106 protein-coding genes and 1 tRNA gene (2 of these 107 cut by a window edge) are annotated in these 115,343 nt (G+C 70.7%); 75 read left to right on the top strand and 32 right to left on the bottom strand.

Translation table 11 applies throughout. The features are described from left to right. Positions 1-130 carry the final stretch of a hypothetical protein gene (locus NR111_RS02345; protein WP_206472473.1) on the top strand. The gene continues 491 nt to the left of window position 1, outside the view, so the window shows 130 of its 621 coding nt (coding positions 492-621); its start codon lies off the left edge, out of view; the stop codon is at positions 128-130. Between the two features lie 130 nt (positions 131-260). Here the strand turns inward: NR111_RS02345 and NR111_RS02340 are convergent, their stop codons facing one another. Further along, positions 261-1,544 carry a cation:proton antiporter gene (locus NR111_RS02340; RefSeq protein WP_206472471.1) on the bottom strand — a complete coding sequence of 428 codons (1,284 nt, stop codon included), beginning with the start codon at positions 1,542-1,544 and terminating at the stop codon, positions 261-263. A 103-nt stretch (positions 1,545-1,647) separates the two neighbouring features. Here NR111_RS02340 and NR111_RS02335 point away from each other — a divergent pair, with 103 nt between their 5' ends. The 3 genes from NR111_RS02335 to ilvD all read left to right on the top strand — a co-directional run bounded on the left by NR111_RS02335 (position 1,648) and on the right by ilvD (position 6,024). Next, entirely contained in the window at positions 1,648-2,715 is a 1,068-nt protein-coding gene (locus tag NR111_RS02335) for an LLM class oxidoreductase (RefSeq protein WP_256819759.1), read from the top strand. Positions 2,716-2,814: 99 nt separating this feature from the next. Continuing rightward, complete coding sequence (locus NR111_RS02330; protein WP_256819835.1) at positions 2,815-4,176, top strand: deoxyribodipyrimidine photo-lyase; 1,362 nt, start codon at positions 2,815-2,817, stop codon at positions 4,174-4,176. Positions 4,177-4,284: 108 nt separating this feature from the next. After that, a complete protein-coding gene (gene ilvD, locus NR111_RS02325; protein WP_256819757.1) occupies positions 4,285-6,024 on the top strand; it encodes a dihydroxy-acid dehydratase in 1,740 nt (579 codons plus the stop codon). An 85-nt stretch (positions 6,025-6,109) separates the two neighbouring features. Here the strand turns inward: ilvD and NR111_RS02320 are convergent, their stop codons facing one another. Together NR111_RS02320 and NR111_RS02315 are read right to left on the bottom strand one after the other, a co-directional pair. After that, positions 6,110-6,514: a VOC family protein gene (locus NR111_RS02320; protein ID WP_132063417.1), complete on the bottom strand. Its 405-nt coding sequence runs from the start codon at positions 6,512-6,514 to the stop codon at positions 6,110-6,112. Between the two features lie 63 nt (positions 6,515-6,577). Next, entirely contained in the window at positions 6,578-7,264 is a 687-nt protein-coding gene (locus NR111_RS02315; protein WP_067718518.1) for a PhoU domain-containing protein, read from the bottom strand. Between the two features lie 161 nt (positions 7,265-7,425). Between NR111_RS02315 and NR111_RS02310 the strand changes: the two genes are divergently transcribed. Genes NR111_RS02310 through NR111_RS02290 form a run of 5 tightly spaced genes read left to right on the top strand, consistent with a single transcriptional unit; the run spans position 7,426 to position 11,891 of the window. Further along, positions 7,426-7,968, top strand: a complete 543-nt coding sequence (locus NR111_RS02310; RefSeq protein ID WP_256819756.1) for a DUF4242 domain-containing protein — start codon at positions 7,426-7,428, stop codon at positions 7,966-7,968. Beyond that, the gene (locus NR111_RS02305) at positions 7,965-9,077 is read left to right on the top strand and encodes an acyl-CoA dehydrogenase family protein (protein ID WP_256819755.1); all 1,113 of its coding nucleotides are present in this window, start codon (positions 7,965-7,967) and stop codon (positions 9,075-9,077) included. The genes NR111_RS02310 and NR111_RS02305 overlap by 4 nt, the downstream gene beginning before the upstream one ends. A 44-nt stretch (positions 9,078-9,121) precedes the next feature. Next, positions 9,122-9,823 carry an ABC transporter ATP-binding protein gene (locus tag NR111_RS02300; RefSeq protein ID WP_256819834.1) on the top strand — a complete coding sequence of 234 codons (702 nt, stop codon included), beginning with the start codon at positions 9,122-9,124 and terminating at the stop codon, positions 9,821-9,823. 7 nt (positions 9,824-9,830) lie between these two features. After that, entirely contained in the window at positions 9,831-11,018 is a 1,188-nt protein-coding gene (locus NR111_RS02295; protein WP_256819754.1) for an ABC transporter substrate-binding protein, read from the top strand. Further along, complete coding sequence (locus tag NR111_RS02290; protein ID WP_306226933.1) at positions 11,019-11,891, top strand: ABC transporter permease; 873 nt, start codon at positions 11,019-11,021, stop codon at positions 11,889-11,891. 98 nt (positions 11,892-11,989) lie between these two features. On the opposite strand, the gene NR111_RS02285 is transcribed toward NR111_RS02290, so the two are convergent. From NR111_RS02285 to NR111_RS02270, 4 genes are all read right to left on the bottom strand, one after another. Continuing rightward, the gene (locus NR111_RS02285; protein ID WP_256819752.1) at positions 11,990-12,472 is read right to left on the bottom strand and encodes an FABP family protein; all 483 of its coding nucleotides are present in this window, start codon (positions 12,470-12,472) and stop codon (positions 11,990-11,992) included. Between the two features lie 40 nt (positions 12,473-12,512). Further along, positions 12,513-13,040: a DUF488 family protein gene (locus NR111_RS02280; RefSeq protein ID WP_256819751.1), complete on the bottom strand. Its 528-nt coding sequence runs from the start codon at positions 13,038-13,040 to the stop codon at positions 12,513-12,515. Then, positions 13,040-14,086, bottom strand: a complete 1,047-nt coding sequence (locus tag NR111_RS02275) for a DUF808 domain-containing protein (RefSeq protein WP_256819750.1) — start codon at positions 14,084-14,086, stop codon at positions 13,040-13,042. Before NR111_RS02275 ends, NR111_RS02280 begins: the two co-directional genes overlap by 1 nt. 89 nt (positions 14,087-14,175) lie before the next feature. Then, positions 14,176-15,051: an oxygenase MpaB family protein gene (locus NR111_RS02270; protein WP_256819832.1), complete on the bottom strand. Its 876-nt coding sequence runs from the start codon at positions 15,049-15,051 to the stop codon at positions 14,176-14,178. 83 nt (positions 15,052-15,134) lie between these two features. Between NR111_RS02270 and NR111_RS02265 the strand changes: the two genes are divergently transcribed. Continuing rightward, positions 15,135-15,872 carry a CPBP family intramembrane glutamic endopeptidase gene (locus NR111_RS02265; protein ID WP_256819749.1) on the top strand — a complete coding sequence of 246 codons (738 nt, stop codon included), beginning with the start codon at positions 15,135-15,137 and terminating at the stop codon, positions 15,870-15,872. Here the strand turns inward: NR111_RS02265 and NR111_RS02260 are convergent. The 3 genes from NR111_RS02260 to NR111_RS02250 form a co-directional block, all read right to left on the bottom strand. Continuing rightward, a complete protein-coding gene (locus NR111_RS02260) occupies positions 15,847-17,037 on the bottom strand; it encodes a multidrug effflux MFS transporter (RefSeq protein WP_256819748.1) in 1,191 nt (396 codons plus the stop codon). The genes NR111_RS02265 and NR111_RS02260 overlap by 26 nt on opposite strands. A 119-nt stretch (positions 17,038-17,156) precedes the next feature. Next, positions 17,157-18,740, bottom strand: coding sequence for a cation:proton antiporter family protein (locus tag NR111_RS02255; protein ID WP_256819747.1), 1,584 nt, complete (start codon positions 18,738-18,740; stop codon positions 17,157-17,159). 28 nt (positions 18,741-18,768) lie between these two features. After that, positions 18,769-19,275: an LGFP repeat-containing protein gene (locus tag NR111_RS02250; protein ID WP_256819746.1), complete on the bottom strand. Its 507-nt coding sequence runs from the start codon at positions 19,273-19,275 to the stop codon at positions 18,769-18,771. A 142-nt stretch (positions 19,276-19,417) separates the two neighbouring features. Here NR111_RS02250 and NR111_RS02245 point away from each other — a divergent pair, with 142 nt between their 5' ends. Beyond that, complete coding sequence (locus NR111_RS02245) at positions 19,418-19,903, top strand: VOC family protein (protein ID WP_256819744.1); 486 nt, start codon at positions 19,418-19,420, stop codon at positions 19,901-19,903. 124 nt (positions 19,904-20,027) lie between these two features. On the opposite strand, the gene NR111_RS02240 is transcribed toward NR111_RS02245, so the two are convergent. From NR111_RS02240 to NR111_RS02230, 3 genes are all read right to left on the bottom strand, one after another. Then, a complete protein-coding gene (locus NR111_RS02240) occupies positions 20,028-21,725 on the bottom strand; it encodes a fumarate hydratase (protein ID WP_256819742.1) in 1,698 nt (565 codons plus the stop codon). 62 nt (positions 21,726-21,787) lie between these two features. Continuing rightward, positions 21,788-22,354, bottom strand: coding sequence for a protein-L-isoaspartate O-methyltransferase (locus NR111_RS02235; RefSeq protein WP_256819740.1), 567 nt, complete (start codon positions 22,352-22,354; stop codon positions 21,788-21,790). A gap of 56 nt (positions 22,355-22,410) precedes the next feature. Then, positions 22,411-22,710: a hypothetical protein gene (locus NR111_RS02230; protein WP_096905216.1), complete on the bottom strand. Its 300-nt coding sequence runs from the start codon at positions 22,708-22,710 to the stop codon at positions 22,411-22,413. 198 nt (positions 22,711-22,908) lie between these two features. On the opposite strand from NR111_RS02230, the gene NR111_RS02225 reads away from it, so the two are divergent. The 8 genes from NR111_RS02225 to NR111_RS02190 all read left to right on the top strand — a co-directional run bounded on the left by NR111_RS02225 (position 22,909) and on the right by NR111_RS02190 (position 31,603). Beyond that, entirely contained in the window at positions 22,909-23,820 is a 912-nt protein-coding gene (locus tag NR111_RS02225; RefSeq protein WP_206472457.1) for a siderophore ABC transporter substrate-binding protein, read from the top strand. A gap of 19 nt (positions 23,821-23,839) precedes the next feature. Beyond that, the gene (locus NR111_RS02220; RefSeq protein WP_256819737.1) at positions 23,840-24,862 is read left to right on the top strand and encodes an iron chelate uptake ABC transporter family permease subunit; all 1,023 of its coding nucleotides are present in this window, start codon (positions 23,840-23,842) and stop codon (positions 24,860-24,862) included. Beyond that, on the top strand, positions 24,855-25,904 hold the full coding sequence (locus NR111_RS02215; RefSeq protein WP_119191763.1) for an iron chelate uptake ABC transporter family permease subunit: 1,050 nt from the start codon (positions 24,855-24,857) through the stop codon (positions 25,902-25,904). Before NR111_RS02220 ends, NR111_RS02215 begins: the two co-directional genes overlap by 8 nt. A 14-nt stretch (positions 25,905-25,918) precedes the next feature. Then, positions 25,919-26,788, top strand: coding sequence for an ABC transporter ATP-binding protein (locus tag NR111_RS02210; RefSeq protein ID WP_256819732.1), 870 nt, complete (start codon positions 25,919-25,921; stop codon positions 26,786-26,788). 176 nt (positions 26,789-26,964) lie between these two features. Continuing rightward, positions 26,965-28,203, top strand: coding sequence for a glucose-1-phosphate adenylyltransferase family protein (locus tag NR111_RS02205; protein ID WP_256819731.1), 1,239 nt, complete (start codon positions 26,965-26,967; stop codon positions 28,201-28,203). Positions 28,204-28,282: 79 nt separating this feature from the next. Continuing rightward, the gene (locus tag NR111_RS02200) at positions 28,283-29,269 is read left to right on the top strand and encodes an LLM class F420-dependent oxidoreductase (RefSeq protein ID WP_256819730.1); all 987 of its coding nucleotides are present in this window, start codon (positions 28,283-28,285) and stop codon (positions 29,267-29,269) included. A gap of 122 nt (positions 29,270-29,391) precedes the next feature. Beyond that, positions 29,392-30,621 (top strand): acetyl-CoA hydrolase/transferase family protein, encoded by a 1,230-nt coding sequence (locus tag NR111_RS02195; RefSeq protein WP_256819831.1) that lies wholly within the window; start codon positions 29,392-29,394, stop codon positions 30,619-30,621. A gap of 127 nt (positions 30,622-30,748) precedes the next feature. Next, on the top strand, positions 30,749-31,603 hold the full coding sequence (locus tag NR111_RS02190) for a hypothetical protein (protein WP_256819728.1): 855 nt from the start codon (positions 30,749-30,751) through the stop codon (positions 31,601-31,603). 99 nt (positions 31,604-31,702) lie between these two features. Here the strand turns inward: NR111_RS02190 and aqpZ are convergent, their stop codons facing one another. From aqpZ to NR111_RS02175, 3 genes are all read right to left on the bottom strand, one after another. After that, positions 31,703-32,491 (bottom strand): aquaporin Z, encoded by a 789-nt coding sequence (aqpZ, locus tag NR111_RS02185; RefSeq protein WP_256819727.1) that lies wholly within the window; start codon positions 32,489-32,491, stop codon positions 31,703-31,705. Between the two features lie 150 nt (positions 32,492-32,641). Next, entirely contained in the window at positions 32,642-33,415 is a 774-nt protein-coding gene (locus NR111_RS02180) for an NAD-dependent deacetylase (RefSeq protein WP_374210673.1), read from the bottom strand. Next, positions 33,412-34,092: a hypothetical protein gene (locus tag NR111_RS02175; protein ID WP_082924021.1), complete on the bottom strand. Its 681-nt coding sequence runs from the start codon at positions 34,090-34,092 to the stop codon at positions 33,412-33,414. Before NR111_RS02175 ends, NR111_RS02180 begins: the two co-directional genes overlap by 4 nt. 357 nt (positions 34,093-34,449) lie before the next feature. Here NR111_RS02175 and typA point away from each other — a divergent pair, with 357 nt between their 5' ends. From typA to NR111_RS02155, 4 genes are read left to right on the top strand one after another with little or no spacing between them, the layout of a single operon-like run. Beyond that, complete coding sequence (gene typA / locus NR111_RS02170) at positions 34,450-36,372, top strand: translational GTPase TypA (protein ID WP_067718464.1); 1,923 nt, start codon at positions 34,450-34,452, stop codon at positions 36,370-36,372. Positions 36,373-36,383: 11 nt separating this feature from the next. Beyond that, complete coding sequence (locus NR111_RS02165) at positions 36,384-38,246, top strand: ABC transporter substrate-binding protein (protein ID WP_256819726.1); 1,863 nt, start codon at positions 36,384-36,386, stop codon at positions 38,244-38,246. Beyond that, the gene (gene mshB, locus NR111_RS02160) at positions 38,243-39,139 is read left to right on the top strand and encodes an N-acetyl-1-D-myo-inositol-2-amino-2-deoxy-alpha-D-glucopyranoside deacetylase (protein ID WP_256819724.1); all 897 of its coding nucleotides are present in this window, start codon (positions 38,243-38,245) and stop codon (positions 39,137-39,139) included. Before NR111_RS02165 ends, mshB begins: the two co-directional genes overlap by 4 nt. Next, positions 39,136-39,564, top strand: coding sequence for a hypothetical protein (locus tag NR111_RS02155; protein ID WP_256819723.1), 429 nt, complete (start codon positions 39,136-39,138; stop codon positions 39,562-39,564). Before mshB ends, NR111_RS02155 begins: the two co-directional genes overlap by 4 nt. Here the strand turns inward: NR111_RS02155 and NR111_RS02150 are convergent. Together NR111_RS02150 and NR111_RS02145 are read right to left on the bottom strand one after the other, a co-directional pair. Further along, on the bottom strand, positions 39,535-41,229 hold the full coding sequence (locus tag NR111_RS02150) for a PH domain-containing protein (protein WP_256819722.1): 1,695 nt from the start codon (positions 41,227-41,229) through the stop codon (positions 39,535-39,537). The genes NR111_RS02155 and NR111_RS02150 overlap by 30 nt on opposite strands. Next, positions 41,226-41,882: a PH domain-containing protein gene (locus NR111_RS02145; RefSeq protein WP_096905226.1), complete on the bottom strand. Its 657-nt coding sequence runs from the start codon at positions 41,880-41,882 to the stop codon at positions 41,226-41,228. Before NR111_RS02145 ends, NR111_RS02150 begins: the two co-directional genes overlap by 4 nt. 99 nt (positions 41,883-41,981) lie before the next feature. Between NR111_RS02145 and NR111_RS02140 the strand changes: the two genes are divergently transcribed. From NR111_RS02140 to dapC, 3 genes are all read left to right on the top strand, one after another. Beyond that, positions 41,982-44,561 (top strand): bifunctional FO biosynthesis protein CofGH, encoded by a 2,580-nt coding sequence (locus NR111_RS02140; RefSeq protein ID WP_256819719.1) that lies wholly within the window; start codon positions 41,982-41,984, stop codon positions 44,559-44,561. A gap of 86 nt (positions 44,562-44,647) precedes the next feature. After that, entirely contained in the window at positions 44,648-44,971 is a 324-nt protein-coding gene (fdxA, locus tag NR111_RS02135; protein ID WP_067718452.1) for a ferredoxin, read from the top strand. 5 nt (positions 44,972-44,976) lie between these two features. Further along, positions 44,977-46,089 carry a succinyldiaminopimelate transaminase gene (gene dapC / locus NR111_RS02130; RefSeq protein WP_256819716.1) on the top strand — a complete coding sequence of 371 codons (1,113 nt, stop codon included), beginning with the start codon at positions 44,977-44,979 and terminating at the stop codon, positions 46,087-46,089. A 161-nt stretch (positions 46,090-46,250) separates the two neighbouring features. On the opposite strand, the gene dapD is transcribed toward dapC, so the two are convergent. Next, positions 46,251-47,219, bottom strand: a complete 969-nt coding sequence (gene dapD, locus NR111_RS02125; RefSeq protein ID WP_256819714.1) for a 2,3,4,5-tetrahydropyridine-2,6-dicarboxylate N-succinyltransferase — start codon at positions 47,217-47,219, stop codon at positions 46,251-46,253. A 52-nt stretch (positions 47,220-47,271) separates the two neighbouring features. On the opposite strand from dapD, the gene dapE reads away from it, so the two are divergent. The 8 genes from dapE (at position 47,272) to NR111_RS02085 (ending at position 54,001) form a co-directional block, all read left to right on the top strand. Then, the gene (gene dapE / locus NR111_RS02120) at positions 47,272-48,444 is read left to right on the top strand and encodes a succinyl-diaminopimelate desuccinylase (RefSeq protein ID WP_374210676.1); all 1,173 of its coding nucleotides are present in this window, start codon (positions 47,272-47,274) and stop codon (positions 48,442-48,444) included. Between the two features lie 86 nt (positions 48,445-48,530). Beyond that, positions 48,531-49,331, top strand: a complete 801-nt coding sequence (locus NR111_RS02115) for a TIGR00730 family Rossman fold protein (RefSeq protein ID WP_154827906.1) — start codon at positions 48,531-48,533, stop codon at positions 49,329-49,331. Next, entirely contained in the window at positions 49,328-49,885 is a 558-nt protein-coding gene (locus tag NR111_RS02110) for a TIGR00730 family Rossman fold protein (RefSeq protein ID WP_256819712.1), read from the top strand. The genes NR111_RS02115 and NR111_RS02110 overlap by 4 nt, the downstream gene beginning before the upstream one ends. 86 nt (positions 49,886-49,971) lie before the next feature. Then, the gene (folP, locus tag NR111_RS02105) at positions 49,972-50,784 is read left to right on the top strand and encodes a dihydropteroate synthase (RefSeq protein ID WP_256819828.1); all 813 of its coding nucleotides are present in this window, start codon (positions 49,972-49,974) and stop codon (positions 50,782-50,784) included. 75 nt (positions 50,785-50,859) lie between these two features. Then, positions 50,860-51,228 (top strand): DivIVA domain-containing protein, encoded by a 369-nt coding sequence (locus tag NR111_RS02100; protein ID WP_256819711.1) that lies wholly within the window; start codon positions 50,860-50,862, stop codon positions 51,226-51,228. Positions 51,229-51,320: 92 nt separating this feature from the next. Beyond that, positions 51,321-51,488: a DUF3117 domain-containing protein gene (locus NR111_RS02095; protein WP_067718434.1), complete on the top strand. Its 168-nt coding sequence runs from the start codon at positions 51,321-51,323 to the stop codon at positions 51,486-51,488. A gap of 78 nt (positions 51,489-51,566) precedes the next feature. Next, positions 51,567-53,042, top strand: coding sequence for a M17 family metallopeptidase (locus NR111_RS02090; RefSeq protein WP_256819710.1), 1,476 nt, complete (start codon positions 51,567-51,569; stop codon positions 53,040-53,042). Continuing rightward, entirely contained in the window at positions 53,039-54,001 is a 963-nt protein-coding gene (locus NR111_RS02085) for a putative RNA methyltransferase (RefSeq protein WP_253702169.1), read from the top strand. The genes NR111_RS02090 and NR111_RS02085 overlap by 4 nt, the downstream gene beginning before the upstream one ends. Here the strand turns inward: NR111_RS02085 and glgA are convergent. Further along, entirely contained in the window at positions 53,990-55,156 is a 1,167-nt protein-coding gene (gene glgA / locus NR111_RS02080; protein ID WP_067718426.1) for a glycogen synthase, read from the bottom strand. The two genes, NR111_RS02085 and glgA, sit on opposite strands and share 12 nt — an antisense overlap. A gap of 143 nt (positions 55,157-55,299) precedes the next feature. Here glgA and glgC point away from each other — a divergent pair, with 143 nt between their 5' ends. Then, the gene (gene glgC, locus NR111_RS02075) at positions 55,300-56,526 is read left to right on the top strand and encodes a glucose-1-phosphate adenylyltransferase (RefSeq protein ID WP_067718424.1); all 1,227 of its coding nucleotides are present in this window, start codon (positions 55,300-55,302) and stop codon (positions 56,524-56,526) included. Between the two features lie 42 nt (positions 56,527-56,568). Here the strand turns inward: glgC and NR111_RS02070 are convergent, their stop codons facing one another. Continuing rightward, positions 56,569-57,177: a hypothetical protein gene (locus NR111_RS02070; protein ID WP_067718421.1), complete on the bottom strand. Its 609-nt coding sequence runs from the start codon at positions 57,175-57,177 to the stop codon at positions 56,569-56,571. Positions 57,178-57,379: 202 nt separating this feature from the next. Between NR111_RS02070 and sigE the strand changes: the two genes are divergently transcribed. The 4 genes from sigE to tatB all read left to right on the top strand — a co-directional run bounded on the left by sigE (position 57,380) and on the right by tatB (position 60,630). Then, a complete protein-coding gene (gene sigE, locus NR111_RS02065) occupies positions 57,380-58,000 on the top strand; it encodes an RNA polymerase sigma factor SigE (RefSeq protein WP_067718417.1) in 621 nt (206 codons plus the stop codon). A gap of 139 nt (positions 58,001-58,139) precedes the next feature. Beyond that, positions 58,140-58,571, top strand: coding sequence for an anti-sigma factor (locus NR111_RS02060; protein ID WP_067718415.1), 432 nt, complete (start codon positions 58,140-58,142; stop codon positions 58,569-58,571). A gap of 10 nt (positions 58,572-58,581) precedes the next feature. Beyond that, positions 58,582-60,099 carry a S1C family serine protease gene (locus NR111_RS02055; protein WP_082924032.1) on the top strand — a complete coding sequence of 506 codons (1,518 nt, stop codon included), beginning with the start codon at positions 58,582-58,584 and terminating at the stop codon, positions 60,097-60,099. Positions 60,100-60,159: 60 nt separating this feature from the next. Continuing rightward, positions 60,160-60,630: a Sec-independent protein translocase protein TatB gene (gene tatB, locus NR111_RS02050; protein WP_067718409.1), complete on the top strand. Its 471-nt coding sequence runs from the start codon at positions 60,160-60,162 to the stop codon at positions 60,628-60,630. Positions 60,631-60,727: 97 nt separating this feature from the next. Here tatB and NR111_RS02045 read toward each other — a convergent pair whose 3' ends face one another. From NR111_RS02045 to NR111_RS02030, 4 genes are all read right to left on the bottom strand, one after another. Next, positions 60,728-61,867, bottom strand: coding sequence for an Mrp/NBP35 family ATP-binding protein (locus tag NR111_RS02045; RefSeq protein WP_067718407.1), 1,140 nt, complete (start codon positions 61,865-61,867; stop codon positions 60,728-60,730). A 39-nt stretch (positions 61,868-61,906) separates the two neighbouring features. Next, positions 61,907-62,959: a lytic transglycosylase domain-containing protein gene (locus NR111_RS02040; protein WP_253702167.1), complete on the bottom strand. Its 1,053-nt coding sequence runs from the start codon at positions 62,957-62,959 to the stop codon at positions 61,907-61,909. Positions 62,960-63,127: 168 nt separating this feature from the next. After that, positions 63,128-63,679: a DUF1003 domain-containing protein gene (locus NR111_RS02035; protein ID WP_067718401.1), complete on the bottom strand. Its 552-nt coding sequence runs from the start codon at positions 63,677-63,679 to the stop codon at positions 63,128-63,130. Next, entirely contained in the window at positions 63,676-64,989 is a 1,314-nt protein-coding gene (locus NR111_RS02030; protein WP_067718399.1) for a magnesium transporter MgtE N-terminal domain-containing protein, read from the bottom strand. The genes NR111_RS02035 and NR111_RS02030 overlap by 4 nt, the downstream gene beginning before the upstream one ends. A 69-nt stretch (positions 64,990-65,058) precedes the next feature. Here NR111_RS02030 and NR111_RS02025 point away from each other — a divergent pair, with 69 nt between their 5' ends. Genes NR111_RS02025 through NR111_RS02015 form a run of 3 tightly spaced genes read left to right on the top strand, consistent with a single transcriptional unit; the run spans position 65,059 to position 67,201 of the window. Then, on the top strand, positions 65,059-66,093 hold the full coding sequence (locus NR111_RS02025; RefSeq protein ID WP_082924019.1) for a CoA ester lyase: 1,035 nt from the start codon (positions 65,059-65,061) through the stop codon (positions 66,091-66,093). Next, on the top strand, positions 66,090-66,596 hold the full coding sequence (locus tag NR111_RS02020; RefSeq protein ID WP_167457806.1) for a general stress protein: 507 nt from the start codon (positions 66,090-66,092) through the stop codon (positions 66,594-66,596). The genes NR111_RS02025 and NR111_RS02020 overlap by 4 nt, the downstream gene beginning before the upstream one ends. 32 nt (positions 66,597-66,628) lie before the next feature. After that, positions 66,629-67,201: a suppressor of fused domain protein gene (locus tag NR111_RS02015; RefSeq protein ID WP_067718596.1), complete on the top strand. Its 573-nt coding sequence runs from the start codon at positions 66,629-66,631 to the stop codon at positions 67,199-67,201. Here NR111_RS02015 and NR111_RS02010 read toward each other — a convergent pair whose 3' ends face one another. Continuing rightward, positions 67,202-68,275, bottom strand: a complete 1,074-nt coding sequence (locus NR111_RS02010; RefSeq protein ID WP_067718396.1) for a magnesium and cobalt transport protein CorA — start codon at positions 68,273-68,275, stop codon at positions 67,202-67,204. A gap of 69 nt (positions 68,276-68,344) precedes the next feature. Between NR111_RS02010 and NR111_RS02005 the strand changes: the two genes are divergently transcribed. After that, positions 68,345-69,331, top strand: a complete 987-nt coding sequence (locus NR111_RS02005; protein ID WP_256819704.1) for a glycine betaine ABC transporter substrate-binding protein — start codon at positions 68,345-68,347, stop codon at positions 69,329-69,331. A 98-nt stretch (positions 69,332-69,429) separates the two neighbouring features. Here NR111_RS02005 and NR111_RS02000 read toward each other — a convergent pair whose 3' ends face one another. From NR111_RS02000 to NR111_RS01990, 3 genes are all read right to left on the bottom strand, one after another. After that, positions 69,430-73,254 (bottom strand): multifunctional oxoglutarate decarboxylase/oxoglutarate dehydrogenase thiamine pyrophosphate-binding subunit/dihydrolipoyllysine-residue succinyltransferase subunit, encoded by a 3,825-nt coding sequence (locus NR111_RS02000; RefSeq protein WP_172812176.1) that lies wholly within the window; start codon positions 73,252-73,254, stop codon positions 69,430-69,432. A 129-nt stretch (positions 73,255-73,383) separates the two neighbouring features. Further along, complete coding sequence (locus NR111_RS01995; RefSeq protein WP_067718393.1) at positions 73,384-74,079, bottom strand: hypothetical protein; 696 nt, start codon at positions 74,077-74,079, stop codon at positions 73,384-73,386. Positions 74,080-74,161: 82 nt separating this feature from the next. Continuing rightward, positions 74,162-75,496, bottom strand: a complete 1,335-nt coding sequence (locus tag NR111_RS01990; protein ID WP_067718583.1) for a D-arabinono-1,4-lactone oxidase — start codon at positions 75,494-75,496, stop codon at positions 74,162-74,164. A gap of 142 nt (positions 75,497-75,638) precedes the next feature. Here NR111_RS01990 and NR111_RS01985 point away from each other — a divergent pair, with 142 nt between their 5' ends. From NR111_RS01985 to NR111_RS01965, 5 genes are read left to right on the top strand one after another with little or no spacing between them, the layout of a single operon-like run. After that, positions 75,639-76,277 (top strand): TetR/AcrR family transcriptional regulator, encoded by a 639-nt coding sequence (locus NR111_RS01985; protein WP_067718391.1) that lies wholly within the window; start codon positions 75,639-75,641, stop codon positions 76,275-76,277. Next, complete coding sequence (locus tag NR111_RS01980) at positions 76,270-77,466, top strand: alanine racemase (protein WP_256819701.1); 1,197 nt, start codon at positions 76,270-76,272, stop codon at positions 77,464-77,466. Before NR111_RS01985 ends, NR111_RS01980 begins: the two co-directional genes overlap by 8 nt. Then, on the top strand, positions 77,463-78,797 hold the full coding sequence (locus tag NR111_RS01975) for a M20/M25/M40 family metallo-hydrolase (protein ID WP_256819699.1): 1,335 nt from the start codon (positions 77,463-77,465) through the stop codon (positions 78,795-78,797). Before NR111_RS01980 ends, NR111_RS01975 begins: the two co-directional genes overlap by 4 nt. Further along, positions 78,794-80,029 carry an MFS transporter gene (locus tag NR111_RS01970; protein ID WP_067718383.1) on the top strand — a complete coding sequence of 412 codons (1,236 nt, stop codon included), beginning with the start codon at positions 78,794-78,796 and terminating at the stop codon, positions 80,027-80,029. The genes NR111_RS01975 and NR111_RS01970 overlap by 4 nt, the downstream gene beginning before the upstream one ends. A gap of 55 nt (positions 80,030-80,084) precedes the next feature. Then, positions 80,085-82,118, top strand: coding sequence for a DEAD/DEAH box helicase (locus NR111_RS01965; protein ID WP_067718381.1), 2,034 nt, complete (start codon positions 80,085-80,087; stop codon positions 82,116-82,118). A gap of 9 nt (positions 82,119-82,127) precedes the next feature. Here NR111_RS01965 and NR111_RS01960 read toward each other — a convergent pair whose 3' ends face one another. Next, on the bottom strand, positions 82,128-82,886 hold the full coding sequence (locus NR111_RS01960; protein ID WP_172812175.1) for an HNH endonuclease family protein: 759 nt from the start codon (positions 82,884-82,886) through the stop codon (positions 82,128-82,130). 157 nt (positions 82,887-83,043) lie between these two features. Here NR111_RS01960 and NR111_RS01955 point away from each other — a divergent pair, with 157 nt between their 5' ends. The 5 genes from NR111_RS01955 to NR111_RS01935 all read left to right on the top strand — a co-directional run bounded on the left by NR111_RS01955 (position 83,044) and on the right by NR111_RS01935 (position 91,111). Then, on the top strand, positions 83,044-85,932 hold the full coding sequence (locus tag NR111_RS01955) for a DEAD/DEAH box helicase (RefSeq protein WP_253702163.1): 2,889 nt from the start codon (positions 83,044-83,046) through the stop codon (positions 85,930-85,932). Between the two features lie 113 nt (positions 85,933-86,045). Further along, entirely contained in the window at positions 86,046-86,684 is a 639-nt protein-coding gene (locus NR111_RS01950) for a hypothetical protein (protein WP_253702161.1), read from the top strand. Positions 86,685-86,734: 50 nt separating this feature from the next. After that, positions 86,735-87,922, top strand: coding sequence for a metallophosphoesterase (locus NR111_RS01945; protein ID WP_082924018.1), 1,188 nt, complete (start codon positions 86,735-86,737; stop codon positions 87,920-87,922). Beyond that, entirely contained in the window at positions 87,919-90,555 is a 2,637-nt protein-coding gene (locus NR111_RS01940; protein ID WP_067718373.1) for an AAA family ATPase, read from the top strand. The genes NR111_RS01945 and NR111_RS01940 overlap by 4 nt, the downstream gene beginning before the upstream one ends. A 76-nt stretch (positions 90,556-90,631) precedes the next feature. Beyond that, positions 90,632-91,111 carry a MarR family winged helix-turn-helix transcriptional regulator gene (locus NR111_RS01935; RefSeq protein ID WP_067718370.1) on the top strand — a complete coding sequence of 160 codons (480 nt, stop codon included), beginning with the start codon at positions 90,632-90,634 and terminating at the stop codon, positions 91,109-91,111. A gap of 61 nt (positions 91,112-91,172) precedes the next feature. On the opposite strand, the gene NR111_RS01930 is transcribed toward NR111_RS01935, so the two are convergent. After that, a tRNA-Arg gene (locus tag NR111_RS01930) sits at positions 91,173-91,245 on the bottom strand. Between the two features lie 193 nt (positions 91,246-91,438). Here NR111_RS01930 and argS point away from each other — a divergent pair. Genes argS through thrB form a run of 5 tightly spaced genes read left to right on the top strand, consistent with a single transcriptional unit; the run spans position 91,439 to position 97,893 of the window. Beyond that, the gene (gene argS, locus NR111_RS01925; protein WP_154827858.1) at positions 91,439-93,091 is read left to right on the top strand and encodes an arginine--tRNA ligase; all 1,653 of its coding nucleotides are present in this window, start codon (positions 91,439-91,441) and stop codon (positions 93,089-93,091) included. Then, entirely contained in the window at positions 93,088-94,506 is a 1,419-nt protein-coding gene (gene lysA / locus NR111_RS01920) for a diaminopimelate decarboxylase (protein ID WP_256819690.1), read from the top strand. Before argS ends, lysA begins: the two co-directional genes overlap by 4 nt. Continuing rightward, entirely contained in the window at positions 94,503-95,855 is a 1,353-nt protein-coding gene (locus NR111_RS01915) for a homoserine dehydrogenase (RefSeq protein ID WP_067718363.1), read from the top strand. Before lysA ends, NR111_RS01915 begins: the two co-directional genes overlap by 4 nt. Continuing rightward, positions 95,852-96,934, top strand: a complete 1,083-nt coding sequence (thrC, locus tag NR111_RS01910) for a threonine synthase (protein ID WP_069389615.1) — start codon at positions 95,852-95,854, stop codon at positions 96,932-96,934. The genes NR111_RS01915 and thrC overlap by 4 nt, the downstream gene beginning before the upstream one ends. Then, positions 96,931-97,893, top strand: a complete 963-nt coding sequence (gene thrB, locus NR111_RS01905; RefSeq protein WP_154827846.1) for a homoserine kinase — start codon at positions 96,931-96,933, stop codon at positions 97,891-97,893. The genes thrC and thrB overlap by 4 nt, the downstream gene beginning before the upstream one ends. Positions 97,894-97,972: 79 nt before the next feature. On the opposite strand, the gene NR111_RS01900 is transcribed toward thrB, so the two are convergent. Then, positions 97,973-99,634: a long-chain-fatty-acid--CoA ligase gene (locus NR111_RS01900; RefSeq protein WP_256819689.1), complete on the bottom strand. Its 1,662-nt coding sequence runs from the start codon at positions 99,632-99,634 to the stop codon at positions 97,973-97,975. A 433-nt stretch (positions 99,635-100,067) separates the two neighbouring features. On the opposite strand from NR111_RS01900, the gene rho reads away from it, so the two are divergent. The 17 genes from rho to NR111_RS01815 all read left to right on the top strand — a co-directional run. Next, positions 100,068-102,068: a transcription termination factor Rho gene (gene rho / locus NR111_RS01895; RefSeq protein WP_256819688.1), complete on the top strand. Its 2,001-nt coding sequence runs from the start codon at positions 100,068-100,070 to the stop codon at positions 102,066-102,068. Next, a complete protein-coding gene (gene prfA, locus NR111_RS01890) occupies positions 102,065-103,150 on the top strand; it encodes a peptide chain release factor 1 (RefSeq protein WP_096905251.1) in 1,086 nt (361 codons plus the stop codon). The genes rho and prfA overlap by 4 nt, the downstream gene beginning before the upstream one ends. 3 nt (positions 103,151-103,153) lie before the next feature. Then, on the top strand, positions 103,154-104,119 hold the full coding sequence (prmC, locus tag NR111_RS01885) for a peptide chain release factor N(5)-glutamine methyltransferase (protein WP_067718351.1): 966 nt from the start codon (positions 103,154-103,156) through the stop codon (positions 104,117-104,119). After that, the gene (locus NR111_RS01880; protein ID WP_067718348.1) at positions 104,116-104,769 is read left to right on the top strand and encodes an L-threonylcarbamoyladenylate synthase; all 654 of its coding nucleotides are present in this window, start codon (positions 104,116-104,118) and stop codon (positions 104,767-104,769) included. Before prmC ends, NR111_RS01880 begins: the two co-directional genes overlap by 4 nt. A 3-nt stretch (positions 104,770-104,772) precedes the next feature. Next, positions 104,773-105,939 (top strand): glycosyltransferase family 4 protein, encoded by a 1,167-nt coding sequence (locus tag NR111_RS01875; protein WP_067718345.1) that lies wholly within the window; start codon positions 104,773-104,775, stop codon positions 105,937-105,939. 10 nt (positions 105,940-105,949) lie between these two features. Then, entirely contained in the window at positions 105,950-106,393 is a 444-nt protein-coding gene (locus NR111_RS01870) for a hypothetical protein (RefSeq protein ID WP_067718342.1), read from the top strand. A 363-nt stretch (positions 106,394-106,756) separates the two neighbouring features. Further along, positions 106,757-107,440, top strand: coding sequence for a F0F1 ATP synthase subunit A (gene atpB, locus NR111_RS01865; protein ID WP_235027792.1), 684 nt, complete (start codon positions 106,757-106,759; stop codon positions 107,438-107,440). 98 nt (positions 107,441-107,538) lie between these two features. After that, positions 107,539-107,778, top strand: coding sequence for an ATP synthase F0 subunit C (locus NR111_RS01860; RefSeq protein WP_067718337.1), 240 nt, complete (start codon positions 107,539-107,541; stop codon positions 107,776-107,778). A gap of 25 nt (positions 107,779-107,803) precedes the next feature. Next, positions 107,804-108,376, top strand: coding sequence for a F0F1 ATP synthase subunit B (locus NR111_RS01855; protein ID WP_067718335.1), 573 nt, complete (start codon positions 107,804-107,806; stop codon positions 108,374-108,376). A gap of 14 nt (positions 108,377-108,390) precedes the next feature. Further along, entirely contained in the window at positions 108,391-109,209 is an 819-nt protein-coding gene (locus NR111_RS01850; protein WP_256819684.1) for a F0F1 ATP synthase subunit delta, read from the top strand. A gap of 90 nt (positions 109,210-109,299) precedes the next feature. Next, positions 109,300-110,940, top strand: coding sequence for a F0F1 ATP synthase subunit alpha (gene atpA, locus NR111_RS01845; protein WP_067718330.1), 1,641 nt, complete (start codon positions 109,300-109,302; stop codon positions 110,938-110,940). Between the two features lie 54 nt (positions 110,941-110,994). Further along, a complete protein-coding gene (locus NR111_RS01840; RefSeq protein WP_067718328.1) occupies positions 110,995-111,987 on the top strand; it encodes a F0F1 ATP synthase subunit gamma in 993 nt (330 codons plus the stop codon). A gap of 3 nt (positions 111,988-111,990) precedes the next feature. Next, positions 111,991-113,439: a F0F1 ATP synthase subunit beta gene (gene atpD / locus NR111_RS01835; protein ID WP_067718325.1), complete on the top strand. Its 1,449-nt coding sequence runs from the start codon at positions 111,991-111,993 to the stop codon at positions 113,437-113,439. Between the two features lie 9 nt (positions 113,440-113,448). Further along, positions 113,449-113,820: a F0F1 ATP synthase subunit epsilon gene (locus NR111_RS01830; RefSeq protein WP_067718322.1), complete on the top strand. Its 372-nt coding sequence runs from the start codon at positions 113,449-113,451 to the stop codon at positions 113,818-113,820. 55 nt (positions 113,821-113,875) lie between these two features. Beyond that, on the top strand, positions 113,876-114,325 hold the full coding sequence (locus tag NR111_RS01825) for a DUF2550 family protein (RefSeq protein ID WP_067718320.1): 450 nt from the start codon (positions 113,876-113,878) through the stop codon (positions 114,323-114,325). 50 nt (positions 114,326-114,375) lie between these two features. Beyond that, positions 114,376-115,056 (top strand): endonuclease NucS, encoded by a 681-nt coding sequence (gene nucS, locus NR111_RS01820; protein ID WP_067718317.1) that lies wholly within the window; start codon positions 114,376-114,378, stop codon positions 115,054-115,056. Positions 115,057-115,070: 14 nt separating this feature from the next. Then, positions 115,071-115,343 carry the 5' portion of an ATP/GTP-binding protein gene (locus NR111_RS01815; protein ID WP_241260944.1) on the top strand. It continues 30 nt past the right edge of the window, so only the first 273 of its 303 coding nucleotides appear in the window; its start codon is at positions 115,071-115,073; its stop codon lies beyond the right edge, outside the window.

The raw sequence follows: 115,343 nt of genomic DNA, 5'->3' as shown, positions 1-115,343 counted from the left end.
CGTCGGCGACATGGCGGCAGGCGGACTGGGCGCCCTGGTCGCCGGCGTGCTCATGGCCCGTGGGCCTCAGCTACTGACGCCGACCGCCCTGCGGACGAGGGAGTCGTCCGAGACCACCTCGAGCAGGTAGGCCGGCCAGCACGACCTTCATCAGCAGCCGTAGCGGCAGCGGCAGCTGACTCCCGGAGTCACCGGCACCCAGGGAGGACTGCACCACGAGCCGTCGGGCCCCGGTGGTGGCCGTCAGCTTCACAGGTACCTCACCTCGTCGTCGTCTCCTCGGTCTCTTTGGTCTCCTCCGTCTCCGTGGTCGTCCCGGCGCGCACCAGCTCCGCCAGCAGCGGGAACAGCAGCACGGTGACCGCGCCCGCGGCCACCAGCACCGAGGAGATCCTGGCGGCCATGAGGCCGTTGTCCACGGCGACCTGAGTGACGGCGACGATGATCGGCAGGCCCGTCGCCGCGTAGAGGCCCACCCTGGCGCGCTCGCGCGTCGTGGTCAGGCCCGGGCTCGTGCGCAGGACGCGCTCGGACAGCCACACCCCGCCACCACGGATCACGAGCATGCTCGCCACCGCCGCCACCAGGATCCACGGCGCATCGGCGACCGCGGCCACGCTGATCGCCATCCCGGAGACCACGAAGAACACGGGGATGAACACGCTGTAACCGACGGTCTCCAGCTGGTGCGTGAGCACCTCGGCCAGGCCTCGGTCGGGGTCCTCGTCGCTCGCGCGGAGCTGGTCGGCGAGCACATCTACCAGCCGACGCAGGATGATGCCCGCAGCGAACGCACCCAGCACCACGTCCAGCCCGAAGACCGTGGCCACGACCATCATCGCGGTCAGCAGCAGCAGGACGGTGCGCATCGCGAGCTGGCTCGTCGTGGAGGTACCGCGAACCAGTGCCCGACCCAGGCCGCGCACCCGGAGCAGCCGGGCCGGCACCACCAGGACGACTAGCGCGGCCGCGAAGAACAGACCCACCGCCACCAGGGAGGAGCCGATGCTGCGGGTGCCGAGCAGGACGGCCATCACCAGGACCGGCCCCAACTCTCCGATGGCGCCGTGCGTAAGGACGGCCCTGCCGACCGGGGTGGTGTCGTGGCCCGCTCCCTTGAGGATCGGCAACAGGGTGCCGACCGCCGTGGACGTGAGCAACAGGCCGATCGCCACCGCGGTCTCCCACCGCCCCGACACCAGCCACCCCACGCCCGCGGCCAGGACCATGCTCACCAGCCATGTCCCGGCGGCGCGTCGACCACCCCGGCCCGTCACCGACGACACCTCCAGCTCGAACCCGGCCAGGAGGAACAGCATCCCCAGGCCCAGCTCGGCGAGCATCGCCACCCCGCCGCTCTCGACCGCCAGACCGAACCCGTTCGGACCGACCAGCATCCCGCCCACGAGGAGCACCACCACGCCGGGGACCAGCGACCGCGTCAGCGAGGACAGCAGCGGGGCGGCGAAGACGACCAGGACGACCCAGAACAGCGAGATCAGCTCGGTCGAGGAGGCTTCCGCGGCCAGCAGGGTCGTGGTCAACGCTCAGCCTTCCGCTCGACGGATGAGGGAGATCTTAGTCGAGTAGCCCCGGGTGCGGCGGGCAGGGGGCCGGCGGCGGAGACGGCGTGCGAGGGTGGAGGGCATGACCGACTCGCCGTGCACCCGCTCCGACGGCGACCCACGCGAACTGCCGGGATTCCGGCGCACGTACGCGCCCGGCCGCCTCACCCTGGGCCTGGGATTCCCGCTGCGGACCCGGGCCGACGGCGACGAGGTGGGCGACCCGGCCGTCCAGGCGCGGATCGCGCAGGCGGCCGAGGCCGGTGGCTTCGCGGCCCTCTACGCCCGTGACATCCCGCTGCGGGTACCGTCATTCGGCGACGTCGGTCAGGTCTACGACCCGTGGGTGTTCCTCACGCACATGGCCGCGCACACCTCGCGGATCGCGCTGGGCACCGCCGGCATCGTCCTGCCCGTCCGGCATCCGCTCCACGTTGCCAAGTCCGCCTCCAGCCTCGACCGGATCTCCGGGGGGCGGTTCCTGCTGGGCCTGGCGTCGGGCGACAGGCCCGAGGAGTTCCGGGCGTTCGGCCTCGAGCAGGGTGAGCGGGGCGAGCGGTTCCGTGAGAACCTGCGCGTGGTGACGCACGCGTGGACCACCGAGATGCGGGGGATCCGCTGGTCCGGTGGGTGGATGCACAGCGCGGACGTGGTGCCCAAGCCCAGCGCCGCGTCGGTGCCGACGATCATGGTCGGCTCGTGTCAGCAGAGCGTGGCGTACCTCGCCGCCCACGGCGACGGCTGGATGACCTACCCGCGGGACTTCGACGTCCAGCGGCGCACGGTCGAGCAGTGGCGGGAGATGGTGGTCGCCGCGGCCGGGGGAGCCGGGAGCGACGGCGCCGCGGCCGGGGGAGCCGGGAGCGACGGCGGTGGTGGGAACGAGGGCGGTGGGAACGACGGCGAGGTGTTCAAACCCTTCGCACAGTCGCTCCGCATCGACCTGGCGGAGAACCCCGACGAGACCGCCTCCCCGATCGACTTCGGTTTCCGGATCGGTCGTCGGCGACTGGTCGACCACCTGGAGGACCTGCGGGGGATCGGTGTCAACCACGTACAGCTGGGGCTGGGGGCCTGCCGCCGACCGGTCCTCGAGGTGATCGCCGAGTTGGCCGAGTACGTCGTGCCCCGTTTCCCCGCGCTCGACTGAACGGGATCCCCGGCCCGGGTCTGCCACACTCGGGAGATAACTGCGCCGCCCGCCGCCCCGGGGGCGGTCGTGCCCGTCGACGAGGGAGGCCCTGTGGGGATCTCGATCCTGTGGTTCCGACGTGATCTGCGGCTGACCGATCACCCCGCCCTCCTCGAGGCCGTCGCCTCCGGGGACGAGGTCCTGCCGGTCTTCGTCCGGGACCCCGCGCTGCTGCGGCGGGCCGGTGTACGGGCGGGGCGGTTGGCGGCCTCCCTCGCCGCGCTCTCGGGGGACACGGGCGGTGCACTGGTCGTGCGGACCGGAGACCCCGCCGAGGTGATCGCGGGGCTCGCCCGCGAGGTCGGCGCCGGCCGCGTCCACATCAGCCGGGAATCCACCCCCTACGGACGATGTCGCGACGACCGCGTACGCGCCGCACTCGACGCCGACGGTCGCGAACTGGTGACCACCGGGTCTCCCTACGCCGTCGGTCCGGGCCGGGTCCTGAGCGGCAGCGGGGAGCCGTACAAGGTCTTCACACCGTTCTCCCGCGCCTGGCACGAGCACGGGTGGCCCCCGCCCGGCGAGCGGCCCGACCACATCCCGTGGACCACCGCGTCCGGGGAGGGCCCACCTGAGGTCCCGGCACGAGCGGGCGGGACCGCCGCAGCGGGGGAGGCCGCGGCTCTCACCCGGTGGCGGGAGTTCCTGCGCGACGATCTCGAGGCGTACGACGAGCAGCGGGACCGACCGGATCTCGACACCACCAGTCGGTTGTCCGCGTACCTGAAGTACGGGGAGATCCACCCGCGCACGATCCTGGCCGAGCTCGCGGACCACCCGGCCGCGGGCGGGGAGGGAGCCCGCCGCTTCGTCACCGAACTCGCGTGGCGTGAGTTCTACGCCGACGTCCTGTGGCACCGGCCACGGTCCGCGTGGCGCGACCTGCGCGACTCGCTGGCGGGCATGTCCTACGACCACGGCCCCGGGGTGGACGACCACGTCGAGGCGTGGCGACAGGGCCGGACCGGGTACCCGTTCGTCGACGCCGGGATGCGGCAACTCCTCGCCGAGGGGTGGATGCACAACCGGGTGCGGATGGTCACGGCCAGTTTCCTCGTCAAGGACCTGCACGTGTGGTGGCCGGTCGGGGCGCGGCACTTCCTCGACCACCTCGTCGACGGCGATCTCGCCTCCAACAACCACGGGTGGCAGTGGGTGGCCGGCACGGGAACCGACGCCTCCCCGTACTTCCGGGTGTTCAACCCGGTGACCCAGGGGCGGAGATTCGACCCCGACGGGGAGTACGTCAGGAGATGGGTTCCCGAACTCGCTCACCTGCCCGGGGCCGCCGCCCACGAGCCGTGGCGCGCCCCCGGCGGCTACGACGGCGGGTACCCGTCGCCCATCATCGACCATGCCGAGGAACGCCGCGAGGCCCTCCGTCGGTACGAGGTGGCCAGGGACGTCGATCACTGACCGGACCGTGGGGCCGCCGGCCGTCACGGCCGATCCGGGCCCTGCTCGATCGTCGGCCCCCGGGAGGGTCCGAGGGCGCCGACCGCGGCGAGTGCCTAGGCTGGCCCCATGACCTCCGGCACCGACACCCCCCGCTCCGAGAACCCGACCACCGGCCGTGAGGCCGACATCAAACCCCGAAGCCGCGATGTGACCGACGGTCTGGAGAAGACGGCCGCCCGCGGGATGCTGCGCGCCGTGGGTATGGGCGACGACGACTGGGTCAAGCCACAGATCGGCGTCGCGTCGTCGTGGAACGAGATCACCCCGTGCAACCTCTCGCTCGACAGACTGGCCAAGGCGGTCAAGGAGGGCGCCCACGCAGGCGGCGGTTATCCGCTGGAGTTCGGGACGATCTCGGTCTCCGACGGGATCTCGATGGGACATGAGGGCATGCACTTCTCGCTGGTGTCCCGCGAGGTGATCGCCGACAGTGTCGAGACGGTGATGAGCGCCGAGCGGCTCGACGGCTCTGTGCTGCTCGCCGGCTGCGACAAGTCCCTGCCCGGCATGCTCATGGCCGCTGCGCGGCTGGATCTGGCGAGCGTGTTTCTCTATGCCGGGTCCACCCTTCCCGGCTTCGCCAAGCTCTCCGACGGAACGGAGAAGCAGGTCACGATCATCGACGCCTTCGAGGCCGTCGGGGCCTGCTCGCGGGGCCTGATGAGCCGCGAGGACGTCGACACCATCGAGCGCGCGATCTGCCCGGGCGAGGGCGCCTGTGGCGGCATGTACACCGCCAACACCATGGCCAGTGCGGCCGAGGCACTGGGCATGTCGCTGCCCGGGAGCGCGTCGCCGCCGGCCCCGGACCGTCGGCGTGACGATTACGCCAAGGCCAGCGGTGAGGCAGTGGTGGAACTACTGCGCAAGGGCATCACCGCGCGCGACATCATGACCAAGGAGGCGTTCGAGAACGCGATCGCCGTGGTCATGGCCTTCGGCGGGTCCACCAACGCGGTGCTTCACCTGCTCGCGATCGCCAGCGAGGCCGAGGTCGAGCTCACCCTCGATGACTTCGCCCGCATCGGCGCCAAGGTCCCGCATCTGGCGGACGTCAAGCCGTTCGGCGCCCACGTCATGACCGACGTGGACAAGATCGGTGGCGTCCCCGTGGTCATGCGGGCCCTGCTCGACGCCGGTCTGCTCCACGGCGACTGCCTCACCGTCACCGGCCGCACCGTCGCCGAGAACCTCGCCGACATCGCCCCGCCGGACCCGGACGGCAAGGTGCTGCGCGCCATGGGGGAGCCCATCCATCCGACCGGCGGCATCACCATTCTCCACGGATCGCTCGCCCCGGAGGGCGCCGTGGTCAAGTCCGCCGGCTTCGACTCCGACGTCTTCGAGGGCACCGCCCGCGTCTTCGAGCGGGAGCGCGCCGCGATGGACGCACTCGAGGACGGGACCATCACCGCGGGCGACGTGGTGGTGATCCGGTACGAGGGTCCCAAGGGTGGCCCCGGCATGCGCGAGATGCTCGCCATCACCGGCGCGATCAAGGGCGCGGGCCTGGGCAAGGACGTGCTCCTGATGACCGACGGCCGGTTCTCCGGCGGAACCACCGGACTGTGCGTGGGCCATATCGCGCCCGAGGCCGTGGACGGCGGGCCGATCGCCCTGGTGCGGGACGGCGACCGGATTCGGCTCGACGTCTCGCAGGGCACCCTGGAGCTGCTCGTGGACGAGTCGGAGCTACAGACCAGGCGTGAGGGCTGGGAGCCGCTCCCTCCGCGCTACACCCGCGGTGTCCTGGCCAAGTACTCCAAGTTGGTGCAGTCGGCGTCCACCGGGGCGATCTGCCGCTGACCGGGACGGCGTCGACGGGGGCGGTGCCGACCGTCGACGCCCGCGGGGGCGGTCTCGGGTGGGCCGAGGTCGTCCCCCGCGGGGGTCAGGCCTCCTCGCCGGCCCGGGGGTCGGGCTGGTGGAGACCGAACACATTGCCCTCGGTGTCGAGGAAATACCCCTGCCACGCCATGCCGGGGAGGGCGTGCTTCTCCAGGGCCACCTCGCCCCCGGCGGCCAGGATCCTGCCGGCGGTGACGTCGAAGTCCTCGCACCCCACAGTGAGCACGGCGCCCCGGACGGGGGAGCCGGGCTCCGGCGCGTCCCCCGGCCGGGCCATGATGGCCCCGTTGATGCCGGGGGCGTCCTCGGGTCCGGTGGTCACCCCGAAGTAGGGGCTCCCGGCGTACTCGCTCCAGTCCTCGAACGTCCAGCCCAGCGCGTCACCGTAGAACGTGCAGGCCCGGGCCGGGTCGGAGGCGTGGATCTCGAAATGGACCGGTCGGGACATGGCGGTCTCCTCATCGGGTCGCGGGACCCCAGGATATCGCCGCGCGGAACCGTCCGGCAGTACTCAGTCCAGAACCGTGCCGTCATCGAGATGGGACAGCGACCCGCCCTCGGGGCGCTCGCCGGTGGCCAGGTACACGACCCGGTTGGCGATGCTCACGGTGTGGTCGCCGAAACGCTCGTAGTAACGGGCGAGTAGGGCCAGGTCCACGGCCGCCACCGAACCGTGCGGCCAGTCCTCGGCGGAGATCTGCTTCATGAGGTCCGCGTGGAGGCGGTCGACGGCGTCGTCCTCGGCGTCCAGGGTGCGGGCCCTGTCCGCGTCCTTCTCGACGAGCAGGGCGGTGAGCTCGCGGGCCATCCGACCGTCGTGCTGCGACAGTTCGCGGATGAGCGGGACGAGCGGGGCGGGCACCACGGACTGCGGGTGGCGCCGTCGGGCGACCCGGGCGATGTGGCCGGCCAGCGCGGCCATGCGGGTGAAGTGCTCGACGATGTAGATCCCCGAGACCACCTGACGTAGATCGCCGGCCACCGGGGACTCGAGCAGGAGGAGCTCGAACGCGTGCTGCTCACTGGCCTCACGGAGATCCTCCAATTCCGCGGCGCCGTCGATCACCTCGATGGCGGCGAGTTCGTCGCCGTCGAGCAGTGCCGCGGTGGCGCGGTCGAGCAGGCGGATGTTGGTCTCGCAGAAGCGAACCAGCTGGTCCGAGAATTCGTCGAGCTTGGAATGGAAGACAGTGCGCATGCCATGACTGTAGTGCCGGTGCGGTAACGGACGGCTTCCGTTCTCCCACTGTTCACCGCGCCGCCCTCCGGAAAGGGGGATACAGCGCGGGAATGAATAGACAGAACGGTCTGTTCTTACTAGCGTCAAGCCATCACGAGACGTCCCGAAAGGACTTGTTCATGACCCTCTTCCTCTACGAGACCACCCCGTCACCGGAGCAGCAGGCCGACCCCTCCGGTCTCGTCGACTCCCTCGCCACTGCACTGACCGCGGGCGGCGCCGAGGTCATCGAGACCCAGGTCACCAAGGGTGCCGCACGCGTCTTCACGATCGTCGAGCTCGCGGACGGCCCGAACGGCGCCTGCGACACCGACGCCCCCGTCCTCGACGCCGGAGCGATCGGAGCCACCGAGGTGACCGCGCCCGCGCAGGTCCGCCTGGTCGGCACCGACCTCGACACCATCAAGGCCGCGCGACCCGACGCCGGCTACCTGGTCGAGTGGGACATCCCGGCGGAGATCGACATGGACACCTACCTCACGCGGAAGAAGGAGAAGTCCCCGAAGTACGCCGAGATCCCCGAGGTCTCCTTCCTGCGCACCTACGTGCGTGAGGACACGGACAAGTGCCTGTGCTTCTACAACGCCCCGGATACCGACGCCGTCGTCCGCGCGCGTGAGATCGTGTCCACCCCCATCACGCGCCTGCACGAGCTGTCGTGAGCACCGCCGCGACGCACGCCCCCGTTCTCGGTACGTCCCGAGCCCGGCTCACCGCCGGTGCACTCGGTGACGTCGACGTGGCGGAGCTCGTCGCGGTGATCGACTCGGTCGCTGCGCGGGCCTCCGCCCTGGACCGCGACGAGGCGGACCTGCGGGAGGACATCGCAGCACTCGCCGGGCTCGGCCTCTTTGACGTCGACCGCACGCCGGTCGCCGTCGCCGCCACGATCATCGAGGCCGTGGCCACGGAGAGCCTGGCGGTTGCGTTCGCCGCATGGGCGCAGCGTATGACCGCCGCATACCTCCGCCACGCGGCGGACCGTTCCGATGCCGCGGGCCGGACCTACCGGGCCGTCGCGGACGGCAGCCGCCCCGGTGTGACGGGTATGGCCGCCGCCCAGCGGCAGGTCGTCGGGCTGGGCAAGGTCCCGATCACCGCCACACCGGTGTCGGGCGGCTACAGGATCGACGGTCCGATCGCGTGGGCCTCCAACGTGTATCCGGACAGCACCATCGTGCTCGCCGCCAACACCGAGGACGGGCGCAGCCTGGTCCTCACCTTCGAGGCCTCGGCGCCCGGCGTCGAGATCCGCAGCGCCCCCGACCTGCTCGCACTCAACGCGACGGCCTCCACCATGATCGGCCTCGACGGCGTGGTGGTCCCGGATGACCAGGTGCTGGGGGAGGACCTCGCGGACTTCCTGTCCGGCGTGCGTCCCCAGTTCCTCGTCCTGCAGGCGGCGTTCTGCTCGGGCGTCGCCGCGCGGTCCCTGACCGAGGCAGAGGGCAGGCTCGAGGGCCTCGGCGCCTTCTACTCCGACGAGCACGGCGAGCTGGCGGCACGGCACGAGCACATGCACGCCGAGCTGCACCGCCTGGGGGCGACGCCGACCGAGGCCACGCTGGGCGATCTGCTCCTGCTGCGCCTCGACGGCGCGGAGATCGCGCCGGCCGCGACCCGGCTCGAGGCCGTCCTCTGCGGCGGCATGGGCTACGCCCAGGCTGCGCCGGCCAATCGCCGCATGCGGGAGGCTGCTTTCCTCCCGGTGCAATCACCTTCGCAGTCGCAGCTGCGGTGGGAGCTCGACCGACTCGGGGTGCCCGCGTGACAGCCGGCGTCCTGGCCAGGCCCGTCGCGGTGAGCGTGTCGGGCCTGCAGCACCGGCTGCCCGGCGGGAGGGTGCTGTTCGACGACCTCGAGCTCCGGATCCGAGCCGGTGAGTCACTGGTCCTCCTGGGGCCGTCCGGGGTCGGCAAGTCCACGCTGCTGAGGCTGCTCGCGGGCCTCGAGGAGCCCGCCGCGGGCGAACTGCGGGTGGGCTCGACGGACACCGGGGACGACCGGGCGCACTCGTACGCGGTCGTCTTCCAGAAGCCGCTGTTGTATCCGTGGCTGTCGGTCCGCGAGAACGTGGCGCTGGGTGGGCGGTTCCGGGCCCTGCGCGGCCGTGTCGACCGCGCCCACGTCGACGGTCTGCTCGAGCACTTCGGGATCGCCGAGTTGGCCGACTCCCGTCCGGACCAGATCTCGGGCGGCCAGGCGCAGCGCGTGGCCGTCGTCCGCGCCGCGGCCACCCGTCCGGAGATCCTGCTGCTCGACGAGCCGTTCAGTGCGCTCGACCCCGTCACGCGGGCGGACTCGCAACGCTGGCTGGTCGGGGTGACGGCCGAGCTCGGGGTCACCACGGTCATGGTGACGCACGACGTGGACGAGGCGCTCGTCGTCGGCTCCCGAATCGCGTTGTTGGGATCGTCGGGCCGCGTCCAACAGGAGTGGACGAACCCGTCCCATGGTTCCACGGAGTTCGATCCGGCCCTTCGCGACAGCATCCTCGCCGCGTACCGGACGGCCTGATCGGACGATGACGAACGGACCCGGGGCCCGCGGCCCCCTCCTCGACCGGCGCGCGCTGCTCAGGGCTGGGGGCGCCCTCGCCGTGGGCGCAGGTGCGGTCGGAGGCGCCGCGGCCCTCGGCAACCTGGTCACGACGGCCACCGCCCCGAGGGGTGTGGCCACCGATGATCTCCGCATCGGCTACCTCCCCATCACCGATGCGGCCCCGTTGCTGGTGGCCCACGGAGACGGCTACTTCGAGCAGCAGAGACTCACTGTCGGGCGGCCGGTGCTCTTCCGCTCCTGGTCCTCGCTCATGGAGGCGTTCCTCACCCGGCAGGTGGACCTCATCCACCTGCTCATGCCGTCCGCGATCCAACTCCGGTATGTCGTCGGAGCCGACGTCAGAGTGGTGGGTTGGAACCACACGGGTGGAGGCGCCATCACGGTGGCGCCGCACGTGACGGATGTCGCCCAGCTCGCGGGCACGCAGGTGGCGATCCCGGGATGGTGGTCGATCCACAACATCCTGCTCCAGCGGGTACTGCGCGCGAACGGCCTCACCCCGGTTGCGCGTCGCGCCGCGAGCCGATCCGAGGGGACCGTCGAACTCGTGGTGATGGGGCCCTCGGACATGATCCCCGCCCTGGCCGCCGGGTCGATCTCCGCGTTCACGGTCGCGGACCCGTTCAACGCCGGCGCGGTCGCCCAGGGTGTGGGTTCCCTGCACATGCTCCTCGACCAGGTGTGGCGGGACCACGCGTGCTGCGTCACCGTCGTCCACCGGGACCTGATCGACACCCGCCCCGACACCGTGCAGGCGCTGGTCGACGCCGCCGTCGCCGCGCAGCTCGGCATCCGGGCGGACCGCACCGAGGCGGCGGCGATCCTGTCCGGGAAGGGATACCTCCCGCAGCCGCCGAAGGCGGTCGAGGTCGCCATGGCCGGGACCGTGCCGGACCCCGACGGCGGCCCCAGGCGTCACCGGATCGACTTCCACCCGTACCCGTTCCCGAGCTTCACCTCCGAACTCGTCCGCCAGATGCGGACGACGGTCGTCGACGGGGAGACCCGTTTCCTCGACGGTCTCGACCCCTCGGGGGTCCACGACCAACTCGTCGACGACCGGTTCGTCCGCGCCGCGATCGCCCGCCACGGCGGCCCCGCGGCCCTCGGCCTCCCCGCCTCACTGACCCGACACGAACGGCTGATCTAGATGACGCGCACCGACTCGACCCCGGATCCGGCCACCGACCCCGTGTCAGCGGACGCGGTGGTCGCCGACCCGTCCGCGCCCGGCTCCCGCCGGGGCCGCAGGGCCACCGGGGCCGGGCCGTCGGGTCTGCTCACACGCTGGGCCGCGGGTCTGCTGGGGTTGCTCATCGGCCTGGGCGTGTGGGCCATGCTCACGTCCGGGCTCGTCACCGACGACCCGGTGATCGGCGGGATGTCGCCGGTCGAGACGTGGTCGGGCTTCGGCGACTTGCTCGACAGGGGAGTGCTGCTGTCCGACGCGGCGGTCAGTCTGTACCGGCTCGTCGCGGGCCTCGCGGTCGCCGCGTTCCTCGGGGTGCCACTGGGGCTCTGGCTGGGGCTGCGCCGGACCGCGGAGGCGGTCGCGGGACCGCTCGTGCAGTTCCTGCGGATGATCTCGCCGTTGTCCTGGGCTCCTGTGGCCATCGCGGTGTTCGGGATCGGCAACGAGCCCGTGATCTTCCTCGTCGCCGCCGCGGCGGTGTGGCCGATCATGCTCTCGACCTCGGCAGGCGTCAACGCGATGGATCCCGGGTACCTCGACGTGGCCCGGACCATGGGCGCCAGCGGCTGGGAGCGCCTGACCCGGGTCGTCATCCCCGCGGTCCGGCCGGCGATCCTGGGCGGCATCCGCCTCGCGCTCGGGACGGCCTGGATCGTGTTGGTGCCCGCGGAGATGCTCGGCGTGCGGTCCGGCCTGGGTTATCAGATCCTCAACGCCCGCGACCAGTTGGCCTACGACCAGGTCATGGCGGTGATCCTCGTGATCGGCATCCTCGGATTCGCACTGGATGGGCTGTCACGGCTGGTTCTGCGCGACCGCGCCGCGCGCTGACGCTCGCGGGGGGCCCCGGCGGACCCCGGCGGTCGGGGATCGCTCAGCGCCCGGATCAGATCGTCCTTCCTCGTGTCCGACAGGCCCTGTGCTGCGGTCTAGGCCCTGCGCAGCTCGGAACGCAGGTGGTGGGTGAGGGGCTGGCCGACCGCTGCCATGGCGAACGTGGTGGTGATCCGGTCGCCGACGGTCTCGTAGCGGCGGTGCGTGGTGTCGACCTGCTTGGCGCTCGCACTGTTGTGCACGCGTGAGTGGAACTCCAGCACCAGGGCGTCCGCCTCGGCGACGAGCGTCCCCTCGCAGAGTTCGGTCTGCCCGGTGGGCTGGGCCAGGACGAACTCGGCCGTACCGTCACCCGGGACCCGGAGGTACCCGGTCTCGGTGTGCATGGGGGATCCGGTGGGGCTCCACGTGCGCTGAACGTAGTGCAGGAAGGGCTTGCCCACGTCGGTGAACGTGATCTCCTCGGTGTAGGTGAAGTCGTCGATCGTCGGGTACGAACCGGCCCCCTCGCCTCGCCAGGTGCCCAGTAGGGCGGCGACGGGGGTCAGGTTGGCGGCGGGGGTCGAGGCGGGATCCATGGCGCGAGACTAGGCCATCGGTGACGCGGGCCGCGCCGGGTCAGCCATCCCAGACCGGTTCGCCGTGCTCGTCGAGCCGCAGGCCCTCGCTCGGGCTGTGCTCGGTGATCTTCCCGGTGTGCATCAGGTGACCCACGGGCAGTTCGTGGACCGTGGCGACGACGTCGGCGACGATCCGACGATGGCAGCGCCACCACACCGACTCCGAGCACATGACCGCCACCTGTCGCCGCCGGGCGTCGGCCACGACCCGATCCAGGGCGGCGCGGAATGCAGGGTCGCGGGTCCAGGCGCTGTAGGCGCGGAACGCCTCGACCCGCCACCAGGTGTCGGGGGAGGCCCGGCGCCGGTCGGCGGTGAGGCTGCGGCGGCCGCCGAGGTCCTCTTCCCAGCGGTAGTCGATCCCCGCCTCGCCGACGATCTCGGGCACCGCGCCCTTGGCTGCGGCGGAGTTCGCGCGGCTCCCGGGGAAACGCCGGATGTCCACGAGGAGTTCGACGCCGGCGCGGGTGAGCAACTGTGCCATCTCGTCGCGATCCAACCTGCCGTGCCCCACCGTGTACAGCATCAGTGGCCGGTGTCCTCTCCCGTCCTCGTTCGGGTCGCCCCGCCGTGGTCACCGCGCTCGCCCCCGGTGTCGGTGCCGGTCCCGGCGTCGGAGTCGGAATCGGAGTCCGCCCCGGCGTGCGACCCGGAGCTCCGTCGCGGGAGCAGGTGCATGATCGCCACGACCACCGCGCCCACCGCGAGGCCGAAGACCAGTGCGCACGCCGTGTCGACGAGCCAGGCGAGTACCGTGCCGACGCCCGCGACGCCCGCCGCGGGTTCGGTCAGGACGTGTACGAGGTGGTACGGCGCCGTCACTCCGAGTTCGTCGAGCCCCACGAGGAGGATGTGGCCACCGACCCACAGCATGGCCAGCATGCCGACGAAGGAGATCACCTCGAGCACCGTCGGCATGGCCTTGACCAAACCGTGGCCGAGCCGCTGCACGCCCGGGGACTCCTTACCCGCCAGGTGGAGGCCGACGTCGTCCATCTTCACGATCACCGCGACGACGCCGTAGACGAGCGCGGTGATGCCCAGACCCACGACGACCAGGATGATCGCCCGGGACCAGAAGGACTCCGACGCCACCTCGTTGAGGGAGATCACCATGATCTCGGCGCTGAGGATGAAGTCCGTGGTCACGGCGCCGCGGACCATCTTCGCCTCGGCGTCCGGGCCCCGGTCCACCACGGGGGCGGCCTCCTCGTGGTGCCCGGAGACCCGCTCCCAGACCTTCTCCGCCCCCTCGAAGCAGAGGTAGAGGCCGCCCAGCATGAGGATCGGGGTGAGGATCCACGGTACGAACTGGCTGAGCAGGAGGGCCAGGACGATGATGATCGCCTTGTTCCCCAGTGAACCCAGAGCGATCTTGCGGATCATGGGCAGTTCGCGGGACGGGTCGACGTCGCGGACGTACTGGGGGGTCACGGCGGTGTCGTCGACCACCACGCCGGCGGCCTTCACGCCGGCGCGGCCGGCGGCGGCGGCGACGTCGTCGGTACTGGCCGCTGCCATGCGCGCGAGCACCGCGACGTCATCGAGCAGGGCGGCGAGTCCACCGGCCATGACAGACCTCACTTCTCAACGGGCGGGGGGGAACCCGCGGACGACGGGGCCGACCCCGGAGGGTCGGATCGTCACAGGGTAGCGCCGCGTCACTCGACCGCGTCGAGGACCCAGCGCAGTGAGGAGACTCCGGCGCGTCCCAATGTCCGTCCGAGTCCGCTGGATCCGAGCGGCCCGTCGGGGAGTTCGAGCATCGTCCGGGCCCACCCGGGCAGCGCCGCGACGGCGCCCTCTCGCAGCAGCGCGTAGGCGGGTCTGTCGGCCAGCCCCATCGGTGGTCCGTCGAGCAGGAAGTGGCGCGCGTCGAGCGCGGCGGGCGAGGCCTCGAGTTCGGGCCGGTACCCCTCCAACGCCTCCTCGAGTTCGCGCACGGTGAGGGGGACCTCCCCGGCGCCCATCATGAGGCCGGTCCTCGACGCCTGTCGCACGTACTCGTCGCGTTCGGCCGGCGTCAGAGGGTCGCGCCCGTAGAGACGGTGGCACTCGAGGAAGCTCCAGATCTCGGCGACGTGGACCCAATGCAGCAGGTGGGGGTCGCGGGCGTCGTACGGGCGCCCCCGGTAGTCGGTGCCCACGACCGCGCGGTGCGCACCGTTGATCGCCCGGATGAGACGGGAGGCGTCGGTGATCGTGCCAAAGGTCGTGGTGGCGATGAACTGCGAGGTGCGCTGGAGGCGCCCCCACGGGTCGCCCCGGTAGTCGCTGTGGTCCGCCACCCCGGCCATGGCGAGCGGGTGCAGGGACTGTAGGAGGAGTGCGGTGAGTCCGCCGGCGAACATGGAGGCGTCCCCGTTGACGCGGCAGATGGCGTCGTCCGGGGAGTTCCAGCGTTCACCCTCGGAGTGCCAGATCTGCTGGCGTCTCGCGGCGGCGTCGTCGCCCGCCACCCGGGAACGGACCACGAGGCCCACCCTGCGGCGGGCGCCGGTCAGGGCGCGGGACGCGGTCGTCGTCACCGTTGCCATGGTGGACACCCCCATCACGTGACGTGGTCGTCCGAGTCACCATACCCCTGGTACGGACGGGGTGCGCGGTATCGTCGCGACTGATGACCACGCAGTTGACGTCCCTGCCCGGCCGCTCCCGTCTGCGGGGTGTGGCGGGCGTCACCGCGGTCCTGGCCGCGCTGGTCGCGATCAATCTCACCGCCAACCTGGCGGGTCTGCCCTTCCGCGAGTGGATCGTGCCGCTCGCTGTTCTCGTGCTGGTCGTGGTGGCCAAGGCGCGGTGGATGCGGTGGTCGGACCTGGGGCTGGCGGCGCGGCACATGCCCCGCGGGCTGGCGTACGGTCTCGCGGCGACGGTGCTGGTGGCGGCTGTGGTCACGGCCGGGTGCCTGATCCCGGTGACGAGCCCGTTCTTCCTGTCCGAGCGCTATTCGGATCTGCGGATTGCGGTGTTCTCGGCGCTGGTCCTGATCCCGCTGATGACGGTCCTGCCGGAGGAGTTCGCGTTCCGTGGGGTCCTCCAGGGCGCTCTCGAGCGGACCTTCGGCACCACCGGGGTGTTCGTGATCGGGTCACTGGCCTTCGGCCTGTGGCACGTCACGTCGTCGCTGGGGCTCACGGCCGGCAACGCCGGGCTCGCGGGCGTGCTCGGCACCGGGGTGGTGGGTCAGGTCGCGGGGATCGGACTGGCGGTGGTCGCGACCTCGGTGGCCGGGGCGGGGTTCATCTGGATTCGCCGCCGCAGCAACAGTCTCCTGGCCCCGATCGGCCTGCACTGGGCGTTCAATGCCGTGGGGGCGCTCGCCGCCGCGCTCACGTGGCGCGCACTGGCCGGCTGATCACCGCCCACGTCGCCGCGACGACCAGGGCGGCGTTCACCCCCATCACGACGAGCAGCGGGATCGCCGAGTGCGGTCCGGCGAGTCCGGTGAGAGGGGAGACCACGGCGGCGAGTCCGAACTGGGCGGCGCCGAGGAGCGCCGATCCGGAACCGGAGTGGCCCCGGGTGGCCTGCATGGACAGTGCCGCGGCGTTGGGCAGGATCAACCCGACGGACAGGGTGAGCAGGACGAACCCCACGGTGACCGGTGCCAGCCCCAGGGTGCCGGCGGGGGAGAGGGTGACGACGACGACGAGGTGGACGATCGCCGTCACCATGCCCACCACCCCGGTCAGCAGGATCTTCTCGGGCGCGAACCTGCCGACGAGCCGGGCGCCCGCGAGATTCGAGACCAGGATCCCCAGCGCGTTGACGGTGAACGCCACCGAGTACGCGGTGGGGGACAGGCCCACCATGTCCTGGTAGAGGAACGGGCTGGCGGAGATGTAGCCGAACAGGACCCCGAAGGTGAACACGAACACCGACACGCGCGCGATGAACGGGCCGTGGGTGGCCACGACCCGCATGTCCCTCAAGGTGGACAGCACGCCCCCGGTACGGCGGGACGCGGCCGGGAGTGACTCCGGCACCGCGACGAGGACCCCGACGACCGTGATGGCGGACAGGCCGGCCAGCAGCCAGAACACGCCTCGCCAGCCGCCGAACGGCACGACCGCGCCGCCGATGAGCGGTGCGATGACCGGGGCGACGGACTGGATCGCCATGAGGGTGGCGAACGCCTTGGCCACACCTGGCCCGCGCCCGACGTCCACCACGACGGCCTTGCTCAGGACGATCCCGGCCGCACCGGCGAAGCCCTGCGCGACGCGTCCGAGCACCAGGATCCAGATGGACGGGGCCAGCGCGCACACCACGGCGGCGATCGCCGTGCCCACCGAGCCCAGGATGAGCAGCGTCCGCCGCCCCACCCGGTCCGAGAGCGGTCCGATCAATAGTTGCCCCACCGCCAGCGAGACCATGAACGCGGTGAGGGTGAGCTGGGCGGTGGAGGCCGTGATCTCGAACTCCTCGACGATCAGCGGCAGCGCGGGCAGGTAGGTGTCGGTGGCGAACGGCCCGATCGCCCCGGTCAGCGCGAGCGCGAGGAGCATCGTGGCGGGCACTGACGCGGTGGGTGCGGGGGTGGGTGTGGGCGTGGGGATTGGCGGCGAGGTGGGCGCTGCGGTGGGTGGGCGGGTGGGTGGTGTGGGGGGCGCGGCGGAGGGTCGTCGTTCCGCGGACCTCATTCCCGCACCCCTGCGGCCTCGGCGGCACTGTCCGCCAGACCGACCCCGGTGCCCTCGAAGATGTGGAAGGCCACGTCCGCTCCCCGTGCGATGAGTTCGTCCCTCTCGTCGTCGTACTGGGCGACCACCGCGACGGTGCCCTCGAAGTCCCGCGCGTCCACCTGCTCGAGAGCGATGAGGTTCGAGCCGTGGAACGGCATGGCCAGCACGATGATGTCCACCTTCTCGTCGTTCACGCAGCGGTCCCAGAAGTCGTCGTCGGTCGCGTCGGCCTCGATCACGTGGACATCCTGCTCGCGGAGCCTGGCGACCTTCACGGGGTCGTTCTCCACGCCGATGACCGTCAGACCGTACTCCTCGGTCAGACGGTCCCGCACCGCGCGGCCCACCCGGCCCACCCCCAGGACCAGCACCCGGGCGTGACCGATGTCGAGCGGGGCGTCCTCCGGGTGGGTGCGCTCGTCCCGCAGGGTGGGTACGAGCGAGGACAACCGCGCCACGAGCCGCGTCCCGCGGTGGTTGACCAGCGTCGAGATCACGAAGCTCGCGGCGACCGCGACCGACACCACCACGAGCCAGTCCTGCTCGACGAGACCCGCCTCGACCCCGGTCGCGGTGACGATGAGCCCGAACTCCGAGAAGTTGGCCAGCGCGAGGCCCGCCAGGATCGAGGTCCGTTTGCGCAGCCCGAACGCCGCCAGCACGAGGGTGAACACGGCGGCCTCCAGGGGGAGCAACACCACGAGCAGGAGGCCCAGCAACAGGGTCTCCGGGGTGGGCGTGACGTGGAGGCCGATCGAGACGAAGAAACCCACGAGCAGGAGTTCACGCAGACCGAAGAGGGTCCGGGACAACTCGGCGGCACGCGGGTGCGAGGCGAGGAGGACTCCCACCACCATTGCCCCGAAGTCACCCTTGATGCCGACGCTCTCGAACAGCCAGTACCCCGGCACCAGCGCCATGGTGATCCCGAACAACGCCTGCAGTTCGCCGTGACCCAGCCTGCTCCAGGCCCGGCGGACGAGCCACACCGCGGGGAGCAACAGTGGCAACGCCAACGCCCATGGGCTCGGCGGGGCGCCCGTCATCGCGGTGAGGAACGCGACCGCCACCACGTCCTGCAGGACGAGGATACCGATCGCGACCCGACCGTAGAGGGTGTGGGAGTCGGACCGCACGTCGAGCACCTGGACGACGAAGACGGTGCTGGAGAACGACAGCGCGAAGCCCAGCAGGGCCACCACCTGCCAGTCCGCCCCGGCCAGCAACCGCACCCCGATGATGGACAGCATCCCCAGGAAGCCGGCGGTCAGTCCCGCGACGGCCAGGAGGTTGGCGGCCGTCGTGGCCAGCACCTCGCGACGCAGAAGCATCCGCACGTCCAGTTTGAGCCCGATGGTGAAGAGCAGGATCGTCACGCCGAGGTCGGCGAGTGAGTCCACCACCGGCAGGGCCTCGATGCCGGGCGCGTGCAGGATGAACCCCGAGGCGAGATAGCCGATAAGGGTGGGCAGGTGCATCAGCCGGGCGACGAACCCGCACCCGAACACCACGACGAGGTAGATCGCGATGGTCTCCACGGGTGCTACTCGCCCGGCGCGGTGGTCGTCACCGCACCTCGACGACCGGCCGACCGTCCAGGAAGGCGATCGTGCCGTTCTCGAACGCCGAGATCCACCTGCCGTCGGTCGTCGTCTCGTCGGAGACGGGGAAGCCCAGCTCACCGGCGGGGCCGCCCGCCTCGCGATAGGCGGCGAGGATCTCGCCCTGGACCACGAACGCGTTCCCGGACGGCGTGAGCACGATCGCCCCCCGCTCGAAGTCGGTGACCGAGCCGCCCTCCACGGCCGTCGGCGGCCCTGTCACCCGGCCGAGATCGCCCTGTTCTCCGCCGAGTTCGTTCCACCGGTCCGCCACGGACACGGGGATGTCGACGCCCGAGTCCGCGGGCCCGGGGACGGGTGTCGACCTCGTCGTCGTCGCCATCTCTGTCGACGACACCGGAGGGGTGGGCTCACCGGCACCGCCACCGTCGTCTGCGGAGCAGGCGACCAGACCGGCGCCGAGAGCGGCGGCGAGGGCGAGGGGGGCGAGGACACGCGTGATCCTGTCCATGCGGGAGATTCTAACCGCCCGCCCGTCGCGGCCGTCGTGGCCGAACCGTGACGCCCACGGCCTTCCCTGGAACGACGGGCCGGAGAACACTGTGGAGACGGGCGGCCCGGGCGGTTCCGTGGGCCGCGGGGAGGGGGTCGTGATGGCCGAGATGACCACGTGCCTGTGGTTCGCCACCCAAGCGGAGCAGGCCGCGGAGTTCTACTGCTCGGTGTTCCCCGACTCGAGGGTGGTCGCCGTGGACACCAGTCCGGTCGACACCCCGGGACCGAAGGCGGGGGACGTGCTCACCGTGGAGTTCGAGCTCGACGGGCGGCCCTTCATCGCCCTCAACGGAGGCTCGGACCCCGAGTACACCGACGCGGTCTCCCTGGAGATCCGGTGCGCCGACCAGGCGGAGATCGACCACTACTGGAACGGTCTGCTCGCGGGAGGGGGCCGTGAGGTGCAGTGCGGGTGGCTGATCGACCGCTACGGTGTGCGGTGGCAGGTCGCGCCGCAGTCCCTCTACGACTTGTGGCGCGGCGAGGACCGGGAGGCGGCGGCGCGCGCGTTCGCGGTGATGATGGACATGGTGAAGCTGGACGTGGCGGCCATCGACGCGGCGGCTGCGGACGCCGACGCCTGACTCGGACTCCCACCCGTCGCCCCTACGGAATCCGCTATTCGCATTCCGGATCCGCTACTCGAATTGGAGTAGCGGATCCGGAAAACGGGTAGCAGATCTGCGGGAACGCGGGAACGCGGGCAGGTCAGAGGCCGGGGCGCTTGCCGATCGTCAGCGTGACCTCGCCGGTGTGGGCGAAGAAGTCCTCGCCCTTGTCGTCCACCACGATGAAGGCGGGGAAGTCCTCGACGTCGATCTTCCACACCGCCTCCATGCCGAGCTCCTCGTACTCGAGGATCTCCACGTGCTTGATGCAGTCCTGCGCCAGACGCGCGGCCGGACCACCGATCGAGCCCAGGTAGAACCCGCCGTGGGTCGCGCACGCGTCGGTGACCTGCTTGGAGCGGTTGCCCTTGGCGAGCATCACCATGGATCCGCCCGCCGCCTGGAACTGCTCGACGTAGGAGTCCATCCGGCCGGCGGTGGTGGGCCCGAACGACCCCGACGGCATGCCCTCCGGCGTCTTGGCCGGTCCGGCGTAGTAGACGGGGTGGTCCTTGAGGTACTGCGGCATCTCCTCGCCGGCGTCGAGCCGCTCCTTGATCTTGGAGTGCGCGATATCGCGGGCCACGACCAGCGGACCGGTCAGGGACAGGCGGGTCTTGACCGGGTGCCTGCTCAGCTCGGCGAGGATCTCCGGCATCGGCTTGTTGAGGTCGATCCGCACCGCGGCGCCCTTGCCGGTGCCGGAGATGCCGTCGGTTGCGGCGTCGAGCTCCGCGTCCGTGGTGGTGGGCAGGAACCGGCCCGGGTCGAACTCGAGCTGCTCGAGGAACACGCCCTCCGGGGTGATCTTGGCCCTGGCCTGACGGTCCGCCGAGCAGGACACCGCGATCGCGACGGGCAGCGAGGCGCCGTGGCGGGGCAGGCGGACGACGCGGACGTCGTGGCAGAAGTACTTGCCGCCGAACTGCGCGCCGATCCCGATCTGCTGGGTGAGCTCGAAGACCTTCTCCTCGAGCCCGACGTCGCGGAAGCCACGCCCGGTCATCGCGCCCTCGCGGGGGAGCTCGTCCAGGTAGTGCGCCGAGGCTAGCTTGGCGGTCTTGACCGCGAACTCCGCCGAGGTGCCGCCCACGACGATCGCCAGGTGGTACGGCGGGCACGCGGCGGTGCCGATGGAGCGGATCTTCTCCTCGATGAACTGCATCATCCGGTCGGGGTTCAGGATCGCCTTGGTCTCCTGGTACAGGAACGACTTGTTGGCCGACCCGCCGCCCTTCGCCATGAAGAGGAACTTGTAGGCGTTCTCGTCGCCCGGGGTGGTGTTGGCGCCGATCTCGATCTGCGCGGGCAGGTTGGACCCGGTGTTCTTCTCGTCCCACATGGTGAGGGGGGCGTTCTGCGAGTAGCGCAGGTTGAGCCGGGTGAAGGCGTCGTACACGCCGCGGGCGACGGCCTGCTCGTCCGGACCGGGCGTGAGAACGTGCTGACCGCGCTCACCCTTGACGATGGCCGTACCGGTGTCCTGGCACATCGGGAGCACCCCACCCGCGGCGATGTTGGCGTTTTTGAGCAGGTCCAGGGCGACGAACTTGTCGTTGTCACTGGCCTCGGGGTCGTCGAGGATCTTGGCGACCTGGGCCAGGTGGTCACTACGGAGGTAGTGGGAGATGTCGTGCATCGCCGTCTCGGTGAGCAGACGGATCGCCTCGGGATCCACCCGGAGGAACGTCAGGCCGTCAGGACCCTCGACCGTGGAGACGCCCTCGGTGGTGAGGAGGCGGTACTCGGTGGTGTCCTCCCCGACGGGAAGAAGGTCCTCGTAGAGGAAGTCGGCCATCAGGGGCTCCTGGTTCTGGAGGTGGACAAACTTCCCCCAGGATAGTGGCCGGGGTCACGGGGTCAGAATCGGGTGTGGAGGAGGGGGACGAACCGGTACCCGCCGTGCTCGGTCACGTCGATGCCGTCATCGGTACGGCGTACGCGGTGCATCACCCCGGCCCAGGGCGCCACCATGACCCCGTTCGCGGTGAGCTGCTCGACGAGCTCCGAGGGGAGGTCGTCGGCCATCGCGGAGACGAGGATGCGGTCGAACGGGGCGAGGGAGGGAAGTCCCAGTGTCCCGGGCTCGGCGGGGTGGACTCGCACCCACGGTTGACGTATCGCCGCCCGGGAGCGTTCGACCAGCTCGGGGACGAGTTCGACGGCGGACACGGAGGAATCCGGCCCCCCGAGTTCGCCGAGGATCGCCGAGGTCCACCCGCTGCCCGAGCCCACGTCGAGCACCCGCATCCCGGGGAACGGCTCGAGGAGCGAGAGCATCGCCGCGACCGTCGACGGCTGGGAGTTGGTCTGCCCGAACCCGATCGGTAGCGGGGCGTCGAGTTCGTGATCGGCCACGACCTCCGGCGGGAGGAATCGGCGGCGATCCTGCGCGCGCATCGCCTCCGGGATGCTCGGGGTGCTCACCGCGAGACCTCCTCCCGCCGGGGCATGGCGGCGGGGCTGATCGCCCCGCCCGGGCTCTACGCCTCGCCGAGGACGCGCGTCTCGCCCTCGGGGTCGAGGTCGTCGATCTGGTCGTGGGGCTCCTCGGCGACGCCCTTGTCCTCGCGCTCCGCGGCGTCGACGTCGGGGCGCTCGGCTGACAGCTTCTCGTCGAGGGTGTCGTTCTCCTCGACGGGCTTCCACGACTCCGGCGCGTCGACGGTGAGGTCCTCACCGTCGGTCGAGATGGTGTCGGCGTCGAGACCCTCGCTGCCGTCGAGCGTGTTCTCGTCGTAGTCGCCGTCGGTGTCCTGGTCGTACTCGCGTTCGGTGCTCATACCGTCGATTGTGCGTCGTCCGCCGGCCCGTCGCATCCGGTCGCCCCGCACCCCGGGGGAGCCGGAGAGCCACCCGGTACTCGGGGACTGTGGAGCGGACAATGCTTTCCAAGTGAGGTAAGCCATACTTAAGACTTGCCCAGGAGCCGCGAGGGTGTTTAAGGTGAGCCTAACCTACCGAACTGACCTTGGAGTGACATGAAGCGATTCCCCAAGTTCGTCGCAGCGACGGCCGCCATCGCCCTGACCGGTGGCGCACTGACCGCCTGCGGGAGCTCGGATGCACAGTCCGCCGGGAACGAGGGGGAGGGGCCGACCCGCGTCGTGCTCACCAGCCACGCCGCGGCCGATACGCTGGATGAGCTCGATCTCGAGGATCGCGTGGTCGGCCTGGTCAAGACCGGGGTCTTCCCGGAGGCGCTGGACGCCTACGCGAGCGACGAGTACACGGACATCGGCAGCCTCAAGGAGCCGAAGATGGACGTGATCGCCGAACTGGGGCCCGACCTCATCCTGTTCGGCAACCGCACCCGCGCGATGGAGCCCGAGTTCGCCAAGATCTCCGACCAGGTAATCGCCGGCGACCCGGACACCGCCGAGACGATCGCCTCCAACCGCGCCAAGGTGGAGGAGATCGCCGCGCTGTTCGGGGCCGAGGACAAGGCCGCGGACGAGCTCGCCGAGATCGACGAGATGGTCACCGAGACCCGCGCCAAGGCCGAGGGCGCGGGCACGGCGCTGGTGCTCATGACCTCCGGTGGCAAGGTCACGGGGTACGGACCGGGTTCACGCTTCGACCTCATCTTCAACGAACTCGGCATGACGCCCGCCGGTGAGCTCGAGTCCGAGGGCAGCCACGGCGCGCCGCTGAGCTGGGAGCAGATCGCCGAGTTGAACCCCGACCACGTCTTCGTCATCGACCGCGACGCCGCGATCGGTGCCGAGGGCGAGGCGGCCACCGCCCTGCTCGACAACCCGCTGTTCAACCGGACCAACGCCGCGACCAACGACAACGTCCACTTCCTGGACGGCCAGAACTGGTACCTCGTCGGAGGCGGCATCGGCGTCCTCGAGTCGATGATCGACGAGATCGACTCCGCCGTCTCCTGACGGTGGGAGTCCACTTCTCATGACGACGACCCTGGTCGAGCGCCGACCGCAGCGCACCTCGCTGTGGCCGGCGCTCGGCGTCGTCGCGCTCGTGCTCTCGCTCGTCGCGAGCGTGTTCGTCGGCGCGGCCGACATCACCGTGTGGGACGCGCTCACCGGCGGGCTCACCGAGGCGTACCGCGTCTATCTCGTCGAGGCCCGTCTGCCCCGCACCGCCGCCGCCGCCCTCGCGGGGGCGTCGCTGGCGATCGCCGGTCTGCTCATGCAGTTGCTCACCCGCAACCGCTTCGTCGAACCGTCGACCGCGGGGACCGTCGAATCGGCGGGGCTGGGCCTGGTGGTGGTGGCGATCATCGCGCCGGGCGCCCCGATCGTGGCCAAGATGCTCGTGGCCATGGTGTTCGCGCTCGCCGGGACCGCCCTGTTCCTCGCCTGCATCCGTCGCGTCCCCGTGTCGGACTCGTTCGTGGTGCCCCTCATCGGCATCATGCTCGGCTCCGTGATCGGGGCGGTCGCGGCCTTCCTGGCCCTGTCGCGCGACCTTCTCCAGATGCTCAACTCGTGGATGCTCGCCGACTTCTCGGCGGTCCTGGCCGGGCGGTACGAGCTGCTGTGGCTGGTGGCGGTTCTCGGTGTCCTCGCCTACATCGCCGCTGACCGCTTCACCGTGGCGGGCCTGGGTGAGGACGTCTCGACCGGTCTCGGGCTCGACCACAAGACCGTCGTCGCCGCCGGGATGGCGATCGTGGCGGCGGTCGCCGCCGTAGTCGTGGTCACCGTCGGTGCCCTCCCGCTCCTCGGGCTCGTCGTTCCCAACGTCGTCTCACGACTGGTGGGTGACGACGCCCGACGGGGCCTGCCCCTCGTGGCACTGCTCGGGGCGGTCACCGTCCTGATCTGCGACATGGTGGGCCGGTCGCTGCCCGGGCTGTTCGCCGGCGGCGCCCCCGGTGCCGGCGAGGTCCCCGTCGGGACGATCGTCGGGATCCTCGGCGGCGCCGTGTTCCTGGCCATGATGCTGAGAGGGGTGCGCAATGCCTGAGACCGCCATCCTCGTCGCACCGCCGGAGAGCCTCACCCGGGGGCGGACGAGAGCGGAGGCCGACCGCCGTCGACGGTGGATCGTGACCCTCGTGTGTGCTGTCGCGGCCATCGCGGCGCTCGCCGCACTCGTCCTCTCCGGGTTGCCGGACACCGTCGGTTCGAGGGCGTGGTCCTACTCCCTCGACCGACTGTCGCGCCACGCGGTGGCGATCGTTCTGGTCTCGGTCGCGGTCGGGGTCTCGACGGTGATCTTCCAGACCGTCACCGGCAACCGGATCCTCACGCCGGCGCTGATGGGTTTCGACTCGCTGTACCTGCTTATCCAGACCATGCTCGTGTTCTTCATGATCCCGCGCGATGCCGCCGTCATCGGGGGCCTGACGAGCGGCGGTCTCTCCGGGTTCCTCGGTCAGACCGCGATCATGGTGGTCGCGTCGACCTCGCTGTACCTGTGGCTGCTCGGCGGTCGGAGGACGGACATCCACCTGCTGCTGCTGGTGGGTGTGGTGTTCGGCGTGTTCTTCCGCTCCGCCTCCTCGTTCTTCCAGCGCCTGCTGGACCCGGCTGCCTACCTGCAGATCCAGGACGCCATGTTCGCGAGTTTCCGGGGCGTCCAACTCGACGTGCTCGTGGCGTGCGGGGTCATCGTGGTGGGCGGGCTGGTGGCCGTGGCGATCCTCGGTCGTCGGCTCGACGTGATGCTGCTGGGGCGCGATCCCGCCGTCGCGCTCGGCGTCGACCACCGCCGGGTCACGATCGTGGTCCTGGTGGTGGTCTCCTTCCTGGTGTCCGCCTCCACGGCCCTGATCGGGCCGGTGATGTTCTTCGGGCTCATCGTCGCCAACGCGGCGTACGCCCTGCTCGGCACCACCCTGCACCGGTTCACCCTGCCGGTGGCCTCGCTGCTGGGCGTGATCGCCCTGGCTGGGGGCGAGATGGTCCTCGGCGCCCTCGGCGTCGAGTCCGCCCTGAGCATCGTCATCGAGTTCGCCGGCGGCCTGCTGTTCCTGTTCCTGCTCCTGACCAACCGCGCACGCTGAAAGAGAGGCACATCATGTCCCTTCTCCCGTTCCGACGCCGTGACGACCGATCCGGTGAGAACCGGTGGTCGGCCGGGTGCGGTATCGAGGCGCGGTCGGTGTGTTCGTCCTACGGCGACACCCGGGTCCTGCACGACGTGACCGCGTGCTTCGCGCACGGTGGCGTGACGTCTCTCATCGGACCCAACGGCGCAGGGAAGTCGACGCTGCTGGGTGTCATGAGCCGGCTCCAGGCGGCGGATTCCGGAACGGTGCTCGTCGACGGCGTCGACGTGTCGGTCAACGGTGGGCGTGAGCTGGCCCGCCGCCTCGCGGTGCTCCGCCAGGAGAACGCCGTCTCCATCCGGCTCACCGTGCGGGAGCTCGTCGGATTCGGCAGGTTTCCGCACAACGGTGGCCGGCCCGGACCGGACGACGCCGAGCACGTCGACTACGCCCTGGGGGCGATGGAACTCGAGGACCTCGCCGACCGGTATCTCGACGAGTTGTCCGGTGGCCAGCGCCAGCGGGCGCACATCGCGATGGTGCTGGCACAGGACACGGACTACGTCCTGCTGGACGAGCCTCTGAACAACCTCGACCTCCGGCACGCCACCTCGATCATGCGGTTGCTGCGTCGCACCGCCGCGGAGCGGGGCAAGACCATCGTGCTCGTCATCCACGACATCAACATCGCCGCCGCGTACTCGGACCGGATCATCGCCATGAAGGACGGGCGGATCGTCTCCGACGGCACCCCGGCCGAGATCATGCGCACCGATGTCCTCAAGGCGGTCTACGACATGGAGATGCAGGTCGCCGAGGTCGCCGGGCGGTACGTGGCCCTGTACTTCGACGGGGAAGACGAGTTGGAGGAGTATGGCGCGGCGTTGTCCACCGCCTGAGCCCACCGCCTGAGCCCACCGCCTGATCCCACGGCCTGATCCCACCGCCTTAGCCGCCGCGGCCCGATCCGGTCTCACGGTGCCGGGCGACCGGTGGGATGACGCCGCAGTCCGGTTAGAGTGTCGTACTCGCAAGGGGTGGGTAGTCCCACGCCTGACCGGAGAGGAGACCTCGCATGGCGCCGCTGTCGGTCGTCACCATAGTCCTCGCAGGTGGAGCCGGTTCCCGGCTCCGTGCGCTCACCCGGGACCGGGCCAAGCCGGCCGTCCCCTACGGGGCCGGATACCAGCTGGTGGACTTCTCCCTGAGCAATGCCGCCAACTCGGGCCTGAGGGATGTCTGGGTGGTGCAGCAGTTCCATCCGGTGTCCCTGGGGTCCCATCTGCGGAGCGGCCGCCCGTGGGATCTCGACCGACTCGACGGCGGTCTGCTGGTGCTGCACCCGTCGCAGGGCACGGGCCGGGACGGTTTCCACTCGGGGACCGCGGACGCACTGTGGAAGCAGATCGAGCCCCTGCGCGAGGCGGCCCCGGACGTCACGGTCGTGGTCAGTGCGGACGCGGTGTACCGCCTCGACTACGACGAACTGGTCCGCGATCACCTGGACTCGTTCGCCGAGCTCACCATGGTCACCACTCGCGTGGCCCCCGAGGACGCCTCCCGCTACGGCGTGGTCCGGGTGGGCGAGGACGGGGCCGTCACCGAGTACCGCTACAAGCCGGACGATCCGGACGGCGACCTGATCTGCGCGGAGATCTTCGTCTTCAACACGACCGCCCTCATCAGCTACCTCGAGCGGGCCCACGAGGACGTCGTCACCGCCGGCGGCGCCGGGGACCTGGGCGACATCGGGGACAACATCCTGCCCGCCATGGTCGGGGCGGGGCACGCCCGGGAGTGGCGGCACGAGGGGTACTGGCGGGACGTGGGGACCGTCGAGTCCTACTGGGCCGGCCACATGGACCTCCTCGGCGAGTCCCCGGTCCACGAGCTGGACGTCCCGGGGTGGTCCCTGCGGACCGCGTCGGCCTTCAGCGGTCCCGCCCGGACCGGGGAGGCGGCGCAGGTCGTCGGGTCGCTGCTCGGCCACGGCGCGGTGGTCCACGGGACGGTCGAGCATTCCGTCGTGGGGCCCGGGGCGGTCATCGAGGCGGGTGCGAGGGTCCGGGACAGTGTCATCCTGCCGGGTGCCGTGGTCCGGTCCGGTGCGCACGTGGAGACCGCGGTCGTCGATGCCGACGTGGAGGTCCCCGTCGACGCGAGGATCGGCGAGCGGCAGCCCGGCGCCACTGAGTCGACGGTGCGCGTCGCCCTGGTGGGGAGCGCCCCGGACGGACCACGTCCGGCCGGGTTCACGCTCGCCGCCGGCGAACTGGACCCACCCGACGACGACGACGAGGGCCGCAGCGTCTGATCCGGCAGCGCCGGCCCACCCGTCGGAACCGGTCGTCGGTCGGCCACCCGGGCCGGGATCCGGGTCTAGGCTCGCGCACATGCGATTCGGACTCTTCCTGCCCCAGGGTTGGCGCCTCGACCTGGTCGACGTGCCGCCCGCCCGTCACTGGCCGGTCATCTCCGACCTGGCCGCCCACGCGGACGCCGGGCCGTGGGAGTCGGTGTGGGTGTACGACCACATGCACACCGCGCCCCTCACCTCGACCGAGGCGACGCACGAGGCGTGGAGCCTGATGTCGGCGCTCGGTGCGACCACCTCCCGGGTCCGGCTGGGGCAGATGTGCACGTGCCTCGGATACCGCAACCCGGCATTGCTGGCGAAGATCGCCGCGACGGTCGACCACATCTCCGGCGGCCGGGTGGAGATGGGGATCGGCGCGGGCTGGTACGAGCACGAATGGCGAGCGTACGGCTACGGATTCCCTTCCGCGGGTGAGCGGCTGGCCATGCTCGACGAGGGTGTGCGCATCCTGTCCGAGGCGTGGTCCGACGGTGTGGTCTCACTCGACGGCGAGCACTACCGGGTCGACGGGGCGATCGTGCAGCCGACGCCTCTGCAGGAGAGCGGCATACCCCTGTGGATCGCGGGCGGGGGCGAGCGCAAGACCCTCCGCACCGCCGCGAGGTACGCGGATTACACCAATTTCGACGGCACCGCCGAGGGCTTCGACCATAAGTCGAAGGTGCTGTTCGGGCACTGTCGGGACATCGGTCGTGACCCGGCGGAGATCACCCGGACCGCGAACTACAACGTGGCGATCGGGGAGACCGAGAAGGACGTCGCGGATCGGCTGGCGTACCTGAAGGACCGGATGGCGACGCACGTCGGTGAGGACGAGGCAGAGCTCCAGCTCGGCGCGTACCGCGGGCTCCCGGCGGTGGGGACGCCGGAGCAGATCGTCGAGAAGCTGACCGAGCTCGAGGCGCTGGGAATGGAGTACGGCATTTTCTACTTCCCCGAGATCGCCACCGACACCTCCGGATTCGAGTTGTTCGAGCGCGAGGTCATCCCGGCCCTGTCCTGAAACCGCCGGGGTGTGTCACCGCACCGCGACGTCCGGAACTACGAGAGCAGGGGTCAGTGACGAGGAACGTCGAGTACGAGGAGCGTCCGGCCGAGGCGGTCCTCGACCACATCACGCCGGGGATGCACGTCATCGTGCCCATCCAGAACGCCGCTCCGCCCGCCCTGCTGCGGGCGCTGGACGCCGGGGGCGCCGGACTGGACGACGTGACGGTCCACCACATGGACCCCTGGGAGTCGCTGCCGTTCATGGAGGGTGCCTACCCGGGCAGGCTCCGGCATGTCGACTACTTCCTGGGCCGCGGGTCGCGGGAGAACTTCCACCGGGGCCACTGCGACCTCATCCCCGTCGATTTCGCGCAGGTGCCGGCCACGCTGCGCGAGTTCTCTCCGCCCGGTCTGGCGATCGCCACGGTCTCGGAGATCGACGAGCACGGTTTCTTCTCGATGGGCACGAACGCCGACTACGTGGCCTCGTTCATCGGCCAGGTGCCGTTCTTCGTCGAGGTCAACTCCCACATGCCCCGCACCTTCGGGCGCAACCACATCCACATCTCCCAGGTGGTGGGCGTGACCCGTAACGACACCCCGATGATCACCATGGAGGCGCCGCCACCGGGGGAGACGGACAACGCGATAGCGGACGTCATCGCCGAGCGTGTCCCCGACGGGGCCTGTCTCCAACTCGGGGTCGGCAGGTTGCCGAACGCATTCCTGTCCCGGCTGACGGATCACCGTCATCTGGGGATCCACACCGAGGCGTTGTCCGACGGGGTGATGGACCTCGTCGAGGCCGGGGTGATCGACGGGTCGCGCAAGACGGGGCGGCCGTTCAAGCACGTCACCACCTTCGCCCTCGGGTCGCAGCGACTCATGGACTGGCTCCACAACAACCCGTCTGTGGCGATGCTCCCCGTGGATATCGTCAACGACCCGAGGGTGATCGGCCAGGAGCACAATCTCTACTCGATCAACGCGACCAGCGAGGTGGACCTGTTCGGGCAGGCGGCCTCGGAGACCATCGGCGGCCGGTACTGGTCGGGGGCCGGGGGACAGGCGGACTTCGCCCGGGGCTGCACGTTCTCCCCGGGAGGCCACGGGTTCATCGTCACCCCGTCGCAGACCTCCGGGGGCGTCAGCAGGATCTCCCTGTCGCTCACGCCCGGCAGTCCGGTCACCACCCACAAGAACATCATCGAGAACGTCGTCACCGAATTCGGTATCGCGGAGCTGAGGGGCAAGTCGGTCGCCGGGCGGGCCGCGGCGCTGATCGCTGTGGCGCACCCGGATCACCGGGAGCGGCTCAGCCGGGAGGCGCGGGGGGCGGGACTGCTCCCGCGGGCTCACCACTAGTCGCCCCCGGGCGCCGGGCCGGTGCCGCGGGTGCCGGGCGGTTGCCGCCGCAGGCGCGACCGGTGGCACCCGTCTGGGGGCGGGGTTACGTTCCAGACGCAACCCGACCCCTGAAAGGGAGGCAGCTGTGGACCCCATCATCTGGATCATCATCGGGGTGATCGCGCTGATCATCGTGATCGCGCTCATCGCGATGGCCGTCAAGAGCAGCAACCGGAAGAAGCTCACCGAGGCCGCGGAACTGCGGCGCAGCGCACGAGAACGCGAGCAGCAGCTCGAGCAGCAGGACGCGGTCGTCCGCGAGCAGGAGCACAGGGCGGGCGTAGCCGAGCAGGAGGCCCGTGCGAAGGCCGCCGAGGCCGACAAGCTCCGGGTGGAGGCCGAGCGGCAGCGCGGCACCGTCGACGAGCAGAAGCATGATGTCCGGCGGATGGAACAGACCGCCGAGAAGCTCGATCCCAAGGGCCGTGCTGATGACCTCGACCGCGGTCGCGACCACGGCGACCGGGGTCTCACGCACGATCGCGACCACGGTGGCGACCGGGGTCTCACGCACGATCGCGACCATGGCGGCGACCTGAGCCATGATCGCGACCGCGGTCACGATCACGACCGCGGTGCGTTGCGCGGCGACCGGGTCCCCGACGAGGGGCGTGGCCGTGGCACCGACCACGGAGGGATGGCCACCGGGACAGGTATGGGCTCGTCCGCCACTTCCGGGTCCGGTATCGACTCCGGTGACCGGGGCCGCCACGGAGCGGGCGCCGGGGCCGCCGGAGCACCCGGCGCCGGAGTGGGTGACGCCGGCGGGCGTCACGCCCGGACCGACGATGTCCCCGGTGGTTCTGATCCGCAGGCGAGGTCGGGGGACCGGACCGGGACGCCCGGCGACACCGTCGATCCGGACCGTCATCCTGACGACAAGCCGGGCATCGTGGACAAGATGCTGGGCCGGACCCGCGGGGATGAACCCCGCCACTGACCGGAGGAGGCCTCGCGCCTCGGAGCGGCCGCATCGATGAGGGGCCCGTGGGAGGAAGTTCTCCCTCGGGCCCTTCGTGTTGACCCCGTCGGCGGTGCGTCAGGCCGAGACGGCCGCGGATCGACTGTTGAGCCCGCGAGCGCCGAACAACGGGCCGTACAGGATTCCGGCGATCAGGGCGCCGACGATCGGTGCCACCCAGAACAGCCACAGCTGGCCCGGTGCGCCGCCCCCGTTGAAGAACGCCACGGCCGTCGACCGTGCCGGGTTCACCGATGTGTTGGTGATCGGGATGGAGATGAGGTGGATCAGCGTCAGTGTGAGGCCGATGGCCGCGGGCGCGAAGCCGGCGGGGGCCCGGTGATCGGTGGCGCCGAGGATGACCCATACGAAGAGGGCCGTGAGGACGATCTCGATGAGTAGCGCCGAGAGCAGGCCGTAGCCGTCGGGCGAGTTGGCGCCGTAGCCGTTGGCGGCCATGCTGCCGGTGGCGTCGAAACCGTCTTTTCCGCTTGCCACGACGAGGATCAGCGCGCCCGCGACCAGACCCCCGACGACCTGACTGACGATGTAAACGGGAGCTTTGGACCAGGGGAGGCGTCCGGCGACCGCGGCGCCGATGGTCACCGCGGGGTTGAAGTGACCGCCCGAGATGTGCCCGAACGCGTAGGCGCCGGTGAGGACCGTGAGCCCGAACGCGATCGCAACCCCGAGGTATCCCACGCCGACGGGGACGTCGCCGGTATCGGCGGTGGCGATCTGGACGGCCGCGAACACGGCGGTGCCGCAACCGCCGAGGACGAGCCAGAAGGTGCCGATCAGCTCGGCGGCGATGACCGCGGTGGTGGCCGGGGCGGTAGACGGGGTTGCCGGGGACGAATCAGACATGAGGTGACCTCCGGTCCTGGCCTCCGTGCGAACGGAGGAGCGGGAACTCCGGGCGTGGGTCCCTGCGCACTACGCTAGCGCGCTCTATCGGCCCCAGAGAGGTTTCCGCCAGCCGGTGTGTGGCAGGGCCGTAAGGGCGGCCCGAGGGGATCAGGGTGCCACGAGGTGAGGAAGCGCCTGCCCTGCGGTGGCCCGGACGTGAACCGAGACCTCGGAGCCGAGTCCCGAGGGGCCCGGGTTCACCTCGACCACCGGGATCCGGGCGTCGGCGGCGAGTCCGGGTAGTGACGCCGCGGGGTGGACCAGGCCGGAGGTGCCGACGACGAGCACCGCCGCGGCCGAGGTGACCGCGTCGACTGCCGCGTCCCAGGGCCGGCCCGGGAGCATCTCGCCGAACCACACGACGCCCGGTCGGGCGCGCCCGCCACACCGGTCGCAGCTCGGCGGGGTGAGGCTGTCGACGGGCTCGGCGGGAGGAGGGCCGACCTCCATCGGAGCGTCGCAGGTGTCGCAGCGGTGGGCGAACAGACTCCCGTGAACGTGGTGCACCCGGCTCGATCCGGCGCGCTCGTGGAGGTCGTCGACGTTCTGCGTGACCACCACGACGTCACGGTGGGCCTGGGCGCGGGCCACCGCGACGTGCCCGGCATTCGGCTCCGCGCCGGAGACCAGGCGCTCACGCCAGCGGTACCAGGCCCAGACGGTGTCCCGGTCGCGTGCCCAGGCTTCCGGCGTGGCCAGTGCGGACGGGTCGTACCGCTCCCACAGGCCGGTCTGGGCGTCGCGGAAGGTGGGCACACCACTCTCGGCGCTCATCCCGGCGCCGCTGAGAACGACCAGAGGCCCGTCGCCGGTGAGGGCGAGACGGGCCTCGGTCAGGTCCTGGTCGGCGACGGGGTGGGGCCCGCTACCGTCGGCGGTCACCGGACGAACGCGGTCCCCACGGTGGGGAAGGCGACGCAGTTGGCGGTCCCGCCCTCCTCCAGGTTCGTGGTGACGCCACCCTGCAGGAGCATGAGAACCTGGCCCGGGCCCGTGTCGGCGACCCCGTTGACGGTGGCGGGGCCGCCCTCGTTGAGGCCGTTGTACCCGAGGACGGTTGTACCGCGACGACCGTTGTTGACGTTGATCCAGTCGACGGTCATGGGCTGGGCCTGCTGGGCCGCGACACCCTCGGTGCCCAGGGCGGTGAAGATGAAACCGAGATGGCCGGGGGCGATGCCGGGCAGCGGCAGATCGGCCGGGCCGGGCACGGCGGTCGCGGCACCGACGGCGGTCTGCTCACCGCCGATGCACTGCTGCATGATCGTGGGGTAGGCGAACTGCGCGATGACCGGGCCGTTCTCGGGAATCGGGGTTCCGGGTTCGCCGGTGCCACGGAAGAACCCGACGGCGCGGGCGATGGTGCCCCGGGTCTCCTCGGGGATCCACTGCTGCTCGGCGAGGTTCTCGATCGCCTGGAGCACGGGCTCGGTCGGGCGCCCCAGTTCGTCGAGCGACTGCGCGCTGGCGGTGGCGGGTGCGGCGAGACCGACCGCGACGGCGGCGACGGCCCCGAGACCGATGGTCCGGAACGAGGTCCTGAGCGAGTGGCGGATCACTGGCGAGTCCATTCTTCGGATGGGCGGGCGGACCGGCGGACGGGCCGACCGGTCGACCGCTAGATATTCTCATAAGTGTCCCGAGTCACGGGCACCGGGAGTCGGGCAGACGCGCGTTCTGGTGCTGATGTTACAGAAGTTATACGTGATGTAAATAACACACAGGGCGTCCGCACTGTCGGGGTGGTCTCAGGATGGGGGGATCGTCCGGATCAGCGGGTAAAGTGGATCCGCACGCGCGCTCGACCGGACGCGCCTGTGGATCGCGGCTGACTAGCGCCGTCGATTCCAACCACCAGCCCGGCGGCCCACGAGCCGCCCCGGGCGCCCGTAAGCCTCCGAGGGAGAACCCAGCGTATGGCCTTGACCGAGTTCCGCAACGTCGCAATCGTCGCCCACGTCGACCACGGGAAGACGACACTCGTCGACGCGATGCTGCGCCAGTCCGGCGCGTTCGACGAACGCGCGGAGCTCGTGGACCGGGTCATGGACTCGGGCGATCTCGAGCGTGAGAAGGGCATCACGATCCTCGCCAAGAACACCTCCGTGCGACGACACGGCGCGGGTGCGGGTGGCGCCGACCTCGTCTTCAACATCATCGACACCCCGGGCCACGCGGACTTCGGCGGCGAGGTCGAGCGTGGCCTGAACATGGTGGACGGCGTCGTCCTGCTCATCGACTCGTCCGAGGGGCCGCTGCCGCAGACCCGCTTCGTGTTGCGCAAGGCGCTCGCCGCCTCCCTGCCGGTCATCATCGTCGTCAACAAGACCGACCGGCCGGACGCCCGGATCGACGAGGTCGTCGAGGAGGCCCAGGACCTGCTCCTCGATCTCGCGGCCGATCTGGAGGACCCCGCCGCCCAGGCCGCCGCCGAGCACGCGCTCGAGCTGCCCGTGGTCTTCGCCTCCGGCCGCGCCGGCAAGGCGTCCACCACCCAGCCGGCCAACGGCCAGGAGCCGGAGGGGGAGAACCTCGACGAGCTGTTCGCGCTCCTCTACGACGTGATCCCCGCCCCCCGCGGGGACGCCGACGCCCCGCTGCAGGCCCACGTCACCAACCTGGACGCCTCCAACTTCCTCGGCCGTATCGGTCTGGTGCGCATCCACAACGGCCGTCTGCGCAAGGGGCAGCAGGTCGCGTGGATCCACAATCTGCCGGGCGGCGAGCAGGAGACCAAGTCCGTCAAGATCTCGGAGCTGCTCAAGACCGACGGTGTCGAGCGGGTGCCCACCGAGGAGGCCGTCGCCGGTGACATCGTCGCGGTCGCCGGTATCAGCGACATCATGATCGGTGACACGCTGGCGGATCCGGAGAACCCGGTCGCCCTCCCGGCCATCACGGTCGACGAGCCCGCCATCTCCATGACCATCGGCGTCAACACCTCGCCCCTGGCCGGCCGGAACGGCGGCAAGAAGCTCACCGCGCGCATGGTCAAGGCGCGCCTCGACCAGGAGCTCGTGGGCAACGTCTCGCTCAAGGTGCTCGACACCGAGCGGCCCGACGACTGGGAGGTGCAGGGTCGTGGCGAGATGGCGCTGTCCATCCTCGTCGAGACCATGCGCCGCGAGGGGTTCGAGCTCACCGTCGGCAAGCCGCAGGTGGTCACCAAGACGATCGACGGCAAGCTCCACGAGCCGTTCGAGCACATGACCATCGACGTCCCCGAGGAGCACCTCGGCGCCGTCACACAGCTCATGGCCGCCCGCAAGGGCCGCATGGAGCAGATGAGCAACCACGGCTCCGGCTGGGTGCGCATGGAGTTCACCGTCCCCGCACGCGGCCTCATCGGCTTCCGGACCACCTTCATGACCGATACCCGGGGTGCGGGGATCGCCAACTCGTACTCCGCCGGGTACGAGCCGTGGGCCGGGGAGATCCGGGCCCGGCACACCGGTTCGCTGGTCGCGGACCGTGCGGGCAAGGCCACCACCTTCGCGCTGCTCGGGTTGGCCGACCGCGGTGACTTCTTCATCGAGCCCGGCTCCGAGGTCTACGAGGGCGTCGTCGTGGGGGAGAACCCACGCTCGGAGGACATGGACGTCAACATCACCAAGGAGAAGAAGCTCACGAACATGCGTGCGGCCTCCTCCGACGCCACCGAGACGCTGTCCAAGCACAAGAACCTCTCCCTCGAGGAGGCCATGGAGTTCTGTGCCGTCGACGAGTGTGTCGAGGTGGCCCCCGAGGTGGTCCGCGTGCGCAAGGTCCTGCTCACCGCCAACGAGCGGGCCAAGGCCCGCAGCCGGTCCAAGTCGCGCGACCAGCAGACGGTCGGCTAGACCGGAACCAGATGACGACGAGGGGGGCGTCGGTGCGCCGGCGGGGTGCCGCCGCGGTGTGCGCCGCGCTGGCCCTCGTCGTCGTCACCGGGTGCGTCGCCGACCCGCCCCCACCGGCGGTGGTGGGCGAGGAGCGCACCGACGGCGCGTCGGTCACCCTCACGGAGGACGGTCTCCTGCTCGCACTGAACCGGGTGGACCCGGGGTTCAACCCGCACCTCCTTGCCGACCAGGGCGTGGACACCGACCTCGTGGCCTCGCTGCTGCTGCCCAGCGCGTTCGTCCCGGGCCCCGGTGGCGAACAGACGCTCAACCGGGATCTCCTGGTCTCCGCCGCGCGGGTCCCCGGAGCCCCCTCGACCATCCGGTACACGATCGATCAGCAGGCGCAGTGGTCTGACGGTGTCCCCGTCGCGGCCGAGGACTTCGAGTACCTCTGGCGGCAGATGACCACCCAGCCCGGCGTGGTCGATCCGGCCGGGTACGAGAGGATCGTGGAGGTCCGTTCCGGTGCTGGCGGCAAGGTCGTCGACGTGGAGTTCGACGTCGTGCCGGAGCACTGGCGGGGCCTGTTCACCCACCTCCTCCCCGCGCACATCCTCAAGGGTGCGCCCGACGGGTTCCAGGGTTCGATGCAGTTCCTGCCCGTGACGAGCGCGGGTCCGTTCATGGTCCGCACGGCCGACATCGGCCGGGGGCAGATCGAATTCGTGCGCAACGACCGGTACTGGGCCCGCGCGCCCGAGGTCGACCAGATCGTCGTGCGACGGGCCACCGGAGCCGGCCAGCTCGGGGAGTCGCTGAGGGGCGGTCCCGGGGTGATGGCGATCGTCTCGGCGAACCCGGTGGCGGCGGACGTGGCCGCCACGGTCCCGGGAGTGACCACCGCGCCCCTGGAGAGCGCGGCCCAGCTCGAACTCGGGCTGAACACGGTCGCGCCGGCGGTGGCCGATCCGGCGGTCCGTCGCGCGGTGGCCGCGGCGATCGACCCCGAGGTGGTGGGGCGCATCGTCACGCGGGAGGCCGATCCGTCCGTGTCGTCCTTCCCGTTCCCCGCGGGATCGGCCGATACCGTCACCGCTGACGCGGACGCCGTCGAGCGCGAGCTGGGCGACGCCGGCTTCACCCGCACGGGCACGCGCTGGCGACGTGACGGGACCCCGCTGGCCGTGACCCTGGGGGTCGAGGGCGCGGACGAGCGGGCCGTGACCGCTGCCTACACCGTCGCCGACCAACTGCGCTCTGCGGGGATAGGCGCCCGGGTGTGGGAGCTGGACGCGACCGCCCTGTACGCGGACGCCCTCCCACACGGGCTCGTCGACGGCGTCGTGGGCTGGCAGCGGACCGACGGACGGCCCGAGGTCGCCGCGGTGTCGCGCTTCGCCTGCGCGACCCCCCCGGCCGCCACCGGGACGACGACCGCGGTCCCGTCCCGCACGCCGACGACCGTGTCGAGCCTCATCCCGCCCGACCCGGACACGGGGGAGACCCCCGATCGACGGACGAGTGCCACCACCACCGTCACCACGACGCCCACCACCCCCTCGCGCACACTCGGCCGCGGCGCGGCCGCGCGGGCCGGTGACGTCACCGGAGTCTGTGACCCCGAGATCAACCGGGCGCTCGGCGTGGCGGGGCCGGGAGGTCCGTCCGGTCAGGGCGCCCCGCCCGCCCCGGGTGCCGCGGTCGATCTCGCCGCCGCGGGCGACAGGGTCGCCGAACTGGCCCTGCGGGTGCCGCTCGTGCGGCCGGCCCTGCTTCTGGCGGCCGACGGGGTCGACGTGAGCGGGACGGAGCCGGCCCCCGACGACCCGGACCAGAGGCCGGCCACCGACGTGTTCGACACCGCACCCGCCTGGAGGAGGACCGGATGACACCGACCACCGCGACCCCGCCCGCCGACGGCGTGCGCGCCCTGTTCGTCCACGCCCATCCCGACGACGAGGCGATCACGACCGGCGGCACGATCGCCGCGCTGGTCGCCGCCGGTGCCGACGTCCGGGTCGTCACCTGCACGCTCGGGGAGGAGGGCGAGGTACTCGGCGAGGAATTCGCCGGCCTCGTCGCGGACCGCGCCGACCAACTCGGCGGATACCGGATCGGCGAGCTGGCGGGTGCCCTGCGCGCCCTCGGGGTCGACCGCACCCGCTTCCTCGGCGGCGCCGGCCGATGGCGCGACTCCGGGATGGCGGGGACCCCCTCGGCCGACCACCCGCGTGCGTTCGTGGGGTCGGGCAGGGAGGCGGTGAACGAGGTGGTGGCCGTCCTCGACGACTTCAGGCCCCATCTCGTGGTGACCTACGACCCGCGGGGCGGCTACGGCCACCCCGACCACATCCGGGCCCACGAGGTGGTGCACGCCGCCATCGAGGACGCCGCCCACCGGCCGGAGCGCGTGGCCTGGACGGTCACCGCGCGGTCGGAGACCACCCGGACCCACCCTGCGCCGCCCGCGCACCTGCGGCACCCGGAGTCCGGCGAACTGCCGTCCGTCCCGGACTCGAGGCTGACCCACCGCGTCCCGCTGGACGACGCCGACTACGCCGCCAAACTGGCCGCCCTGACCGGACACGCCACCCAGCTCGAGCTGGTGCCCGGCCCGGAGGGGGAGCCCTGGTTCCTCGCCCTGACCAACGGGGTCCTGCAGTCCGTCCCCCAGGTGGAGTGGTACATCGCCCGTGACCGCGCCGAGGACGACGGACCGTACGTCACGTGCCCGGCCGGGTCGGCGCACCTGCTCGACGGGCTGGGCGGGGAGCGACCATGACAGCCGCGGCGCAGAGCGCGCAGGGGGCCTCCGTGGTACCGCGTGCGCGGGCGGCTTCCGTCGCCGAGTTGGGGACTGCGCTGGTGCTGCTCGCGATCGGTGCGGCGGCAAGCTGCGTGCTCGCCTCGGCGTGGCTGACCATGTATGTCGGTCTCGTGCCGGTCCCGATCAGTGTCCTCGCCGCCGGGGCGTGGTCGCTGTTCCTGGTGCGGGTCGGGTCGATGTGGTCGCAGCGGAAGATCGTGGCGGCGTTCCCCGCCCTCGTCTGGATCCTCACGTTGGTCGCGATCAATCTGGGCCCCGGGGGAGACATGCCCGTGCCGATCGGACTGCGCGGGCTCGCCCTCCTGGTGTTCGGGGGTCTGGTCCCGCTGTGGATGGCCACGCTGTGGCCGTCACCCGCGTCGGACGCCCATCGACGGTGAGACACGGCCCCCGGGCTCTCCGGTGTGGTGCCACACGTCGGTGATCCCCGGCGTCAGCGCCTCGGCGAGCGCCCACGCCTCGTCGGCGCCGATGTCGACCACCGAGTAGACGCCGTTCCCGGCCGGTGTGGCCGCGGAGACGGTCGCGACGCGCGCCGTGCGCTGGAACACCGACTGGGTGACGGTCCAGCCGATGATCCCGTCCGCCTCGAGAACGGATCGCTTGGCGGTCCACGACCCGTTCGAGGTCACCAACACCTCCGGCAGTAGCGCGTGTCCGAGCATGCGGATACGGTCCACCGACAGCACCACGAAGAACACCAGTGCGGCGGGGATGCCCCAATGCACCCAGATGTCCGCCGACGGGCCCGAGTCGATCCGCACCAGCACGATGATCCCGGCGACGATCCAGAACGGGAGCAGGCCCCGGGTGACCCGCCGACGGGAGGCCTTCCACGGGTGCCGCCGCAGCGGGACGGTCACCGGCGTCTCGTTTCCGAGGATGCGGATCGCCACCCGACGCACGTCCGCGATCGGCGCCTGCGGCAGCAGGGTCGACGCGGTGGCGCCCTTCTTGGTGCCGGTCATAATGGGTTCCAGCCGGCCGCCGCCGAGCATCCGCAGGTAGACCGGCAGCCGCATCTCCACGCCGCGCAACCGGGCCTTGTCGAGGGCGATGTGCTTGCGCCGCAGGATGCCGTTCTGGACGTAGAGCAGCTGGCCCCGGTCGGTCAGCGCGTACTTGCCGTACCGGATGGCGTAGGTGATGATCGCCAGCACCCCGGCGACCAGCCAGATCGCGACCCCCTTGCCGACGAACGCCCAGGGTTGCCCCAGTGAATCCAGCCAGTCGATGGTCCCCTCGACCACCGCCAGGTCCATGATGCGGTCGTGCATGTCGCCCATCTGCCAGGTGATGAGCCACAGGGAGAACAGCACGCCGAACCCGATGAAGGAGAACGGCGCGAACCGCGACCAGGTGACCTTCCACCGGGCGATGTCCTCCCCGTATTTCGACCCCCACTGTTCCTCGTCCTCCACGTCGAGCGAGGGGTCCATGGCGCGTCGGTGTTTGAGGAGCTCGTCCCGCAGCGGGTCGACGAGTGTGGTGTCGATGGCGTCGAGGCGGAACCGCTCGGCGTCCGACTTCCCGGAGTCGGCCCGCCCGGTCCCCACCTCCACGATCGAGACCTTGAGGACCCGGTGGAACAGGTCGGACTCGGTGTCGACGCTCCGGATGCGCTGACGGGCGACAGTGACCACCTGTCGACTGAAGAAGCCCTTCTTCAGGATGATGTGGGTGCAGCCGACCTGATAGCTGGTCGACAGCCACCGCAGGACACCGCTGAGGATCACCAGCGAGACCACGATAATCTCGAACCAGTAGTTGCTCCGGTTGGAGCCCAACCACAGGGAGATGAGGAACAGCGGGAGCAGACGGGTCAGCATGCCCAGCGGGTACACGAGCAGCATGCGCCAGGACAGGCGCTGCCACGGGGCCTCCGGGTCGATCTTCTCCCCGATCGCGGGTTCGTCGGCCGAGAGGACCTCTTCCGCCGGTTCGGCTTCCGGAGCCGGGGCGATGCCAGCGGAGGTGACGCCCTCGTCGTCGTCGTCGTCGTCCGACCCCGCCGTCACCCCGGCCGCCGTCTCGGGCCCGGTCACGTCCCGTCCTCCGAGTCCAGGTTGGCGATCGCGATGAGGTGCTGGGCCAGCGCCTCGGCGTCGGCCAGGTTGAGCCCGCGGATCTCCACCGTGCCCTGGGCGGACGCGGTGGAGGCGTTGACGGTCGCCAGGCCGAACCACCGCTCGAACAGCGTGCGCGTCGTGTAGACGGTCTGCAGACGGGCCAGCGGCGCGATGCGGAACTGGGTGGTCCACCACCCCTTGCGTGAGCACACCGCCGTGTCCGAGACGTCCCACCGGGCCACGATGTAACGCCACCACGGCGCCACGACGATGCCCATGAACGCGAACGGCACCGTCACCGCCAGCGCCACCCAGTTCCAGAACGCCATGACGTTGTCGCCCCAGAAATACCAGCCGACCTGCAGGCCCGCGAGGACCGCCCAGGACCAGATCCCCTCGATCACGAAGAGCAGCGGCGTGCGCTTCTCGATCCGGTGCCGCGGCGCGGTGACCAGCACCCGGTTGTTCGTCAGCAGTGCATCGCCGGTGTCCGGCAGTTCGCCGCCGGCGTCCCGCTCGTCGAGCGTCGGGCGCGGCGCGCGGAGCGCGTGTGCACCCCCGTCGGCTGCGGCCGGGCTGGACACCAGGGGGTCCCCGTTCGTGCGGAGGGGGACTGCGTGATCGGGCATGACGGTAAGACTAGTGGGCGGGAGCACGCGTCAGGCCCCTGACCACCCGTGGAGCACCGGCCGCTCGCCACGCACGCGAGGTGGGGCATCATCACGGGCATGGATCACGCACCGAACCCCGCCGATCCCCGGCCCACGGCGTCGGCCATGCGGCGCGCCCTGCGCCGGGCCTCCGACGGGCTCACCCTGGACGTCACCGAGGCTGCCGTGCTGCTCGCCGCGCGGGGCGAGGACCTGGCGCGGCTGACCTCCCTCGCCGCCGGCCGCCGGGACGCCCGCCTCGTCGACGAGGGGCGCCCCGGGGTGGTGACGTACTCCCGCAAGGTGTTCGTCCCGCTGACCCGCCTGTGCCGGGACCGCTGCCACTACTGCACGTTCGTCACCGTCCCCGGCAAGCTCCGGGCGGCGGGCGAGGGTATGTTCCTCGACCCCGACGAGGTCATCGACCTGTGCCGCCGCGGCGCGGAGGCCGGGTGCAAGGAGGCCCTGTTCACGCTCGGCGACCGTCCGGAGGACCGGTGGCCCGAGGCCCGGGAATGGCTCGAGTCCCGCGGCTTCTCCTCGACGCTGGACTACGTGCGCGCGATGGCGATCCGGGTGCTCGAGGAGACCGGGCTGCTGCCGCACCTCAACCCGGGCGTGATGAGCTGGTCCGAACTGTCCACCCTCAAGCCGGTCGCCCCGTCGATGGGCATGATGCTCGAGACCACCGCGAGCCGGTTGTTCACCACCCCGGGCGAGTGCCACCACGGCAGCCCGGACAAGGACCCGGCCGTCCGCCTGCGCACCCTCACCGACGCGGGTCGCCTCGCCGTGCCGTTCACCACCGGGATCCTCGTGGGGATCGGCGAGAACCGCACCGAGCGCGCCGAGAGCCTGCTCGCGCTGGCCGGGCTCGCCCGCGAGTTCGGTCACCTGCAGGAGGTGATCGTCCAGAACTTCCGCGCCAAGCCGGACACCGCGATGCGCGCCGCGGACGACGCGGACACCGACGAGTTCCTCGCCGCGATCGCCGTCGCCCGACTGGTGCTCGACCCGCGAGTGGCGGTGCAGGCCCCGCCCAACCTCGTCGACCGCGACGACGTACTGGCCCTGATCGACGCCGGTGCGGACGATCTGGGCGGCATCTCTCCGCTCACCCCGGACCACGTCAACCCCGAGCGGCCGTGGCCGCACCTCGACGAGCTCACCGCCGACCTCGCCGCGCGCGGGTGGACGCTCACCGAACGACTCACCGCGCATCCCCGCTACGTCGGTGCGGGAGACGCGTGGATCGACCCGCGGGTGGCGGGCCACGTCCGTGCGCTGGCGGACCCGTCGAGCGGGCTCGCCGTGGTGGGGGACGACGACGAGGTGGTGCAGCCGCAGGGACGGCCCTGGCAGGAGCCCGACGACGACTGGGACTCGAGCGGACGGACCGATCTGCACACGGCGATCGACTCCGAGGGCCGCAATACGGACACCCGGTCGGACATCGGCGAGGCCTTCGGCAACTGGGACGTCATCCGGGCCCGCGCGGCGGGACTGGGGGCGGCGGCACTCGTCCCCGAGCGGGCCGACGCCGAGGTCGTGGCCGCGCTGCGCGCCGCCGAGGCGGACCCCGCCGGCCTCACCGATGAGCAGTACCTCGCGCTGGCCACCGCCACCGGGGACGGCCTGGCGGCCGTCGCGGGGCTCGCCGACCGGATCCGCGCGGACGTGGTGGGGGACACCGTCACCTACGTCGTCAACCGGAACATCAATTTCTCCAACATCTGCTACACCGGTTGCCGCTTCTGCGCCTTCGCCCAGCGCAAGGGTGATGCCGACGCGTTCTCGTTGTCCGCCGCCGAGGTCGCCGACCGCGCGTACGAGGCGTACGTATCCGGAGCGTCCGAGGTGTGCATGCAGGGTGGCATCGACCCGGACCTGCCGGTGTCCGGGTACGCCGACCTGGTCCGCGCGGTCAAGGAGCGGGTGCCGTCCATGCACGTGCACGCGTTCAGCCCCATGGAGATCTCCAACGGCGCCTCGCGGTCGGGCGTGGGGGTCCGGGAGTGGCTCACCGAGCTCCGTGCGGCGGGGCTGGACACCATCCCCGGTACCGCGGCGGAGATCCTCGACGACGAGGTGCGCTGGGTGCTGACCAAGGGCAAACTCCCCGCCTCCGAGTGGATCGACATCGTCACCACCGCCCACGAGGTGGGGCTGCGGTCGAGTTCGACGATGATGTACGGCCACGTGGACACCCCGCGCCACTGGGTGGCCCACCTGCGGACCCTCCGCGGGATCCAGGAACGCACGGGCGGCTTCACCGAGTTCGTCCCGCTGCCCTTCGTGCACCGCAGCGCGCCGCTGTACCTGGCCGGCGCCTCACGGCCCGGACCGACCCGGGAGGAGAACGTCGCGGTCCACGCCCTGGCCCGCATCATGCTGCACGGGGCGATCGACCACGTGCAGACGAGCTGGGTCAAGCTCGGGGTCGCGGGGACGCGGACCATGTTGCGATCCGGCGCCGACGACCTGGGCGGGACCCTGATGGAGGAGACCATCTCGCGGATGGCCGGCGCAGAGAACGGCTCGGCCAAGACCCCGGAGGAGATCGAGGAGATCGCCACCGGGATCGGACGCCCGGTCCGCCGTCGTGACACCGTCTACGGACCCGCCCACCGACCCGTCGGGGTGACCGTCGTCACATAGGTCGATCGGCTCGCGGGGCGGCTTCCGCATCCGCGTGGCCTGTGACATACGATTCAGGTCATACCGCTACGAGGAAGGTGGCTGACGTGACCTACACGATCGCAGAGCCGTGCGTCGACGTGATGGACAAGTCCTGCGTCGAGGAGTGTCCTGTCGACTGCATCTACGAGGGTGGACGGATGTTGTACATCCACCCCGACGAGTGCGTCGACTGCGGGGCGTGTGAGCCGGTCTGCCCCGTAGAGGCCATCTTCTACGAGGACGACGTCCCGGACGAGTGGACCGAGTACAACGCCGCGAACGCGGACTTCTTCGTCGAGCTCGGATCGCCGGGCGGCGCGGCCAAGGTCGGCAAGGTCGACTACGACCACCCGATGGTCAAGGCGCTCCCGCCCATGAACCAGGAGTGACCCCGGTGGTGTCGCGCCCGGAGCGTCGACCGCCCGGGCGCGCGCTCCCGGTGTTCCCCTGGGACACCCTCTCGGACGCCCGCTCGCGCGCCTCCGCCCACCCGGACGGTCTCGTCGACCTCACCGTCGGTACGCCCGTGGATCCGGTCGCCCCGGTGATCCGCGAGGCGCTCGCCGCAGGCTCGGACCGGCCCGGGTACCCCACGACCGTCGGCACCCCTGCTCTGCGCCGGGCCGCGGTCGACGCGCTTGAGCGTCAGTACGGCGTCACGGGTCTGACGCCCGACGCCGTCCTTCCGGCGATCGGGACCAAGGAGCTCATCGCGGGCCTGCCCGCCCAGCTCGGGCTGGGGCCGGGCCACACCGTCGTCGTGCCCGAGGTCGCCTACCCGACCTACGAGGTCGGCGCTCTGCTGGCGGGCGCCACCGTTGTCCGGGCCGACTCGCTCACGCAACTCGGCCCGTCCTCGCCGACGCTGCTGTACCTCAACTCGCCGTCGAACCCCAGCGGCAAGGTGCTCGGCGTGGACCACCTGCGCAAGGTGGTCGGCTGGGCCCGCGACCGCGGCGTGATCGTGGCCTCCGACGAGTGTTACCTCGGACTGGTGTGGGAGGGCGAGGCGCCCTCGATCCTCGATCCGCGTGTCTGCGACGGCGACCACACCGGTCTCCTCGCACTGCATTCGCTGTCCAAGACCTCGAACCTGGCGTCGTACCGCGCCGGGTTCGTCGCGGGTGATCCCGGCCTGGTCGCCGAGCTGCTCGAGGTGCGCAAGCACGCCGGGATGATGATGCCGCTGCCCGTCCAGGCGGCCATGACGGTCGCCCTGGGCGATGACGCCCACGAGGCCGAGCAGCGTGAGCGGTACCGGGCCCGCCGTGCACGCCTGCTGCCCGCGGTCGAGGCGGCCGGGTTCCGGATCGACCACTCCGAGGCCGGCCTGTACCTGTGGGCCAGCCGCGACGAGGCATGCCGCAACACCGTGGACTGGTTCGCCGAGCGCGGCGTGCTCGTCGCGCCGGGCGAGTTCTACGGGCCCGCCGGGGCGCGACACGTCCGCATCGCGCTCACCGCCACCGACGCCGCGGTGGACGAGGCCGTGCGCCGACTGGGCTGAGCAGGCCGCCCGCGCCGCCCGGGCTTCCGCGTCGCCCACCGCCCGGCCGCCCGCGTCGCCCGGCCGCCCCATCGAGAAGGACGTTCCGCGCACCGCCTCTCGGGCGATGTGTGCGGAACGTCCTTGTCGACGGGGGGTGACGCCGCCGATGAGCGTCGGCGTCAGTCGTTGGCGTGCAGATCCGCGTTGAGCTCGACGCCCTCGCGCTTCCACGGCACCGCCTCGACGGAACCGGTCAGTGAGTTGCGCCGGAAGAGCAGGTTGTCCATGCCCGAGAGCTGGCCGGCCTTGACCGGTTCCCGCTCGGCCCAGGCGCCCGCCCGGACGTCCACCTTGGTGCCGGCGGTGACGTACAGTCCGGCCTCGACCACGCAGTCGTCGCCCAGCGAGATACCGACACCCGAGTTGGCCCCGAGCAGGCAGCGCTCACCGATCGAGATGGTCTCCTTGCCGCCGCCGGAGAGCGTGCCCATGATGGAGGCGCCGCCGCCGACATCGGAATCGGTGCCGACCACGACGCCCGCCGAGATGCGGCCCTCGACCATCGACGCGCCCAGCGTGCCGGCGTTGAAGTTGACGAACCCCTCGTGCATGACCGTGGTGCCCTCGGCCAGGTGGGCGCCCAGGCGGACGCGGTCGGCGTCGGCGATGCGGACTCCCGACGGGACCACGTAGTCCACCATGCGCGGGAACTTGTCCACGCCGTACACCGTGACCGGGCCGCGGGCCCGAAGCTTGGCGCGCACCAGCTCGAAGCCCGGGACCGCGCACGGTCCGAAGTTGGTCCACACGACGTTGCTCAGCTTGCCGAACAAGCCGTCCATGTTCGCGAAGTGCGGCTTGATCAGGCGATGGCTGATCAGGTGGAGCCGGAGGTAGGCGTCGTAGGCGTCGGCCGGCGGCTGGGTCAGGTCCTCGATCTCCACCCGCACTGCCACCGTCTCGACCCCCCGGTCGGCGTCGGGGCCGGTCAGCGGCGACAGCTCGGCGGGTACCTCGTCGCCGGACAGTACCCGGTGACCGCCGGCGGACGCGGCGCCCAGCTCCGGCTCGGGGTACCACACGTCGAGAACGGTGTGGTCGGACGTCAGGGTGGCGATTCCGGTGGCCACGGCTCCATGTGCACTCATGGCCCCGATGCTAGCGGTCTGCCCGGACGGGCACGGGTCACGGGCAACTAGGGTGGGGGCCGTGACCGCCGCCCTCGATCTGACCGCAGACCCGGTCGACCTCACCCGCGCCCTCGTCGACATCCCCAGTCCCTCACGGGAGGAGGATGCGATCGCCGCCGCGGTCCACGATGCTCTCGTCGCGACCGTCGCCGGGTTCACCGGGCCCGCCGCCGGCCGGACGGAGGTGGTCCGCGACGGTAACCGGGTCCTCGCCCGTACCTCCCGGGGCCTCCCGACCCGGGTCGTGCTCGCCGGACACCTCGACACGGTCCCCCTGGCGGACAACGTCCCGTGCAGGGTCACCGGCGAGGGGACGGACACGGTACTGCACGGGTGCGGGACAGTGGACATGAAGTCCGGCGACGCGGTGTTCCTGCACCTGTTCGCCGCCCTGGCGGACTCCGACGAGCTGGCGCACAATCTCACCCTGGTGCTCTACGACTGCGAGGAGATCGAGGCCACGGCCAACGGTCTGGGTGTCCTCGAACGCACGCACCGCGACTGGCTGGCGGGGGATGTGGCGATCCTCGGCGAGCCGACCGGCGGGCTCATCGAGGCCGGCTGCCAGGGGACCCTGCGGATCCGGGTCCACGCCCGCGGCGTGCGGGCCCATTCGGCGCGGAGCTGGCTGGGCGACAACGCCGTGCATCGACTCGCGCCGGTGCTGGGGGCGCTCGCGGCCTACGAGGCCCGGTCGGTGGACATCGACGGGTGCGTCTACCGCGAGGGGCTGCAGGCCGTCCGCATGTCGGCGGGGGTCGCCGGCAACACGGTCCCGGACGAGGCCTGGCTCGACGTGAACTTCCGATCCGCCCCGGACAGGGACACCGATGCCGCCCTCGCGCACGCCCTCGACGCACTGGGGCTGACCGGTCTCCCACGTGTGGCGGAAGGGGAGACCCCGCCCGCCGAGCCCGGTCTGTACTGGGAACTCACGGACCTCTCGCCGGGGGCGCTGCCCGGTCTGGGGGCCCCGGCCGCGGCGGAACTCGTCCGCGCGGCCGGCGGGCGGGTCCGTGCGAAGTACGGGTGGACCGACGTGTCCCGTTTCGCGGCCCTGGGCATCCCGGCGGTCAACCTCGGCCCCGGCGACCCCGGCATGGCCCACAAGCGTGACGAGTACTGTCCGGCGGCACAGATCACCGAGGTCGGCAGGGTGCTGCGCACCTACCTCACCGGCTAGGGCGGCGGGAGCCCCGGGATCGCCCATGTCCCGGGTACCGCCACTCCCGGCCCCATCCCCAGATCATCGAAGGAGACCCCCGGCCCATGGCCCCCAACGACCCCGTGCACATGCGAGGCCCCGTCCTCGTCCGTCGTGAGAAGGGTGGCGAACACACCACCACCGACCAGCGGCTGCTGGACAAGAACCAGGACACCGACTGGCTGCACACCGACCCGTGGCGGGTGCTGCGCATCCAGAGCGAGTTCGTCAACGGCTTCGGCGCGCTGGCCGAACTGTCGGACGCCGTCAGTGTGTTCGGTTCGGCCCGCACCCGGCCCGGGGACCCGGCGTACGAGCAGGCCGTGGAGCTCGGCCGTGCGCTGGTCGAGGCCGGCTACGCAGTCGTGACCGGTGGCGGGCCCGGACAGATGGAGGCGGCGAACAAGGGGGCGTGGGAGGCGGATGGTGAGTCTGTCGGTCTCGGGATCGAGTTGCCCCACGAGCAGGGCCTGAACCGGTGGGTGGACCTGGGTCTGCACTTCCGCTACTTCTTCATCCGCAAGACGATGTTCGTCAAGTACACGCAGGCCTTCGTGTGCACGCCGGGTGGGTTCGGCACCCTCGACGAGTTCTTCGAGGCCATCACCCTCGTCCAGACCGACAAGATCACCAGGTTCCCGATCGTGCTGCTCGGCGTGGACTTCTGGGCCCCGCTGACCGACTGGATCCGCGGCACTCTGGCGGAGGAGGGGATGATCTCCGCGTCCGATCCCGACCTGTTCCTGGTGACGGACTCCGTGTCGGAGACCGTGGAGTACATCCGCGAGGCCCACCACAGGGCGGCGCTGACGTCCGAGGAGCGGGAGGACCTGTACGGCGAGGAGCACCGCGGGGTCGAGCGGTGACGGCCCCGGTCGCCGGTCGCCGTGTCTGCGTCTACTGCGCCTCCTCCACGTACGACCCGGAGTTGCTGGCCATCGCGACGGAGGTGGGGGAGGGCATCGCCAGACGCGGGTGGTCGCTCGTCTCGGGCGGCGGCAACGTCTCGATGATGGGTGCGCTCGCCGAGTCGGCCCGCGCGGGTGGCGCACGCACCGTCGGTGTGATCCCCGAGGGGCTGCGGGTCCGCGAGGTCGCCGACACCGCGGCCGACGAACTCGTCGTCGTCACCACAATGAGGGAACGCAAGCGGGAGATGGAGGAGCGATCCGACGCCTTCCTCACCCTGCCCGGCGGGATCGGGACCATGGAGGAGATGTTCGAGATGTGGACCTCGGCCTCCCTGGGCTTCCACCACAAGCCGGTGGTGCTCTATGACCCGATCGGCTTCTACCGCCCTTTGCTGGACTGGGTCGGAGGGTTGGCGGAAGCCGGATTGGTCAAACCCGAGGCGCTGGCGCACCTGGTCGTGTGCGACGACCTCGAGGCCGCGCTAGACGCCTGTGGAGGTCGCCGGTGATCGCCGCCGGTCCCGGTGTCGGCCCGGCGCCTGTCCCCGCGCCCACACTGTGTGGCCGCCCGGTCCCGGTCGACCGCCCGCTGGTGATGGCGATCGTCAACCGTACGCCGGACTCCTTCTACGACCGTGGGGCCACGTTCACCGACACGGCGGCGATGGCGCGGGTCGACGAGGTGGTGGCGGCCGGCGCGGACATCCTCGACATCGGCGGCGTCAAGGCCGGGCCCGGCGACCTCGTCGACGCCGCGGAGGAGACCCGCAGGGTCGTGCCGTTCGTGCAGGCCGTGCGTGACCGTCACCCGGGCGTGGTGATCTCGATCGACACCTGGCGGGGCGAGGTCGCCCGGCGCGCGTTGGCGGCCGGGGCGGACCTGGTCAACGACACGTGGGAGGGTCACGATCCCGGCGTCCTCACCGCGGCGGGGGAGGCGGGAGCCGGGTTCGTCTGTTCGCACACGGGCGGTGCGGTGCCCCGGACGCGGCCGTTCCGCGTGGGGTATGCCGATGTCGTGTGCGACGTCGTCGACGAACTCACGGCGGCCGCCGACCGCGCGCTGGCGGCCGGTGTCCCGCCGGACGGCATCCTCGTCGACCCCACCCACGATTTCGGCAAGAACACCTTCCACGGCCTCGAGTTGTTGCGACGGATGGACGAGATCGTGGCGGTCGGGTACCCGGTCCTCATGGCGCTGAGCAACAAGGACTTCATCGGTGAGACCCTGGACGCGGGCGTGGACGATCGCGCGGAGGGCACCCTCGCGGCGACCTCGGTCGCGGCCTACCTCGGTGCGCGGGTATTCCGCACCCACGACGTCCCGGGGACACTGCGTGCCCTCGAGATGGTGTCGTCGATCGTGGGGACGCGCCGACCTGCACGAACCGTACGCGGCCTGGCGTGACTTGCCACACCGCCCCGGGCGGGCCGTGTGCCAGACTGGTCGCGGCGCTAGTCACTACAGGAGGGGAGCACGGGAATGCTCACCATCGTCGTCTACGTGGTCGTCACCCTGGTCGTCGCGGCGGGGCTGTTCGGGCTGTCGCTCGTGGTGTTCGGCCGTTCCGAGGTGCTGCCGCCCGTGGACCGGGACCACACGGTCACCCACCTGCCGGACGGGGCCCTGGCCGGTGATGATCTCCGGTCGGTGCGATTCGGCATGTCGGCCCGTGGATACACCATGGCAGAGGTCGACTGGGCACTCGAGCAGGCGGCGGTCGAGATCGACCGGCTCCGGGCCCTGTTGGGCGAGGACGTCACCATGGCCGGGGACGCCGCGGCGAACGGGGCGCAGAACGGGGTGGACGGTCGTCCCGCTACGGCGTCCGGACGCGGCCGGACGCGCTAGAATCGACATCATCCACTCAGCAGTACCGATCGTGGGCACGGGCGCCCGTACAGTGCGCCGCCCCGCGGACAAGGACGAAGGGAAACGACTCGATGGCGGCTATGAAGCCCAGGACCGGTGACGGACCGATGGAGGCGGCCAAGGAAGGCCGTGGGATCGTCATGCGCGTCCCTCTGGAGGGTGGCGGGCGTCTCGTCGTCGAGCTGACCCCCGATGAGGCCAAGTCGCTCAGCGAGGAGCTGTCGCAGGCCATCTCCTGATCTCGTCGCCCCACCGATGCCGGCGCATCCGACCCTCGTGGCGGGTGCGCCGACTCATATCCCGGAAGGTCCTCGTCGATGTCCGCCGTCCCCGGCCGTCCCCTGCCCTCGGTCCGTGTCGTCTCCGGTCCCGTCCCCGATGCCGCGATGGCGGTCGTCACCCGCGCTCCCGAGCCCGGTCGCGTGCCTCTGGGGCGCGCCGACGAGGCGCGGGTCTCCGTCCACGACGGGCGTCCGGTGGTCGAGGTCGAGTTGGACGACTCCACGCCCCGTCCGGGCTGGTCGGGGACGGTGGATCACGGTCTGGCTCACCGGCGGGTGGGCGCCGCGCTGGCCCGCCACGCACGGGACTCGCGGGCCAAGGGGCCGATGACCGTCGCCGTGCCCCGGGCCCTACCGGCGGACCGGGTAGGCGATCTGGTCATCGGGTACCTCCTGGGTGCGCGGGGCCAGGACGTCTTCGCCGCGGACCCCGCACCGGTCGTTCCCGATCTGGTCGTGGAGGTGGCGGCCGGTCCGGGCAGTGGCGACGACGACGAGGTGATCGTCGCCCGCGCGGTGGCGGCGGCCGAGGAGGCCGCCCGGGCCACGGCGATGGCGCGCGATCTCGCCGGGGCCCCCTCCGATCTGAAGACACCCGAGTGGCTGGTGGCCCGGATGGCCGAGGCGCTGGGCGCGGCGGGCATGCGGACCGAGGTCATCGAGGGAGACGGGCTGGTCTCCGGCGGGTTCGGCGGCGTGCTCGCGGTGGGCGGGGGCTCGGCGGCCGGCCCGCGCGTGCTGGTGGCCCGTCGCCCCGGTCCGGGCCCGCGGGTGCTGCTGGTGGGCAAGGGCATCACCTTCGACACCGGGGGGATCTCGGTCAAGCCCGCCGACGGGATGCATCTCATGCGTACGGACATGGCGGGCTCGGCCGCGGTCGTGGCGGCGGCCGCGGCGTTCTGTTCGGACGGGTCGCCCGGGTACGCCGACGTCGACCTGACCGTGGTGGTGCCCTCCGCCGAGAACATGCTGTCCGGTTCCGCCTACCGCCCGGGTGACGTCGTCACGCACGTGGGCGGAACGACGTCCGAGGTCACGAACACCGACGCGGAGGGCCGGATGGTCCTCGCCGACGCGCTCGCCCACGGCATCGCCGAATGCGACCCGGAGGTCGTCGTGGACGTGGCCACCCTCACGGGTGCGATGAAGGTCGCGCTGGGGATGCGCACGGGAGCGGTCATGGCGAACGACGACGACCTCGCCGACCGGGTCGCCGCGGCGGGGGCGGCGGCGGGGGAGCGATGGTGGCGGCTGCCGCTCCCCGACGATCTGCGCCCGGCAGTCCGCTCCGATATCGCCGACCGTCGGCAGGCCCCCACGGGGCCGGGTGCCATCACCGCGGCGTTGTTCCTCGAGGGTTTCGTGGACGGTCGGCCGTGGGCGCACCTCGACATCGCCGGGCCGGCCCGCTCGTCCGAGGAGATCGACGAGGTCGGGCCGGTGGCCACCGGGTTCGCTACGCGCACGCTCATGGCGTTGCTCCGCGACCTCGCGGACCGGCCCCGCCCGTGAGTTCCTCCCCGTCAGCACCTGCGGGCTCGGGGCCGGCCGCCCTCGACCGCGTCGTGCCGCTGTTGCGCTGCCCGGTCTGCGGACAGGGTATGGAGGCCGTGGACCGGGCGGTGGTGTGCGCTGCCGGGCATTCGTTCGACCGGGCACGGCAGGGGCACCTCAGCCTCTTCGGTCCCCGCGGCCGGCGCTTCCCCGGCGACGGTGCGGACCAGGTCGCGGCGCGCGACCGGGTCCTCGGCTCGGGACTGTTCGACCCCCTCGTGGCGATCCTCGCCGGAGTCGCCCGCGAGGCGCTCGCGCCCGGGGCCGGCGGCGTCCGCTCGGGATCGGCCCGACCGGTGGTGCTCGAGCCCGGCGCCGGCACGGGCTTCTACCTCGCCGGGGTCGTCGACGCGCTGGCGGGGGCCGGGCGGTCGGCCGGCGCGCTCGGGGTCGGCACGGAGATCTCCACCGCGGCAGCGCGCCGTCTCGCCAGGGTCCACGATGACGTCGCGGCGCTGGTCGCGGACACCTGGGACGGACTCCCGCTCGCGGACGACTGCGTCGATCTGGTGCAGGTGGTCTTCGCCCCGAGGAACCCCGCGGAGTTCGCCCGGGTGCTCCGGCCGGGTGGCACGTTGGTCGTCGCCGTTCCCGGGCCGGGCCATCTCGAGCCGCTGCGTTCGGCCGGCGGCATGCTGGAGCCGGCCCCGGACAAGTCGGACCGCCTGGACGCGGACCTCGCCGACCACTTCCGCCCCGGCCCGGTGCGTACCGTCGACGTGCTCACCGAGGTCCCCGCCCCGGTGGCCGTGGATCTGGCCCTCATGGGGCCGAGCGGCGTCCACCTCGACAGGTCCGGGCTCGAGGCCCGGTTGGGCCCGCAGGACCGCCCGGTCCGGATGCACATCGAGGTGCACACCTACCGGGCGCTGCCGGCCGGCGCGCCTGTAGAGCCCGGGGGGCCTCTACAGCAGTGAGGCGTACATCCGATGGGTCTGCTCGGCGATCGCCTCCCACGAGAACCGGGTACGGGCCCGCTCCTCGCCCGCCCGTCCCATCCGGGCGGCCTTGCCCGGGTCCGCCACCAGGTCGTTGACGGCAGCCGCGAGCCCGGCCTCGAATGCGTCGGTCGCGGATGCGTCGTAGTGGACGAGGGTGCCCGTCTCGCCGTCGACGACCACCTCGGGGATCCCGCCGACATCGGACGCCACGACCGCCGTGTCGCACGCCATCGCCTCCAGGTTGACGATGCCCAGTGGCTCGTAGACCGACGGGCAGGCGAAGACCGTCGCGGCGGAGAGGATCTCGATGACCTCCTCGCGCGGCAGCATGTCGCGCAGCCAGAACACACCGTCGCGGGTGGACTGCAGGTCCGCCACCAGCGACTCCATCTCGGCGGCGATCTCGGGGGTGTCCGGGGCGCCGGCACACAGCACCAGCTGGGCGTCAGGGTGGAAGTCCCGGGCGGCGCGCACCAGATGCGGCACGCCCTTCTGCCGGGTGATCCGGCCGACGAACGCGACGATCGGCCGGTCCGGGTCCACCCCGTTCCGGCGCAGGACCGAGCCCTCGCCGGCGAAGGTCTCGACGGGTGACCACACGGAGGTGTCGATGCCGTTGAGGATCACGTGGATGCGGTCCGGGTCGATCTCGGGGTAGACGCGCAGGATCTCGTCCTTCATCCGGGCGCTCACCGCGACCACCGCGTCGGCTCCCGCGAAGGCGGTGCGCTCCGACCACGACGAGACCCGGTATCCGCCGCCGAGCTGCTCGGCCTTCCACGGCCGGCTGGGTTCCAGCGAATGCGCGGACACGACGTGCGGGATGCCGTAGAGCTGCCCCGCGAGGTGCCCGGCAAGCCCCGTGTACCAGGTGTGGGAGTGGACGAGGTCCGCGCCCTCGGCCGCGACGCTCATGCGCAACCCGGCGGAGAGAGTCTGGATCGCGGGGTTGGCGTCCGCGCCCAACTCGGGATCCGGTCGGAAAGCGCGGGCGGTGTCGCGGTCGGCCCCCATGCACAGCACGTCCACCTCGCACAGCGGCCGTAGGTTGGCCACCAGTTCGGTCACGTGCACTCCGGCACCGCCGTAGACCTCCGGCGGGTACTCCCTCGTCATCATCGCTACTCGCACACCGGCCAAGGTAGTCGCTCGGGCCCCCGCCCGAGGCGTGCCCGGCGAACACCGCCCGACCGCGGGGTTACGGTTCGGTACTGGGCGGGGGCAAACCGCACGATGACCGGTCCGGGTGAGGGCGGAGTCGATACGGTGGGGGCGTGAGGAATCAGCCGCACGTCCTAGCAATCGTCCTCGCCGGTGGCGAGGGCAAGCGACTCTTCCCGCTCACGGCGGACCGGGCCAAACCCGCGGTGCCGTTCGGGGGGTCCTACCGTCTCATCGACTTCGTACTCAGCAACCTCGTCAACGCGGGGTTCATGCAGATCTGCGTCCTCACCCAGTACAAGTCCCACTCGCTGGACCGCCACATCGCCCAGGTGTGGCACATGCGCGGGATGGGCGGCGAGTACGTCGCACCGGTCCCCGCCCAGCAACGTCTGGGCCCCCGCTGGTACACCGGGTCGGCCGACGCGATCCTGCAGTCGCTCAACCTGGTCTACGACGAGAAGCCGGACCACATCGTCGTGTTCGGCGCGGACCACGTGTACCGGATGGACCCCAGGCAGATGCTGGACCACCACATCTCCACGGGCGCCGCCGTGACCGTCGCGGGGATCCGTGTCCCGCGCAGCGAGGCGTTCGCGTTCGGCTGCATCGACGCCGGCGACGACGACCTGATCCGCGGCTGGGTCGAGAAGCCCTCCGACCCCCCGGGCACGCCGGATGATCCGGACGCGACCTTCGCCTCCATGGGCAACTACATCTTCACCACCGACGCCCTCATCGAGGCGCTCAAGGCGGACGCGGAGAAGCCCGACTCCACCCACGACATGGGCGGCGACATCATCCCGGCCCTCGTCGAGCAGGAGCGGGCCTACGTCTACGACTTCGCCCTGAACAACGTCCCCGGCGAGACCGAGCGTGATGCCGGGTACTGGCGCGACGTGGGCACCATCGACGCGTTCTACGACGCGCACATGGACCTGGTGTCGGTGCACCCCGTGTTCAACCTCTACAACTCCCTGTGGCCCATCCGGACCCAGCAGGACAACCTGCCGCCGGCGAAGTTCGTCAACGGCGGCATGTCCCAAGAATCCATGGTCGGCTCGGGGACGATCGTCTCCGCCGCCACCGTGCGCAACTCGGTGTTGTCGAACAACGTCATCGTCGAGGACGGGGCGGTCGTCGAGGGCAGTGTCCTCATGCCGGGCGTCCGCATCGGTCGCGGGGCCGTGGTCCGCAAGGCGATCGTCGACAAGAACTGCCACATCGGCGACGGGGACCTGATCGGTGTGGATCACGAACGCGACCGCAGCCGGTTCCCGGTCAGCGCGGGCGGCGTGGTGAGCGTCGCCAAGAACACCACCACCTCACTGCAGGGCTGACCTCGCGCCCCGGGGGGTGAACCCTCGGGAGGGGAGGACCGCTCAGAGGGTGACCACGGTCAGGCCGGTCCCCACGGGGAGCACCGTGACGTGCGCGCGCTCGGGGAGCTCCGCGTCCTCGGGCAGCGGGGCGTGCTCGCCCATCAGGACCAGCGCGCCGCCGGCGCGCAACAGCTGGTGGGATCGGGAGATCACGCGCGGCACCGAATGTGCCGGGACGTCCGCGACCACGAGGTCGTAGGCGCCGTCCGCGAGTTTGTCGGCCACCTCGAGCGGCCGGGCGGCGATGTAGCGGGCGGAGGAGGCGGGATGGCCCGCGCCGCGGACGGCCGATCGCGCCGCCTCGAGGTGATGCGGGTCGTCGGTGATGCAGGTGACCACGGCTCCGGAGCCGGGCGCGGCCGCCGCGAGGATCGCCAGAGCGGGGACTCCCGGCGCGGGGGTGATGCACACGGCGGCGCGGGTGCCGTTCAAGCGGGCCACCAGGCGGATCGCGTCCGCGGTCAGGGCGTCCGGCGAGGCGGCCCCGAGTTCCTCGGCCTCGGCCCGTGCGGAGGCGTAGAGCGAGTCGTCGACAAGGGCGGCGCTGCGTTGCGCCATCCCGTCGAGACCGGAGCGATCGGTGGCGGGGACATCAGAGGAATCGGACACCTGAGCAGCGTATCCCCGACCGGGGAGGCAACGGTGACCAACGCGCGGTGATCGGATCGGTATCAGACTCTCAGGGCTGTCTCAGTACGTGTATACCGTGAGGACAGCCCCGTAGGGGAGGGTGGGTACACGTCGCGCCACGAGGGCGCGGCCACCACCGCGCGGGCTCCCACAGGCCCGGGCCGGAAGGCGGCGGCAGCGCATGTACTCACGAACCGTGCACGGGACGGCGATCGCACCGGTCGCCCTCGACGAGGCGGCCGGGACTGCTCGTTTCGACGCCACCGGCGAGGCTACGGACATGCCGTCCTGGTCCGAGCTCGTCGCGCAGCACGGTGACCGTGTCTACCGCCTGGCGTATCGCCTCTGCGGGAACGCCCACGACGCCGAGGACATCACCCAGGAGGCGTTCATCAGGGTGTTCCGCTCGCTGGACCGCTACAAGCCGGGGACCTTCGAGGGCTGGATGCACCGTATCGTCACCAACCTGTTCCTCGATTCCGCACGCCGGCGCGGGCGCATCCGCTTCGAGGCGCTGCCCGAGGACGCCGAAAGGGTGCCCGGTCGAGAACGCAGCCCGGAGCAGGTGATCTCGGAGGAGACGTTCGACCCCGTCCTGCAGACCGCCCTGGCCAACCTGTCTCCGGAGTACCGCGCCGCCGTGGTCCTCAGTGACATCGAGGACCTCAGCTACGAGGAGGTCGGACGCATCCTGGGCGTGAAGATGGGCACCGTCAGGAGCCGGATCCACCGCGGACGGGCCGCGTTGCGTGCGGAACTCGAGGCGGCCGGGGTCACCGGCGCCCACCAGCGCATCGACTGATCCCTCCGGCGATCGGCACAACCCGCGTCCGTACCGGGAACAGCGGGTGGCGGCGCGGGAACCCTGCGGGTACGCCGGACGTTGACCCCTCGACGGGGACTCGGACGAGCCCACGAGATGACCGGAGAAGGGGAGGGGCGTGGACAGACACCTCCACGAACGCGGACCCGGCCCCGAGTTCACGCTGTCGTTCGACTCGGCGCGGAAAGTGGTCGACAGGACCGGCCCGCCCCGCGCCAGGGAGAGCTTCCTGTCCACCGACCACCTCTCCACGGAAGCCGCGGCAGCCTATGTCGACGGTCGGCTACCGCCCTCGGGGCAGTCCCGGGCCGACGCCCACCTGGCCCGGTGTCCGCACTGTCGTCGGGAGGTCGAGGTCCAGCGTGAGGCACGCCGCGCACTGCGCGGATCCGGCCCCATCCAGATGCCCCGCGAACTCCTCGAACGGCTGCGGTCACTCGAGGACGCACCCGATCCGGCCACGCGGACGGGCCCCGATCCGGTGGCCGGGTCCGAGGAGACCCACGGTTGGTCGAGACTGCTTCGCCGGCTGTGGCGACGCGGCAACTAGGGTGGGCCGGGTGGAGGACGACACAGGCGCGGCCGGGCCCGCGGCGCGGGACGGGGAACCGGACCGCCCGCTTCGTGAACCCGCCCCGATCGATCGGCCGGCGGTGGGCGAGGACGATGTCGCACGGTTCGCCCGACCAGACGGGGTCACCGGTGGATTCGACCCGTCCCGTGCCGGTGCCGCCGCGCACCCCGGCCCGCTCCTCGGCGGCGACGCCGATCCGGTCCTCGAGCAGGCCTTCGCCCCGGCCCCGGGAGCCGCTCGGGGTATAGAGCGGCATCCGGCGTGGCAGGACGAGTCCGAGGTTCCACCGCCGCCCGCTCCGGACCCGTGGCGCGACCCCGACGCTCCGGTCGGGTACGGCGCACCCGCAGTGCCCGCCACTGCCGACCACGAGCCGGTCGACCTGTCGGGCGCGGCCGCGGCCCCCGCAGCCAGGCTCTCGCTGTCCGAGGCACTGTTCGAACGTCGGCTGAGCAGTCAGGCCGTGGCCGGCGCGACCGCGGCCGTCGCCGTCGTCGCCCTCGTCGCGGGCGCCATCGGCGCCGTCGTGGCGGACTCCGCGCGCGTCCTCACCACTTCCACCGTCCGGATCGCCGACGCCCCGGAGAACGTCATCCGATCCGACAACCCGATCGGTGAGGTCGCCCAGCGCGTCCAACCCGCCGTCGTCAACATCTCGGTGTCCACGGCGTCGGCCCAGGGGGAGGGCTCCGGCATCGTCATCGACCCACAGGGCTACATCGTGACGAACAACCACGTCGTCACCATGGACGGCGCCGCCGACCGCGCGGACATCGACGTCATCTTCCCCGACGGCTCCAGGGCCTCGGCCGAGATGGTGGGGCGCGACCCCGCCACCGACCTCGCGGTCCTCAAGGTCGACGACGTCCAGAACCTCACCGTCGCCACCCTGGGCGACTCGGACGACGTCCAGGTGGGGGAGCAGGTCATCGCCATCGGCTCGCCCCTCGGACTCGCCCGGACCGTCACCGAGGGCATCGTCTCGGCGACCCGGCGCCCGATCGCCCTCGGGGAGGCCACCTCGGACGGCGACGTGGTGATCGACGCGATCCAGACGGACGCCGCCATCAACCCCGGTAACTCCGGGGGACCGCTCATCGACGGGACCGGAGCGGTCATCGGTATCAACACCTCCATCTTCACCCAGTCCGGGGGTTCCATCGGTCTCGGCTTCGCCATCCCGGTCAACGACGTCCGCGAGATAGCGACGTCGCTCATGACCGACGGGGCGGTCCGCCACGCCACAATGGGCGTCAACGCCCGCAAGGCGGACAACGGGTCGGTGGAGGGCGCCGAGATCGTCAACGTGCGTGAGGGCTCGCCCGCCGAGGAGGGCGGACTCCGGGAAGGGGACGTCGTGACCAGGGTCGGTGACCGGCAGGTGCGTTCCTCCGATGAACTGGTGGTGGCCGTCCGTCGCGCCGGGGCGGGCGTCGACGTCCCGGTCGAGGTCATCCGCGGTGGAACGCGGGTCGAACTGACCGTGCGCCCCGCGCTGGGCTGACCGGGGGCACCGGACAACTCGGGTTCCCACCGGTGAGCCCGGCGACGTATCCTGGCTGCGATGTTCACAAACGTGGGGTGGTCCGAGCTCCTGGTGCTCGGCGTGGTGGCGTTGGTGGTCCTGGGGCCCGAGCGCCTACCCGAGGCCGCCCGTTGGCTGGCCTCGGCGATCCGCAAGGTCCGTGAGTTCGCCAGCAACGCCCAGCAGCAGCTCAGGGACGACTACGGGACCGAGTTCGAGGAGTTCCGGGAGCCCCTCAAGCAGCTCAACGACCTGCGTGGGCTGAGTCCGCGCGCGATGGTCACCAAGCATCTCCTGGACGGTGACGACTCCCTGTTCTCCGGGGACTTCGGAGCCGCTGCGCCGGCGGGCGCTCCCGCGGTCGCCGGCGGGGCGGGTTCCGCGGGAACGGCCTCCGCCGACCCCCGCCGGTCGACGGCGCCGCGGACCGCCGGCACCGCACCCGTCCGGGACACCCCGGCGCCGCCGCCCCCGTCATCGGGACCCGTGTGGGACAGCGACGCCACCTGACCCGCCCTCACGACCGGCCCGGCGCGCGTCCGGCCCGACCCGCGGCGGACAGACGGCACGAACGGCCGGGGGCTGAGCCCCCGGCCGTCGCCGTCCGTCAGAGGTGCCGGGTGGTGTCGATCCCGAGGTTCATCCCCGCCAGGCCCCGGGGGCGCACGGCCAGACCGTCCGCGATCTCGCGGTATGCGCGCCCGGACGGCGAATCCGGCTCGGCGAGGACGATGGGCGTGCCCTCGTCCCCGTGCTCGCGCACGGCCTGCTCCAGGGGGACCTGACCGAGCAACGTGACGGGTGCACCGACCGAGCGGGACAGATTGGCCGCCACCTCGGCACCGCCGCCGGTGCCGAAGACATCCATCCTGGTGCCGTCGGGCAGCTCGAGCCATGACATGTTCTCGATGACACCCGCGATGCGCTGACGGGTCTGCAGCGCGATCGATCCGGCCCGCTCGGCCACCTCTGCGGCAGCCTGCTGGGGCGTGGTGACCACGAGGATCTCCGCGGAGGGGATGAGCTGCGCGATCGAGATCGCCACATCGCCCGTGCCGGGGGGCAGGTCCATCAGCAGGACGTCGAGATCACCCCAGTAGACGTCCGCGAGGAACTGCTGCAACGCCCGGTGGAGCATGGGCCCGCGCCACACAACCGGGGTGTTGCCCTTCGTGAACTGTGCGATCGAGATGACCTTCACGTCGTGCGCGACGGGCGGCAGGATCATCTGCTCCACCTGGGTCGGCCGCGCGTCGGTCCCCAGCATCCGAGGGATCGAGTGGCCGTAGATGTCGGCGTCCAGTACACCCACGGAGAGCCCCCGCGAGGCGAGGGCCGTGGCGAGGTTGACCGTCGCGGTGGACTTGCCGACCCCTCCCTTGCCCGAGGCGACCGCGTAGACGCGGGTCAGGTTGCCGGGCTGGGCGAACGGGATGACGGGCTCCGCGGCATCCCCGCGCAGATGCTTGCGCAGTTCGGTGCGCTGCTCGTCGCTCATCACGTCGAGCTCGACAGCGATCTCGCCGACGCCCGGGACGTCGGCCACCGCCGTGCGGACGCGGTCGGTGATGGTGTCCCGCATCGGACAGGTGGCGACGGTCAGGTAGATGCCGATGTCGACCCGGCCGGTGGCGGGGTCCACCTCGACACCCTTGACCATGCCGAGCTCCGTGAGCGGCTTCCGGATCTCCGGGTCGTCGACCTTCGCCAGGGCGGCCCGGATCAGTTCTTCGCTGGGTGCACTCATGATGCCCCGAGTCTAGGCGTCACGGCACCGGGTGACGATTCAGGCAGGCGGCGGCACGCAGAACGGAGGTATGCAGGGCAACTCGATCACGGGCAAACCCGGTAGCGCCGGAGCCGGGGGCGCCACCGCCGGAGGCGCCGGGCGTTCGGGCGACGGCGTCGGAGTCGGCGTCGCCGACGGCGAAGGCGAGGCGCTGGGCGCGGGCGGGGCCGGAGTCGTCGGGGACTCGACCTCCGTGCAACCGGGCACCGGGGCCTCGGGCTCACCCGGAGCAACGGGCTCGGGTGCCTCGGTGGGCTCGCCCTCCCACCCCTCGGGGCATCGTTCGGGCGGCTCCGGGGGTTCGATGGTGGGTTCGGGCTGGTGGATCTCCGGCAGGTCCGACGGCAGCGGGACGGCGTTGACCGCATAGCCGTGGGCCCAGGCGTTCACGTTGGCGACATAGGCCAGCGAGTTGTTGTAGGCCAGGACCGCCCGGGTGCGGGCGGCGGGATCGGCCATCGATCCCCCCTGCCCACACAGCAGGGACGCCGCCGACAGCGCGCCGTCGTAGATGTTGTTCGGATCGGCCACCCCGTCGTCGTTGGCGTCGCGACCGAGACCGGCCCAGGTCGAGGGGATGAACTGCACGGGGCCCACCGCGCGGTCGAACTCCGCATCGCCGTCGAACCGGCCCCCGTCCGTGTCGGTGATGACGGCGGTTCCCGGAAGGCTCCCATCGAGGCGGGGGCCCAGGATGCGGCCGATGGTGTTGCCGTGGACGTCGAACCGACCACGTCCCTGGTTGGACTCGACCTGGCCGATACCGGCCAGGAGAGTCCAGTCCATCTCGCAGGCGGGCTTCTCCGCATTGAGGCGGTCCGCGGCGCGGTGATAGGCGTCGAGGGCGATGCCGGGGATGCCCAGCGGCCCGTCCGGGATGGTCGCCGGCTCGATGTGGGCGGCGCCGGGGTCCTCCGGGGCGGCCGGTTCCTCCTCCGGGGACGGCTCTATGGTGCGGGAGGTGGCGGGAGCCTCGGTGACCGTCGGCGTGCTGGGCGCGTACTCGGCCAGCGGAGTGATGTCCGGCGGCGCGGGGCGACTGGTGTCCATGTTCAGTCCCACGGCCGACAGCACAGCGATCGCGCTGGCGGTAACGGCGGCACTGGTCAGAACCCGGCGATCGGCGTTGTGCGCAAAAAGGCGCAAGACTTCCCCCTACGACTTCCCGGTCGGCCCAGCGAACGTGCTGCGCCCCACGACGTTCCGTCCCGGCCGAGGCTACCCCCGGCCCTTGACGTCTGAATCGGTTTTGTTGTGATCGGCGTTACACGTCCCGGGTTCGAGGCCGGAGAGGAGGGTCTCGATCCGCTCGACGGAATCACGGAGGTCGTCGAGCTCCCGCCGGAGGTAGTCGCGGGTGACCGTCTCACCGACGGAGAGCCGGACCGAGGCGAGTTCCCGGGCGAGGAACTCGGTGTCCGCCTTGGTCTGCGTGGCGCGGAGGCGATCCTCCCTGACGGACTCCTTGTCGCGGTCCTCCTGCCGGTTCTGTGCGAGCAGGATCAGCGGAGCGGCGTAGGCGGCCTGCGTCGAGAACGCGAGGTTGAGCAGGATGAAGGGATACGGGTCGAAGCGCAGGGCGACCACCGCGACGTTGATGATGATCCAGACGATCACGATGATCGTCTGGATCAGCAGATATGTGCCGGTCCCGAAGAACCGCGCGACGGACTCGCTGTAGCGGCCGACCGCGTCTGCGTCGAAGCTGATCCTCGGTCTGCGCGAGGTCACCGGCATCGAGAGCGAGGACCGCACGGTGGGCTCGCTCATCGGGTCGCCTCCCTGTCGTCGTGCAGGTCCATGTCCCGCCAGTCGTCCGGGAGCACATGGTCCAGCAGATCGTCGACCGCCACCGCGCCGAGCAGGTGTCCCTCGTCGTCGACCACCGGCCCGCACACGAGATTGTAGGTGGCGAAGAACCTGGTCACGGCGTCCGTCGAGTCGGACGGGCGCAGCGTGGACAGGCTGGTGTCGACGGTCTCGGCCACCATCATCGACGGCAGCTCCCGCAACAGCGCCTGGATGTGGACGCATCCGAGGTACTTGCCCGTCGGTGTCGCGGTGGGGGGCCTCACGACGAAGACGAGGCTGGCCAGGGCCGGGCTGAGGTCGGGGTTGCGGCAGTGGGCGAGGGCCTCGGCCACCGTCGTCTGCGGAGACAGGATGATCGGCTCGGGGGTCATGAGCCCGCCCGCGGTGTCCGCGTCGAACGTGAGCAGACGCCGGACGGGAGCCGAGTCCTCGGGGTTCATGCGTTCCAGGAATGACTCGGCGTCCTGCTCCGGCAACTCACCGAGCAGATCGGCCACGTCGTCGGGGTCCATCGCCTCGAGCACGTCCGCCGCCCGCTCCAGCTCGAGCCGGGTGACGATCTCGGTCTGCTCGTCGTGGGGCAGCTCCTGGAGGATGTCGGCCAATCGCTCGTCGTCCAGTGTCCTGGCGACCTCCAGCCGACGGACCTCCGGCAGTTCCCGCAGGGCGTTCGCGACGTCGGCCGGGCGCATGTCGGCATAGTGCTCGACCAGGCTCTCGGCACTGTGTTCCGGGGTGCCGATCGCGTCGTCGTCGAGGCCCCGGATTCGGCTCCACGGGTGGATCGACACCTCGCCGCGGCGGCCGAGCGAGGCGCGCCCGCGTCGTGCGCGTACGGCGAGTCGGGAGACGAGCCAGTCCCTCGAACGCTGACGCTCGATCTCCACGTCGACCACCTGGTAACGGATGTCCTTCTGGTCGCCGCCCGACTTCTCCGAACCGACCTGGTCCCGCTCGACTCCGATCACGGAGTCGACCAACGCTCCCAGCACGAGGTTCTCCCCGGGTCGGGACTGGAACCGGTGCAGATTGATGGTTCCCGAGACCAGGGAGACGGACCGGGGGTCGATCGAGGCGACCCTGAGCATCGGCACGAATATCCTGCGACGCGTGGGCAGCTCGACCACGAGTCCGATCACCCGGGGGGGCTTGTGCCGCGACCGCATCGTCACCACGACGTCCCGGATCCGTCCGATGTCGTCCCCGTCAGGGCCGATCACCGGGAGTCCGGCTAGCCTGGCGACGAAGGCCTTGTTGAGGTTCGCCATGTCGACCAGGCTAGTCACCCACGGGCGGCGCCCGCCCGCCATACCGGACGTAAGGGAGTGCCACTCACGATGACCGCAGCCCCCCACGCGACACCCGCGCCATCGGAGGACGCCGCCGCGGCGCTCTCCGAACTCCGTGCCCGTCCCCGGCGCACGGTACTGGCCGTGCCCGGCAGCAGTGTCAAGATGATCGACAAGGCCAGGGGACTGCCGGTGGACGAGGTCTTCCTGGATCTCGAGGACGCGGTGGCGGGTCCCGCCAAGGAGGAGGCCCGCCAGAACGTGGTGGCCGCCCTGAACGGCGGGGACTTCGCCGCGCCCACGGTCGTGGTGCGCGTCAACGCGTGGGACACCGAGTACACGGTGCGGGACGTCACCGAGATAGTCGGTCGCGCGGGTGCCCGCGTCGACGCACTGTTGCTGCCGAAGGCGCGCTCCGCGGCGGAGGTCGTCGCCCTCGACCTGGTGCTGACCCAGGTCGAGAAGGCGGCGGGACTACCGGTCGGGCACATCGGCATCGAACCCCAGATCGAGGACGCCCTGGGGTTGACCAATATCGATCAGATCGCCACGGCCAGTCCCCGTGTCCTGACGCTGGTGTTCGGTCCGGCCGATTTCATGGCCTCCGTCGGGATGCGCACCCTCACGGTCGGGGAGCAACCGGAGGGTTACGCCCCGGGTGACGCCTACCACCACGTACTCATGACCATCCTCGTCGCCGCCCGCGCCCACGGCCTCCAGGCGATCGACGGGCCCTTCCTCAAGGTGCGGGACGTGGAGGGGTTCCGCCGGGCGGCCGCCCGCACCGCAGCACTCGGCTTCGACGGCAAGTGGGTGTTGCACCCGGCGCAGGTCGACGCGGGCAACGAGGTGTTCAGCCCCCGCCAGGAGGAGTTCGACCAGGCCGAGGCCATCCTCGAGGCCTACGCGCGGTCGACGTCCGTCGAGGGAGGTGCTCGCGGTGCGGTGATGTTCGGCGACGAGATGCTCGACGAGGCCAGTCGTAAGATGGCGCTGGTCGTGTCCGCGCGGGGTCGTGCGGGCGGGATGACCGTGACGGATCAGGCCGGTGCAGGAACGGACCCGGAAGGACGGACATCATGAGCTCTCCCGTGAATCCGGCAGGCGGTAGGACCCGGGGTGGACAGACCCCGGGCCTGCCCACGCCGCCGACCGGTTGGGTGGTCGGGTCGTACCCCACCTACGCGCAGGCCCAGGCCGCGGTCGACCATCTCGCGGACGAGGAGTTCCCCGTCCACGAGGTCACGATCGTGGGAGTGGACCTGATGCAGGTCGAGCGGGTGACCGGCCGGCTCACATGGCCCAAGGTCCTGCTCGGTGGCCTGGCCACCGGCGCCTGGCTCGGGCTGTTCATCGGCCTGTTGCTCGGCATCTTCACGCAGCCCATGTGGGGAGTCGTCCTGACGGGCCTGGTGGGCGGGTCGGTGTTCGGTGTCGTCTCGGCCTCGCTGTCCTACGCGGCCACCCGCGGCAAGCGTGACTTCGCGTCCACCTCGCAGCTCGTCGCGGGACGGTACGACGTCCTGTGCGAGCCCGCCAACGCGGAACGGGTGCGCGACGAGCTCGCCCGCCTCGGGCTGAAGTAGTGCTGCCCGGCGGTCCGACGAGCTCCTCGGACGTGCTCTCCGCGGTGCGGGCGCATCTGATCGAGCACCACGGCCCGGAGCCCCAGGAGGCGTCGGTGACGTTCCTCGGCGCGTCACCGATCAGGATCCTGCGGTTCGTGGACATCGAGTCCGGCGTGGTGCGGTATGTCTCGCTGGGGTGCTCAGCCGAACCGATGGGGGACCCCTCGGCCCTCGTTCCCGACCCCACCGCGCCGCGGGCGGAGCTGAGTCTGATCCTGCGTGGCGGGGTGGACGGTCTGGTCCGCGCGCTGGCGGTGCTCGCGGCCGCACCCGCGGTGGAGGGCCTCGTCCTGTCGGAGGGAGCACTGATCGACCTGGGCGAGCCGCTCTGGCCGGGCGCGTCGTTCACGGGGGTCGTCCTGCGGGCTCCGGAGATCCCGGACGTGCCGTTGCCCGGTGACGCCTCTCCGGTCACCGTGTTCCGGGCCGTTCCGGTCACCCACACGGAGGCGGCGTGGGTACGGATGAAGGGCGCGGCGGAACTGGAGGAGGCGTGGGCGGAGGCAGGCATCGATGTCACCGATCCCGGGCGCTCGGCGGTCAACCCCGGGCTGAACCGCTGATCACAACCAGCGGTTCCGGCGAAACAGCAGGAAGAGCCCGGCGCACATCGCCACCATGATCCCCAGCACCACGAAGTACCCGTATCGCGCCTCGAGCTCCGGCATGTGGCGGAAATTCATGCCGTAGACGCCCGCGATCATCGTCGGTACGGCCGCGATGGCGACCCAGGCGGAGATCTTGCGCATGTCGGTGTTCTGTTGGACCCCGACTATCGCCGCCGCCGCGCTGACGAGCGAGGTACTCTGCTCGTCCAGGGTCGCGACCACCGCTGCCGCCTGTGCGTGGTGGTCCTGGACGTCGCGGAAGTAGTGGCGGGCCTCGGCAGGGACGAGGTCGAGATGATCGACCGACAGGCGTCGCAGGGGCGTGGTCAACGGCCCGATGACGTGTTTCAGTTCGAGTAGCTCCCGCTTGAGGACGTAGATCTGTTCGATGTCCACCCGGGTGCGCGGCGTGAAGAGCGCCGACTCGAGTTCGTCGATGTCCGCGGCCATCCCCTCAGCGGCCTCGATGTAGCTGTCGACGACACGGTCCGCCACGGCGTGCATCACCGCCGCCGGCCCGATCGCGAACCGTTCCGGCGAGTACCCGGGCGCGCCGACGAGGTCCGTGGGGGTGATCTGGTCCCCGTGACGGACGGTCACCACGAAGTCCCGGCCCAGGACCACCATCAGCTCGCCGGTGGACACGATGTCGCTGACCTGCGTGACCGTCTCGTGGGCCAGGTACCGCACGGTCGACATGTTGAGCACGAGAGCGTCGTCGTAGGCCTCCAACTTGGGACGCTGCCGGCCACTGGTCGCGTCCTCGGTGATGAGCTCGTGCAGCCCCAGGTCCCGGGACAGCGCCTCCATCTGGTCGTGCCCCGGGGCGTCGAGGCTGATCCAGACGAAGCCTCGACCGCTGTCGCGCACGCGGCGGATCGCCTCCCGGTGCGGGACCCGGCCGCGTTCACCGACACCGTCGATGTAGACGACGCAGTCCACGGTCGCGTGGTGCGCCGACCCGGCCGGGCCTCGTGGCGTGGCATCTGCTCGGATTGTCGACGGCCGTCGTGGTGGGATCGCGGGCACCCGGTCCCCTTTCCTCGTCTCGCCTGACAATATCCGCCGTGCGGGCCCTCGGAGTGACGACCGGCGGGCGTGGCTGGGAGACTGTCCCTCGAGGTGATCCGCGCCGACCGGCGCGGCCGGGGTGAGGAAGGGCGTGGTCGGATGCTGCGGACGGGGGATCGGGCGGGGCGGTGCGCGATGGTGCTCGCGGGGGTTGGCGCGATGGCACTGTCCGGCTGCCAGGCGCAGTCGTCGATCGTTCCCGCGCACCGGGACGATCCGGTGGTGGTCGTCGAGACCGCATCCTTCGGCGAGGTCGAGATCGTCGGTCATATCTACGGCAACGCCCTGGTGCGGTCGGGGTCGCGGGTGACCGCCCGCCCGCAGGCCGGGACCCAGGACGAGGTCGTGGAATCCGTGGTGACCGGGGAGGCGACGTTCACGATCGGGTTCACCGGTGAGTTGCTCCGGACCTTCGACGAGAACTCCACCGAGGTCGAGGCCGATGAGGTGTACACCGCCATGATGGCCGCCCTCCCGGAGGGCGTGACCGCGGCGGATCCTGCGCCCGCCGAGGACGCCCCCGTGTACGCGGTCACCCGGCACATCTCGGAATCGCGAGGCCTGCGGACGATGTCCGACCTGGCCGGGAGGTGCGGTGAGTTCACCCTCGGCGCACGCGAGGAGGCGCTCGCGGATCGGGAGCTCGCCACATCCGTCGGTACCACCTACGACTGCGGTTTCGGCCGTCGCGTGGCGCTGGGGCCCAACCCCCGCGCGGTGTTCGACGCCCTGCGGGAGGGGGAGATCGGGGTGGGTCTGGTCCAGTCGGCCGACCCCGTCCTCCATCCGGAGGACATCGTCGCGTTGGACGACGACGAGGACGCCGTCCTCGCCCAGCACCTCGTGCCCGTGTTCCGCAAGGGCTCGCTCTCGGAGGATCAGCTCGCCCTGGTGAACCGCATCAGCGGGGAGCTGACCACCGAGGATGTCCGCGAGCTCCTGCTGGGGGTCGAATTCGGTTCCGCGACCCCCGTCGCGTTGGCGAACTACTGGTTGGACGAGCACGGTTACTGACCTCCGCGAGGGGTGGAACACGAGGAAGGGCCCGACCTGGTGGTCGGGCCCTTCCTCCTACGCGGTCACTCGAGGTCCGCAGTCCTCCGATTCGGCGGTCACTCGAACGCCTGGTCCACCAGCGCCTTCTGCTCGACGGCGTGGACCTTGCTCAGACCCGTCGAGGTCGCGGCCATCGGGCGACGCGAGACCCGCTTGAGGGGCGGGAAGTCCTCGATGCGCTCGGGCAGCTCCAGGGCGAGGAAGCTCCACGCTCCCTGGTTCGCCGGCTCCTCCTGCACCCACCGGACCTCGGTGAGGTTCGGGTAGTGGTCCAACGCCTCGCGCAGGCGGCGGTGCGGCACCGGGTGGATCTGTTCGACCCGGACGATCGCGATGTCGTCGCGGCCCTCCTTCTCCTGGCGGGCGGCGAGCTCGTAGTAGAGCTTGCCGGACACCAGCAGCATGGTCTTGACCTTGCCCGGGTCCTTCGAACCGTCGGCGAACGTCGGGTCGTCGAGAACCGAACGGAACTTGCCGTTGGTGAAGTCCGAGATCGCGCTGACGGCCTTCTTGTTCCGCAGCATCGACTTCGGCGTGAAGACCACCTGCGGCCGCTTGATGCCGTCGGTGGCATGACGACGCATGAGGTGGAAGTAGTTCGCCGGGGTCGACGGCTGCGCGACGGTCATCGAGCCCTCGGCACACAGCTGGAGGAACCGCTCGATGCGGCCGGACGTGTGGTCCGGGCCCATCCCCTCGTGCCCGTGCGGCAGGAGAAGGGTGACGGAGGACTTCTGACCCCACTTGGCCTCGCCGGAGGAGATGTACTCGTCGATGATGGTCTGCGCGCCGTTGACGAAGTCACCGAACTGCGCCTCCCACAGCACGAGGGCCTCCGGGTCCCCGACCGAGTAGCCGTACTCGAATCCGACGCCCGCGTACTCGGTGAGTGCGGAGTTCCACACCTCGAAGCGGCCCTCGGCGTCCTCGAGGTTCTGCAGGGGCGAGTAGGGCTCCGACGTGGTCTTGTCGACCACCACGGCGTGGCGTTGCGTGAAGGTTCCGCGTTGCGAGTCCTGACCTGCGAGACGCACGGTCCGGCCCTCCAGGACGAGGGAACCGATCGCCAGCAGCTCGGCGAACGCCCAGTCGATGTTGCCGTTGTAGGCCATCTTCTGGCGCGCCTCGTAGACCGGCTTCACCCGCGAGTGGATGTGGAAGTCCGCGGGCAGGTTGCCGAAGGCGTCGCCGATGGCGTGGATGACCGACTCGTCCACCGCCGTCACCAGGCGCTTGGGCAGCGGCTGGTTGGGCAGGATCGACTCGGATGCCTTCACCGGGTGCTTCTCGAGCTCGCGGACCTCGTTGAAGACCCGCTCGAGCTGCCCCTGGAAGTCGCGGAGAGCGTTCTCCGCCTCCTTCTCGGTGATGTCGCCGCGACCGACCAGATCCTCGGTGTAGGACTGGCGGACGCTCTTCTTGTCGTCGATGACCTCGTACATCCGCGGTTGCGTCATCGACGGGTCGTCGGCCTCGTTGTGACCGCGGCGGCGGTAGCAGACGAGGTCGATCACGACGTCCTTCTTGAACTGCTGGCGGAAGTCCATCGCCAGCCGGGCGACCCGCACGCATGCCTCGGGATCGTCACCGTTCACGTGGAAGATCGGCGAGCCGATCATCTTGGCGACGTCCGTGGAGTACTGGCTGGAGCGCCCGGCCTCGGGCGCCGTGGTGAACCCGATCTGGTTGTTGACGACGATGTGGATCGTGCCGCCGGTGCGGTAACCGTCGATCTGAGAGAGGTTCAGGGTCTCCGCGACCACTCCCTGTCCGGCGAATGCCGCGTCACCGTGCAGCATGAGCGGCACGACCGGGTACTCGGAGCGCCATTCCGGATCCTCGATGAGGTCCTGCTTGGCGCGGACGATTCCCTCCAGGACCGGATCGACGGCCTCGAGGTGCGACGGGTTGGCGGTGAGCGACACCTTGATCTCGTTCTCGCCGAACATCTGGTACTGGATGCCCTCGGCCCCGAGGTGGTACTTGACGTCACCCGACCCGTGCGCGGCGGAGGGGTCCATGTTGCCCTCGAACTCGGTGAAGATCTGCCGGTAGGGCTTGCCCACGATGTTGGCGAGCACGTTGAGCCGCCCGCGGTGGGGCATGCCGATCACGACCTCGTCGAGGCCGAACTCGGCGGCCTCGTCGATCACCGCGTCCATCATCGGGATGACGGACTCGGCGCCCTCGAGGGAGAAGCGCTTCTGGCCGACATACTTGGTCTGCAGGAACGTCTCGAAGGCCTCCGCGGCGTTCACCTTGGACAGGATGTACTTCTGCTCGGCGACGGTCGGCTTGTCGTCGACCCCCTCGAGGCGCTCCTGGATCCACTGGCGCTGCTCGTTCTCGAGGATGTGGGTGTACTCGATACCGATCTTGCGGCAGTAGGCCGCACGCAACGCGGACAGTACGTCCCGCAACCGCATCTTGTCCTTGCCGACGAAACCGCCGACGGAGAACTTGCGGTCGAGGTCCCACAGGGTGAGCTCGTGGGAGTTGACGTCGAGGTCCGGGTGGAACGTGCGACGCCGCTTGGCGTGCTTCCCGTCGAGCGGGTCGATGTCGGCCATGAGGTGGCCGCGGTCGCGGTAGGCGGCGATCAGCTCGAGGACGCGTGCGTCCTTGTCCACCCGCGGGTCGGTGATGTCCTGACGCCACCGGACCGGCTCGTAGGGGATGCCGAGGACGTCGAAGATCTCGTCGTAGAACTCGTCCGCGATCAGCAGACGGTGGATCTCACGCAGGAACTCGCCGGATTCGGCGCCCTGGATGATCCGGTGATCGTACGTGGAGGTGAGGGTGGTGATCTTGCCGATGGCGTTGTTGGCCAACTGCTCGTCACTCGCGCCCTGGAACTCGGCGGGGTACTCCATCGCGCCCACGCCGAGAATGGCGCCCTGGCCCACGGTGAGGCGCGGGACCGAGTGCACCGTGCCGATTCCGCCGGGGTTCGTCAGCGAGATCGTGACGCCGGAGAAGTCGTCCATCGTCAGCTTGCCCTCGCGGGCGCGGGCGACGATGTCCTCATAGGCGTCGAGGAATCCGCGGAAGTCGAGCTTCTCGCAGTTGCGGATCGCGGCCACGACCAGGGACCGGCCGGCCTTGGTCTTCATGTCGATCGCCAGACCGAGGTTGATCCCGTTCGGGGTGACGACGTTCGGCTTGCCGTCGACCTCCTCGTAGTGGTTGTTCAGGTTCGGGTAGGCCTTGACGGCCTGGACCATGGCGTACCCGATGAGGTGGGTGAACGAGATCTTCCCGCCGTGGGTGCGCTTGAGGTGGTTGTTGATGACCACCCGGTTGTCGACCATCAGTTTCGCCGGGACCGCGCGGACCGAGGTCGCGGTGGGGAGGGACAGCGACGCGTTCATGTTCTTGACGATCGCGTTGGCCGCGCCCCGGATGACCTTGCTCTCCTGCTCCGCGGGGGGCTCGTACTCGGGGCGTGACGGCTTCTTCGTCGCCGCGGTGTCGGACTTCTTCCGAGTCTCCGACTTGTGCTCCGGGGCGGGCACCCCCTCCCCGCGGGCCTTGCGCTTGGGCGAGGCGTCGGCAGCGGGCTTCGCCGCGATGTCCTTGGCGGACGCCTCGGGGGTGGAATCGTCGACGGTGATCTCGGACGGTTTCTTGTCTGATGTGACCGATTCCCCACTGCTCCCACCTCCCGATCGGGGCCGACTGCTCTTGCCGGATTTTCCGCCCGAGCTGCCGGGGGAGGTGCCGTTGGTCGAGTCACCACCGGAGGAGGAGGCGGCCTCCGGGTTGGCGTCGAAGAACTCGTGCCAGGACTTGTCCACGGAGGACGGGTCCTTGGCGAACCGCTCGTACATCTCGTCTACGAGCCACTGGTTCTGTCCGAACTGTGAGACGTTGTTGCTCACGATCTCTTGGTGCCTCTCTGGTTCTGTGGTGGGTTTCACACGTCAATAGATCCAGGCTAGACCTTCTGCCCGTGCCGGGCTCTCCGATCTCACCTGACAGGGGGATGCCCCCGGCCCGTCACGGCCGGTTCACGTGGCGGGCCACGAGTCCGGTGGCGTGCCGAACGCGGCATCAGCGGTCTCCACGACCGTCCGCCCCAGCTTCCGGTTGCCCCATCCACCCACAGCGGCGCCGAGCCCCGCGGGTGCCAGTTTGCCCACGGCGAGCCCTGCCCGCTTCACGGCGAACTTCCTGACGAAGCGGGTCATCATCCGACGGTTGATCTCCTTCAGCCCGGGTACCCGGAGTGCACGGCCGGCCAACGAGCCGCCCGTGGCCGCCCCTCCCGACGAGCTGACCGCGTTGGCCAGGATGGCGGTGCCGGACGCACCCAACATGACTGTCATGACCAGCAGTTCCTCGTGCTCGTCGTGGCGGACGTCCACGCCGTGGACCTCGGCCACGGCGAGCGTGTAGAACGCGGCGGCCTCGAGGAACACCAGCGACTCCGCGCCGATCGCGCCGAAGGCGACGATGGTTCCGAGACCCGGCACCGCGGCCGTGGCACCCACGGCCGCACCGGACGCGGTGACGGTGTTCAGGAACCGCGCGTCGAGACGCTCGCGGATCCGGGCCGGGCTCTCGTCCGGGTGATGGGCCCGGAGTGTGCGTACGTAGGCGCGGGCGGCACCGGTCTGGCTCCGGATCGCCCGGCGCAGGGCGGCAGTGATCACCCCCGCGGCCGGGCCGGAGACGTCGGATTCAGCGGGCACTCGATCGGGCACTGGGCACTCCTGGAGGTCAAGGCGGCGCGGGGGCGGGCCGGGCTCGAACCTCTACCGTACGTAAGGCGCGCGGGGTGGTGGCTCAGGGCAGCACACGCTCGGTGTAGTCGTTGCCGAAGACACGCTCCGGGTCGAGACGGTCACGGACGGACACGAAGTCGTCGAAGCGGTCCACCATGGCGGACAGGTCCTCCGCGGTGCGGGTGTGCATCTTTCCCCAGTGCGGTCGCCCGCCGGCGGCGAGGAAGATCCCTTCCGCGAGACGGAACAGTTCGGTGTGATCCATCAGGTGGTACTGGTGCACGGCGATGTAGCAGACCTCGCGCCCGTACGCCGTGGACATCCACACGTCGTCGGCGGCGGCGAACCGCACCTCCACGGGGAACGGGGTGACGATGCCGGAGCGGTCGATGGTGTCGCGGAGGTCGCGCAACACCCCGGCCGCCGCCGCGACGGGCACGGCGTACTCCATCTCCCGGAAGCGGACCCGCCGCGGGGAGGCGAAGACCCGGTAGCTCCGGTCGGTGAAGTCCCGTGCGGACAGAGCCCGTGAGGCGACCCGGTTGAGCCGGGGGGTCAGCGCCGGACGTCGGGTCGCGGCCCGGCACACCACGTCGAAGACCTCGTTGGAGAGGAGTTCGTCGCCGATCAGACCCCGGATGCGTCCCACCGGGTGCAGCTCGGCGTCCCCGGGCAACCGGGTGTTGCGTTTGACGTTGATCGCGTCGGTGTGGGGGAACCAGAAGAACTCGGCGTGGTCCGCGGAACGTGCGAAACCCTCCAGGTCCGCCAGTGCGGCGGTCAGGGTCCACGGACGCTCCTCGGCCCGCAATGCGAAGGCCGGGACGCATCGGACCGTCATCTTGGTGATGATCCCCAGTGCGCCGATCCCGAGGCGGGCCGCCTCGAACACCTCGGGGTCGGATTCGCGGGAACAGGTGAGAACGGAACCGTCGGCGGTCACGATCTGGAGCCCGACGACCGTGGCGGGCAGGCCCGGTGCCGCACATCCCGTGCCGTGGGTCCCGGTCGACACCGCCCCGGCGAGGGACTGTTCGGCGAAGTCCCCGAGGTTCGGCTGTGCCAGACCGAGCTCCCACAGCAGCGGTCCCAGTCGGTGCAGCCGGGTACCCGCCCAGACGGTCACGTCCGCGCCGTCGACGCGACCGTCAGCACCACGGGTCGGCACGATCGATTCCACACCGGCGAGGTCGTCCAACGACACGAGCACGCCGTCCGTCGCGGCCGCCGGCGTGAAGGAATGGCCCGCGCCGACACACTTGACCCTGGTTCCGCGCTCGGCCGCCCGCGTGACAACGTCGCTCACCTCGGCAACGGTCGTCGGGAGCGACCGGCCCGAGGGAGAGGCCAGGACATTGCCGGCCCAGTTCTGCCAGGGGGCCACCGAGGTCGTCATGGCAGGAGAGGGTACCCGCGCGAGGCGGGGCGGGAGGCGGTCCTGGACCATCGACCCGGAGTGGGGGCGGACGCCCGGCACGCCGGGGGAGCGGGTGCGGTGAACGGTGTGCACGTCCACGTCGTCGTCGTACCATGGACGCGTGACCAGACGACTTCCTGCCGATCAGCGCCGGGCGCAGCTCCTCCAGGCCGCCCTTGAGATCGCCGAACACGACGGACTGGGTGCGGTGACCGTCCGCGGCGTGGCCGAACGGGCGGGCGTGTCGCTGGGGGTCGTCCACTACTGCTACACGGATAAGGAAGAGCTTCTCCGCGAGGTCATCGGCGCCGTCAACTCGGAGGTCCACCAGGCCGCCCGGGCCTTCGTGAGCGTTGACTTCGATTCCGGGATCCGGGGCACCGAGGGCCTGCGGCGACGGCTGTACGAGGCGATCGACCTGATCTGGGCGGTGATCTCCGCATCGCCCGACCGGCAGCTCCTCACCTACGAGATCGTGTCGTACTCGTTGAGGACCCACGGGCTGCCCGAAGTCGGCCTGGCCCGCGACCAGCAGGAATCCAACGAGGCAATAGTGCGTTCGGTGCTCGAGCGCACGGCGCAGTCCGCCGACGTGCAGTGGGCGATGGGCCTCGACGACATGGTGCGCGTCGTCCTGTCGATCATCACCGGCATCAGCCTGCGGTGGCAGATCTACCGGAACGACGACGAGGCCAACGACCTCCTCCACCGGGCGGTCGACCTCGTCGTACGGGACGCGCGACCGGTCGACGGTGCCTAGCAGGGAGGCGGACGGCCTCCCCGTGGTCGTCGACTCGCTCCGGGTCGCGACCGCGGGCCTCGACGCGCCCCTCGCCGCTCTGCACCTGCCGAGTCTGCGGGCGAACGTGGACGACCTACGCCGCCGGGCAGGGGGCACCAGGATCCGGGTGGCGAGCAAGTCCGTGAGATCCCGAGGCGTGCTGCGGGAGGTGCTCGGCGACCGGCTGCGCGGCGACGACTCCGTCCGCGGGATCATGGCCTACTCGCTGGACGAGGCGTTGTGGTTGGTGGAGTCGGGGTGCGACGACGTCCTGATGGGGTACCCCACCGTCGACCGCTCGGCCCTGGGACGCCTCGGAGCAGATCCGCAGGCGCTGGACTGCGTGACACTCATGATCGACCATCCGCGCCAGCTGGAGATCGCACGGGAGGCGGGGGCGTCCGGGGCGCGGGTGTGCATCGACGTCGACTGCTCCCTCCGGCTGGGGCCCGTCCACCTGGGCGTGCGCCGCTCCCCGCTACGCGGACCGGACGACGTCGAGCCGCTGGTACGGCGGGCCGTCGCCACCGGCTTCCGCGTGGTGGGCGCGATGTTCTACGAGGCGCAGGTGGCCGGGGTGCCCGATGACGTGCCGGGGATCGGCGTCGTCAAACGGCTCTCGATGCGGCGGCTGCGGGATGTGCGACCGGCGGTGGCGTCCACGATCGAGTCGATCACCGGGACACCGCCGGAGATCATCAACTCCGGGGGATCCGGGTCCGTCGCCGAGAGCGCCGGAGCGCCCGCCGTCACCGAGGTCACCGCGGGATCGGGACTGTACGTGCCGGGGCTGTTCGACGCCTATCGGACCTTCACCCCGCGGCCGGCGCTGCTGTTCGCACTGCCCGCCGTGCGGACGCCGGCCCGTGGTCTCACCACGTTCCTGTACGGGGGATACGTCGCGTCCGGCGTCCCGGGGCGCGACCGGCTCCCGGTGCCCGCCGCCCCGGCGGGGTTGCGATACCTCGGTCGGGAGGGGGCCGGAGAGGTCCAGACGCCCGTGCGGGGGCAGGTGGCCATCGGCGAGAGCGCATGGTGGCGTCACGCGAAGGCGGGGGAACTGTGCGAGCGGTTCGACACTCTCCACGTGGTGGACGAGACTGCTGACGGGCCCGTCGTGGTGGATCGCTGGCCCACCTACCGTGGTGAAGGGAAGTGTTTCGGATGACCGACGCCCAGCAGATGTCCGGGCAGGCGCGGGAGCGGATGCATGCCGAGGCCGTCGCGATCACGGCGGACCTCGTGTCGATCGACTCGACCAACACCGGTGACCCCGCGACGATCGGCGACGGCGAGACGAGGGTGTGCCGCCGGATCGCCGAGTACCTCGACGAGGTCGGCATCTCCAGCGAACTCGTGGAGTCTGTTCCCGGACGAGGGAGCCTGTTCGCCCGGGTCGAGGGAGCCGACCCGGACGCGGGCGGACTGGTCGTGCACGGACACGTCGACGTCGTCCCCGCAGTCGCCGAGGACTGGACCGTCCCGCCGTTCGCCGGTGAGATCCGCGACGGCTGGCTCTACGGACGAGGCACCGTCGACATGAAGAACATGATCGGCATGATGCTCGCGGTGGTCCGCCACTACCGCCGGGAGGGGATCCTGCCCCGGCGGCCGCTGCTGCTCGCGTTCTTCGCGGATGAGGAGGCCGCGGGGATCATGGGTGCCAAGTGGGTGGTCCGGGAGCGGCCCGAGATCTTCGACGGCATGACCCAGGCGCTCAGCGAGGTCGGGGGCTGGTCGGTACCGGTCGACGGCCGCCGCCTCTACCCGATCGCCGTCGCCGAGAAGGGCGTCGCCTGGGCCACGGTGACCGCACACGGGACCGCCGCACACGCGTCCCGCCCGACCGGGGACAACGCCGTCGCCGCGATCGCCGGGGCGGTTCATCGCGTGGCCGATCTCGACTTTCCGGTGCAGCCGACCGAGGCAAACACCGCGCTGGCCGCGGCGGTCGGTCGGCTGGCCGGAGGAAGCGGCGAGGTCGCCGAACTGCCGGATCGGCTCGAGGTCCTCGGGCACTTCGGGCCCCTCGTCTCCGCCTCGCTGTCCCACACCGCCTCACCGACGGTCCTGTCCGCCGGGTACAAGACCAACGTCATCCCCACCGAGGCACGCGCGGAGATCGACTGCAGAGTACTCCCCGGAGGTGAGGACACGTTCCGTGCCGAGATCGAGCAGGAGCTCGGCCCCGACGTGACGGTCGAGTGGATCTGGGAACCACCGATCGCCGCACCGGCCGACGCCCCGTTCGTGGAGGTGATCCGCGAGGCCGTCAGGCAATCCGACCCCGATGCCATGGTCCTGCCGTACCTGTTGCCCGCCAGCACGGACAACAAGCATCTGGCCCCGCTCGGGATCGACGGCTACGGGTTCGTCCCACTGCGCGTGCCCGACGAGTTCGACGTCTTCGGCCATTTCCACGCCGTGGACGAGCGGGTACCGGTGGACGCACTGCATTTCGGTGCCGACGTGCTCGCCCGAGTGCTCCGATCCGCGTGAGGGGCGCGCTCACCGGACATCCGACGCCGTCTGCGCGGACCCGCCTGCCCGCGGACGTCTGGGTCCTCGTCGCGGCCGCGTTCGCCGTGGCGATCGGCTACGGTCTGGTCGCCCCGGTGCTGCCGCAGTTCGCCCGCAGCTTCGACGTGTCGGTCACGGCGGCGTCGGTCATCGTCAGCGCATTCGCGTTCTTCAGGTTGGTGTTCGCGCCGGCCGGTGGGTTCCTCGTCGACAAACTCGGCGAGCGGTGGGTCTACATGTCCGGTCTCCTCATCGTGGTGGTCTCCACGTTGGCGACCGGGCTGGCGCAGAACTACTGGCAGCTCCTGGTCTTCCGCGGTCTCGGCGGTCTCGGGTCGACGATGTTCACGATCTCCGCGATGGCCCTGCTCACCAGATTGTCCCCGCCCGGCGCCCGGGGACGGATCGCCGGCCTGTACGCGACCGCGTTCCTCATCGGCAATATCGGCGGTCCGGTTCTGGGCGGATTGTTGGCGGGCTTCGGCATGCGCATCCCGTTCTTCGTCTACGCCGGCACGCTGCTGGTGGCGACCGGCGTGGTGGCGGTCTTCCTCCGCGGGGGCCGACGGCCCTCACCCGACGACGGGTCCCCCGAGCAGGAACCCCTCCCGGTCGCCGAGGCGCTACGGCACAGCGGGTACCGCGCCGCGCTGATCTCCAGCTTCGTCAACGGGTGGACCTCGTTCGGTGTGCGGGTCGCCATCGTCCCGCTGTTCGCCGCGGCCAACTTCGATGCCGGCGCCGGTATCGCCGGCACCGCGCTGGCGTCGTTCGCGGTGGGGACCGCCTCGGTGGTCTCCGCGGCCGGGTGGTTGTCCGACAGGTACGGGCGACGTCCGATGGTGATCCTGGGTCTGGTGATCTCCGGCGTCACCACCCTCGTCCTGGGCTGGTGTGACACCGTGCCGTTGCTCGTGGCGGCCTCGGTCATCGCCGGGATGGGCGCCGGGATCCTCAACCCGTCGCAACAGGCCGCTGTCGCGGACGTGATCGGCGCGGACCGGGCAGGCGGCAAGGTCCTCGCCACCTTCCAGATGGCCAGCGACTCCGGAGCGATCCTGGGACCGGTCGTGGTGGGGCTGGTGGTGGACCTGCTGGGCTACAAGGCGGGGTTCGCGGTGTCCGGCGTGCTCCTATTGGGGGCCGCGATCCCGTGGATCATCGCCGAGGAGACCCGTGAGGCCACGAACCCGGTGACCACGGGGGAGTGACCTGCGGCAGCCGTGTCGCTCAACAGCCCCCTGACGCCGTAGAATGTAAAACCTCATGGAGAACAACGACGAGGACCGTACCGCCACCGCCGGCGACGAGGTCGACACCGACGCCAGCAATCCCGAACCAGCCTCCGCCGCGGACAACGGCGCCGCGAACAATGGCGCCGCGGACAACGGCGCTGCGGACACGGCCGCGCCCGCGCGCACCGGCGCCGCCGCCCCTGCAGCCGGCGGTGAGGACGAGCCCGAGGTGACGTTCGCCGACATGGGGCTGGCCCCCGCGGTCGCGCAGGCGGTCAGGGACGTGGGTTACGAAGTCCCCTCCGCCATCCAGGCCGCGACGATCCCGCTGGTCCTCGAGGGGCGTGACGTGGTCGGCCTGGCACAGACCGGCACCGGTAAGACCGCCGCGTTCGCGCTGCCCATCCTGTCGCTGATCGACCCGGCGGTGAAGAGCCCCCAGGCCCTCATCCTGGCGCCGACCCGAGAGCTCGCCCTCCAGGTCGCCGAGGCCTGTGTCACGTACTCGGCGAACATGCCGCAGGTGAACGTCCTGCCCATCTACGGCGGGCAGGCCTACGGCATCCAGCTCTCGGGGCTGCGGCGCGGTGCGCAGATCATCGTCGGCACCCCGGGGCGTGTGATCGACCACCTGAAGAAGGGCACGTTGGACCTGTCGGGTCTGCGGCACCTCGTCCTGGACGAGGCCGACGAGATGCTCGCGATGGGGTTCCAGGAGGACGTCGAGCGGATCCTGTCGGACACCCCGGAGACGACCCAGGTGGCCCTGTTCTCGGCGACCATGCCCGCCGCCATCCGGCGGATCTCGCAGAAGTACCTCACCAATCCGACCGAGGTGAAGGTGGCGTCGAAGACGTCGACCGCGCCGAACATCACGCAGCGCTACGTCCTGGTCAACCACCGGGACAAGCTCGACGCTCTGACGAGGATCTTCGAGGTCGAGGACTTCGACGCGATGATCCTGTTCGTCCGGACGAAGTCCGCCACCGAGGAGCTGGCAGAGCGACTCCGTGCACGGGGGTTCTCCGCCGCGCCCATCAACGGCGACATCCCGCAGAACCTGCGTGAGCGCACGATCGAGGCGCTGAAGGACGGTCGCACGGACATCCTCGTCGCCACCGACGTGGCCGCCCGGGGTCTCGACGTCCCCCGGATCAGCCATGTCGTCAACTACGATATCCCGCACGACACCGAGTCCTACATCCACCGGATCGGCCGGACCGGTCGCGCCGGTAGGAGCGGTGAGGCGCTGCTCTTCGTCACCCCGCGCGAGCGCCGGCTCCTCTCCCAGATCGAGCGGGCCACCCGCCAACCGTTGACCGAGATCCAGCTCCCGAGCGTGGACGACGTCAACGAGATGCGGATGGCCAAGTTCGCACAGTCGATCACCGAGAGCCTCGAGGACCCGAGCATCGCGCTCTTCCGCCGACTGGTGGAGGAGTACGCCTCCGAGCACTCGGTCTCGATGTCCGACATCGCCGCCGCTCTGGCGACCCAGTCGCGGAACTCGGACGACTTCCTCATGCGGGAGCCCGAGCGCCCGCCGCGCCGGGACGACCGTCGCGAGCGGCCGGCACGCGACTTCTCGGACGGGCCGCGTCCGTCGCGGTCGGGGAAGAACATGGGGCAGTACCGGATCGCCGTGGGTAAGCGGAACAACGTCAAGCCCGGCTCGATCATGGGCGCCCTGGCCAACGAGGCCGGGCTCCGGGGCGGTGACATCGGACGCATCTCGATCCGGTTCGACCACTCGATCGTCGAGCTGCCGGCGGATCTCCCCGCGGACCAGCTCAACTCGATGAAGGGAATCCGGGTCGGGGGTTCCGAGATCGACATCCGCCCCGACTCCGGCGCTCCGTCGGGTCGTCCGTCGTCGTTCCGGGACGACAGGGGCGGCAAGCCGCGTGGCGGCGGACCCCGACGCGATGACCGTGGTGACCGTGGTGACCGGCGCGGCGGCCGTGACGAGAAGCGCGACGACCGTGGGGGCTTCCGCCGCGGTGACGACGACCGCCGCGGTGGTGGCTTCCGCGGGCGTTCCGGCGGGGGCCCGGACCGCCACTGACGCCGGGCCTTACGGGCCGGGCGGGCACCGCCGGATCGCGCCCGCGAGAGCGTCATGATCGGCCCTCGTCACCGGCAGGCCGTAGGCGATGGCCGCGGTGAGGTACCGGGAGGCGTAGAAGCAGTGTCGACCGGGATCCGGGGGTAGCCAGTCCGCCGGGGTCGAGTCGCTCTTGCCGGTGTTGACCGACGCTGCGACGGCGAGCAGGTTCCGGTCGACGTCGTTGGCGAACGCGGCACGTCGCCCGGCCGGCCACGACCACGCGCCCAGGTCCCACGCCGCGGAGAGCGGGTAGACGTGGTCGACGTGGATGCCGCGCACCCCCGTGGTGCCCACGTCGACGAGCCTGCCGGTGTACGGATCGGTCAGGACTCCGCCAGACACCTCGCACCGTGCCCCGGGCGTCCTGGTGCCGCCGACGAGGTCGCGGGCCAGGACATCGTGACGGGTGGAGCACCCGTTTCGGGACCCCGGCGCCCCGGTGGTGTCACTCCAGGCCGGGCCGAACACGCACGCGGACGCCCCCGAGCAGTCCCGCTCGTACCCGGGAGCGGGGTTCCGCGACTCCACCACCTCGACCGCGTCGAGCAGTGCCCCCACCGCTTCCCGCGGTGGGCTGCCCGGGACGGAGCGGGGCGGTTGGCCGGACCACCACACGGCGGCGAGCACGCCGAGCACGACGAGGGCCAGGGCGAGCGCCCGGGGTGCGGGCGGCGGCACGACTCGGCCAGCAAGCGGGCGCCTCCGGGTACGGGGATCATGGCTCACGCATCGAGTCTGACGCGGGGGTCGTCGGGTCGCGCCCGCCGACGGGGTCGGCAGGGCGGGACTGTGGACAGGTGCGCGCCTGTGGACAGCGGCCTCGCCTGTAGCTCTCAGGGGAGCACGCGGGCCCGCTGTCGGACCGGCGTGCTTACATGTGCACGTGACCCCGACCGCCGCACCCCGACTACACGCCGTGTGGCAGTCCGGGGTCGTGGGGTTGTGGTGCGAGACGGGATTGCGTAGGCCGGAATCGATCGCCCCCGCCGCCGAGGTCACGGCTGTGGGCCGGGCCGGAGCCCCGCCGGAGGTGATCCGGTTCCTGGAGCGCTACTCGCTGACGCACCGGATCGGGGTTCGTGCCCCGGTCGAGGGCCGGGTCCGGACCGCGACGGTGCCGGGGATCCGGGTCTCGGTCGGCGCGGCGGTGGATCTGTCCGGGATGGTCGACGCCACCGACCACTGGGTCGGATCCGGGCTGCGGGCCCTCGCGGCACTCTCGTCGGGCGTGGCCGCCTTCGTGCGTGCGGGGCACGTCGTCCCCGTCCTCGGCCGTTCGGAGGGCGCATGGGACGCGTCATGGACTCTCGCCGCCTCACCCGTGGTGTCGGCGTGGGCAGCGGAGAGCCTGTCCCGGTGCCACGGGCTGGTGGCGAACCGCGAGGACCTCGACCGACTACTCGCCGCCCTGGCGGACCAGCACGCTCGGATGGCCCTGGCGCCCCTGGCGGGCGATCGCCGGAGCGACCTGGGCACGGCCTTGATCACGGGCGGGGGCGTGACGTCCGGGGGCCAGGCGTTGGCGGAAGCGATCGACGAATTCGGACGGGCGGCGGCGGCACGGGACGTCGAGGTGGTGTTCCGGATCGTCGAGCCGACCGGCGGTGACGACGAGGGCCCGGGCGATTCCGACGGCGGGGCCGGGCACGCCGCGCCCGGGGAGATCCTCTGGCGGCTGGAGACGCTGGTGCGCACGGGCACCGATTCCCTTCGGCCCTTCACCGAGCTGCCCGATACGTCGGCCGTGGGTGACGCGGTGCGCGACGTCGTCGACCGGGCGGTCCGGTCGTGGCCACCGCTGGGGCGTGCCACCCACACCGCCGGCAGTCCGGACCTGATGATGCCCACCGACCTGGTGGTGCAGTTGGTCGACGAGGGGGTGGAGGCACTACGGGGGAGAGGTGTCGAGATCCTCCTGCCGCGAGCCTGGACCAGGGTGCGGACCGCCGTCCGGGTCGCGGTCACGGAGCCGGGCACCGAGAACGTCGATTCGGGGCGTCGGCTCGGGCTCGATCAGCTGGCGGACGTGAACTGGGAGATGGTCGTCGACGACGTCCCCCTCGACCCCGCCGAGGCCCAGATGCTCCTCGACGCCGCGTCCGATCTGGTCAAGCTCCGCGGACAATGGGTCCGGGCGGACCCCGGTGCACTGCGTCGGGCGGCCCGCTTCCTCGCCGCGCGGCGCGGGGGGCGGGTCACGGCACCCGCACTGGTCGCCGCCCTGATGTCCGAGGAAGGCGAGGGCGTCGAGGTGGAGGCGCCCACGACCATCGACTGGATTCCCTCGTCGTCGTCGATCCCGGTCGACCTCCCACCCTGGTTCCGCGCCACGCTCCGTCCGTACCAACTGGAGGGGGTGCGGTGGTTGACCGCGCTGTCCAGCGCCGATGTCGGCGCCGTGCTGGCCGATGACATGGGGCTCGGCAAGACCATGCAGGTGCTCGCGCTCACCGCGTCCGAGCACGCGGCGGGCCGGACCGGCCCCACTCTCGTCGTGGCGCCGCTCACCCTGGTGGCCACCTGGGCCCGGGAGTCGGCGACGTTCGCCCCGGAGCTGCGGGTCCACGTCCATCACGGACCGGCCCGCGAACGGGGTGACGACGCGGCCACACTACTCGGAGCCGCCGACCTCGTGCTGACCTCCTACGGGACGGCGTCCCGGGACGCGGAACTGCTCGCCCGGGTGGCCTGGCGGCGGTTGGTCGCCGACGAGGCCCAGACCATCAAGAACCCCTCCACCTCGGTCGCGCGCGCCGTCGTCTCGATCCCGGCGGAGCACCGGATCGCGCTGACAGGGACACCGGTGGAGAACCGGTTGGACGAGCTCCGCGCCGTCCTGGACTTCGCCAATCCGGGGATGTTGGGTTCGGCCAGCACCTTCCGTGCCCGGTTCGCGATCCCCATCGAGTCCCACCGTGACGAGGCCGCGGCATCGAGGCTCCGGGCACTCGCCGCACCGTTCGTGCTGCGCCGCCTCAAATCCGACCCCCGCGTGGTCGCCGATCTCCCGGACAAGCAACACATCAGGGTCGATTCGCCGCTGACCCGTGAGCAGGCGACCCTGTACCGGGCGGTCGTCGAGGACATGATGGAACAGGTCAAGGAGTCCGAGGGGGCCGCCCGCAAGGGCGCCATCCTCTCGGGGCTCACAGCCCTGAAACAGGTGTGCAACCACCCCGCCCACTACCTCGGGGACGGGTCCGCACTCCTGCGCGGCGGCCGCCACCGTTCGGGCAAACTCGCCGCACTCGACGAGGTCCTCACCGAGATTCTCGACGCGGGGGAGAAGGTGCTGCTGTTCACCCAGTACCGGGCATTCGGCGATCTGATCCTGCCCCTACTCGAGCGTCGGGCCGCCACCGCCGTGCCGTTCCTGCACGGCGGGGTCACCGCGGCCGGACGGGCTCAGATGGTCGAGGAGTTCCAGGCATCGCACGGCCCACCGGTGATGCTCGCGTCGCTACGCGCGGGAGGGACCGGACTGACCCTCACCGAGGCCAACCACGTCGTACACCTGGATCGCTGGTGGAACCCGGCGGTGGAGAACCAGGCCACCGACCGGGTCCACCGCATCGGCCAGACCCGGGTGGTCCAGGTGCGCACGCTCGTCGCACCGGGCACGGTCGAGGACCGTATCGACGAACTCCTCGAAGCCAAGCGGGACCTCGCGGAGTTGACGCTGGGACCGTTGGCCGGCGCGCTGACCGAGCTCGCGGACGCGGACCTGGCGGCACTCGTCGAGTTCACCGACGTGGGGCGGGACGAACCGTGAGCGGCGAAGCGGGCATCCGGGCGAGGTCCCGGGCCGGGCAGTTCGGCGCACACATGTGGAGCAGACGCTGGGCGAGTGACATCGAATCCGGGGTATCCCGGGGTGACGCCCACATGGCACGACAGGACGCCCGCAGGGGCAAGGTCCTCTCCCTGCACCACTCGGGCCGGTCCGTCCGGATCGACGTCGACGGGAGCAGACCGGAACCCTTCACAGTGGAGTTCACGTTCGCCCCGCTCGACGACACCGACTCCGACGCCCTGCGCATCGCCCTCAGGCGGGAGGAACGGGGAGTGCTCGGCGCCCTGGCCGGGGACTTCTCCGACACCGTCGGGTTCCTCCTCCTGCCCGCGGTGCACGGGGCGACCACGTTCACCTGCCATTGTCCGGTGCAACCCGGCCCCTGCCGACACGTGCTGGCGGCCGCCTACATCATGGTCGAGTGGTGGGACTCCCGGCCGGAGGTGTTGTTCGAGCTCAGGGGCCTGCGACCCGAGCAACTCGGCGCCGTCCTCCGGGGCGGAGGGGACGACGACGAGGTGTCCTTCGACGTGGAGGAGACGCTGTGGGGTGGTGAGCCGATCCTGCCGGCGTCGCCGTCACCCGGGCCGGCCGGTCTCGAGGACCTGCTGGACGCGCCCGTCACCCGCAGGCTCGCCGCGGCGGCGACCAACGACGCGCTCGAGCAACTCCGGGTGGTGGCGGACCTCGAGGACTTCCTCGACGCGTTCGGCCGGTACCGGCCGCGGTGAGGCGGGCCGCCGGTGCGTAGCGTGTCCGACCCGCGTCCTACGATGCGGCCATGACCAACCCACGGGACGGCGACGCCATCCGATTCCTCCACTCAGCCGATTGGCAGCTCGGTATGACCCGGCGGTTCCTCGGAGACGAGTCCCAGGCCGTCTTCACGGCGGACAGGCTCGCGGCCGTGGAGGCACTCGGTGGGTTGGCCGAGCGACACGGGGCACAGTTCGTGGTGGTCGCGGGCGACGTGTTCGAGGACAACGCGGTACCCCGGTCGGTGGTACTCCGCGCGGTCGAGGCCCTGTCCGCGTTACCGGTGCCGGTGCTGGTGCTGCCGGGCAATCACGATCCACTGGACGCGTCCTCGGTGTTCCGGTGCAGGGACTTCTCCCCGGCGCTCGAGGGCGGGGTCGTCGTGGTCCTCGACGGTTCGGGCCCGGTCGAGGTCGTTCCCGGCGTCGAGGTGGTCGGCGTCCCGTGGACGTCCAAGCGTCCGGACCCCTCGCGGTTGCCGGCGCTTCTGGCGTCTCTCGAACCCACTGACTCCGTGCGGGTCCTCGTGGCGCACGGGGGTACCGACGAGATCTACGGCGGGCACTCCCCGTCGGTCGAGGCGATCGCCGTGGCTTCGCTGGAGGAGGCGATCGAGTCCCGCCGCCTGGACTACGTGGCGCTCGGGGACAGGCACTCGGTCACCCGCGTGGGCTCCGGCGGGCGCATCTGGTTCTCGGGGAGTCCGGAGACCACGGACTTCGACGACGTGGAGAAGGACTCCGGCAACGTCCTACTGGTCGAGCTCGGTGGGAGAGGTCCGTCGGGGGAGAGGCGAGCGTGCGAGGTCACCCCGCTGGCGACGGGCCGGTGGTCCTTCCTGGCGGTGGACGCGGAGATCGATACGGACGGGGACCTCGACTCCCTCGCCGAGCGGATCGAGGCGGTGCAGGACAAGCCGCGCACCGTGCTGAAACTCGGGCTGACCGGCACCGTCGGGGTGGCCCTGCGCGCGCGGATCGATGCGCTCCTGGAGACCTGGGACGCGGTGTTCGCCTCCGCGTACCTGCGCCAGTCACGCACCCACCTCGTGGTCCGCGCGGAGGACTCGGACTTCACGGATCTCGTGGACGGGTATGCGGGCCGCGCGGTCGCGGACCTCGTCGACATGGCGGCCACCGGCGGGGTGGACGCCGAGGACGCCGGGCACGCCCTGAGCTTGCTGTACCGGCTCGTGGACGGGGGAACGCGATGATCCTGCACCGGTTGATGATCGAGGACTTCCGCGGGGTGGTGCGCGAGGAGGTCGACCTGCCCCCGCGTGGGGTGCTGGTGATCGAGGGCCCCAACGAGTCGGGGAAGACCAGCCTCATGGACGCCTTGGAGATGCTGCTCGAGCACAAGGCCTCGTCCGGGCGTGCCGAGATCAAGGCTGCCAGCCCTGTCGGCAGGGACGTCCCCGTGGTGGTGGAGGCCGAGTTCTCCGTCGACGGCGAACGGATGCGCTACCGCAAGGAGTTCGTCCGCGGCAAACGCACCTCCCTCGAGTTCCCGGGTTCGGCACGCACGGCGATGGCGGGAGACGACGCCCACGACTTCGTCCGCGACCTGTTGGACCGTCAGGTCGACAGGTCACTGTGGCGCGCCCTGCGCATAGCCCAGGACGAACCTCTGGGCCAGGTCGACGCGGCCAAGGGTATGGACTCTCTCCGCCGCGCGTTGGACGCCGCGGCGGGCGGTGAGGACCCGACCGGCGACGACTCGCTGGTCGAGCGCGTCGCCGAGGAACGCAATCGCTATCTCACTGCGCGGCGGGGCGAGCCGACCGGCGACCTGGCGCGGTCGGAGTCCCGGCTCACCGAGGCGCGGGCCGCGCTGTCCGAGGCACGGGCCCGGCACGCGGAACTCGACGCGGCGGTCGCGGACCACGAAGCCCGGTCCGCAGTCCATCGCGCGCGACTCGACGCGCTCGCCACGCTCGAGAAGGAAGTCGGGCGTCTCGAGGCCGCGGGCCGGGCAGTCGCGGACCTCAGAGGGGTCAGCGCATCCGCCGATGCCGAGGTCGACCGGGCGGTGGCCGCGCATGACGCCGCGCTGCGCGAGCAACGAGAGCGTCGGGAACTCATCGACAGGGCGATGACCGAACAGCGGAGGGAGACCGATCTGCGGGCGGCTGCCGCCACCGCGGCCGAGAGGCTGGAACCCGCCCAGCAGCGGGCCCGTCGGGCGCGGGCCGAACTGGAGGCGGCGGAGAAGCGAGTGATCCGGGCCCGCACGCGCCTCGATGCCGCACGCGCGGTCGAGGAGGGCGACCGCAGGCGGGCGGACCTCGAGCACCTGGAACGACTCCTCGGGACCCTGACAGAGGTGGGGGACGAGCTGCGCCGCAAGGAGGCGGAGCTCGCCGCGGTCGACGTCGCCGATGGCTCGGTCGACGCCATCCGCCGCGCGGACGAGACGCTGCGGGAGGCCGTCATCCGGTCCGCAGCCAGTGCTCCCCGGGTGGAGATCACCGGGGAGGGCGAGTTCCGGGTCGGAGGGGAGGGCCTCGACGCCTCTGCGGGGTGGACGCACGAGATCGTGGAGGACACGGTCTTCGAGGTCGGGACGGTATCGCTGACTGTCGTCCCCGCGGGTGACACGGACTCCGTCCGACGGGACGAGCAGTCCGCTCGCCTCCGGCTGGACCACCTTCTCGCGGAGCTCGGTGTGGAGAACCCCACGGAGGCGGAGGAACGCTCCCGGCGGGCGGGCGCGCTGCGTGCCGAGATCGAGGCACTGCGTCGACGGCGATCGGACCTCCTCGGCGGCGAGACGGCGGATGATCTCACCGCGAGGCGGGACGACCTGCGCTCACGGGTCCCGGCCGGGACCGTGCCGTCCGGCCAGGTCGCGGAGGAGAGGGCAGGAGGAGCCGTCGCGGAGGGGGAGGACGATCCGGAGACCGAGTACGCCGCCGCGGAGGAATCGGTCGTCCGCTGCAGGGCGGAGGATCGTGCCGCATCCGCCGAGGCCGAAACACTCCGCACCGAGTACGCGACCCGTATCGCACTGGCAGACGAGGCAGCCGGCCGGCACGGTGAGTGCGGGGAGGCGCTGTCGGCCGCGCGAGACGCCACCCCGGATCTCAGCCTCGAGGAGAAGGCGGGGGCGGCGCGCCTCCGGGCAGAGACCGCCCGTGAGAAGGCACGCGAGGCGAAGGCGGAACTGGACGAGGCGCTCGCCGACGCGCCGCCCGGTCTGCTGGACAACGCCCGGGCCTCACTGTCTTCACTGGCCGCCGAGGAACGCGAATCGGCTGCTGCCGTCGCCACGTCGATGGGCCGGGTCAACGCGATCGGCGACCAGGGCCGGCTCGAGGGGGTCGCTTCCGCCGAGCGCGAACTCGAGGCGGCGGAGAGGGAGAACGCAGCGCTGTGGCGCCGAGCCCGTGCGGCGGACCTGCTCCACCGCACACTCGCGGCGCGTCGATCGGAGGCTCTGCTCGCGTACCAGGCCCCGTTCCACAGGGCGGTCGTCGAACTCGGTTCCCTCGTGTACGGGCGTGACTTCGACGTCAGGCTCGGCGAGGATCTGACCATCCTGTCCAGGCGGGTCGGGGATGTGACCGTCGACTACGAATCGCTATCCGGGGGCGCCAGGGAGCAGTTGGCGGTGATCGTCCGGATCGCCTGTGCGCGACTCGTCGGCGACGACGGCGTCCCCGTTTTCCTCGACGACACCATGGGCTATACGGATCCCTCTCGCCGACTCACCATGGGAGCGGTCATCGCCGCGGCTGCGGCGACGTCACAGGTCATCGTGCTCACGTGCGACCGCGCCCGGTTCGCGGGCATCGGGGGCGCACACACCCACGTCATGCAGAGGTCTGGCACCGATCGCGAGTGAACGCCGTTGACGGCGGCGGGCGCCCCGGAGCGATGGTGGAGGAATGCCGAGTGGGTCGTCGTGCTGTAATAGCCCCATGACGGAGACACGCTGGTTGAGCGATGACGAGCAGCGCATGTGGCGCCGGTACCGCGATGTGAACCAACTGCTCGAACTCGCCATGGAGCGCCAACTCCAGCGGGACGCCTCGATGTCTCAATCCGATTACTCGGTTCTGGTGAGCCTCAGTGAGGCCGACAACCGGGGACTCCGGGCGAGGGAACTCGGCGCCGCGCTCGGCTGGGACCGAAGCCGGGTCTCTCACCAGGTCCGGCGTATGGAGGGGCGCGGCCTGGTGGCCAAGGGAGAATGCGCGGAGGACGGTCGCGGGACCGTCGTCACCCTCACCGAGGCGGGCGCCCAGGCGATCGCGTCAGTGGCCCCCAAGCACGTCGAGAAGGTCCGGGAGCTGTTCATCGATGTGCTCTCCGAGCACGAGGTACTCGCACTCACCGACATCTACGAGCGAATCGTCGACCGCATCGGTGAGGTGGACGGCATCACCCGGCCCACCTGACGCGGAGCGGGAGAGACGAGAAGGGCCCGGGCAATCGCCCGGGCCCTTCTCGTCCTGCGTGTGCCCCCGAAGGGAATCGAACCCCTGACCTTTGGTACCGGAAACCAACGCTCTATCCCCTGAGCTACGAGGGCGGGATACCGACCCTCACGGGCCGGAGGCCGCTCCAGCGGACGCCCCGCATTGGCGGGGATCGCTCGAACAGCGAGACTGATCGTAGCACCGGCGGTCGGGCAGGGCCGCATCGGGCCCGTCGGGGCTCGGACGGGTCGCCCGGACAGACGTCCGATTCCCCCCGCGACGTGCCGACACCTAGGATAGGAAGACGTGACTCCCGCCGATCTCGCCGCCGTCATCCGCGCCGCCCTCATCTCCGTTCTCGCCGACCGCGGGGCCGACACGTCGGTCGTTCCGGAGTCGGTGACGGTGGAGCGGCCGCGCAACCCCGAGCACGGGGACTACGCGACGAACATCGCTCTCCAACTGGCCAAGAAGGTGGGGTCGGCCCCTCGCGAGCTGGCGCAGGATCTCGCGACCGCGCTGGTGGCCGACCCGGGCGTGGCCTCGGCCGAGATCGCGGGACCGGGGTTCCTCAACATCCGTCTCGATTCCGGGGCCCAGGGCTCGCTCGTCGCCACCGTGCTCTCCGCGGGCGAGGAGTACGGCAACGGGGACGCGATGGCCGGCCGCCGGGTGAACCTGGAGTTCGTCTCCGCGAACCCCACCGGGCCCATCCACCTGGGCGGAACACGCTGGGCGGCGGTCGGTGACGCCCTCGGTCGTGTGCTCGAGGCCTCCGGCGCAGCGGTCACGCGTGAGTACTACTTCAACGACCACGGTGCGCAGATCGACCGCTTCAGCCGTTCGCTGGCCGCGGCTGCTCGCGGCGAGGCGACCCCCGAGGACGGCTACGCGGGGGCGTACATCCAGGACATCGCGTCGAACGTGGTCGCCGAGCACCCGGACGTGCTGGAGCAGCCGGAGTCCGAGGCCCTCGAGACGTTCCGAGCGGTCGGCGTGGACCTGATGTTCAGCCACATCAAGAACTCGCTGGCCGAGTTCGGAACCGTCTTCGACGTCTACACCCACGAGAACTCGATGTTCACCTCCGGTGCGGTGGACCGCGCGATCGAGACGCTCAAGGGCAACGGGAACCTCTACGAATCCGAGGGCGCCTGGTGGCTCCGGTCCACCGCGTTCGGTGACGACAAGGACCGCGTGGTTCTCAAGTCCGACGGCGACGCCGCCTACATCGCCGGTGACATCGCCTACTTCCTCGACAAGCGCGAACGCGGCTTCGACCTGTGCATCTACATGTTGGGAGCCGACCACCACGGGTACATCGCCCGGCTCAAGGCCGCCGCAGCGGCCCTGGGCGATGACCCGGCGACGATCGAGGTGCTCATCGGTCAGATGGTCAACCTCGTCAGGGACGGCGCCCCGGTCAAGATGAGCAAGCGGGCGGGAACCGTCATCACGCTCGACGACCTCGTCGACGCCATCGGCGTCGATGCCGCGCGGTACGCGCTGATCCGGTCCTCGGTCGACCAGACGATGGACATCGACCTGGCGCTGTGGACGTCGGCGACGAACGACAACCCCGTCTTCTACGTGCAGTACGCGCACGCCCGTCTCTGCTCCCTGGCGCGCAACGCCGCCGATCTGGGGGTCACCCCCGAGGGTGCGGACCTGGCGCTGCTCACCGAGGACCGGGAGGGTGCGCTCATCCGCACCATCGGTGAATTCCCCCGGGTCGTGGCCAGCGCCGCGGACCTGCGCGAGCCCCACCGTATCGCGCGCTACCTCGAGGAGTTGGCCGCCGCGTATCACCGCTTCTACGACACCTGTCGTGTGTTGCCGATGGGTGACGAGGAGCCGGGCCCGCTGCACGCCGCCCGGTTCGCGTTGAGTACGGCCACCCGGCAGACCCTCGCGAACGGCCTCCGCCTGATCGGCGTCAGCGCACCGGAGAAGATGTGAGCGCCCACCCCGCCGGGGCCCGGCACGAGGTCCCGCACGCGCCGGGGATCGGTGAGCGGCCCGCCGACGCGAACGACGTCATGGCACTGGCGCCCTCCGTGTGGCCACGCGGTGCCGACCGGCGCGACGACGGAGTGGTGAAGTTCGCGGGTGTCACCGCGAGCGAGCTCGCCGCGGAGTTCGGTACGCCACTGTTCGTGATCGACGAGGACGATTTCCGCTCCCGGTGCCGCGAGATGGCGGAAGCGTTCGGCGGGGCGGACCGCGTGCACTACGCATCCAAGGCGTTCCTGACCACGGAGACTGCTCGCTGGGTCGCCGAGGAGGGGCTGGGGCTGGACGTCGCCTCGGGCGGCGAGCTCGCGATCGCGCTGAGGGCCGGGTTCCCGCCCGAACGGATCACCGTCCACGGAAACAACAAGTCAGCGGACGAGCTGCGCCTGGCCGTCCGCAGTGGCGTCGCCCACGTCGTGATCGACGCGATGTCGGAGATCGAGATGCTCGACCGGATCGCCGGTGAGGAGGGCGTCGTCCAGGACGTGTTCATCCGGGTCACGGTCGGCGTCGAGGCCCACACCCACGAGTTCATCGCGACCGCCCACGAGGACCAGAAGTTCGGCTTCTCGCTCGCGGGCGGTGCGGCGATGCAGGCCGTCCGCGCGGTGTTCGACGCGCCGAACATCCGGCTGACCGGGCTGCACAGTCACATCGGGTCCCAGATCTTCGACATCGACGGGTTCGAACTCGCGGCGCGACGGGTGATCGGACTGCTGCGCGAGATCGTCGACGAGTTCGGCGCCGAGCGGACAGCTCAGCTCGACCACCTCGATCTCGGCGGCGGTCTCGGCATCAGCTACGTCTCGTCGGACGATCCGCCGCCGGTGGCCCAGTTGGCGGCGTCCCTGCGGGAGATCGTCGAGGGTTTCGCCCGGGATGCCGGCCTCGTCCCTCCGACGCTGGTCGTCGAGCCCGGTCGTGCCATCGCCGGCCCGGGCACGGTCACGCTGTACGAGGTGGGCGTGGTCAAGGACGTCGAGCTCGCGGGCGGGGAGAACCGGCGATACATCAGTGTCGACGGCGGGATGAGTGACAACATCCGCACGGCCCTGTACGACGCCGTCTACGACGCCCGGCTGGTGGGACGCTCGTCAGACGCCGAGCCGGTGGTGTCCAGGCTGGTCGGCAAACACTGCGAAAGCGGCGACGTGGTGGTGCGCGACCTGTGGATGCCGGAGGACGTGGGTGGCGGTGACCTGGTGGCCGTCGCGGCCACGGGCGCATACTGCTACTCCATGTCGAGCCGATACAACATGATCGGGCGACCCGCCGTGGTGGCGGTGCGCGACGGGCGGGCACGATTGGTGCTGCGCCGTGAGACCCTGGACGATCTGACGAGCCTGGAGGTGGGACAGTGAGCGACGCAAGCGCGTCAGGCGTGCGACCCGTGGGGGTGGCGGTGCTCGGGATGGGCACCGTCGGATCCGAGGTCATCCGCTACATGACCGAGAACGCCGACGCACTGGCGGCCCGCATCGGCGCGCCCCTGGCCCTCCGCGGCGTGGCGGTGCGCGATCTCACCAAGGATCGCGGGCTCGATCCGGACCTGCTCACCGCGGACCCGTCGTCGTTGGTCGCGCGCGACGACGTCGACGTCGTCGTCGAGCTCATGGGCGGCATCGACGTGCCGCGTCCGCTCCTCCTCGAGGCGCTGCGTCACGGCAAGGCCGTGGTGACGGCCAACAAGGCGCTGCTCGCGGAGTACACGGACGAACTGGCGGCGGTGGCCGACTCCACGCACACCGATCTGTACTTCGAGGCGGCCGTGGCCGGTGCTATCCCGGTGATCGGCCCGCTGCGCCGATCGATGGCCGGCGACCAGGTGGAGCGCGTGCTGGGGATCGTCAACGGCACCACCAACTACATCCTTTCGGAGATGGGTTCGACCGGGGCCGACTACTCGGAGACCCTCGCGGAGGCCTCCCGTCTCGGGTACGCCGAGGCCGACCCCACGGCCGATGTCGAGGGGTATGACGCGGCCGCCAAGGCCGCCATCCTCGCGTCGATCGCGTTCCACAGCCGCGTCACCGCCGGGGATGTCTACCGCGAGGGCATCTCGCGGATCTCGCCGGACGACTTCGAGTCGGCCCGCGACATGGACTGCACCATCAAGCTGCTCGCCATCTGCGAGAAGCTCACCCAGTCGGACGGGTCCGAGGCCGTGTCGGCGCGCGTGTACCCGGCGCTGCTGCCCAACACCCACCCGCTCGCCACGGTGAACGGGGCGTTCAACGCCGTCGTCGTCGAGGCGGAGGCCGCCGGTCGACTCATGTTCTACGGTCAGGGTGCGGGAGGTTCCCCGACCGCCTCCGCGGTCCTGGGCGACATGGTCGCCGCCGCCCGCAACAAGGTCGGTGCGGGTCGCGCCCCGGGGGAGTCGACGTACGCCGCTCTTCCGGTCGCCTCCATGGACGAGATCTCGACGCGCTATCACGTGCGCATGCGGGTCGCCGACAAGCCGGGCGTGCTCGCGCTCGTCGCCGCCGAGTTCTCGCGGCACGGCGTCTCCATCGCACAGGTGCGACAGACCGAGGTCGAACTGCCGGAGACCGAGCTCGACGATGTCGAGCCCTCCGCGGAGCTCACCGTCCTGACCCACCGGGCGTCGGAGCGCGCGCTCTCCGACACCGTGGCAGCACTGTCGGATCAGGACGCCGTCACGGCCATCACCAGCGTCATCCGTCTCGAGGGAGTGGACACCGAATGAGCAACACCCACCAGCCCGTGCACAGCCGGTGGCCCGGCCTCATCGAGGCCTACCGCGACCGACTCCCGATCGGGGACGACTGGGAGCCGGTGACGCTCTACGAGGGCGGGACCCCGCTCATTCGCGCGACCCACCTGTCCGCCGTGACGGGTTGCGAGGTGTACCTCAAGGTCGAGGGCCTCAACCCGACCGGATCCTTCAAGGACCGGGGCATGACGATGGCGGTGACGGATGCCAAGGCTCGCGGCCAGAAGGCCGTCCTCTGCGCGTCGACTGGCAACACGTCCGCATCGGCGGCCGCCTATGCCACCCGTGCCGGGATGGAGTGCGCCGTGCTCATCCCGCAGGGCAAGATCGCCGCCGGCAAGCTCGCCCAGGCCGTGATGCACGGGGCCACCATCATCCAGGTCGACGGCAACTTCGACGACTGCCTGGAGTTGGCCCGCAAGACCACCGCCACCTACGCCGAGATCGGGTTGGTCAACTCGGTCAACCCGGTCCGGATCGAGGGACAGAAGACGGCGGCGTTCGAGATCGTCGATGTTCTCGGGCGCGCCCCCGACCTGCACTTCCTGCCCGTCGGCAACGCGGGCAACATCACCGCGTACTGGAAGGGTTACACCGAGTACCACGCCGACGGGATCATCTCGTCCCGCCCGCGGATGATGGGTGTGCAGGCCGCCGGCGCCGCACCGCTGGTCGACGGCGCCCCGGTCAAGAACCCCGAGACCATCGCCACCGCCATCCGGATCGGCTCCCCGGCGTCGTGGGACGGCGCGGTGACCGCCCGCGACGAGTCCGGGGGGACGTTCCGCAAGCGCACCGACGAGCAGATCCTCGAGGCGTACCGCATGGTCGCAGGCAAGGATGCCGTCTATGTCGAGCCCGCCTCCGCGGCCTCGGTGGCGGGGTTGCTCGACGCGCACGCGGGCGGTGAGCTGGAGGCGGGACAGACCATCGTGTGCACCGTGACCGGCAACGGACTCAAGGACCCCGACACCGCCCTGCTGGGGATGCCCGAGGTCGAGGCCATCCCGGTGGATCCGTCGGCCGTCGCCGGCGCCCTCGGCCTGCAGTGAGCGAGGTGAGCGGTCCCGGCCCGGAGGTCTTCGGCAGCTCGGGTGGGCACATCCTGCCGGTCGGGCGCACGGTCACGATCGAGGTACCGGCGTCCAGCGCGAACCTCGGGCCGGGTTTCGACGCGCTCGGGGTGGCCCTGGGGCTGTACGACACGATCACGGTGACCACGATCGACTCCGGCCTCGAGCTGGAGGTGTCGGGGGAGGGCGCCGGTCAGGTCCCCGAGGACGCCTCGCACCTGGTGGCCAAGGCCGTCGAGGCCGGGCTGCGTGCCGGTGGTGTGGGTGTGCCGGGCGTACGGATCTCCTGCCGGAACGCGATCCCGCACTCCCGCGGTCTCGGGTCGTCGGCGTCCGCCGCGGTCGGCGGACTGGTCGCGGCGAACGGTCTGATGGGCGGGGTGCTGACGAACGACCACCTGGTCCAGCTCTCGAGCGAGTTCGAGGGCCACCCGGACAACGCGGCGGCCAGTGTCCTCGGCGGGGTCGTGGTGTCGTGGACGGAGCGCTCGGCGACCGGCGTGCACTACCGTGCGGTCCGCATGGAGGTGGATCCCTCGATCGTCGCCACCGTTCTGGTGCCGTCCGAGACGTCGTCGACCGCGCAGACCCGCGGCCTGCTCCCGGCGACCGTCCCGCACGAGGACGCGGCCTTCAACGCGAGCCGCGCCGCGCTGATGTCGGTCGCGCTCGCGGCCCATCCGGAGTTCCTGCTGGCCGCGACCGAGGATCGGCTCCACCAGTCCTACCGGGCCCCGGCCCTGGTCGGCACCACCGAGTGGGTCACCAGACTGCGTGAGCGGGGTCTCGCGGCGACGGTCTCCGGCGCCGGCCCGACCGTGCTGGTGTTGGGCACCGACGGGTTGCCGACCGACCTGCGCGCCGAGGCCGAGGCGCAGGGATGGACGGTGCTGGACCTGCAGATCGCGGACGGTGCCCGGGTCGTGACGGGCGACTGACACCCGCTCGCCTGACACCCGGTCGACCGGCGTCCCGTCCGATCGGTAGAGCGTCCCTTCGAGACCCCGTCGGAGGGATTCAGTCGGACGCCTCCGGGGCGATCGTCGTGATCTCGTAGTCGCCCGCGGCGTGGCGCGCCCGGATCCTGATCTTGTCGAACTTTCCGACCGTGGTCTGCGGGATGTGGTCGACGAACGCCCAGTGATCCGGGCGCTTCCAGTTCTCCACGACGCCCTCGAGACCCTCCCAGAGGGCGCGGGCGGACGCGGTCGCCCCGGTCTTGAGCTGGACCAGGACGAGCGGCCGGTTGCCCCAGCGTTCGTCCGGGACACCGACCACGGCCACCTCCGCGACCCGGTCGTCGAGCAGGATCGCGTGTTCGAGTTCGACCGTCGAGATCAGTTCACCGCCGGAGGCGATGATGTCGTCGACCCGGTCCACCACGTCGAGGTAGCCCTTGGGGGAGATGCTGGCAACGTCCCCGGTGCGTAGCCACCCGTCGACGAAGCGATCGGAGGCCTCGTCGCCGAGGTAGCGGGCTGTCACCCACGGGCCGCGGATCTGGAGTTCGCCGACCGACCACCCGTCGTTGTGCTGGACCCGACCGCCGTCGACGATGCGTGCCTTCACGCCGGCGGGAAAACGTCCCTGACCGAGCATTTGTGCGCGTCGCCGGGTCGCGGAGGAGTGGGGGTCCGGGCGCGCGAACGACGCGATGGGGCTGGACTCGGTGAGTCCGTAGGCCTGCATGATCGTGACCCCGTGGCGCTCGACGAACGCGTCGAACAGGGCCTCGGGGACGGGCGATCCGCCGACGAGGACCTCGCTGAGATGTGCGATCGACTGCGGATTGTTCTCCAGCCGCCGGAGTAGCCGTTGGAGGGTGGCCGGTGTGGTGGCCATCTTGTTCGGCCTGTATGTGCGCAGCAGGTCGGCCATGTCGTGGCCGGTGGTGAGCACCCGGCCGGGCCGTGGTCGCGCGGTGATGAGGCCGGCGCCGGTCATGAACGCGGCGTACGGCAGCCCCCAGGACATGACGTGGTACATCGGCACGGTGGTCAGGACGGTGTCGCCGCTGCGCAGGGCCGCGCTCTCGGCCATGGACATCTGCATGGAGTGCAGCCAGATGGACCGGTGGGTGTAGGCGACGCCCTTGGACGCGCCGGTGGTGCCGGAGGTGTAGGCGATCGCCGCGGCGGAGCGTTCATCGAGGTCGGGCCACGGGTAGGTGGTGGGTTGGCCGTCGAGGAGGGTCTCGAGGGCGTGGACGTCGGCATCGAGCTCGCCGAGGTCTGGGGGTACCTGACCGTCGACGACGACGAGGTGGCGCAGCGAATCGAGCTGCGCGGCCACCGGGAGTGCCGAGGAGAGCAGCTCCGGGTCGACGAGTACGACCGACACCCGGTTGTCGCTCAGGACGGAGAGCATGAACTCCCGCGAGCGGAGGACGTTCACCGGGAGGGCGACCGCGCCCATCGCGGGGAGGGCGAACATCGCCTCGACGACCTCGGTGCGGCTGCCGGACAGGATGCCCACCACATCGCCGGGTCGTACCCCGAGCCCGGCGAGGGCGTGCGCGGTGGCGGCCGCGCGGGAGGCCAGCACGTCGTATCGCACCGGACGGGGTTCCAGGTCGCCGACGAATCCGGTGACAGTGGACCCACCGTGTCGTTCCGCCGCGTGCTCGAGGATCCGGGACACGAGCAGTGGCGTGTCCAGCATCGTTCCGAGCACGGTCACCTCCGAGGTCGTGTGGCCCTTGTCGTGTGCTGTACGTTACCGCCCGCATCCGACGCGGTGAGCGCCAGTCGCGACTCGCGGAAGGGGGACCTGCGCGCGATCGGCCACAGAGTAGTATGCTTGCACCCAGCCACGGGCGCCCGGTCGTCCCAGCATTCCGAGTCAATCCTCGCAGCACCCTCCGCACCAGGTCGGTGTGGTGTGGATCGGACTCGGTGGGACAGGCCGATCGGCGAGTGGCGTACAGGGATCCCCACTATCGAGCGGTTCTCCCCTCACGAGGATCCCCCTCAGACGAAAGATCCGTGTCCGGCCACGTTGCCGCCACGGAAGGCCCCAGCGGCCACCCCGGGACGCCGAGTCCGCTTCCCGGACACCTGCTCGATGCGAGGCGGCGTACACCGCCCCGGCCCCGGGCCCAGAAAGGATCCCCGTGACCTCGACGGACACCACTTCCACGCCAGCACAGGGTGCCTCGCTGTCGGCGATGCGCCTGAACGACCTCAAGTCGCTGGCCCAGCAGATGGGCCTCAAAGGCCTGTCGGGTAAGCGCAAGGGCGACCTCGTCGCGATGATCGAGGGCGCCCGGGGTGGCAGGCCCGCGCCGGCCCGTGAGCCCGCCCCGAAGACCGCGCCCGCCCCGAAAACCGAACCCGCGGTGGCCGACGAGCCCGCGGCGAAGGCCGAGTCGGCTCCGGAGAAGACGCCGGACCGCGATGAGGCGTCTGCACGAGACGAGGCGTCTGCACGGAGCGGGGCGCCCGCCCCGCAGACCGAGTCCGGCCGACGGGATCGTGGCGACAGGGCCGGGGGCGGTGCGGAGAACCCCCGGGGCGGGTCGGATGACTCCGACTCCGGTCGCCAGGGGGACCGGTCCCGTCGCGAGGACGGCAACCGCGGTAGCGGGCAGCGTCAGGGGCGTAACCAGCAGAACCGGGATCAGCAGGGCGGCCGCAACCGCGATCAGCAGGGCGGGCGCAACGACCAGGGCAACCAGGGCGGCAACCGCGATCAGCAGGGCGGCCGCAACGACCAGGGCAACCAGGGCGGCAACCGCGATCAGCAGGGCGGACGCAACGACCAGTCCGACCAGGGCGGCGGCGACAACGGCCCCCGCGGTGACGGTCAGAACCGTGATGACGACGGAGGGGGCCGCGGCCGTCGCAGCCGCCGGCGCCGCGAGCGCAATCGCGGCGGGGGGCGCCCGGCCGAGGGTGAGACGGAGGTGCGGGACGACGACGTCCTGCAGCCGGTCGCGGGCATCCTCGACGTGCTGGACAACTACGCGTTCGTCCGCACGTCCGGCTACCTGGCGGGACCCAACGACGTCTACGTCTCCATGAACATGATCCGTCGTCACGGCTTGCGTCGCGGTGACGCGATCACCGGCGCGGTGAAGATGCCCCGCGACGGCCAGAACGACGGCCAGGGCGGCGGCCAGGGCGGCGGCGGGGGCCAGGGTGGCGGCAAGAACCGCCAGAAGTTCAACCCGCTGGTCCGCATCGACACCGTCAACGGTGGCCCGGTTGACCAGGTCCGCAATCGCCCGGACTTCGCGAAGCTCACCCCGCTGTACCCCAACCAGCGACTGCGCCTCGAGACCGAGAAGAACATCATCTCGACCCGCGTGATCGACCTGATCATGCCGATCGGCAAGGGGCAGCGCGCGCTGATCGTCTCCCCGCCCAAGGCCGGTAAGACCACGATCCTGCAGAACATCGCCAACTCGATCGCGGTCAACAACCCGGAGTGCCACCTCATGGTCGTCCTCGTCGACGAGCGGCCGGAGGAGGTCACCGACATGCAGCGTTCGGTGAAGGGCGAGGTCATCGCCTCGACCTTCGACCGTCCGCCGTCGGACCACACCCAGGTCGCGGAGCTCGCGATCGAGCGGGCCAAGCGTCTGGTGGAGATGGGGCAGGACGTCGTCGTCCTCCTCGACTCCATCACGCGACTCGGCCGCGCCTACAACAACTCCTCGCCCGCCTCGGGTCGCATCCTGTCCGGCGGCGTCGACTCCACGGCCCTGTACCCGCCCAAGCGGTTCCTCGGCGCGGCGCGCAACATCGAGAACGGTGGATCGCTGACGATCATCTCCACCGCGATGGTGGAGACCGGCTCGGCCGGCGACACGGTGATCTTCGAGGAGTTCAAGGGCACCGGCAACGCCGAGCTCAAACTGGACCGTCGCATCGCCGAGCGGCGGGTGTTCCCCGCGGTCGACGTGGGGCCCTCGGGTACACGCAAGGAAGAGCTGCTCATGACCCCCGAGGAAGCCGGGATCATGCACAAGTTGCGCCGCGTGCTCTCGGGGCTGGACTCCCACCAGGCCATCGACCTGCTCATGTCGCAGTTGCGCAAGACCAACAACAACTACGAATTCCTGCTGCAGGTGGCCAAGACGACGCCCACCCTGCCGCAGGACGAGGAGTGAGCGGGAACGAGGGACGGTCGCCGTCCTCGATCGACGACGTCCTGGCCGAGTACGGGGGCCTCGAGACGCAGTTGTCCGACCCCGCTCTGCACGAGGACGCCACCGCCGCCCGCCGGGTGGGCAAACGCTTCGCCGAGCTCACCCCGATCGTGCAGTGTCACCGTGCGCTGGTGTCCACGCGCGAGGACGCCGCCGCGGCGCGGGAGCTCGCCGGCGACGATTCCTCGTTCGCCGGGGAGGCCGAGGAGCTGGAGGCTGAGGCGGCCGAGCTCGAGACCCGCTTGGCCGACCTGCTGGCGCCCCGCGACCCACACGATGCGGACGACGTGGTCATGGAGATCAAGTCGGGGGAGGGCGGCGAGGAGTCCGCACTGTTCGCCGCCGACCTCGCCCGCATGTACACGCGGTACGCCGAGAAACACGGATGGGTGATCGAGGTCCTCGGCCTCACGGAGTCCGACCTCGGCGGGTACAAGGACGCGACCTTCTCCATCCGGGCTCGCCAGCCGTCTCGCGACGGGGTGTGGTCCCGCCTCAAGTTCGAGGGCGGGGTGCACCGGGTCCAGCGGGTGCCGGTCACCGAGTCCCAGGGCCGGGTCCACACCTCGGCCGCGGGCGTGTTCGTCTACCCGGAGCCCGAGGACGTGGGTCCGGTCGAGATCGACGAGTCCGACCTGCGCATCGACGTCTACCGCTCATCCGGCAAGGGCGGGCAGGGCGTCAACACCACCGACTCCGCGGTGCGGATCACCCACCTGCCCACCGGCACGGTCGTCACGTGTCAGAACGAACGCAGTCAGCTGCAGAACAAGCAACGCGCGCTACAGGTGCTCGCGGCGCGACTCCAGGCCGCCGCCGAGGAGGCCGCCAACGCCGAGGCGTCTGAGGGCCGGGCCACCCAGGTCCGCACCGTCGACCGGTCGGAGCGCATCCGCACCTACAACTTCCCGGAGAACCGCATCGCCGACCACCGGGTGGGGTTCAAGGCGCACAATCTCGACGCCGTGCTGGACGGTGACCTCGACGCGGTGCTCGACGCCCTCGCCACCGAGGAGCGGCGGCGACGAATGGAAGAGGCCTAGGCCGTGAACCCGCGCTCGGCCGGGGTGACCGGGGTCGTGCGTTCGGCCGCGCAGGCGCTCGGCGCGGCGGGCGTCGACTCCGCGCACGTCGAGGCCCAGCTCATCTGTGCGCACGTGCTCGGCATCGACCGCACCCGGCTCATGCTCGCCGACGACCTCGACGCCGCCGCGGTGAGCGAGGTCGAGCGGATCGTCGCCGCCCGCGCCCGCGACCGGACCCCCCTGCAGTACCTGCTCGGCCGCGCGGTCTCCGGACGGCTCGAGTTGGCCGTCGGGCCGGGGGTGTTCATCCCGCGACCGGAGACCGAGTTGCTGGTCGAGTCGACGCTCGCGGCCCTGCCCGCACCGGGCCCCGGCCCCGGCCCGGTCGTGGTGGACCTCTGCGCCGGCAGCGGCACCCTCGCGTTGGAGATCGCCCACGCCCGGCCCGACGCCCGCGTCCACGCCGTCGAACTGCACGAGGCCGCGCTGGAGTGGCTGCGCCGCAACGCCGCCGAGCGCGCCGCCGCCGGGGACACCCCGATCGAGGTCCACCACGCCGACGCCACCGACGCGGACGTCCTCTCGGACCTGCGGGGCAGCGCCGCCGCCGTGGTGTCCAACCCCCCGTACATCCCGGTCACCGATGATCTCCCCGCCGACGTCCTCGAGCACGAGCCGGCGACGGCGCTGTTCGGGGGGCGGGACGGCCTCGTCGTCGTCACCCCCCTCGTCGGCGTGGCCGCCGCCCTCCTCGCGCCGGGAGGGCACCTCGCCGTCGAGCACGACGACACCACCGGCGCCGCGGTCGCCGCGGTCGTGGCCGCGCAGGGGGGCTTCGGTACCGTGGAGCAGCACACCGACCTCGCCGGCCGACCGCGATTCGTCACCGCGACGCGACTCGACGCGGGCCACGACGACACGCACGACGACGACGACCGCGACGACGACAAGGTCGACACGACAGTCCGGAAGGGGACCACCCGGTGACCATCACCTACGACTGCACCGAGGACACCGGCCGCGAAGTCGGTCTCAGTTCCGCTGCCGGCGCCCTGCGCTCGGGCCGGCTGGTCGTGACCCCCACCGACACGCTCTACGGCATCGCCGCCGATGCCTTCGACCCGGACGCGGTGGTCTCGCTGCTGTCGGCCAAGCGCCGTGGCCCGGACATGCCGGTGCCGGTCCTGGTCGGCTCGTGGGAGACCATCGACGGCCTCGTCGTGAGCACCCCGGCCGCCGCCCGCGACCTCATCCGCGCCTTCTGGCCGGGGGGCTTGAGTCTCATCGTGCACCAGGCACCGTCCCTGGGCTGGGACCTCGGCCAGACCCGCGGCACGGTCATGCTCCGGATGCCGCTGCACCCCGTCGCCATCGAACTCCTGCGCGAGGTCGGCCCGCTCGCGGTGTCCAGTGCCAACGTCTCCGGTCAACCGCCGGCCACCACCGTGGCCCAGGCCCGGGAGCAGCTCGGCGACTCGGTGGCCGTGTACCTCGACGGCGGCCCATGTGCGATCGGCCAGCCCTCGACGATCGTCGACCTCACCGGGCCCGGTCCGCGCATCGTCCGCGAGGGCGCGGTGACCGCCGAGCGCGTGGGAGAGGTCCTCGGCGTCGACCCCGCGGTCCTGCGCGGCTGAACCATGGGTGCCGGGGTCCCGTTCCGGGAGCTGCTGCTCATCGCGGTCACCGCCGGACTGGTCACCTTCGTCGTCACCGGTCTGGTCAGGGGAGTGGCACCCGCGATCGGCGGGCTCGCCTACCCGCGGGAGCGGGACGTGCACCAGGTCCCCACCCCCCGGCTCGGCGGGGTGGGCATCTTCACCGGGATGCTCATCGCCGTCTACCTCGCCGCGCAGCTGCCGGCCCTGAACCGGGCCTTCCCGCCCTTCGCCCCCGACGTGGAGGCCACCATCGTCGCCGGCGGGGTGATCGTGCTGGTGGGGATCGTGGACGACATCCTCGGGCTCGGGGCCGTCACCAAACTCGCGGGCCAGGCCGCCGCGGCCGGGGTCCTGGTCGCGATGGGCGTGTCGTGGACGCTGCTGTACATCCCCTTCGGGGACGGCAACATCCTCGTCCTCGACCAGCTCCAGGCCGGACTGCTCACGGTCGTGTTCACACTGACGATCGTCAACGCGATGAACTTCGTGGACGGACTCGACGGGCTCGCCGCCGGACTCGGGGCCATCGCGGCCACGGCGATCTGCGTGTTCTCCGTGGGCATCATGCTGGACCAGGGCGGGACCGTCGGGGCCTACCCGCCGGCACTGGTCACCGCGGTCCTGGCCGGGGCCCTCATCGGGTTCCTGCCCCACAATTTCCAACCCGCCCGGATCTTCATGGGCGACTCCGGGTCCATGCTCATCGGACTGGTCCTCGCCGCGGCCTCGACGAGCGCCTCCGGGAAGATCTCGCAGAGCCTGTACGGGCCCCAGGACATGATCGTCCTGCTCTCGCCGGTGATCGTGGTCGCGGCCGCGATGTTCGTGCCGATGCTCGACCTCGTCATGGCGGTGGTGCGGCGGGTCGGGGCCGGCCGTAGCCCCTTCGCACCCGACAAGATGCACCTGCACCACCGGCTGCTCGCGCTGGGGCACTCCCACCGGAGGGTCGCGCTGGTCATCTACGCGTGGGTCTCCCTCATCGCGTTCGGGGCCGTCGGGGCGACGATGCTGCCCACCGAGGTGATCGTCCCCGCGATCGCGGCCGGTCTCCTCTCCGTCCTGGCGGCGACCCTCGTCCCTCGCCTCCGCAGTTCGCGCGGGAAGCACCGGACGGCCGACGGGCCCCGATCCCCGGGCGACTAGGCTGCGGGGTATGGACGACACCCCCGGACACGACGCCCCCGGACACCAGGTCGAGAGCGCCCACACCATCGGACTACGCAGGGCGGTGACCCTCGGCGCCGCCGCGCTCGCCGTGCTCATGGTGATCAGCGCAGGGCTGTGGTGGGCGGTGGATGGTCGCTCCGGCCTGTGGGGCGCCCTGCTCGGGGCCGCGATCGGTGGCGTGTTCGTCCTCCTCACCGCGGTGGTGGTGATCGCCACGGCCCGAACCTCACCCCAGGTGACCGGAGCCGTCCTGTTGGGAACGTGGCTCCTCAAGCTCATCGTGGCGATCGGGGTCGTCGCGGCTCTCAAGCCGCTCGACTTCTACTCCAAGCCCGCGTTCGCCACGACCATCGTCGTGGCCATGGTCGTGGTCCTCGCGTCGGAGACGGTGGCCATTCTGCGCACGCGCGCCCCGTACGTGGAGCCCTGAGCTGGGATTTTCCGGCACTCCCGATCGGTCACGGACTGGTTTCGGGGAGATGTGGAGCTGATAACGGCGTGAGGTGCCCCCAGGGGTCCGCAGGGGATGGCCTTTGCTACGATGCTCTGCGGAGGGAAACCGGAAAAGGGTGCGGCGGTACACGCCGCGAGAATCCCCGGGCCCTCCCGGGTTCCGCAGGTCGGAACGAAACACTGGACATGACCACCGTCTCTGCAGGCGGCCCGAACAGGGGAGAGAGCGCTGAGCACGTCACTGCTGGCATTCAAGGGCGAGTTCCATCCGCCGTCACTAAATGACTTCTTCCCGCCGGCCGTGCTCTTCGAGGGGACTCCGTTCGCTCTGGACCGGCTGATGATCATCCGGCTGATCGCGGCGGCCGTCGTCGCGGTGCTGTTCTACCTGGCGATGCGCCGGTCGGCCGTCGTGCCGCGCGGACTGCAGAACGTCGGCGAGATCGCGCTGGACTTCGTCAAGAACAACATCTCGGACGAGATCATCGGGAAGAAGGACGGTGACCGGTTCCTCCCGGTCATCGCGACGATCTTCTTCCTCACGCTGTTCATGAACCTGCCTGCCGTGATCCCGGGCTTCAACATCTCGCCCAACGCGCGGATCGGCATGCCGCTGGTCATGGCCGCGGTCGCGTATGTGGTCTTCATCTATGCGGGAGCCAAGAAGTACGGCTTCTTCTCCTTCGTGGGCAAGTCGGTCGTCGTGCCGAACCTTCCCCCGGCGCTGCACCTGCTGGTCGTGCCGATCGAGTTCGTGTCGACCTTCATCCTGCGGCCGGCCACGCTGACCATCCGTCTGATGGCCAACATGCTGGCCGGGCACATCATGATCGTGCTGCTGTTCTCCGCCACGAACTTCTTCTTCTGGCAGTTCAACGGGTGGACCGCGGTCAGCCTCGTGACCATCATCGTGTCGGTGGCGTTCACGTTCTTCGAGCTGCTGGTGATCTTCCTGCAGGCGTACATCTTCGCGCTGCTCACCGCGGTGTACATCGACCTGTCGTTGCACGCCGACAGTCACTAAAAGACTTCCGGCGCCGCGAGCGCCGGGACACCCAGACCACACCGACGACCGAGTGCGGACATCCCGCACCGGCCATCTGAAAGGGAACGGAAACCCACATGGATATCGTCACTCTCGCCCAGGCAACCGAGACGACCGCCCGCGGTTACGGCGCCATCGGCTACGGCCTCGCCGCGATCGGCCCCGGCATCGGCATCGGCATCGTCGTCGGCAAGGCGATCGAGGGCATGGCCCGCCAGCCCGAGATGGCCGGCCAGCTGCGCACCACGATGTTCCTGGGCATCGCCTTCACCGAGGCCCTGGCGCTCATCGGTATCGTCACCGGCTTCATTTTCTGATCGCCGGCTGGCGAAGGTCAACGACATGAATCCGATCCACATTCTCGCCCAGAGCGAGACCGAGGGGCTCCCGCTGGAGGAGACGCCCAACGTCCTCTCGCCGGCGCTGTACGACATCGTCTGGTCGCTGATCCCGTTCGCTGTCGTCCTGTTCGTGTTCTGGAAGTTCGTCCTCCCGATGTTCAAGCGGGTCCTGGACGAGCGCACCCAGCGCATCGAGGGCGGCATCGAGAAGGCGGAGGCCGCACAGGCCGAGGCGAAGGCGGCCCTGAACAAGTACAACGCCCAGCTCGCCGAGGCGCGTGGCGAAGCCGCGAAGATCCGCGACGACGCGCGTGCGCAGGGGCAGCAGATCCTCGCCGACATGAAGGCGGAGGCCCAGGCCGAGAGCGACCGCATCGTCGCCGCCGGGCAGCAGCAGCTCGCCGCGCAGCGTCAGCAGATCGTCACGGAGCTCCGTGGCGACCTCGGACGCCAGTCGGTCGAGCTCGCCGAGCGGCTCATGGGTGAGCAGCTGTCCGATCCGGTCCGCCGTTCGGGCACCATCGACCGTTTCCTCGCCGACCTGGACAAGGTCGCCGGGGCGGGCCAGAAGTAAGGAAGAAGCAGACTATGCACGCAGCAAGCCGCGACGCCCTCGAGCAGTCCCGGTCGGTCCTGCAGTCCACGCTCTCCGCGAACCCGGCCGGGGGCGCCACGGGCGCCAAGGTCGGTGCCGAGCTCTTCCGGGTCGTCGACGTCCTGGAGGGTGACCGCTCCCTGCGGGTCGCCGTCGCGGACTCGTCCGCACCGGTCGAGGCCCGCGAGGACCTCGCCCGTTCGGTGTTCGGCTGGAAGATCGACGAGTCGACCCTCGCGGTCGTGCTTGCTGCGGTCGCACTGTCCTGGTCCACCCCGCGGGATCTCCGTGAGGGCCTCGTCACCCTCGGCCGGGAAGCGCTCCTGCTCTCGGCCCGGGAGCAGGGTCAGCTCGGGACGGTCGAGGACGAACTGTTCAGATTGGGCCGCATCGTCGCCGGCGACGCGGAGTTCGAGCAGGCTCTGTCCGACCGCACGACCACCACGGAGTCCAAGCGCACACTCCTCGGTCAGGTCCTCTACGGCAAGGTGACCGCGGTCACCGAGGCGCTCGCCGGGCAGGCGATCGCCCGGCCGGACGCCATGCCCGCCGACGATCTGGACGCGCTGTCCAGGCAGGCGGCCGAACTCCAGGGACAGTCGGTGGCCGTGGTCACCAGTGCCACGGAACTCACCACCGAGCAGCGGGCCGCACTCGAGGGCAAGCTCGCCGAGATCTACGGACGGGAGATGGCGGTCCACGTCCAGGTCGACCAGGCGGTCCTCGGCGGCATGGTGATCCGCGTCGGTGACGAGATCATCGACGGTTCCGTCGCCGGGCGGCTCTCGGCCGTACGACGGGCGCTTCCCTAGGCCTCGACACCCGACGAGCAACGGTCGCACTCGGTCGATGCTCACCTGACAAGACACATCCAGACCACACTTAGTGAGAGCAGGAATGACATGGCGGAGCTGACTATCTCCTCCGACGAGATCCGCAGTGCGATTGCGAATTACACCTCGACGGTCTCCAACGAGGCGTCGCGCGAGGAGGTCGGAATCGTCACCGACACGGGCGACGGTATCGCCCACATCAGCGGACTCCCGTCCGCGATGGCCAACGAGCTGCTGGAGTTCCCGGGCGGCATCCTCGGCGTCGCACTGAACCTCGAGGACCGCGAGATCGGTGCGGTCGTGCTCGGCAACTTCGACGAGATCGCCCAGGGGCAGGAGGTGCGTCGCACCGGGGAGGTCCTCTCCGTTCCGGTCGGCGACGGCTTCCTCGGTCGCGTCGTCAACCCGCTCGGGCAGCCCATCGACGGCCTCGGCGATATCGAGTCGGAAGGCACCCGCGCCCTCGAGCTGCAGGCGCCGTCCGTTCTGGAGCGCCAGCCGGTCGAGGAGCCCATGCAGACCGGCATCAAGGCCATTGACGCCATGACGCCGATCGGTCGCGGTCAGCGTCAGCTCATCATCGGTGACCGCAAGACGGGCAAGACCGCGGTCTGCATCGACGCGATCCTCAACCAGAAGGCCAACTGGGAGTCGGGCGACAAGACCAAGCAGCTCCGGTGCATCTACGTCGCGATCGGCCAGAAGGGCTCCACCATCGCGGGTGTCAAGGCGACGCTCGAGGAGAACGGCGCGATGGAGTACACCACCATCGTCGCCGCCCCCGCCTCTGACTCGGCCGGCTTCAAGTGGCTCGCGCCGTTCACCGGTTCGGCCATCGGGCAGCACTGGATGTACGACGGTGCGCACGTCCTGGTCGTGTTCGACGACCTGTCCAAGCAGGCCGACGCGTACCGCGCGATCTCGCTGCTGCTCCGTCGCCCCCCGGGTCGCGAGGCGTACCCCGGCGACGTCTTCTACCTGCACTCCCGCCTGCTCGAGCGGTGCGCCAAGCTCTCGGACGAGATGGGCGGTGGGTCGCTGACGGGTCTCCCGATCATCGAGACCAAGGCCAATGACGTCTCGGCGTTCATCCCGACCAACGTCATCTCGATCACCGACGGTCAGGTCTTCCTCGAGTCCGACCTGTTCAACCGCGGTGTGCGTCCGGCCGTCAACGTCGGTATCTCCGTCTCCCGAGTCGGCGGTGCCGCGCAGACCAAGGGCATGAAGAAGGTCTCCGGCTCGCTGCGTCTGGACCTGGCCGCGTACCGCGACCTCGAGTCGTTCGCGACGTTCGCGTCCGACCTCGACGCCGCCTCGAAGGCGCAGCTCGAGCGTGGCCAGCGTCTGGTCGAGATCCTCAAGCAGGACCAGAACTCGCCGGTCGCAGTGGAGGACCAGATCGTCTCGATCTACCTCGCCGGTGAGGGTTTCTACGACTCCGTCCCGGTCGAGGACGTCCGTCGCTTCGAGGGCGAGCTGCTCGAGACCCTGCGGCACTCCGCCTCCGACGTCTACAGCCAGATCGAGGGGGGAGCCGCGCTCTCCGACGAGTCCAAGTCGACCCTCGAGGCCAAGACCAACGAGTTCAAGGAGGGCTTCGTCGCCACCGACGGTTCCCGTGTGGTCAACGAGCCCGAGGCCGAGGCGCTGTCCGAGGACGAGATCGATCGTGAGAAGCTCACGGTCACCAAGAAGAAGAAGGCCTGAGGCCTGCGATGACAGCCATCCGATTCAAGGTCGAGAGGAGAGTGATCCACGCCCATGGCCAACATGCGTGAACTACGCGACCGGATCAAGTCGGTCAACTCGACCAAGAAGATCACCAAGGCCCAGGAGCTGATCGCGACCTCGCAGATCTCCAAGGCCCAGGCCCGGGTCGCGGAGGCCAAGCCCTTCGCGGACCAGATCACCGCGATCCTCACCGATCTCGCGAGTGCCTCGTCGCTCAAGCACCCGATGCTCAACGAGCCGGAGAACCCGAAGCGGTCCGCCGTGCTGGTGGTGACCTCCGACCGGGGCATGTGTGGTGGTTACAACCACAACGTGCTCAAGGAGGCCGCCGAGCTCATCGCCTACCTCGAGAGCGAGGGGCGTGAGGTCGACATCTACGTGATGGGCAACAAGGGGATCGTGTACTACACGTTCCGCGAGGTCGAGCTCGCCGGTGCCTGGCACGGGCATTCGCAGAAGCCGGACTACCAGGAAGCGCGTCCGGCGTTCCAGCTCCTGTCGGCGGCTTTCAAGGCCGGCGGCGAGTCGACGTTCGACGCCTCCGAGTTCCTCGAGGGGGACGGCACGGACACCACCCGCAAGGGCGTCGACGAGGTCCACATCGTCTACACCCAGTTCAAGTCGATGCTCACGCAGACCCCGCGGGCGCGTCGACTGGCCCCGATCGAGACCGAGGTCGAGATCGAGGAGCTGGACCTCAGCGACGGCATGATGGACGACAGCCCCAGGTCGGAGTCCGAATTCAAGCCGGAGGTCTCCTTCGAGCCGGATGCGGACACCCTCCTGGACAACATCCTCCCGAGGTACATGTCGACCCGTGCCTTCGCCTCGCTCCTCGAGGCGGCGGCGTCGGAGTCGGCGGCACGACGGACCGCCATGAAGTCGGCGACCGACAACGCCACCGAGCTGGTGGAGGGCCTGAGCCGCGAGGCGAACCAGGCACGCCAGGCACAGATCACCCAGGAAATCAGCGAGATTGTCGGTGGCGCTGGTGCGCTCGCCGCTAGCGCAGGAAGTGACTAAGCAATGACCACAGCTGTTACCGATCAGAGCACGACGGGCACGGCCGGTCTCACCGGTCGGGTCGCCCGCGTCCTGGGTGCGGTCGTCGACGTGGAGTTCCCGCGCGGCGCCCTCCCGGCCCTCTTCAACGCCCTCACCGCCGAGATCACCCTCGCGGCGGTCGCCAAGACCGTGACGTTCGAGGTCGCCCAGCACCTGGGCGACAACATGGTGCGCTGCATCTCGATGCAGTCCACCGACGGACTCGTCCGCGGTGCCGAGGTGGTCGACTCCGGTCAGCCGATCTCGGTTCCGGTCGGCGACGTCGTCAAGGGCCACGTCTTCAACGCCCTGGGCGACTGCCTCGACGCGCCCGGCACCGGCCGGGACGGCGAGCAGTGGGGTATTCACCGCGAGCCGCCGGCCTTCGACCAGCTCGAGGGCAAGACCGAGATCCTCGAGACCGGCGTCAAGGTGATCGACCTGCTGACCCCGTACGTCAAGGGCGGCAAGATCGGTCTGTTCGGTGGTGCCGGTGTCGGCAAGACGGTGCTCATCCAGGAGATGATCACCCGTATCGCGCGTGAGTTCTCCGGTACGTCGGTGTTCGCCGGCGTCGGTGAGCGCACCCGTGAGGGCACCGACCTCTTCCTCGAGATGGAGGAGATGGGCGTCCTCCAGGACACCGCCCTGGTGTTCGGTCAGATGGACGAGCCGCCGGGGACGCGTATGCGCGTCGCCCTCTCGGCCCTCACCATGGCCGAGTACTTCCGCGACGTGCAGGGCCAGGACGTCCTCCTGTTCATCGACAACATCTTCCGCTTCACGCAGGCCGGTTCCGAGGTCTCGACGCTGCTCGGCCGCATGCCGTCCGCCGTCGGTTACCAGCCGACCCTCGCGGACGAGATGGGTCAGCTGCAGGAGCGAATCACCTCGACGCGTGGTCGCTCGATCACGTCGCTGCAGGCGATCTACGTCCCCGCCGACGACTACACCGACCCGGCGCCGGCCACGACGTTCGCCCACCTCGACGCCACCACGGAGCTCTCCCGCTCCATCGCGTCGAAGGGCATCTACCCGGCCGTCGACCCGCTCACCTCGACCTCTCGGATCCTCGAGCCGGGCATCGTGGGCGAGGAGCACTACCGCGTCGCCCAGGAGGTCATCCAGATCCTCCAGAAGTACAAGGAACTCCAGGACATCATCGCCATCCTCGGTATGGACGAGCTGTCCGAGGAGGACAAGGTCACGGTTCAGCGTGCCCGTCGCCTCGAGCGCTTCCTCGGCCAGAACTTCCTGGTCGCCGAGAAGTTCACCGGTCAGGTCGGTTCGGTCGTCCCGCTGTCGGACACCATCGAGGCGTTCGACAAGCTCTGCAAGGGCGAGCTGGACCACCTTCCGGAGCAGGCGTTCAACGGCATCGGCGGTCTCGACGATGTCGAGGCCAACGCCAAGAAGCTCTCCGGGAAGTGACGGTCGTCCATGGCTGAGATCGAAGTCGAGTTCGTCACCGTCGAGCGCAGGTTCTGGTCCGGGACCGCATCCATGGTGGTCGCCAAGACCAGCGAGGGTGAGATCGGTATCCAGGCCGGTCACGAGCCTCTGCTCGGTGAGCTGGATGCCGCCGGTACCGTCACGGTGTACACGGACGAGGGGCGCAAGGTCGCTGCCGTCCAGGGCGGCTTCCTGTCGGTGACCGCGAACAAGGTCAGCATCCTCGGGGAGTCCGCAGAGTGGTCGGACGCGATCGATCGCGCCGCCGCGGAGCGGCAGCTGTCCGAGGCCGGCGATGACGCCTCCGCCGCGGCCACCGCCCGGGGCCGACTCCTCGCCATCGAGAAGGCCGGCGCCTAGTACGCACGGTCCGCCCGTCACACACGGCCGCGACCGCCGGAAGGGGATGAGCAGAGTGACGGCTCCCATCGAGATCATTCTCGGTGTCGTCATCCTGCTCGTGCTCGTCCCGGTGGTCGCGGCCGTCGTGTATCGACTGGTCGTCGTGCGTCGTAATTCCACGTCGGTCCTCGTTCGCAGGGCCGGGGAGGATGCGTGGGGATACGGCGCCGTCCGGTACTCGGATACCGAGGTCGCGTTCTACCGTCTGCTGAGCGTGAAGTTCGGTGCCGACGTGCGGTTGGACCGGCGGACCCTCGTGCTGGGCCCGCGTCGACAGCCCACCGGTCCGGAGCTCGACGTGGCAGAGGAGGGCGAGGTGATCGTTCCGTTCTCCGGACACGACCGCCGCGCCCGTCCGGTCGAAGGTGAACTCTGCGTGGCCCTCGCAAAACTGACCGGGATGCTCGCGTGGGTCGAGGCCTGCTCCACCGAGCAGGTCCGCCCCCGGCGTCCCCACCGCTGACACCATCCGCGCCGAGTGCCGGGGGCGGTGCCCGTACCCAGGAGGAACCGTTGCGTCTCGTCGTAGCCACGTGCCAGGTCGACTACGTCGGTCGCCTCACGGCTCATCTTCCGATGGCCCCGCGGTTGTTGCTCGTCAAGGCCGATGGGTCTGTGAGCGTTCACGCCGACGACCGCGCCTACAAGCCCCTCAACTGGATGACCCCGCCGTGTTCCCTCACCGAGCGGGATCACCCGGAGAACCCGGAGCATCAGTTGTGGGTCGTGGAGAACAAGGCGGGGGAGCAGCTACGGATCACCGTCGCCGAGGTGCACCACGACTCCCGACACGAACTGGGCGTGGACCCGGGACTGGTGAAGGACGGTGTCGAGGCCCACCTGCAGGAGTTGCTCGCCGAGCACATCGAGACGCTCGGTCAGGGGTACAGCCTGGTCCGCCGGGAGTACATGACGGCGATCGGCCCCGTCGACATCCTCGGCCGTGACGGGGAGGGCACGACAGTGGCGGTGGAGATCAAACGTCGCGGCGAGATCGACGGGGTGGAGCAACTGACCCGCTATCTGGAGCTGCTCAACCGCGACCCGTTGCTCGCGCCGGTCAGCGGGATCTTCGCGGCCCAGATCATCAAGCCCCAGGCTCGCACCCTCGCCGAGGATCGTGGCATCCGATGCGTGACCCTGGACTACGACTCCCTGCGAGGGATCGAGTCCACCGACCTCCGGCTGTTCTGAACGAGTCGTTCGCGATGCCCAGACGACACCGACGTGGCGGGTCCGACCGACCGCTACCGCAGCGGCACGGACTCGGGGGCTCGGCGCTCGAACCAGGACCCGCGGGTGACCCCGACTCCTACCACGTCCGACGGATCCCCGGCGCCAGGGCGGGCAAGGACTACCGGTGCCCGGGGTGCGATCACCTGGTGACCTCCGGTACCGCGCATGTGGTGGTGTGGCCGGACCGGCCCGGAGGGGACGAGGAACGTCGCCACTGGCACACCGGGTGCTGGTCCGGCCGGGGC

The sequence above is a fragment of the Dietzia sp. Die43 genome (genome assembly GCF_024519835.1).
In the GTDB taxonomy this organism is placed as follows: domain Bacteria; phylum Actinomycetota; class Actinomycetes; order Mycobacteriales; family Mycobacteriaceae; genus Dietzia; species Dietzia kunjamensis.
The sequence above is the reverse complement of the archived record's forward strand: the minus strand, read 5'-3'. Positions and strand labels throughout refer to the sequence as shown.

What these genes read in the sequence shown, in the direction of transcription:
- NR111_RS02145 (WP_096905226.1), bottom strand. Translation starts at nt 41,882, where the DNA reads ATGCCCGATCACGCAGTCCCCCTCCGCACGAACGGGGACCCCCTGGTG.
- mshB (WP_256819724.1), top strand. Translation starts at nt 38,243, where the DNA reads ATGACACCGACCACCGCGACCCCGCCCGCCGACGGCGTGCGCGCCCTG.
- sigE (WP_067718417.1), top strand. Translation starts at nt 57,380, where the DNA reads ATGTACTCACGAACCGTGCACGGGACGGCGATCGCACCGGTCGCCCTC.
- NR111_RS02210 (WP_256819732.1), top strand. Translation starts at nt 25,919, where the DNA reads ATGTCCCTTCTCCCGTTCCGACGCCGTGACGACCGATCCGGTGAGAAC.
- NR111_RS02030 (WP_067718399.1), bottom strand. Translation starts at nt 64,989, where the DNA reads ATGGCGAACCTCAACAAGGCCTTCGTCGCCAGGCTAGCCGGACTCCCG.
- NR111_RS02310 (WP_256819756.1), top strand. Translation starts at nt 7,426, where the DNA reads ATGACCCTCTTCCTCTACGAGACCACCCCGTCACCGGAGCAGCAGGCC.
- thrC (WP_069389615.1), top strand. Translation starts at nt 95,852, where the DNA reads ATGAGCAACACCCACCAGCCCGTGCACAGCCGGTGGCCCGGCCTCATC.
- NR111_RS02205 (WP_256819731.1), top strand. Translation starts at nt 26,965, where the DNA reads ATGGCGCCGCTGTCGGTCGTCACCATAGTCCTCGCAGGTGGAGCCGGT.
- tatB (WP_067718409.1), top strand. Translation starts at nt 60,160, where the DNA reads ATGTTCACAAACGTGGGGTGGTCCGAGCTCCTGGTGCTCGGCGTGGTG.
- ilvD (WP_256819757.1), top strand. Translation starts at nt 4,285, where the DNA reads ATGACCTCCGGCACCGACACCCCCCGCTCCGAGAACCCGACCACCGGC.
- NR111_RS02025 (WP_082924019.1), top strand. Translation starts at nt 65,059, where the DNA reads ATGACCGCAGCCCCCCACGCGACACCCGCGCCATCGGAGGACGCCGCC.
- atpA (WP_067718330.1), top strand. Translation starts at nt 109,300, where the DNA reads ATGGCGGAGCTGACTATCTCCTCCGACGAGATCCGCAGTGCGATTGCG.
- NR111_RS02140 (WP_256819719.1), top strand. Translation starts at nt 41,982, where the DNA reads ATGGATCACGCACCGAACCCCGCCGATCCCCGGCCCACGGCGTCGGCC.
- NR111_RS01990 (WP_067718583.1), bottom strand. Translation starts at nt 75,496, where the DNA reads ATGACGACCTCGGTGGCCCCCTGGCAGAACTGGGCCGGCAATGTCCTG.
- NR111_RS02230 (WP_096905216.1), bottom strand. Translation starts at nt 22,710, where the DNA reads ATGAGCACCGAACGCGAGTACGACCAGGACACCGACGGCGACTACGAC.
- NR111_RS02200 (WP_256819730.1), top strand. Translation starts at nt 28,283, where the DNA reads ATGCGATTCGGACTCTTCCTGCCCCAGGGTTGGCGCCTCGACCTGGTC.
- NR111_RS02335 (WP_256819759.1), top strand. Translation starts at nt 1,648, where the DNA reads ATGACCGACTCGCCGTGCACCCGCTCCGACGGCGACCCACGCGAACTG.
- NR111_RS02315 (WP_067718518.1), bottom strand. Translation starts at nt 7,264, where the DNA reads ATGCGCACTGTCTTCCATTCCAAGCTCGACGAATTCTCGGACCAGCTG.
- NR111_RS01860 (WP_067718337.1), top strand. Translation starts at nt 107,539, where the DNA reads ATGGATATCGTCACTCTCGCCCAGGCAACCGAGACGACCGCCCGCGGT.
- NR111_RS02270 (WP_256819832.1), bottom strand. Translation starts at nt 15,051, where the DNA reads ATGGCAACGGTGACGACGACCGCGTCCCGCGCCCTGACCGGCGCCCGC.
- aqpZ (WP_256819727.1), bottom strand. Translation starts at nt 32,491, where the DNA reads ATGTCTGATTCGTCCCCGGCAACCCCGTCTACCGCCCCGGCCACCACC.
- NR111_RS02245 (WP_256819744.1), top strand. Translation starts at nt 19,418, where the DNA reads ATGGCCGAGATGACCACGTGCCTGTGGTTCGCCACCCAAGCGGAGCAG.
- NR111_RS02280 (WP_256819751.1), bottom strand. Translation starts at nt 13,040, where the DNA reads ATGCTGTACACGGTGGGGCACGGCAGGTTGGATCGCGACGAGATGGCA.
- NR111_RS01945 (WP_082924018.1), top strand. Translation starts at nt 86,735, where the DNA reads ATGACCAACCCACGGGACGGCGACGCCATCCGATTCCTCCACTCAGCC.
- NR111_RS02195 (WP_256819831.1), top strand. Translation starts at nt 29,392, where the DNA reads ATGCACGTCATCGTGCCCATCCAGAACGCCGCTCCGCCCGCCCTGCTG.
- NR111_RS01940 (WP_067718373.1), top strand. Translation starts at nt 87,919, where the DNA reads ATGATCCTGCACCGGTTGATGATCGAGGACTTCCGCGGGGTGGTGCGC.
- folP (WP_256819828.1), top strand. Translation starts at nt 49,972, where the DNA reads ATGGCGATCGTCAACCGTACGCCGGACTCCTTCTACGACCGTGGGGCC.
- NR111_RS02020 (WP_167457806.1), top strand. Translation starts at nt 66,090, where the DNA reads ATGAGCTCTCCCGTGAATCCGGCAGGCGGTAGGACCCGGGGTGGACAG.
- NR111_RS01855 (WP_067718335.1), top strand. Translation starts at nt 107,804, where the DNA reads ATGAATCCGATCCACATTCTCGCCCAGAGCGAGACCGAGGGGCTCCCG.
- NR111_RS01965 (WP_067718381.1), top strand. Translation starts at nt 80,085, where the DNA reads ATGGAGAACAACGACGAGGACCGTACCGCCACCGCCGGCGACGAGGTC.
- NR111_RS01935 (WP_067718370.1), top strand. Translation starts at nt 90,632, where the DNA reads ATGACGGAGACACGCTGGTTGAGCGATGACGAGCAGCGCATGTGGCGC.
- NR111_RS01830 (WP_067718322.1), top strand. Translation starts at nt 113,449, where the DNA reads ATGGCTGAGATCGAAGTCGAGTTCGTCACCGTCGAGCGCAGGTTCTGG.
- NR111_RS02290 (WP_306226933.1), top strand. Translation starts at nt 11,019, where the DNA reads ATGACGCGCACCGACTCGACCCCGGATCCGGCCACCGACCCCGTGTCA.
- NR111_RS02225 (WP_206472457.1), top strand. Translation starts at nt 22,909, where the DNA reads ATGAAGCGATTCCCCAAGTTCGTCGCAGCGACGGCCGCCATCGCCCTG.
- NR111_RS02155 (WP_256819723.1), top strand. Translation starts at nt 39,136, where the DNA reads ATGACAGCCGCGGCGCAGAGCGCGCAGGGGGCCTCCGTGGTACCGCGT.
- typA (WP_067718464.1), top strand. Translation starts at nt 34,450, where the DNA reads ATGGCCTTGACCGAGTTCCGCAACGTCGCAATCGTCGCCCACGTCGAC.
- NR111_RS02090 (WP_256819710.1), top strand. Translation starts at nt 51,567, where the DNA reads ATGTCCGCCGTCCCCGGCCGTCCCCTGCCCTCGGTCCGTGTCGTCTCC.
- NR111_RS01975 (WP_256819699.1), top strand. Translation starts at nt 77,463, where the DNA reads ATGACCGACGCCCAGCAGATGTCCGGGCAGGCGCGGGAGCGGATGCAT.
- NR111_RS02250 (WP_256819746.1), bottom strand. Translation starts at nt 19,275, where the DNA reads ATGGACAGGATCACGCGTGTCCTCGCCCCCCTCGCCCTCGCCGCCGCT.
- NR111_RS02040 (WP_253702167.1), bottom strand. Translation starts at nt 62,959, where the DNA reads ATGGACACCAGTCGCCCCGCGCCGCCGGACATCACTCCGCTGGCCGAG.
- NR111_RS02095 (WP_067718434.1), top strand. Translation starts at nt 51,321, where the DNA reads ATGGCGGCTATGAAGCCCAGGACCGGTGACGGACCGATGGAGGCGGCC.
- NR111_RS02295 (WP_256819754.1), top strand. Translation starts at nt 9,831, where the DNA reads ATGACGAACGGACCCGGGGCCCGCGGCCCCCTCCTCGACCGGCGCGCG.
- NR111_RS02285 (WP_256819752.1), bottom strand. Translation starts at nt 12,472, where the DNA reads ATGGATCCCGCCTCGACCCCCGCCGCCAACCTGACCCCCGTCGCCGCC.
- NR111_RS02265 (WP_256819749.1), top strand. Translation starts at nt 15,135, where the DNA reads ATGACCACGCAGTTGACGTCCCTGCCCGGCCGCTCCCGTCTGCGGGGT.
- NR111_RS02165 (WP_256819726.1), top strand. Translation starts at nt 36,384, where the DNA reads ATGACGACGAGGGGGGCGTCGGTGCGCCGGCGGGGTGCCGCCGCGGTG.
- NR111_RS02100 (WP_256819711.1), top strand. Translation starts at nt 50,860, where the DNA reads ATGCTCACCATCGTCGTCTACGTGGTCGTCACCCTGGTCGTCGCGGCG.
- NR111_RS01850 (WP_256819684.1), top strand. Translation starts at nt 108,391, where the DNA reads ATGCACGCAGCAAGCCGCGACGCCCTCGAGCAGTCCCGGTCGGTCCTG.
- NR111_RS01870 (WP_067718342.1), top strand. Translation starts at nt 105,950, where the DNA reads ATGGACGACACCCCCGGACACGACGCCCCCGGACACCAGGTCGAGAGC.
- dapD (WP_256819714.1), bottom strand. Translation starts at nt 47,219, where the DNA reads ATGAGTGCACATGGAGCCGTGGCCACCGGAATCGCCACCCTGACGTCC.
- NR111_RS02045 (WP_067718407.1), bottom strand. Translation starts at nt 61,867, where the DNA reads ATGAGTGCACCCAGCGAAGAACTGATCCGGGCCGCCCTGGCGAAGGTC.
- atpD (WP_067718325.1), top strand. Translation starts at nt 111,991, where the DNA reads ATGACCACAGCTGTTACCGATCAGAGCACGACGGGCACGGCCGGTCTC.
- NR111_RS01950 (WP_253702161.1), top strand. Translation starts at nt 86,046, where the DNA reads ATGGCACGACAGGACGCCCGCAGGGGCAAGGTCCTCTCCCTGCACCAC.
- NR111_RS02240 (WP_256819742.1), bottom strand. Translation starts at nt 21,725, where the DNA reads ATGGCCGACTTCCTCTACGAGGACCTTCTTCCCGTCGGGGAGGACACC.
- NR111_RS01875 (WP_067718345.1), top strand. Translation starts at nt 104,773, where the DNA reads ATGGGTGCCGGGGTCCCGTTCCGGGAGCTGCTGCTCATCGCGGTCACC.
- NR111_RS02035 (WP_067718401.1), bottom strand. Translation starts at nt 63,679, where the DNA reads ATGAGCGAGCCCACCGTGCGGTCCTCGCTCTCGATGCCGGTGACCTCG.
- NR111_RS02115 (WP_154827906.1), top strand. Translation starts at nt 48,531, where the DNA reads ATGGCCCCCAACGACCCCGTGCACATGCGAGGCCCCGTCCTCGTCCGT.
- NR111_RS02215 (WP_119191763.1), top strand. Translation starts at nt 24,855, where the DNA reads ATGCCTGAGACCGCCATCCTCGTCGCACCGCCGGAGAGCCTCACCCGG.
- NR111_RS02320 (WP_132063417.1), bottom strand. Translation starts at nt 6,514, where the DNA reads ATGTCCCGACCGGTCCATTTCGAGATCCACGCCTCCGACCCGGCCCGG.
- atpB (WP_235027792.1), top strand. Translation starts at nt 106,757, where the DNA reads ATGATCATCCGGCTGATCGCGGCGGCCGTCGTCGCGGTGCTGTTCTAC.
- NR111_RS02220 (WP_256819737.1), top strand. Translation starts at nt 23,840, where the DNA reads ATGACGACGACCCTGGTCGAGCGCCGACCGCAGCGCACCTCGCTGTGG.
- NR111_RS02275 (WP_256819750.1), bottom strand. Translation starts at nt 14,086, where the DNA reads ATGGCCGGTGGACTCGCCGCCCTGCTCGATGACGTCGCGGTGCTCGCG.
- NR111_RS01840 (WP_067718328.1), top strand. Translation starts at nt 110,995, where the DNA reads ATGGCCAACATGCGTGAACTACGCGACCGGATCAAGTCGGTCAACTCG.